General features: G+C 42.0%; 106 protein-coding genes, 5 pseudogenes and 1 other annotated feature (2 of these 112 only partly in view). Of the genes and pseudogenes, 48 read left to right on the forward strand and 63 right to left on the reverse strand.

What is annotated here, in order from left to right:
* Together FIV01_RS08350 and FIV01_RS08355 are read right to left on the reverse strand one after the other, a co-directional pair.
* Nucleotides 1-307: the 5' portion of an aldehyde dehydrogenase family protein gene (locus FIV01_RS08350; RefSeq protein WP_152430593.1), read on the reverse strand. Its footprint begins 1,154 nt before the window's first position; 307 of the gene's 1,461 nt are visible here — the first part of the coding sequence; it begins with the start codon at nucleotides 305-307; the stop codon falls past the left edge of the window.
* Between the two features lie 57 nt (nucleotides 308-364).
* Nucleotides 365-763, reverse strand: a complete 399-nt coding sequence (locus tag FIV01_RS08355) for a RidA family protein (protein ID WP_152430594.1) — start codon at nucleotides 761-763, stop codon at nucleotides 365-367.
* 153 nt (nucleotides 764-916) lie between these two features.
* On the opposite strand from FIV01_RS08355, the gene FIV01_RS08360 reads away from it, so the two are divergent.
* The gene (locus FIV01_RS08360; RefSeq protein WP_152430595.1) at nucleotides 917-1,807 is read left to right on the forward strand and encodes a LysR family transcriptional regulator; all 891 of its coding nucleotides are present in this window, start codon (nucleotides 917-919) and stop codon (nucleotides 1,805-1,807) included.
* A gap of 25 nt (nucleotides 1,808-1,832) precedes the next feature.
* Here FIV01_RS08360 and FIV01_RS08365 read toward each other — a convergent pair whose 3' ends face one another.
* Entirely contained in the window at nucleotides 1,833-2,456 is a 624-nt protein-coding gene (locus FIV01_RS08365; RefSeq protein WP_152430596.1) for a bifunctional 4-hydroxy-2-oxoglutarate aldolase/2-dehydro-3-deoxy-phosphogluconate aldolase, read from the reverse strand.
* 144 nt (nucleotides 2,457-2,600) lie between these two features.
* Nucleotides 2,601-3,143, reverse strand: coding sequence for an outer membrane beta-barrel protein (locus tag FIV01_RS08370; RefSeq protein ID WP_152430597.1), 543 nt, complete (start codon nucleotides 3,141-3,143; stop codon nucleotides 2,601-2,603).
* 428 nt (nucleotides 3,144-3,571) lie between these two features.
* On the opposite strand from FIV01_RS08370, the gene dld reads away from it, so the two are divergent.
* Nucleotides 3,572-5,275 carry a D-lactate dehydrogenase gene (gene dld, locus FIV01_RS08375; RefSeq protein WP_152430598.1) on the forward strand — a complete coding sequence of 568 codons (1,704 nt, stop codon included), beginning with the start codon at nucleotides 3,572-3,574 and terminating at the stop codon, nucleotides 5,273-5,275.
* On the opposite strand, the gene FIV01_RS08380 is transcribed toward dld, so the two are convergent.
* The gene (locus tag FIV01_RS08380) at nucleotides 5,272-6,234 is read right to left on the reverse strand and encodes a LysR family transcriptional regulator (RefSeq protein WP_152430599.1); all 963 of its coding nucleotides are present in this window, start codon (nucleotides 6,232-6,234) and stop codon (nucleotides 5,272-5,274) included. The genes dld and FIV01_RS08380 overlap by 4 nt on opposite strands.
* Before the next feature lie 103 nt (nucleotides 6,235-6,337).
* Here FIV01_RS08380 and FIV01_RS08385 point away from each other — a divergent pair, with 103 nt between their 5' ends.
* A complete protein-coding gene (locus FIV01_RS08385; RefSeq protein ID WP_152430600.1) occupies nucleotides 6,338-7,687 on the forward strand; it encodes an MATE family efflux transporter in 1,350 nt (449 codons plus the stop codon).
* Between the two features lie 21 nt (nucleotides 7,688-7,708).
* A complete protein-coding gene (locus FIV01_RS08390; RefSeq protein WP_152430601.1) occupies nucleotides 7,709-8,158 on the forward strand; it encodes a hypothetical protein in 450 nt (149 codons plus the stop codon).
* 31 nt (nucleotides 8,159-8,189) lie between these two features.
* Here the strand turns inward: FIV01_RS08390 and FIV01_RS08395 are convergent, their stop codons facing one another.
* A complete protein-coding gene (locus FIV01_RS08395) occupies nucleotides 8,190-8,639 on the reverse strand; it encodes a GyrI-like domain-containing protein (protein WP_152430602.1) in 450 nt (149 codons plus the stop codon).
* Nucleotides 8,640-9,007: 368 nt separating this feature from the next.
* Here FIV01_RS08395 and FIV01_RS08400 point away from each other — a divergent pair, with 368 nt between their 5' ends.
* Genes FIV01_RS08400 through FIV01_RS08410 form a run of 3 tightly spaced genes read left to right on the forward strand, consistent with a single transcriptional unit; the run spans nucleotide 9,008 to nucleotide 10,451 of the window.
* Nucleotides 9,008-9,514 carry a helix-turn-helix domain-containing protein gene (locus FIV01_RS08400; RefSeq protein WP_152430603.1) on the forward strand — a complete coding sequence of 169 codons (507 nt, stop codon included), beginning with the start codon at nucleotides 9,008-9,010 and terminating at the stop codon, nucleotides 9,512-9,514.
* Complete coding sequence (locus FIV01_RS08405) at nucleotides 9,501-9,821, forward strand: hypothetical protein (RefSeq protein WP_152430604.1); 321 nt, start codon at nucleotides 9,501-9,503, stop codon at nucleotides 9,819-9,821. The genes FIV01_RS08400 and FIV01_RS08405 overlap by 14 nt, the downstream gene beginning before the upstream one ends.
* Nucleotides 9,822-9,830: 9 nt before the next feature.
* Nucleotides 9,831-10,451 carry a queuosine precursor transporter gene (locus FIV01_RS08410; protein ID WP_246210451.1) on the forward strand — a complete coding sequence of 207 codons (621 nt, stop codon included), beginning with the start codon at nucleotides 9,831-9,833 and terminating at the stop codon, nucleotides 10,449-10,451.
* 79 nt (nucleotides 10,452-10,530) lie between these two features.
* Here FIV01_RS08410 and FIV01_RS08415 read toward each other — a convergent pair whose 3' ends face one another.
* The 5 genes from FIV01_RS08415 to FIV01_RS20935 form a co-directional block, all read right to left on the reverse strand.
* Complete coding sequence (locus tag FIV01_RS08415) at nucleotides 10,531-12,438, reverse strand: alpha-xenorhabdolysin family binary toxin subunit A (protein ID WP_152430606.1); 1,908 nt, start codon at nucleotides 12,436-12,438, stop codon at nucleotides 10,531-10,533.
* A gap of 90 nt (nucleotides 12,439-12,528) precedes the next feature.
* Nucleotides 12,529-14,898: a hypothetical protein gene (locus FIV01_RS08420; RefSeq protein WP_152430607.1), complete on the reverse strand. Its 2,370-nt coding sequence runs from the start codon at nucleotides 14,896-14,898 to the stop codon at nucleotides 12,529-12,531.
* A 67-nt stretch (nucleotides 14,899-14,965) separates the two neighbouring features.
* The gene (locus FIV01_RS08425; protein ID WP_152430608.1) at nucleotides 14,966-16,159 is read right to left on the reverse strand and encodes an alpha-xenorhabdolysin family binary toxin subunit A; all 1,194 of its coding nucleotides are present in this window, start codon (nucleotides 16,157-16,159) and stop codon (nucleotides 14,966-14,968) included.
* A 470-nt stretch (nucleotides 16,160-16,629) separates the two neighbouring features.
* Nucleotides 16,630-16,836 (reverse strand): transposase, encoded by a 207-nt coding sequence (locus tag FIV01_RS20930; protein WP_415846732.1) that lies wholly within the window; start codon nucleotides 16,834-16,836, stop codon nucleotides 16,630-16,632.
* Nucleotides 16,781-17,053 carry a transposase gene (locus FIV01_RS20935; protein WP_415846733.1) on the reverse strand — a complete coding sequence of 91 codons (273 nt, stop codon included), beginning with the start codon at nucleotides 17,051-17,053 and terminating at the stop codon, nucleotides 16,781-16,783. The genes FIV01_RS20930 and FIV01_RS20935 overlap by 56 nt, the downstream gene beginning before the upstream one ends.
* Nucleotides 17,054-17,192: 139 nt before the next feature.
* Between FIV01_RS20935 and FIV01_RS08435 the strand changes: the two genes are divergently transcribed.
* Nucleotides 17,193-17,639, forward strand: coding sequence for a DUF417 family protein (locus FIV01_RS08435; protein WP_152430609.1), 447 nt, complete (start codon nucleotides 17,193-17,195; stop codon nucleotides 17,637-17,639).
* Nucleotides 17,640-17,865: 226 nt separating this feature from the next.
* On the opposite strand, the gene FIV01_RS08440 is transcribed toward FIV01_RS08435, so the two are convergent.
* Nucleotides 17,866-18,045 (reverse strand): hypothetical protein, encoded by a 180-nt coding sequence (locus tag FIV01_RS08440; protein ID WP_152430610.1) that lies wholly within the window; start codon nucleotides 18,043-18,045, stop codon nucleotides 17,866-17,868.
* 71 nt (nucleotides 18,046-18,116) lie between these two features.
* On the opposite strand from FIV01_RS08440, the gene FIV01_RS08445 reads away from it, so the two are divergent.
* Complete coding sequence (locus FIV01_RS08445) at nucleotides 18,117-18,953, forward strand: alpha/beta fold hydrolase (protein ID WP_152430611.1); 837 nt, start codon at nucleotides 18,117-18,119, stop codon at nucleotides 18,951-18,953.
* A gap of 75 nt (nucleotides 18,954-19,028) precedes the next feature.
* Here FIV01_RS08445 and FIV01_RS08450 read toward each other — a convergent pair whose 3' ends face one another.
* Nucleotides 19,029-19,931: a hypothetical protein gene (locus tag FIV01_RS08450; RefSeq protein WP_152430612.1), complete on the reverse strand. Its 903-nt coding sequence runs from the start codon at nucleotides 19,929-19,931 to the stop codon at nucleotides 19,029-19,031.
* Between the two features lie 381 nt (nucleotides 19,932-20,312).
* On the opposite strand from FIV01_RS08450, the gene rplY reads away from it, so the two are divergent.
* Nucleotides 20,313-20,591: a 50S ribosomal protein L25 gene (gene rplY, locus FIV01_RS08455; RefSeq protein WP_114784692.1), complete on the forward strand. Its 279-nt coding sequence runs from the start codon at nucleotides 20,313-20,315 to the stop codon at nucleotides 20,589-20,591.
* Nucleotides 20,592-20,861: 270 nt separating this feature from the next.
* Here rplY and FIV01_RS08460 read toward each other — a convergent pair.
* Nucleotides 20,862-21,248: pseudogene (locus FIV01_RS08460) on the reverse strand (IS5 family transposase); the annotation flags it as partial.
* A 211-nt stretch (nucleotides 21,249-21,459) separates the two neighbouring features.
* Here FIV01_RS08460 and FIV01_RS08465 point away from each other — a divergent pair.
* The 5 genes from FIV01_RS08465 to FIV01_RS08485 all read left to right on the forward strand — a co-directional run bounded on the left by FIV01_RS08465 (nucleotide 21,460) and on the right by FIV01_RS08485 (nucleotide 24,350).
* Nucleotides 21,460-22,134 (forward strand): tail fiber domain-containing protein, encoded by a 675-nt coding sequence (locus tag FIV01_RS08465; protein WP_152430613.1) that lies wholly within the window; start codon nucleotides 21,460-21,462, stop codon nucleotides 22,132-22,134.
* 181 nt (nucleotides 22,135-22,315) lie between these two features.
* Entirely contained in the window at nucleotides 22,316-22,612 is a 297-nt protein-coding gene (locus FIV01_RS08470; RefSeq protein WP_152430614.1) for a Dabb family protein, read from the forward strand.
* Between the two features lie 4 nt (nucleotides 22,613-22,616).
* Nucleotides 22,617-22,931, forward strand: coding sequence for a cupin domain-containing protein (locus FIV01_RS08475; protein ID WP_152430615.1), 315 nt, complete (start codon nucleotides 22,617-22,619; stop codon nucleotides 22,929-22,931).
* Between the two features lie 2 nt (nucleotides 22,932-22,933).
* Nucleotides 22,934-23,188, forward strand: coding sequence for a Rho-binding antiterminator (locus tag FIV01_RS08480; protein ID WP_152430616.1), 255 nt, complete (start codon nucleotides 22,934-22,936; stop codon nucleotides 23,186-23,188).
* Between the two features lie 238 nt (nucleotides 23,189-23,426).
* Nucleotides 23,427-24,350: a DUF7916 family protein gene (locus tag FIV01_RS08485; protein WP_152430617.1), complete on the forward strand. Its 924-nt coding sequence runs from the start codon at nucleotides 23,427-23,429 to the stop codon at nucleotides 24,348-24,350.
* A gap of 99 nt (nucleotides 24,351-24,449) precedes the next feature.
* Here FIV01_RS08485 and FIV01_RS08490 read toward each other — a convergent pair whose 3' ends face one another.
* A complete protein-coding gene (locus FIV01_RS08490) occupies nucleotides 24,450-24,968 on the reverse strand; it encodes a hypothetical protein (protein WP_152430618.1) in 519 nt (172 codons plus the stop codon).
* A 251-nt stretch (nucleotides 24,969-25,219) separates the two neighbouring features.
* Between FIV01_RS08490 and FIV01_RS08495 the strand changes: the two genes are divergently transcribed.
* On the forward strand, nucleotides 25,220-27,385 hold the full coding sequence (locus tag FIV01_RS08495; RefSeq protein WP_152430619.1) for a S9 family peptidase: 2,166 nt from the start codon (nucleotides 25,220-25,222) through the stop codon (nucleotides 27,383-27,385).
* Nucleotides 27,386-27,449: 64 nt separating this feature from the next.
* On the opposite strand, the gene FIV01_RS08500 is transcribed toward FIV01_RS08495, so the two are convergent.
* The 8 genes from FIV01_RS08500 to FIV01_RS08535 form a co-directional block, all read right to left on the reverse strand.
* Entirely contained in the window at nucleotides 27,450-27,923 is a 474-nt protein-coding gene (locus FIV01_RS08500; protein WP_152430620.1) for a DUF2947 domain-containing protein, read from the reverse strand.
* A gap of 12 nt (nucleotides 27,924-27,935) precedes the next feature.
* Nucleotides 27,936-28,523: an HD domain-containing protein gene (locus tag FIV01_RS08505; protein ID WP_152430621.1), complete on the reverse strand. Its 588-nt coding sequence runs from the start codon at nucleotides 28,521-28,523 to the stop codon at nucleotides 27,936-27,938.
* Entirely contained in the window at nucleotides 28,520-29,098 is a 579-nt protein-coding gene (gene rimJ / locus FIV01_RS08510; protein WP_152430622.1) for a ribosomal protein S5-alanine N-acetyltransferase, read from the reverse strand. Before rimJ ends, FIV01_RS08505 begins: the two co-directional genes overlap by 4 nt.
* Nucleotides 29,098-30,642, reverse strand: coding sequence for a transcriptional regulator TyrR (tyrR, locus tag FIV01_RS08515; RefSeq protein WP_152430623.1), 1,545 nt, complete (start codon nucleotides 30,640-30,642; stop codon nucleotides 29,098-29,100). Before tyrR ends, rimJ begins: the two co-directional genes overlap by 1 nt.
* Before the next feature lie 102 nt (nucleotides 30,643-30,744).
* The gene (locus FIV01_RS08520) at nucleotides 30,745-31,791 is read right to left on the reverse strand and encodes a YcjF family protein (RefSeq protein ID WP_152430624.1); all 1,047 of its coding nucleotides are present in this window, start codon (nucleotides 31,789-31,791) and stop codon (nucleotides 30,745-30,747) included.
* Nucleotides 31,788-33,164: a YcjX family GTP-binding protein gene (locus FIV01_RS08525; protein ID WP_152430625.1), complete on the reverse strand. Its 1,377-nt coding sequence runs from the start codon at nucleotides 33,162-33,164 to the stop codon at nucleotides 31,788-31,790. Before FIV01_RS08525 ends, FIV01_RS08520 begins: the two co-directional genes overlap by 4 nt.
* A 119-nt stretch (nucleotides 33,165-33,283) precedes the next feature.
* Entirely contained in the window at nucleotides 33,284-33,469 is a 186-nt protein-coding gene (locus FIV01_RS08530; RefSeq protein WP_152430626.1) for a hypothetical protein, read from the reverse strand.
* Nucleotides 33,470-33,588: 119 nt separating this feature from the next.
* Nucleotides 33,589-35,109: a fumarate hydratase gene (locus FIV01_RS08535; protein WP_152430627.1), complete on the reverse strand. Its 1,521-nt coding sequence runs from the start codon at nucleotides 35,107-35,109 to the stop codon at nucleotides 33,589-33,591.
* Between the two features lie 206 nt (nucleotides 35,110-35,315).
* Here FIV01_RS08535 and pabB point away from each other — a divergent pair, with 206 nt between their 5' ends.
* On the forward strand, nucleotides 35,316-36,701 hold the full coding sequence (gene pabB, locus FIV01_RS08540) for an aminodeoxychorismate synthase component I (protein ID WP_152430628.1): 1,386 nt from the start codon (nucleotides 35,316-35,318) through the stop codon (nucleotides 36,699-36,701).
* On the opposite strand, the pseudogene FIV01_RS08545 reads toward pabB, so the two are convergent.
* Nucleotides 36,692-36,930: pseudogene (locus tag FIV01_RS08545) on the reverse strand (heme NO-binding domain-containing protein); the annotation flags it as partial. The gene pabB and the pseudogene FIV01_RS08545 overlap by 10 nt on opposite strands.
* A gap of 84 nt (nucleotides 36,931-37,014) precedes the next feature.
* Between FIV01_RS08545 and FIV01_RS08550 the strand changes: the two are divergent.
* The 3 genes from FIV01_RS08550 to FIV01_RS08560 all read left to right on the forward strand — a co-directional run bounded on the left by FIV01_RS08550 (nucleotide 37,015) and on the right by FIV01_RS08560 (nucleotide 40,562).
* On the forward strand, nucleotides 37,015-37,620 hold the full coding sequence (locus FIV01_RS08550; RefSeq protein WP_152430629.1) for a CoA pyrophosphatase: 606 nt from the start codon (nucleotides 37,015-37,017) through the stop codon (nucleotides 37,618-37,620).
* A 235-nt stretch (nucleotides 37,621-37,855) separates the two neighbouring features.
* A complete protein-coding gene (locus tag FIV01_RS08555) occupies nucleotides 37,856-39,109 on the forward strand; it encodes an aromatic amino acid transport family protein (RefSeq protein WP_152430630.1) in 1,254 nt (417 codons plus the stop codon).
* A gap of 91 nt (nucleotides 39,110-39,200) precedes the next feature.
* Nucleotides 39,201-40,562, forward strand: a complete 1,362-nt coding sequence (locus FIV01_RS08560; RefSeq protein ID WP_152430631.1) for an L-serine ammonia-lyase — start codon at nucleotides 39,201-39,203, stop codon at nucleotides 40,560-40,562.
* Nucleotides 40,563-40,610: 48 nt separating this feature from the next.
* Here FIV01_RS08560 and FIV01_RS08565 read toward each other — a convergent pair whose 3' ends face one another.
* The 3 genes from FIV01_RS08565 to queD all read right to left on the reverse strand — a co-directional run bounded on the left by FIV01_RS08565 (nucleotide 40,611) and on the right by queD (nucleotide 43,257).
* Entirely contained in the window at nucleotides 40,611-41,765 is a 1,155-nt protein-coding gene (locus FIV01_RS08565) for an amino acid permease (protein ID WP_152430632.1), read from the reverse strand.
* A gap of 386 nt (nucleotides 41,766-42,151) precedes the next feature.
* Nucleotides 42,152-42,790, reverse strand: coding sequence for a hypothetical protein (locus FIV01_RS08570; RefSeq protein ID WP_152430633.1), 639 nt, complete (start codon nucleotides 42,788-42,790; stop codon nucleotides 42,152-42,154).
* 104 nt (nucleotides 42,791-42,894) lie between these two features.
* The gene (gene queD / locus FIV01_RS08575) at nucleotides 42,895-43,257 is read right to left on the reverse strand and encodes a 6-carboxytetrahydropterin synthase QueD (RefSeq protein ID WP_152430634.1); all 363 of its coding nucleotides are present in this window, start codon (nucleotides 43,255-43,257) and stop codon (nucleotides 42,895-42,897) included.
* 303 nt (nucleotides 43,258-43,560) lie between these two features.
* Here queD and asnS point away from each other — a divergent pair, with 303 nt between their 5' ends.
* Nucleotides 43,561-44,961 carry an asparagine--tRNA ligase gene (gene asnS / locus FIV01_RS08580; RefSeq protein ID WP_152430635.1) on the forward strand — a complete coding sequence of 467 codons (1,401 nt, stop codon included), beginning with the start codon at nucleotides 43,561-43,563 and terminating at the stop codon, nucleotides 44,959-44,961.
* A 36-nt stretch (nucleotides 44,962-44,997) separates the two neighbouring features.
* On the opposite strand, the gene FIV01_RS08585 is transcribed toward asnS, so the two are convergent.
* From FIV01_RS08585 to FIV01_RS08595, 3 genes are all read right to left on the reverse strand, one after another.
* The gene (locus FIV01_RS08585; RefSeq protein ID WP_152430636.1) at nucleotides 44,998-45,237 is read right to left on the reverse strand and encodes a hypothetical protein; all 240 of its coding nucleotides are present in this window, start codon (nucleotides 45,235-45,237) and stop codon (nucleotides 44,998-45,000) included.
* A gap of 506 nt (nucleotides 45,238-45,743) precedes the next feature.
* Entirely contained in the window at nucleotides 45,744-45,953 is a 210-nt protein-coding gene (locus FIV01_RS08590; RefSeq protein WP_152430637.1) for a hypothetical protein, read from the reverse strand.
* 95 nt (nucleotides 45,954-46,048) lie between these two features.
* Nucleotides 46,049-47,437 (reverse strand): aminotransferase-like domain-containing protein, encoded by a 1,389-nt coding sequence (locus FIV01_RS08595; protein WP_152431692.1) that lies wholly within the window; start codon nucleotides 47,435-47,437, stop codon nucleotides 46,049-46,051.
* A 347-nt stretch (nucleotides 47,438-47,784) separates the two neighbouring features.
* Between FIV01_RS08595 and FIV01_RS08600 the strand changes: the two genes are divergently transcribed.
* The gene (locus FIV01_RS08600; RefSeq protein ID WP_152430638.1) at nucleotides 47,785-49,281 is read left to right on the forward strand and encodes an HD-GYP domain-containing protein; all 1,497 of its coding nucleotides are present in this window, start codon (nucleotides 47,785-47,787) and stop codon (nucleotides 49,279-49,281) included.
* 202 nt (nucleotides 49,282-49,483) lie between these two features.
* Nucleotides 49,484-50,674, forward strand: coding sequence for an amino acid aminotransferase (locus FIV01_RS08605; protein WP_152430639.1), 1,191 nt, complete (start codon nucleotides 49,484-49,486; stop codon nucleotides 50,672-50,674).
* Nucleotides 50,675-50,736: 62 nt separating this feature from the next.
* Here FIV01_RS08605 and FIV01_RS08610 read toward each other — a convergent pair whose 3' ends face one another.
* The gene (locus FIV01_RS08610) at nucleotides 50,737-51,375 is read right to left on the reverse strand and encodes an outer membrane beta-barrel protein (RefSeq protein WP_152430640.1); all 639 of its coding nucleotides are present in this window, start codon (nucleotides 51,373-51,375) and stop codon (nucleotides 50,737-50,739) included.
* A gap of 183 nt (nucleotides 51,376-51,558) precedes the next feature.
* Entirely contained in the window at nucleotides 51,559-53,904 is a 2,346-nt protein-coding gene (locus FIV01_RS08615; RefSeq protein ID WP_152431693.1) for a DEAD/DEAH box helicase, read from the reverse strand.
* A gap of 145 nt (nucleotides 53,905-54,049) precedes the next feature.
* Between FIV01_RS08615 and FIV01_RS08620 the strand changes: the two genes are divergently transcribed.
* The 4 genes from FIV01_RS08620 (at nucleotide 54,050) to FIV01_RS08635 (ending at nucleotide 57,753) form a co-directional block, all read left to right on the forward strand.
* Complete coding sequence (locus FIV01_RS08620; RefSeq protein WP_152430641.1) at nucleotides 54,050-55,738, forward strand: NAD-dependent malic enzyme; 1,689 nt, start codon at nucleotides 54,050-54,052, stop codon at nucleotides 55,736-55,738.
* A gap of 42 nt (nucleotides 55,739-55,780) precedes the next feature.
* Nucleotides 55,781-56,110, forward strand: coding sequence for a DUF3392 domain-containing protein (locus FIV01_RS08625; RefSeq protein WP_114784624.1), 330 nt, complete (start codon nucleotides 55,781-55,783; stop codon nucleotides 56,108-56,110).
* Entirely contained in the window at nucleotides 56,110-56,823 is a 714-nt protein-coding gene (locus FIV01_RS08630) for a SanA/YdcF family protein (protein WP_246210379.1), read from the forward strand. Before FIV01_RS08625 ends, FIV01_RS08630 begins: the two co-directional genes overlap by 1 nt.
* Nucleotides 56,824-56,928: 105 nt before the next feature.
* Nucleotides 56,929-57,753: a DUF2797 domain-containing protein gene (locus FIV01_RS08635; RefSeq protein ID WP_152430642.1), complete on the forward strand. Its 825-nt coding sequence runs from the start codon at nucleotides 56,929-56,931 to the stop codon at nucleotides 57,751-57,753.
* 73 nt (nucleotides 57,754-57,826) lie between these two features.
* Here FIV01_RS08635 and FIV01_RS08640 read toward each other — a convergent pair whose 3' ends face one another.
* Together FIV01_RS08640 and FIV01_RS20735 are read right to left on the reverse strand one after the other, a co-directional pair.
* A complete protein-coding gene (locus FIV01_RS08640) occupies nucleotides 57,827-59,236 on the reverse strand; it encodes a M16 family metallopeptidase (RefSeq protein ID WP_246210380.1) in 1,410 nt (469 codons plus the stop codon).
* The gene (locus FIV01_RS20735; protein ID WP_246210381.1) at nucleotides 59,220-59,651 is read right to left on the reverse strand and encodes an insulinase family protein; all 432 of its coding nucleotides are present in this window, start codon (nucleotides 59,649-59,651) and stop codon (nucleotides 59,220-59,222) included. The genes FIV01_RS08640 and FIV01_RS20735 overlap by 17 nt, the downstream gene beginning before the upstream one ends.
* Before the next feature lie 218 nt (nucleotides 59,652-59,869).
* Here FIV01_RS20735 and FIV01_RS08645 point away from each other — a divergent pair, with 218 nt between their 5' ends.
* Both FIV01_RS08645 and FIV01_RS08650 read left to right on the forward strand, forming a co-directional pair.
* Nucleotides 59,870-60,610 (forward strand): SGNH/GDSL hydrolase family protein, encoded by a 741-nt coding sequence (locus tag FIV01_RS08645; RefSeq protein ID WP_152430643.1) that lies wholly within the window; start codon nucleotides 59,870-59,872, stop codon nucleotides 60,608-60,610.
* A 65-nt stretch (nucleotides 60,611-60,675) separates the two neighbouring features.
* Nucleotides 60,676-61,698, forward strand: coding sequence for a hypothetical protein (locus tag FIV01_RS08650; protein ID WP_152430644.1), 1,023 nt, complete (start codon nucleotides 60,676-60,678; stop codon nucleotides 61,696-61,698).
* A gap of 28 nt (nucleotides 61,699-61,726) precedes the next feature.
* Here FIV01_RS08650 and FIV01_RS08655 read toward each other — a convergent pair whose 3' ends face one another.
* Nucleotides 61,727-62,560, reverse strand: a complete 834-nt coding sequence (locus FIV01_RS08655) for a TauD/TfdA dioxygenase family protein (RefSeq protein ID WP_152430645.1) — start codon at nucleotides 62,558-62,560, stop codon at nucleotides 61,727-61,729.
* A 286-nt stretch (nucleotides 62,561-62,846) separates the two neighbouring features.
* Between FIV01_RS08655 and trxB the strand changes: the two genes are divergently transcribed.
* The 4 genes from trxB to FIV01_RS08675 all read left to right on the forward strand — a co-directional run bounded on the left by trxB (nucleotide 62,847) and on the right by FIV01_RS08675 (nucleotide 68,249).
* Nucleotides 62,847-63,809: a thioredoxin-disulfide reductase gene (gene trxB / locus FIV01_RS08660; protein ID WP_152430646.1), complete on the forward strand. Its 963-nt coding sequence runs from the start codon at nucleotides 62,847-62,849 to the stop codon at nucleotides 63,807-63,809.
* A 112-nt stretch (nucleotides 63,810-63,921) separates the two neighbouring features.
* Nucleotides 63,922-65,709, forward strand: coding sequence for a heme ABC transporter permease/ATP-binding protein CydD (gene cydD / locus FIV01_RS08665; protein ID WP_152430647.1), 1,788 nt, complete (start codon nucleotides 63,922-63,924; stop codon nucleotides 65,707-65,709).
* Nucleotides 65,702-67,423 (forward strand): heme ABC transporter ATP-binding protein/permease CydC, encoded by a 1,722-nt coding sequence (gene cydC, locus FIV01_RS08670; RefSeq protein WP_152430648.1) that lies wholly within the window; start codon nucleotides 65,702-65,704, stop codon nucleotides 67,421-67,423. Before cydD ends, cydC begins: the two co-directional genes overlap by 8 nt.
* A 25-nt stretch (nucleotides 67,424-67,448) precedes the next feature.
* On the forward strand, nucleotides 67,449-68,249 hold the full coding sequence (locus tag FIV01_RS08675; RefSeq protein WP_152430649.1) for a PhzF family phenazine biosynthesis protein: 801 nt from the start codon (nucleotides 67,449-67,451) through the stop codon (nucleotides 68,247-68,249).
* Between the two features lie 48 nt (nucleotides 68,250-68,297).
* Here the strand turns inward: FIV01_RS08675 and rluB are convergent, their stop codons facing one another.
* From rluB to rnm, 7 genes and pseudogenes are all read right to left on the reverse strand, one after another.
* A complete protein-coding gene (gene rluB / locus FIV01_RS08680) occupies nucleotides 68,298-69,233 on the reverse strand; it encodes a 23S rRNA pseudouridine(2605) synthase RluB (protein ID WP_152430650.1) in 936 nt (311 codons plus the stop codon).
* Nucleotides 69,234-69,412: 179 nt separating this feature from the next.
* Nucleotides 69,413-70,762: a putative bifunctional diguanylate cyclase/phosphodiesterase gene (locus FIV01_RS08685; protein WP_152430651.1), complete on the reverse strand. Its 1,350-nt coding sequence runs from the start codon at nucleotides 70,760-70,762 to the stop codon at nucleotides 69,413-69,415.
* Between the two features lie 9 nt (nucleotides 70,763-70,771).
* Nucleotides 70,772-71,005 (reverse strand): annotated as a pseudogene (locus FIV01_RS20940) (HAMP domain-containing protein); the annotation flags it as partial.
* Entirely contained in the window at nucleotides 70,942-71,769 is an 828-nt protein-coding gene (locus FIV01_RS08690; RefSeq protein ID WP_152430652.1) for a cache domain-containing protein, read from the reverse strand. The gene FIV01_RS08690 and the pseudogene FIV01_RS20940, both read right to left, overlap by 64 nt.
* Nucleotides 71,766-72,407, reverse strand: coding sequence for a cupredoxin domain-containing protein (locus FIV01_RS08695; RefSeq protein WP_152430653.1), 642 nt, complete (start codon nucleotides 72,405-72,407; stop codon nucleotides 71,766-71,768). The genes FIV01_RS08690 and FIV01_RS08695 overlap by 4 nt, the downstream gene beginning before the upstream one ends.
* A gap of 129 nt (nucleotides 72,408-72,536) precedes the next feature.
* Entirely contained in the window at nucleotides 72,537-73,157 is a 621-nt protein-coding gene (locus FIV01_RS08700; RefSeq protein ID WP_152430654.1) for an L-threonylcarbamoyladenylate synthase, read from the reverse strand.
* Nucleotides 73,158-73,289: 132 nt separating this feature from the next.
* On the reverse strand, nucleotides 73,290-74,129 hold the full coding sequence (gene rnm / locus FIV01_RS08705; protein ID WP_152430655.1) for an RNase RNM: 840 nt from the start codon (nucleotides 74,127-74,129) through the stop codon (nucleotides 73,290-73,292).
* 82 nt (nucleotides 74,130-74,211) lie between these two features.
* Between rnm and trpL2 the strand changes: the two genes are divergently transcribed.
* From trpL2 to FIV01_RS08745, 8 genes and pseudogenes are all read left to right on the forward strand, one after another.
* Nucleotides 74,212-74,337, forward strand: a complete 126-nt coding sequence (trpL2, locus tag FIV01_RS08710; protein ID WP_152430656.1) for a tryptophan operon leader peptide — start codon at nucleotides 74,212-74,214, stop codon at nucleotides 74,335-74,337.
* Nucleotides 74,284-74,386: a sequence feature (Trp leader region), on the forward strand. Its footprint overlaps the gene before it by 54 nt.
* Before the next feature lie 129 nt (nucleotides 74,387-74,515).
* Nucleotides 74,516-76,081 (forward strand): anthranilate synthase component 1, encoded by a 1,566-nt coding sequence (locus FIV01_RS08715; RefSeq protein ID WP_152431695.1) that lies wholly within the window; start codon nucleotides 74,516-74,518, stop codon nucleotides 76,079-76,081.
* Between the two features lie 4 nt (nucleotides 76,082-76,085).
* Nucleotides 76,086-76,691, forward strand: a complete 606-nt coding sequence (locus tag FIV01_RS08720) for an aminodeoxychorismate/anthranilate synthase component II (RefSeq protein ID WP_152430657.1) — start codon at nucleotides 76,086-76,088, stop codon at nucleotides 76,689-76,691.
* A gap of 10 nt (nucleotides 76,692-76,701) precedes the next feature.
* Complete coding sequence (gene trpD / locus FIV01_RS08725) at nucleotides 76,702-77,700, forward strand: anthranilate phosphoribosyltransferase (RefSeq protein WP_152430658.1); 999 nt, start codon at nucleotides 76,702-76,704, stop codon at nucleotides 77,698-77,700.
* Between the two features lie 26 nt (nucleotides 77,701-77,726).
* Nucleotides 77,727-79,154: a bifunctional indole-3-glycerol-phosphate synthase TrpC/phosphoribosylanthranilate isomerase TrpF gene (gene trpCF / locus FIV01_RS08730; RefSeq protein WP_152430659.1), complete on the forward strand. Its 1,428-nt coding sequence runs from the start codon at nucleotides 77,727-77,729 to the stop codon at nucleotides 79,152-79,154.
* Nucleotides 79,155-79,239: 85 nt separating this feature from the next.
* Nucleotides 79,240-80,430: a tryptophan synthase subunit beta gene (trpB, locus tag FIV01_RS08735; RefSeq protein ID WP_152430660.1), complete on the forward strand. Its 1,191-nt coding sequence runs from the start codon at nucleotides 79,240-79,242 to the stop codon at nucleotides 80,428-80,430.
* Nucleotides 80,430-81,236, forward strand: a complete 807-nt coding sequence (trpA, locus tag FIV01_RS08740) for a tryptophan synthase subunit alpha (protein WP_152430661.1) — start codon at nucleotides 80,430-80,432, stop codon at nucleotides 81,234-81,236. Before trpB ends, trpA begins: the two co-directional genes overlap by 1 nt.
* A gap of 248 nt (nucleotides 81,237-81,484) precedes the next feature.
* A pseudogene (locus FIV01_RS08745) lies at nucleotides 81,485-82,632 on the forward strand (IS3 family transposase).
* Here the strand turns inward: FIV01_RS08745 and FIV01_RS08750 are convergent.
* The 5 genes from FIV01_RS08750 to FIV01_RS08770 all read right to left on the reverse strand — a co-directional run bounded on the left by FIV01_RS08750 (nucleotide 82,616) and on the right by FIV01_RS08770 (nucleotide 90,504).
* Nucleotides 82,616-82,948 carry a YbaK/EbsC family protein gene (locus FIV01_RS08750; RefSeq protein WP_152430662.1) on the reverse strand — a complete coding sequence of 111 codons (333 nt, stop codon included), beginning with the start codon at nucleotides 82,946-82,948 and terminating at the stop codon, nucleotides 82,616-82,618. The pseudogene FIV01_RS08745 and the gene FIV01_RS08750 overlap by 17 nt on opposite strands.
* Nucleotides 82,949-83,178: 230 nt before the next feature.
* Entirely contained in the window at nucleotides 83,179-84,054 is an 876-nt protein-coding gene (locus FIV01_RS08755; protein ID WP_152430663.1) for an EamA family transporter, read from the reverse strand.
* Between the two features lie 492 nt (nucleotides 84,055-84,546).
* On the reverse strand, nucleotides 84,547-85,047 hold the full coding sequence (locus tag FIV01_RS08760; protein WP_152430664.1) for an outer membrane beta-barrel protein: 501 nt from the start codon (nucleotides 85,045-85,047) through the stop codon (nucleotides 84,547-84,549).
* A 130-nt stretch (nucleotides 85,048-85,177) separates the two neighbouring features.
* On the reverse strand, nucleotides 85,178-89,107 hold the full coding sequence (hrpA, locus tag FIV01_RS08765) for an ATP-dependent RNA helicase HrpA (RefSeq protein WP_152430665.1): 3,930 nt from the start codon (nucleotides 89,105-89,107) through the stop codon (nucleotides 85,178-85,180).
* A gap of 122 nt (nucleotides 89,108-89,229) precedes the next feature.
* A complete protein-coding gene (locus FIV01_RS08770) occupies nucleotides 89,230-90,504 on the reverse strand; it encodes a MipA/OmpV family protein (RefSeq protein ID WP_246210452.1) in 1,275 nt (424 codons plus the stop codon).
* A gap of 160 nt (nucleotides 90,505-90,664) precedes the next feature.
* On the opposite strand from FIV01_RS08770, the gene FIV01_RS08775 reads away from it, so the two are divergent.
* From FIV01_RS08775 to FIV01_RS08785, 3 genes are read left to right on the forward strand one after another with little or no spacing between them, the layout of a single operon-like run.
* Nucleotides 90,665-91,033: a VC1380 family protein gene (locus tag FIV01_RS08775; RefSeq protein ID WP_152430667.1), complete on the forward strand. Its 369-nt coding sequence runs from the start codon at nucleotides 90,665-90,667 to the stop codon at nucleotides 91,031-91,033.
* Complete coding sequence (locus FIV01_RS08780) at nucleotides 91,033-92,976, forward strand: alkaline phosphatase D family protein (RefSeq protein WP_152430668.1); 1,944 nt, start codon at nucleotides 91,033-91,035, stop codon at nucleotides 92,974-92,976. The genes FIV01_RS08775 and FIV01_RS08780 overlap by 1 nt, the downstream gene beginning before the upstream one ends.
* A gap of 42 nt (nucleotides 92,977-93,018) precedes the next feature.
* On the forward strand, nucleotides 93,019-93,486 hold the full coding sequence (locus tag FIV01_RS08785; protein ID WP_152430669.1) for a tellurite resistance TerB family protein: 468 nt from the start codon (nucleotides 93,019-93,021) through the stop codon (nucleotides 93,484-93,486).
* A gap of 54 nt (nucleotides 93,487-93,540) precedes the next feature.
* Here the strand turns inward: FIV01_RS08785 and FIV01_RS08790 are convergent, their stop codons facing one another.
* The gene (locus tag FIV01_RS08790; protein WP_172971827.1) at nucleotides 93,541-94,407 is read right to left on the reverse strand and encodes an N-acetylmuramoyl-L-alanine amidase; all 867 of its coding nucleotides are present in this window, start codon (nucleotides 94,405-94,407) and stop codon (nucleotides 93,541-93,543) included.
* Nucleotides 94,408-94,665: 258 nt separating this feature from the next.
* Between FIV01_RS08790 and FIV01_RS08795 the strand changes: the two genes are divergently transcribed.
* Together FIV01_RS08795 and FIV01_RS08800 are read left to right on the forward strand one after the other, a co-directional pair.
* Nucleotides 94,666-95,775, forward strand: a complete 1,110-nt coding sequence (locus FIV01_RS08795; protein WP_152430671.1) for an FAD-dependent monooxygenase — start codon at nucleotides 94,666-94,668, stop codon at nucleotides 95,773-95,775.
* A gap of 114 nt (nucleotides 95,776-95,889) precedes the next feature.
* Nucleotides 95,890-96,237, forward strand: a complete 348-nt coding sequence (locus FIV01_RS08800; RefSeq protein WP_152430672.1) for a HopJ type III effector protein — start codon at nucleotides 95,890-95,892, stop codon at nucleotides 96,235-96,237.
* Between the two features lie 229 nt (nucleotides 96,238-96,466).
* Here the strand turns inward: FIV01_RS08800 and FIV01_RS08805 are convergent, their stop codons facing one another.
* The 4 genes from FIV01_RS08805 to FIV01_RS08820 all read right to left on the reverse strand — a co-directional run bounded on the left by FIV01_RS08805 (nucleotide 96,467) and on the right by FIV01_RS08820 (nucleotide 99,358).
* The gene (locus FIV01_RS08805; protein ID WP_152430673.1) at nucleotides 96,467-97,768 is read right to left on the reverse strand and encodes a protein kinase family protein; all 1,302 of its coding nucleotides are present in this window, start codon (nucleotides 97,766-97,768) and stop codon (nucleotides 96,467-96,469) included.
* 212 nt (nucleotides 97,769-97,980) lie between these two features.
* Nucleotides 97,981-98,517, reverse strand: coding sequence for a nucleotidyltransferase family protein (locus tag FIV01_RS08810; RefSeq protein WP_152430674.1), 537 nt, complete (start codon nucleotides 98,515-98,517; stop codon nucleotides 97,981-97,983).
* Between the two features lie 82 nt (nucleotides 98,518-98,599).
* Nucleotides 98,600-98,983 (reverse strand): YciI family protein, encoded by a 384-nt coding sequence (locus FIV01_RS08815; RefSeq protein WP_415846742.1) that lies wholly within the window; start codon nucleotides 98,981-98,983, stop codon nucleotides 98,600-98,602.
* A gap of 87 nt (nucleotides 98,984-99,070) precedes the next feature.
* Nucleotides 99,071-99,358 (reverse strand): hypothetical protein, encoded by a 288-nt coding sequence (locus FIV01_RS08820; RefSeq protein ID WP_152431697.1) that lies wholly within the window; start codon nucleotides 99,356-99,358, stop codon nucleotides 99,071-99,073.
* Nucleotides 99,359-100,232: 874 nt separating this feature from the next.
* Between FIV01_RS08820 and FIV01_RS08825 the strand changes: the two genes are divergently transcribed.
* Nucleotides 100,233-100,832: a thiol:disulfide interchange protein DsbA/DsbL gene (locus FIV01_RS08825; protein ID WP_152430675.1), complete on the forward strand. Its 600-nt coding sequence runs from the start codon at nucleotides 100,233-100,235 to the stop codon at nucleotides 100,830-100,832.
* A 55-nt stretch (nucleotides 100,833-100,887) separates the two neighbouring features.
* On the opposite strand, the gene FIV01_RS08830 is transcribed toward FIV01_RS08825, so the two are convergent.
* From FIV01_RS08830 to metE, 7 genes are all read right to left on the reverse strand, one after another.
* On the reverse strand, nucleotides 100,888-101,850 hold the full coding sequence (locus FIV01_RS08830; protein ID WP_152430676.1) for a LysR family transcriptional regulator: 963 nt from the start codon (nucleotides 101,848-101,850) through the stop codon (nucleotides 100,888-100,890).
* Between the two features lie 87 nt (nucleotides 101,851-101,937).
* Nucleotides 101,938-102,993, reverse strand: coding sequence for a lipase family protein (locus tag FIV01_RS08835; RefSeq protein ID WP_152430677.1), 1,056 nt, complete (start codon nucleotides 102,991-102,993; stop codon nucleotides 101,938-101,940).
* Between the two features lie 176 nt (nucleotides 102,994-103,169).
* On the reverse strand, nucleotides 103,170-104,933 hold the full coding sequence (locus FIV01_RS08840; RefSeq protein WP_152430678.1) for a hypothetical protein: 1,764 nt from the start codon (nucleotides 104,931-104,933) through the stop codon (nucleotides 103,170-103,172).
* 157 nt (nucleotides 104,934-105,090) lie between these two features.
* On the reverse strand, nucleotides 105,091-106,554 hold the full coding sequence (locus tag FIV01_RS08845) for a hypothetical protein (protein ID WP_152430679.1): 1,464 nt from the start codon (nucleotides 106,552-106,554) through the stop codon (nucleotides 105,091-105,093).
* A 760-nt stretch (nucleotides 106,555-107,314) separates the two neighbouring features.
* Nucleotides 107,315-108,106, reverse strand: coding sequence for a hypothetical protein (locus FIV01_RS08850; protein ID WP_152430680.1), 792 nt, complete (start codon nucleotides 108,104-108,106; stop codon nucleotides 107,315-107,317).
* A 237-nt stretch (nucleotides 108,107-108,343) separates the two neighbouring features.
* Nucleotides 108,344-108,802, reverse strand: coding sequence for a transcriptional regulator OhrR (gene ohrR, locus FIV01_RS08855; protein WP_114784551.1), 459 nt, complete (start codon nucleotides 108,800-108,802; stop codon nucleotides 108,344-108,346).
* A gap of 126 nt (nucleotides 108,803-108,928) precedes the next feature.
* A complete protein-coding gene (gene metE, locus FIV01_RS08860) occupies nucleotides 108,929-111,211 on the reverse strand; it encodes a 5-methyltetrahydropteroyltriglutamate--homocysteine S-methyltransferase (protein ID WP_152430681.1) in 2,283 nt (760 codons plus the stop codon).
* A gap of 322 nt (nucleotides 111,212-111,533) precedes the next feature.
* Here metE and FIV01_RS08865 point away from each other — a divergent pair, with 322 nt between their 5' ends.
* Nucleotides 111,534-112,445: a LysR substrate-binding domain-containing protein gene (locus tag FIV01_RS08865; protein WP_152430682.1), complete on the forward strand. Its 912-nt coding sequence runs from the start codon at nucleotides 111,534-111,536 to the stop codon at nucleotides 112,443-112,445.
* Between the two features lie 28 nt (nucleotides 112,446-112,473).
* On the opposite strand, the gene FIV01_RS08870 is transcribed toward FIV01_RS08865, so the two are convergent.
* From FIV01_RS08870 to FIV01_RS08885, 4 genes and pseudogenes are all read right to left on the reverse strand, one after another.
* The gene (locus FIV01_RS08870; protein WP_152430683.1) at nucleotides 112,474-112,674 is read right to left on the reverse strand and encodes a DUF4250 domain-containing protein; all 201 of its coding nucleotides are present in this window, start codon (nucleotides 112,672-112,674) and stop codon (nucleotides 112,474-112,476) included.
* A gap of 72 nt (nucleotides 112,675-112,746) precedes the next feature.
* Complete coding sequence (locus FIV01_RS08875; RefSeq protein WP_152431698.1) at nucleotides 112,747-113,427, reverse strand: hypothetical protein; 681 nt, start codon at nucleotides 113,425-113,427, stop codon at nucleotides 112,747-112,749.
* A 133-nt stretch (nucleotides 113,428-113,560) separates the two neighbouring features.
* Nucleotides 113,561-114,004, reverse strand: a pseudogene (locus FIV01_RS08880) (EAL domain-containing protein); the annotation flags it as partial.
* Between the two features lie 106 nt (nucleotides 114,005-114,110).
* Nucleotides 114,111-115,343, reverse strand: partial view of a sensor domain-containing phosphodiesterase gene (locus FIV01_RS08885; protein ID WP_152430684.1) — the 3' end only. 1,236 nt of this gene lie beyond the right edge of the window; the window shows 1,233 of its 2,469 coding nt (coding positions 1,237-2,469); the start codon falls outside the window, past its right edge; the stop codon is at nucleotides 114,111-114,113.

Genomic DNA, 115,343 nt, shown 5'->3' on the forward strand with positions numbered 1-115,343 from the left:
CGGCAAAAGGCTTACCTTCCTCTCTAGAAAGTAACTGACCCAACTCATCACAGCGGGCAATCAACTCATTACCAATAGCTTGTAAAACAGATTGTTTGTGTTCGATCGATGTTCTTTCCCATAAAGGCTGGGCATACTTGGCTGCTTGAATTGCTTGCTCGACTTGATCTTTACTTGCTTGAGCAAAGTCGCCCAAAGTGTCACTGATGTCGGAAGGGTTAATATTAGAAACGGTATCTATACCTGATAGCCACTCTCCTTGGATAAAAAGTGACTGCTCTGGTTTTATCTTTTCAAATAAACACATAGGAACTTCCTTAATTGGCTTGATAACTTCTAGACTGGCTCATTTGCCATTTTGGGATTAATGGTTGTCAGTCGCGGATGCATAGACAACAAACTCAACCAGCATTTCTTCTCGGGCTAGGCCTGCGACGACGACAGCCGCTCGATTTGGATAAGGTGACACAAAGTATTCAGCATAGAGCCGATTGACGGACTCGAGATACTGGCGGTCTGTCACATAGATAATAACTTGGTACACTGAATCCAACGACTCGCCAGCACATTCAAGGGTATGAATAAGATTGCTAAATACTTGGCGAGTTTGCGTCTCTATTCCACCCGTTACCACATCACCATTAGCATCAATCGGAATTTGTGCAGTATATAAAGTGCCATTCCCCACAACAGCCCACTCAAGAGGGGCGTTTGATGCATATAACTCTGTTTTAATGGGATATTTTTTATTTTTTGTATTCACTGGCATTTAACCTTTGTTACATCTTTGTATCTAAAAGTTAAATCCTGCACTTTGACATTCGATAAATCCAACGGTAAATTTTATTCAATTGATAAATAAAATTTATCATTTTGGTGTAAAGCTACTAGCTAGAATGAATTGGGAAGAAAATCATTGAGTATCAAACTGCAACAATTACGACATTTTGTGATGGTCGTCGAGGAAGGTGGCTTTCGCGCCGCATCTCATCGAGCGAATCGCTCTCAAGCAGCACTATCAACATCAGTAAAAGAACTGGAGAAAATCTTGGGGCAATCGCTATTTGAAGCAGGCAACAAATGCGAGTTAACGCCCTTCGGTGAACTATGTCTACCCAAGGTAGCAAGGTTTCTTAATATATATGCTGCGCTCGATAGCGACCTGCGAGCTATCGCAAGTGGCCAGCAAGGAAAAGTACGTATCGCTAGTGTACCTTCTGTTGCCGCAAAACTTATCCCGACTATTTTAGGCGTATTTAATAAAACCTACCCCAATGTCGAAGTGAGTTTAATTGATGATAATGCAGCAGGTGTGGAAGCTAGACTTCTATCTGGAGAGGTTGACTTAGCCTTGGGCAATCCTTCGGCACTTAACCAAGATGCGATCAGCTTGACCCCATTACTGTCTGATCCAATAGGTGTGGTATGTCTAAAAGACAACCCTATTGCCATCCACCGTCAAAAAGTAGATTGGCAATCTATTCAAAGCGAGCCTTTTATACGCAACGGCACTTGCAGCCTACTTGAGTCAACGCCAGCTCGAGTATTAAGTCAAAAAGCATTGTATTCGGTGGAAAATATTACTTCTCTGTATTCGGTTCTAGAACTCGGAATTGGTATTACAACCTTGCCCAAACTTGCCTTCCCACCAAAGACATCATCTCTGACTTGGTTGCCATTATCAGACCCAAAAATAGAGAGGCAAATAGGCCTTTTTACACTTAAAAACCGAACGCTTTCACCTCAGGCTAAGATATTCCATCAGCTCTGTGTCAACCACTTGGCTGAGAAGACTCTGGCTTTATGACAATTTAAGCAAGATTTTGCGTTATTTAGGAAAGTTTTAAGCAAGCTTGCCTTACAAGTTCTCCTATTTCCTGCCAACAGCCTTGATCAATAAGCTTGGATGGAGCCATCCATGTCCCACCGCAGGCCAGCACAGAGTCAAGAGAAAGGTAATCATCGATATTGTCGATAGTTATTCCACCTGTGGGCATAAACTTAACTGGGTAAACCGCTGACAGTGCCTTGAGCATAGCAGTACCACCAGAGGGTTCGGCTGGAAAAAACTTCAAGGTTTTCAAACCAAAATCCATTGCCTGTTCGACTAAGCTAGGGTTATTGATTCCTGGAATAATAGTGACATTGTTATCCAAACAGTACTGCACTGTTTTAGGGTTAAAACCAGGACTGACAATAAAATCAGCGCCCGCCTCTACCGCATCATCCACTTGCTTTATCGTCAATACAGTGCCAGCTCCTATCAAGATGTCCGGATATGTAGTTCGAAGCTTTTGTATCGCTTGTGCGGCAAAATCGGTACGAAACGTGATTTCTGCACATGGTAGACCATTTTGAATAAGTGTCCGCCCCAGAGGAATCACATCGTCTAGGTTGTTGATGGCAATAACAGGAATGATTTTCAGCTTAATAAGTTGCTGCTCTATGGATGTCATAGACGGACTCTCACACTAATAGACAGGGTGTTAACAGTTTAACTCATAGTGTGAGTTGAAGTCTTGAGTGAAAGCAAACTCGATTTCCATTGCTATTAAAATGTGTTAGGTCATATCCAACGACTTTTGATGTAACAGGCTAGGTCAAAACCTAACATTTATCCCTGTAAACACCACATCTGATTCAAAGTCATTAGCCAAAATGAACTTTCGGTATTCCAAGTTTAATCCCACATGGCTGAAAAATATTAAATCCGCACCAACGCCGTAGTAAGGATGAGTACCTGTGTGGGAATCGGTACGTTTTGCTCCACCCGCTGGCGTATACGTTTTTTTGACTTCTGAATAATTCGCTCCACCTACCGCATAAAAATCAAGGAATGACGTGGGAGATATCACCGCTTTCAATCCGGCAAAACCCGTCGAATAGTTAACTTCTTGTTCTGTTGTCCCAAACACGGCAGATACGAAATTACTTGTCATACCTTCAACACCTGCATAGCCAATCTCAGCGGCAAAATTGGGATGAAACTGATAAGCATAATCGATTTTGGCCGCAAAACCTGAATCACTCCAATTATCTGGACCCTCAGTGTCGCCATACCCCATCGCGATACCTATCTGATGGTTAGAAGCGCAGACAGTCGAAGATAACCATAAAGGTAATAGAAACAATGTTTTTCTCATATTATCTCTCTCATGAGTTATTTTATGACTAAATAAACTATGTCATTCCACTCATAATTGGTATGACCTCTTTGTATTAATTTGTCAGCAATATGTATAGAAATACCAGTTCTACTTTGGTTAAAAACATCCATCCCTTTCTAAATAGTCACTTCATTGACACAACAACAAAAGCCCTATGGTTAGGCACAGTTAATTATTTGACCATAGAGATTGCATTCCTTTGGGAAAAACACATTGTTATTAGATTCACTAATCAAATAGCTTAAACATTCTAATAGACTGATATAAAAGAACTTAAAGAAGAATTAAAGAATTAGCAGTAGTCGACCTTAGTCAAGTTCTTGAGTGACACAGTGGTGTTGTTTTCATTTCAACTTTAGACTGTCAAAAACTAAAGCCCTACATGCTGGAAGTTAAGGAAAATTATGGACAAACAAGCAACAATTCAGACATTTATAGATATTGTTGGTGAACAACACGTATTAACAGGTGATAAAAAAACAGAATACTATCGTTGTGGCTTTCGTTCTGGGAAAGGAAAAGCGCTTGCAATACTCTTTCCTGGTTCACTGGTTGAGCAGTGGCGTCTATTACAAGCTGCTGTCAAAGCCAATTGCATCATCATAATGCAAGCGGCAAAAACTGGACTCACAGAAGGATCTACCCCTAGTGGTGAAGATTATGATCGTGAGGTCGCTGTGATCAACATCATGCGCATCAATAACTTGCATGTTATCGATGACGGCAAACAAGTAATTAGCCTACCTGGGGTTAGTCTCCACCAATTAGAAAAAACACTCAAGAAGGTAAATCGTGCACCACACTCCGTTATTGGTTCTTCATCTATTGGCGCGACGGTTGTCGGCGGAATAGCCAACAATTCAGGTGGCGCATTGGTTAAACGCGGTCCAGCCTACACTGAACTCGCGCTATTTGGACAGGTTAATAAAGAAGGCGAATTAGAATTGGTTAACCACCTTGGAATAGAAGGGCTTGGTGAAACACCTGAAGATATTCTTGCCAATATAGAACACGGAAATTTCACACAAGAGAATATCAAACACACAGATGCCATGGCGTCTGATAAGGAATATGAACAGAGAGTACGCGATATAGACTCAGATATTCCTTCTCGATTTAATGCAGATTCGAGGCGACTATTTGAGGCCAGTGGCTGCGCAGGCAAATTAGCTGTATTTGCGGTGAGAGTTGATACCAATCCAATACCAGAGAAAGAACAAGTGTTTTATATTGGCTGTAATGATCCCGCGATGTTAAGTAAACTTAGACGCGATATGTTGAGCAAGTTCAAGCATCTTCCAGAAATGGGCGAGTACATGCACCGAGAGATATTTAACCTTGCTGAACATTATGGTAAGGATGTTTTTCTTTCTATTCATCATTTAGGTACTGAGAGACTGCCCAAATTCTTCGCGCTTAAAGCTCAGGTAGAAACCTTACTAAAGCGAATTCCCTTTGTTTCCGACAATCTACCAGACATGTTTATGTATTGGATGAGTAAGCTGTTCCCACAGCACTTGCCACAACGTATGTTAGAGTTTAGAGACAAATATGAGCACCATTTGATTCTTAAGATGAGTGATGGTGGTATCGAAGAAGCGCGAACCTATCTAGAAGAGGAATGGTCAGAGCAACAAGACTGTGACTTTTTCATCTGCAATCAAGACGAAGGTAATAAAGCCCTACTCCATCGTTTTGCTGCCGCAGGGGCAGCAATGCGGTATGAAACCATACATTCGAATGAAGTAGAAGATATATTGGCACTTGATATTGCTCTACGTCGCAATGATGTTGATTGGGTAGAACAACTGCCAAAAGAGATCACAAAAGACCTAGTTGTTGCTCTCTACTATGGTCACTTTATGTGCCATGTATTTCATCAAGATTATATCTTTAAAAAAGGCGCTGACACGAAAAAGATCAAGCAAAAGATGCTCGAGCTCCTGACTCAGAAAGGAGCCAAATACCCTGCGGAGCATAATGTGGGACATCTTTATGAGGCAGAACAGCAACTACAAGCTTTCTACCATTCGTTAGATCCAACCAATACCTTTAATCCGGGCATTGGGAAAATGAGTAAATACAAGCGCAATTGCAATTGCTGCTAGAGTGAACCCCAGTTTACTTGCCGGCTGTCCCAGCCAAAACTTTCACACATAGCTTGGAGCTGACCCAACTCGTTTTGGGTTTGCTCAACGAGCCAACGGTGTATCTCATCAATAATCGAACTTTGATTAGGTTGATAGCACAAGTATTTCCATTGACTATGCTGCAAAACCATATCGTTCGGACATTTAAGAAACTCACGGTTAAGCTCTGGTAACACCAACAATAAGTCAGTGACCGTTACCCCTTGACCCGCGATACACGCACTGAGTGCTAAATCTAAGCTATAAAAAACCGTATCTCTACCTTCCTTTATTCCTTGAAGGTTGGCCTGAGTTAACCAATGTTTCCAGTCTTGGTGGTCGAGCGTAGCGTGCAAATGTGGCAAGGTGAGTACATCTTGGAGCGGTACATTTTGCTCTGATAGCGATTTGGCGTATACGGGTGCCATGTATTCCTCTCGCAAAAACGTCACGCCTTTCTTACCAATATACTTATCGCTTTTACATGTGTTTACTATCCATAAATCACAATCTCCCGAATCTAAGTCAGGATCTTCTTCAATAGCGGGAATGATAACAATTTCGTGTTCTGGGTACTTTTCATTAAGGCTAACCACTTTAGGCAGCAAAACTCGAGTCGCATAACTTAGCGCACTTTTTATCACAATCCTTTGTTTGTTCGCTTTAGACCACTCTCCAATTAAGGAGTCCAATGCACGATAGTTATTATTGAGCCTTTGATATAACTCATTTCCCCTATCAGTTAGGGCAATCGACCTGTGTTTACGTACAACCAGCAAAACTTTTAACTCATCTTCAAGCTGCTTTATTTGTCGACTAATGGCACTTTGGGTGACATTTAACTCATCAGCAGCTTTGGTAAAGCTCATCAAACGCGCTACGGATTCAAATACTTTCAATCCATTATGTGAATACGGAAGAAATTGATAAGTAGACATAGGCTCTTCACATGATCTCAGCTCATGTAAGCATGACATAAATATCATTTGAACGCTACACAGTAAAAGCATACCTTATGCCCATTCAGACACGAGGCATAAAATGAAAAAAATTCTCTCATTGGCATTCCCGCTCATCATTTCACAACTTATTACCATGGCACTGGTATTAACTGATGTTTGGATGATGTCACAACTAAGCGTTTCGGCTCTAGCAGCTGGAGGGCTTGGTGCCTCTGTCTACAGCTTCATCTTTATTATTGCAAGCAGCTGTGTAGGCTGTGTTGCAAACTTGATTGCCATCGCTTACGGCCAAAGAATCGCGAGACCCGAATTCGGTAATCAGCAAATTCGCTTTGCCGTCAAAGGAGCCGTATTACTATCTATTATTTTGACCCTAGCACTGACGCTAAGCTTCAGATACGTTCCTGGCTTGCTTCTCATCGCTAATCAACCTGAGCAGTTAATTGACCCTGCAATGAGCTACTTGGATACACTCAAATGGGCAATGCTACCTTCACTCATTTTACTTGTACTTCGAGGCTTAACCAGCGCACTCGGTAGTACTCGGTCAATCATGGTGATGTCACTTTTAACCGTTGTGCTGAATGTCCCATTGAGTTACCTACTTGCATTTACCTTGGGATTTGGTTTGGCTGGCTTAGGGGCAGGGACTGCGCTAGCTTCCCTAATGGTAATGCTGGGCTATGGCTATTGGGTTTTCAAACGCGCGGAATATCAAGCATTCTCGCCTTGGAAGAATTTAGACGAATATTCTCTATCTCTGCTCAAGCCGTTATTATCTCTTGGCATACCGATCATGATTGCGGCATTACTTGAGCATGGATTGATTTATGGTGGCACTTTAATGGCGGGAGCGATTAGCGTAGCTGCACTGGCACTGCACCAAATCCTTATTCAATGTCTGAGTTTTACTTGGAATATCAACTTCGGCTTGTCTCAAGCTGCAGCCATCCTTGTTGGGCAAGATTATGGTTCAGACAACTTTGCAGGTATAAAGCGCACGGTAAAACGCAGCTTTATCATCACCACAGGTCTAAGTACGGTACTTGCTGCACTCTTTATCTGCTACCCACAAGCGATCTGCGCAATGTTTAACTTAGATGCTGAACTATCCACCTTATTGATTGGAGTGATCTGGGTTGTCGCTTTGTCCTTTATTGTCGATGCATGGCAGTTGCTGGCTATTAACCTACTTCGGGGGATGAAAATAGTCTTAGCCCCGACTTTCGTCACAGCCATTGGTTATTGGTTATTCGGTCTGCCCTCAGCTTGGCTATTACTCAGAGAGTACGGTTTAGCGGGCGTCTGGGGGGGAATCGGTATTGGTCTCGGAGTTTCTGGTATACTCTTGCTTGCACAACTTGTATCTGTGATACAAAAGCATAGCACTCCAAAAGCAAACACAAATAAACCAAGTTATGCGTCATAAGCGCAGAAGAATAAAGCAGCCATGACTGATCTTGATATCGAATTTGAACATATTTATATAGAAGCGCAAGCTGAGCGCTGGCAATGTATAGAGCGCTTTCTTTTCAGCTACTTTTGCTTTCGAGAAAACTACCTAACTCGTAAAAACAAACCTGATTGGGAAAGTGCACGCTTGATGAGCGCGCGCTCTGCCAAGGTCACTGCTATCGAAAACGCCATATTAGAACCCATGGTGCCTCACCAAACTATCATCGGAGAAATAAAGCGATATTGGCGCGATGGTAAGCTGACAAGGCAATCCCTACAACGAATTCTTAACCAACTATTGGACTACGCTGTCATTACTCATAAGGAAAAAGCCTCGCTTAGCAAAGCGAGGCTTGAAGATTCGATGCCTGCAGATTGGTACAAAAACCCGGAAAAGCCAGTTTATCAAAGGCTTGAGTTAGTAAAAATTAAGCTTATCAACTGATAAAACACAGCAGCCAACCAGAGTATTAGGACTAATCAATCGCAATACAAATTTCAACGGATGAATCATCCAGATATCTTTCATAGTCGTATGAATAAGCCCTCTTGTGCAGGCAATCACTGTCAGCAAAATATGTCCAAATCTCTTGCCACAAATTAATCACCGCAGCAGGCATCTCACCTTTAGCAGAAAATACTAGGTATTTACCCGCAGGTACGGCGAGCTCTACTTGGCCATTTAAACAATCAGGAGACATACTGGTTGCACCAACGGTCAGATCATATTTTCCTGAAACATCCGATTCATAGTTGCTGTATACACCATAGACACTCGACTGTGCTTCTAGGTGTGCTGAAGCCTGCTGGTAAAAATGCTGCCAAAGTGAGGCTATTTTTGCAGTTGATGCTTCTTGCTCTGATAAATTGCAAGTTCGGACAGTAAACCCTGTCACGCTAAAACCTTCATTATGACGAATGTCCATGATTTTACTCTCTTACTCTATGTTCGAACCAACATACAGCACCTCGCTTAGGCACTGTTTTTATTTACAGTACCATATTTAATGAGGTCTACAAAGGCGTTATTCCATAAATATTGTTATGTTTAACATAAGCCTAGTTTTTAACCTGAAACTATATTTAACGTTACTTTATAACATAAACTTATTTTCTGATAGTTAAGTTGTAAATTTATATTTATAATATTTATTTTGGAAGAAATTAATGCTGGATAATTTATAAGAAAACATTAGAATTAATTAAAAATAAAAAGATAGAAGTGTCAAAAATAGATTAATAACTATTAAATCGACAATAAACATGAATGTAATCACAATTTGGCTAGTTTAAAATGATAAATAAAATAATAAGACTTATAACCGACAGTAAACATGATACCGGCGGCGTTAAATTTCTCGCTCAAGAAATGGGCATTAAGTATAGTACTTTGTATAGTTTGTACTCCGGTAAAAATAGTAATCCAACGATAGAAACTGTAGGAAAAATATGTGACTATTATAACATTACTTTCTCCGACTTATCCGATGATGCGGCCCCTCCATACCATTTTGACAGACTTAGTTCTGATATAATTCCACTATCTGAACAAAATAACACAAACATATACATAAAAAACAACACTCTCATCGACACTTTACCTAAAAGTAGTCAACTAATATTCGAAAAGTTCTCGCCTCCTTTGAAAAACAAAAATCACTATATTTGTACCACACTATCAGGGGAAGTTGTTCTTAGGAAAGTCATTGAAGAAGATAGTAAATTCATTTTCATATCTTCCAATAGGATAATTCACGAAGATAACTACCCAATCATGCAACTTAAAAATGTCAAAATTTAACTTATTTAAGATAAGAAAAAAACAATCCAATCTATATTCTATTGATGGGTTAGTAGGTTTTATTGGTAAAGAAATGTTTGAGCATGCCTATATCGATAGGCATGACGTCAAGCTTCATCGCGGACAGTATTGTATTTCTGATGACAGAATTCGTGCTATCAATGTAAAAGATAAAACCGTCGAAATGGAAATATCTGATATTCCAGTCACCATCTCGATGAAAAGCTTACTCGCTCCTTCAGTCAGAAGAAAATTAAAGATAAGCAATGAAAATTTTATCGCCATTTACCACATCATGGAGTATTAGTCTTTGAGGGTGATAGAAACTTCAACTGTAATAGCAACTCTTGGCCTGTTTTGTTTCCTTACAGCATCAAACTTGGCTTCACCCAAAGCAATACAAGCTTTGGGTGTCCACTTAACCGCTGGGTTCTTTACCTATCCCTTTGTTTATTTTTTTTCTTCGATTATTATCGCAACTCGTTCACCCAAGACATATTTTAGATGCATAGCGTTGGCTTACCTTGGGTACCTCGCCTTTATAAGCATGATGTACTTAGCATCAATTACTCCCGAATCAAATCCTGATTCAAACTACAGTCAAAGCTTCAATTTGATCTATAGCTTGAGTAATTATCGGATCTATTTAGCATCTCTTTGTGCCTACTTTGTCTCTACGTTTATGTTTGGCGTGATATTTTCGTCATTAAAGATTAATAGCATCAGTATTAGGATCTCAATATCGACGATTATTGTCTCTTTGGTTGATGTGAAATTGTTTCTTGCATTAGCTTACCTCGGGGTGAAGAACAATGATCTACTGCTCAGTATTATGTTTTGGTCTAGTATAACTAAACTAGTTGCACAATTAGTTTTACTTCCACCAGCAATTTTCATCATCAATACCATTAGAGACAGAGATGAGTGCTGTTTCTGAAATGAGCAGTTAACCTCTTATTTGAAGCTAACTGCTTAACAATTGCTATTTCATAATCCATCGATTAAGACGGGGCTTATTACTTACAGGAAACGTAACCTGTCCAAGACTTCATAGATACAATAGGATTCGCATCACTGATATACATGGTGTAATCCCAGTTATAGTCTACTGGGTTATTCTCAGTCCAATATACTCTGTGAGTTGGCCAGCCCACTGCCCCTTGTTGTGAAAAAACCCTTAACTCGTCAGCATTGGGTAAGCGCATACCTCTGATCTGACACATATTCTTCGCTTGTTCATAAGTAAAGGTTACCCATTTAGGCCCAAAATCTATCTCAGATTTATAGCCAGTATAAGTGTACCCTTCTCTGTCGGCTTCTTCCTTTGTTAAAGGCAACGAAAATTCATTGGATACTTCTGGCGGAGGCGGAACAGGTGCATTTAGCATTTCACCACCAGTACAAGCAACGTATTGATGGCCGTGTGGATAGAGTTTTGATCCTCCACCATCCACGCCAACCGTATAGTAACGTCCTTGAGGGTCAATCGTCGCTGACCAATAATGGCTAGCAACTGGCCATACATTAGGGTCAATATCTTCATATTGCTTAAACCAAGCTTGTAGTTCTTCTAGTTCAAACTTGGTTGGCAGACGCATACCTTGGTTTTGGCATAAGTCAGTCGCTTGTTGAAAATCATAGGTAGGCCAAGATAAACCCGTAGCGTATTCTGTGATTTCAGTTGAGTATGAAATACCCAGTTCATCAGCCAAGTCGCTTCGAATTGGCACACTAAACTGTGTTGAAGATATGCCAGTCACATCAGAATTCGCCAGCCACAGCTCTCCCTCAGTTCCGAGATTTTCCCATCGAGATTGTAGTTTTTCGATCTCCAATTCAGTTAAGTAAGCTGCAATAAAGTTGTCTGGATCATGAAGAACATCATCACTGTTTATGTCATTAATTCCTTTAATAACACTTTCGAGTTGACTGGAAATGAGTGCCCAACCGCCTCTCAATCTTTGCTGCGCCGCCAATGCAGAGCGTGTGCTTTCTAATATATTTTTTATGCTATCTGTGGCAATGTTCCATGATAAGTAAACGGCTTGATCGTGTGCCATCTCCTTTCTCAAAGTAATAACATCTTCACGGATAAACTGAATCTCATTTTTCAAAGCCACTGCTTTCGCAGAGCCCGCACCTGCGGTGCTTATTGCGGCAATCGTTCCAAAAGGAAAAATCCACGCATAAGTAGGCGTTGTTGCGGCTACGGTTACCCACTTACGATATTCACTATTTAGCTCATCGATTCTTTGTTTTAGCGCATCAATTTCTCTACTGGCTTCACTTCCGTCATTCTCAAGAATGTCTTGGTTTGAACTTTGTAATCGATCGAGGTCTTGTAACTGAACATCAAGAGAATTGATAAAATCGGTTAAGCCATGCCCGAGTGAATCTGCATCTTGGTAATACCTAGTCGCATCTTCAAGCATCGCCTCTAATATTGCGAGTAAATCAGCTTTTGCCCGTTCAAACGCTAAATAATCTACATTCTCCGCCGCTTCAACAATAAGCTGTGTTTGCTGTAACATCCCAGTCGAAGAATCATTCACCTCATGAGAGTATTCAATCAGGTTTTCAACCAAAGTAATCATCCTATCGCGATAGCTAGAGTCTCCTAACCAATCGCTCGATATATGATTGATATTTTGATAGTTAGACAGCAAGTCTTGATAGACTCCATCGAAGGCCACGTAATTACTCATATAAAAACGCTTACGCATATTCTCTTGTGTAACAGGTAGTGTACTCGCGCTGCGAGCCAACATATTCAATTTAATCCATTCTTCTTCGCTTAATAGGAAGTCATCGCTTTCAGATGTGAATACATCCAAATTGCCTAACCCATGGTAGTTTTCTGCCAATGATACGTTGTGTACTGCCAACATACATGACGCTGCTAACACTGCTTTACACCAATCCATAGTTGCCTCTTGAGATCTAAGGTTGTAATAATATCGAGGTTTAGATTGCGCTATAACACTTCTATACAGCGCAAGAATAAGAATTGAAATCTAAAATTCGGGCGTTATCCACTCGCCAGAGAAGGAAAGCTTAATATTCTCAACTTTGCTTAAGTCGACTTTTTCGTGCTCGAATAATTTGACCGTCCAAGTAGAAAATGGCGTAGGTTTGAAAATGAACTTACCAAAGTTCTCTGATATGTCACCGGGAGTAATAACGTTATATTCATCTCCCTCTTTGTCATAGGAATATATACGATGAGATTCCTTAGTATTGAATATATATGATTGACCTTTATGAAAATCTCTAAACTCACCGGTATGGGTTAATTGAAACTCATATCTACCATCTGCTAGCTCTGGACCAAAGATCTCAACACCAATACTGTCTAAACGTACCCTTTCTTTATTATTAAAGATACCCTTGCCAAAGGTTTCATGGTTTTGCTCATTAATAATAAAGCTAAATTCCCCAGTCTCTTTTAATTGATCCAGAATGGCTTGATCATTAATGTCTGCATCGATTGAAAAACTCTGAGGAGGATTCTCATAAAAACCCTCGATAGCATGAGTGAGCTGTTCATCCATAGAGACCAAATTTTGGTTGTATTCTAAATAGCTGGCGTTAATACGTGGAGTGACCGTACTATCTTCAAATGTATGATACTTATAAGCTGCGTTATAGTTGAGCATTGCGCCATAAAGAGGACGTTTAAACAAATTGTATGCTCTAAACAGATACTGTTCGACTTCTTGCAGAGCTTGTTCGTCCGTATCCAAGTCGTTTATGTATTGGACAACACTATCATAGTCTTTTTCAATCGCTTCTTTGGCTAACTGAAGCTCGGTTAACCTATAGGTTGCTATGACAGCTTTAACCTGCAAACCTGAAACACTCGAGCCCCAAGTCATAAGTTTATTCAGCTCATTCTTATATTCTCTCGTGCCTAAAACACCCAACTCCTGCGCTGCTCCAAGCGCAGTATCAATATCGATTCTAGCAAGCTCCCAACCAGTACTGGACGAACCGAGATCAGGGATATCGATTTCTGTTTCTCTCATCAGTCCATTAAGCTCTGCGGTCAGCTGATTGCTTTTTATCAGTTTTAATATAGTCTCTAGATTGGCACTGAGATCTTTGATCTTCTTAATATCTTTACTTAGCTGCTCTAAACGTTTTGAGATCGTCACGGCTTGTTGAGCATCTTGAGCTGCATCGCCTATGGCTTGTGCTGCACTTTCTATTCCTGCGGGGCCAATTGTGAAAGCAGAAATTACCGACGAGCCTAAATCAGCCAACGAGCTAAACACTTCAATGGCTATGCCAGCAATAAACTTACGTTGGTAGTCAATAATGCCTTGCCTGAAGTTCTGTTTTGCAACTTCGACGGCACCCTCTTGATCCTTAAACCCTTCAATTTTACTCTCGATACTATTTTGGAAAGAGGCAATCTGCCTTTCTTGGTTTTCAATAATCGCTTGCTGGGCGCTCAATGCATTATCCAACTTATCCAACATCAAACGTGCGCTATCTTTTCTAGCTTGAATATCATTTTGGTGGTTTTCAAACTGATCATATTCGCTCTGAAATGCTTCCATCGCGTCCAAGATTTGACTATAGCTATTGGAATATAAATTTAAATCAAGCACTGGAACAAAATTCTGATCTTTTTGAGAGGAAGAATAAAATAGACTCAAGCTTTTTAGAGCGCGAAAAGTATCGTCAAAATTCCAAGTGTTTTCCTCATTAATCAGTGCATCACTGCTTGCTAATAAATTCGCATACCACTCTAGTATATCAATACTAAGCTGAGGCTTACTGTCATACGCAGACAAACCATAATCATAAGCAAGATTAAAAATATAATCCCTGTCTTCATTTAACTGTACAATAGTACTTTCAATACTTTCGCTATCATAACTAACGGTTTCCCTACCAAGTAAGTTTCTATAGGTAAATTTGAAATTCTCCCCTTGTTCTTCGACTCGTGTAACCGTTCCTGTGTGTGAAGTAATCAGTATTCCGGCCTCAATTTTATCCGCAATAATAGTGACCGATGTATTGGCATCTTCTAATTGACTAAAACCAATCAGACCCTCGCCTTGGATAGAACGAGCCAGTATCACAATATGCTTGCCTTGGATATTTTGTGAAACCACTTCGTCAAGCAATAATGTATCAGCAATAAAAATGTACCGTCCTCTGTCTGGATACTGCTCAAAGGTTCTGTTGAGCTCCGCCGAATCAAGCAACATCGCTTGTCTAACTACTTTTCGGCTACTAACGTCCGTCACTTCTTTTGTTTGACCAGGCATATAACTTGGTATAGAAACATCATAGAAATCAGACCATGGATTCGCTGCTACGCCAAAACTTGCTAGCAGCAACCCAGTAAGTATTTTGCTCTTTTTGAAAAACATAAGCGTTACTCCATCAACGTAGTGGGGAAAATTAATGGCAGCCAAATCTATGGCTGCCTTAGTGCTACTATTCGTTACTTTGAGTCACGTAAGCATTACGTACCCATTCCTCTGTAGACTCTTTAATTTCTCCCCAGCGGGTCTCCAAATCTTCAAGCTCTGAAGCGGTTAGCGCTAGAGCAGTCAATAAATCTGGATTATTGATAACATCTTCACTGTTTGCTTCTTGTATACCTTCAAGTGCTGCTTCTAGTTGAGCAACAACGAGTACCCAAGCACCTTTTAGTTTCTCAAGTGCATTAAGTGCTTCCGATAGTTGGTCTCGCGTGTTAGTAATACTGCTATTTGCAAGCTGCCATGATGCGTAAGTCAGCTCCTCTGTCCTGAGGCGCTTGGACAGGCTTTCAATGTCTTCTTTGATAAATCCGATTTCATTCTTTAACGCAATAGCTTGCGCTGTCCCGCCGGAGGCAGCACCAATCGACGCGATTAAACCAAAAGGAAAAGCAACCGTAGAATAGACAGGAGACGTTGCTGCTACTTTTACCCACTTACTGTATTCCCTATTAACTTCCTCAATTCTATCTTGTAGGGCGTCAATCTCATCTTTTGTCGCTGAGCCGTCATTTTCAAGAATATCTGCGTTTGCCGACTGAACTTCTTGTAGCTCATGATCTTCTGCATCTAACGTATTAACAAACTCTGTAAGTTTTGTACCAAGATCATCAGCCTTATCATAATATTCCTGAGTATCCGTTAGCATTTTCTCCAGCAGTGTTCGAGTAACTATTAAATACCTGTCACCAGCTGCAAGATCATCTTCCAAGATAGCTGACCATATTCTGTCAACAAAAAGTGAAATACGCTCACTCCCAGTTAAAACGTCGTCTGAGTAAATAACAATATCTGTGGCTAAGCCGACCATTTGATCTCTATACCCGCCCGCATTGAGCCACTGCCCAGAAATATCATGCACGCTTTGATAACTTCTCAAAAGTTCTTGATAGTTACTGCCAAAGTCCAGTGAGCCTAATAAAAATTCGTTGCGCATATCATCTTCAGTAATAGGGAGTGCCCTAGCTGTCGCAGCAAAAATTTGAATGGCAGCCCATTCATCTGTACTTAAAACAAACCTTTCTTCATTTGCTTCTTCGCTTATGTAGGTAAAATCTTCTGGAGCATCACCAATTTTTTCTGCCAGAACATTTGCAGCAAAACCACAGGCCAATAATGTAGCGAGAGCAGTTCTTTTGAATTTCATATTTATACCTCATCAGATCGTTTTCTTACTGAATAGATTGGATTATTTAACAAACGATAATGTGTTCAAATATCATTCAAAATACTGCTTCATCGATTTAGCAAAATAAATAACAATAATATCACTATGGGATATTGGTTTAATAAATGTTAATAAAACGTAAGGTTTATGTGTTTTTGATCGTAAATTATTCAGATTTTAGCTTAAATCATATGAGAGGTTATAATATAAATAATAATAATGAATTATGGGATTTACTCTTTATTATTAATAATTTGATGTTAATTAGTTTATTATTATATTTATTTAATGAATCATTTGTCATTTAAAATTAATACATTTAGTTAAATGACCTCCGGCCGAGCCGGAGGCTTATTGGATGACGCCCTCTAAGAGCTTCAGTAAGCGCCCAAGGCGCTAGAGCCCAAACTTCAATTGATCACGGTGCTCATCTTCCTGTTCTTGATTTCTTATATATTCAAGCGCTGTTTCTTCATCCAAACCGACTGTAGATACAAAATACCCCCAGCCCAGAAGTGCTCATCATTAAAGTTTCGCTGCCTACCTCGAAACTTCTTAGCTATCGATATAGCGCTCTTGCCTTTGAGATAACCAAAAACATTAGATACAGAATACTTTAGCTGAACGCTGATACACATATGAACATGATCTTTCATCAAGTGCCCCTCTTCTTATCGTTACGCCTTTACGTTTGGCTAACTCATGAAGTGTTGAACCTAAGTGTTTCCTGATTGCACCGTAAATCATTTTTTGTCTTTTCTTCGGGATAAACACCACGTGGTATTTACAATCCCATCGACTATGAGACAGACTCTTATAGTCTCGCATAGGTTGTTTCCTCTTTACTTTTGGTCGAGCAAAGAAGTTACACATACCGCTGTCACGGTCAAACCTATGCGAGTCACCTCTGCAGAGCTGGGGGTTTATCAATGTTTAATTAGGATTTTTAATGAAAGTTTTTCATCAAGCTTTAGGTCTTTGTTCTCATGCTAATTAAGAGGAAAAAGATTATATGCATGCTGTAGAGAACAATACAAAGACTGACAATATTGGTTACCTTACCGGCGTTTTTGGCGTAGCACTCGTGCTAATTTGGATCGGTGTTTATAAATTTACGCCGACCGAAGCCAAATTGATTCAACCTTTAGTCGAAAATCATTTCGCGATGAATTGGCTTTATGACCTTTTTTCTATTCAAGCGGTGTCTAACCTCATAGGAGCGGCAGAAATCATCGTCGCTCTGGGGCTTATTGTGGGCATTAAAAAGCCGAAGATTGCATTTTACTCTGGTATCGCTGCGGCGGCTATCTTCATCACAACATTAAGCTTTTTGCTCACAACACCTAATACTTGGAAAGTCTCCGATGGTGTACTAGTCACCAACTTTTTCCTAGTAAAAGATATTTTGTTCCTTGCGGTGTCTATAAGCATAATTGAAAGAAATAAGCCAAGCAACTAACCCAAACAAGGAGAGCCACAAAGATAGTATCTTTTTGGCTCCTGAGAAAGGATACCTAAAATAAGTAAACCTTAAGCTGAGTGACGTTCTAATTGCGTTCGATACAAGGTAATATCTTCTACCGTCAAAGCTGGCATATTATGTTTTTTGGCATTACCACACATCATAAATGTCAACTTGATGACCCAGAGTAAATAAATATTTTCATCATACTATTTAAAAATGATTAATCCCCATCAAAAGACACCAATTTGATCTCTAGCTTTATGCCAAAATATCGTAGAGACAATTTAGGGTCTTGTGAAATAGAACCTCTTTTGTTTAGTTCTTCAATCAAGTCTGCCATAAAGTTTTTAACGGGCTGCTCAGCCTCAGCCAAACGATTTTCTAAACGACAATTTTTCATTCTTCTAGCCACAACCTTAATTTTATATCATCAATAGCCTCTTCAATTTGTTCCACGAAGAGAAAAATATAATGGAAATTATTAAAACAGTCTTAGACGGTAATCACTATCGCTACTCTTTTTACCCATGCGTCAGCTCAGAGCAAACTCTCATTTTTTTATTGGGAGCCTTACAAGATATTGAAAGCGTAAACTCATTTTCAAAACACTTCGCGACCAAAATTAATTGTATTACGATTGAAATTCCAGGCACTGGACGCACTCAAAATTTGGCCTCCACCGTCAGTATCCGAGAACAAGCTACAATGCTGCACAACTTGATAAACTATTTGGGCATCAAGACAGCCCACATTGTCGGCTTTTCTTACGCAACAGCTATCGCGGTCGAACTTTGTGATATATGGCCAAATGTACGATCTATGTCAATCTGCGGTGGAGTCCCTGGTATCCCAGAGTCGGGCAGACTAGCAACAAAAAAAATGATCGCTGCAGCCATGGATACATCACAACGCTTTGCGGCCTCATTTACCGAATCCCTCACTGTACGGAATCATGATATCCCCAAAAATGAGGCCATCATACGAGCCACAAAACGTAGCATCTCATCGATGTCTCAAGATCGAATAGACATGTTTTTTGAAAATTCTGTGCGTCTGCTCGTTCACACGCCCGGCAACGTTCAAAACATAATGATACCCTGTACTATCTGTGTTGGTGAATTTGACCCTTACGTCACCTTGCAAACGGCAAAAAATTTTGCAAACCAGCTCAAGCATGGTCATCTAGTCGTCATAAAAAACGCCGACCACTTAGTCCATTTACAGCACCCCAATAAAGTAGCAGCCTTGATGCTAGCTCAAGCAGAAACACAGCAAACATTGCTGAATACACTAGCTTGCGTCAGCTAATCAACCTGACGACATTCTGATTTTTTTAAGACACATAATCAACCTGAGTAAATGCGTATTTCAGGTTGATTATGTTCATTCACCGTCAGATGTCTCACTTTTTGTGTAATAGCTTGATAGTGAGGCCAATAAATCTGAAGCAAGATTCTTTGAGTCTGCGTTTAGTAAGCGAAAAGACTCAACAATGAGCGTGTCGCGAATGTGCTGATGTTGACGCAGTTGATGAAACTGGGGGAATAGTTGCATTTTCGAAGTAAAGTTGACATGGGAATGCAACTCAAAGCCGACTTTTATCCTAAACCCTATAGCTACGGAGAAATCCCTAATTTTATTAACATCTTCAAGTACCCTATATTGGTATCCCGTCAACCCAAGTACACGGGCAATCACATCAATAGGAATATTGTTGTCTTGTCGAAATTGCCGTACAGTAATAGAAATAGAACGGTAGTAATCGATAGCAAATTCGTTAATATCGAGCACCTTGGGGGGCAGTAAGTCATCATAGCAAGATGATGGAACTGTCTCAGTCAACAGCTTAGTTTGAAAAGCTTTGAAATGTGAGCGTGCTTCACTATCCATTAGATTAGCCACCATTTCCAAATAAAGATCAAATTGTTGTGACGGTAAACGCCCAACACAATACAGTGCTTCAATTGCTCTGTCGTCCATCCCTCTATAATGTTCTCTAACTCTTAAGGCGTAGTAAAAGCTCGTCATTGGTACCATCATTATCCAAGACATCGCAGCGACAACGTGAATTGGCCGAACACAAGGATAACTCTGTTGCATATATCGCCGTAAAGTTGAGCAATTTAGACCACTTATCTTCTCACCCAGCTTAGAAAACGACATTTTTTGTGCTCGACGCACGAAGGACATAGATATCGCCATATCGGTATCTATAGTACTGAAATGAGAGTCCAACATTTGAATCCTTTGTTCGGAAACTATCATGGCATTTGGTTTCTTAGTCATGTTTTTTCAAACACTGCATTAGACTCAGTATCCCTCTATGATGAGGGCTTTGGCTGTAAATGACAAAATAATTTATTTATTGACTCAAACTCAACGCGCGATGGGAGAAAATTCATTACACTTGGAGGCAAGGAAATACGGTTAACAAGTAAAAATAATCACAAGATAACAAACACTTTTTGGACCTTTAGCCGCCGTCATCAGCGCAATAATCTCATACATATTGTGTTGCCTTTTTTATTGCTTGAAAGTCAATACAGTGGTAGTATCCGCGCTCGCTTATAGAGTTACTATCCGTTTCTTCTATAGCGATATACCACATCACGGCAAGGTCGCATTGCTGGGTGTGAAGTTCATTTTTTAAATTTGAGAGTAAATACTATGAAATTTGAAGCAGTAGTACGTACTGAACTAGGTAAAGGTGCGAGCCGCCGCCTACGTCACGCTGGTCAATTCCCTGCTATCGTTTACGGTGGTGAAGCTGCGCCAGTATCAATCGTTCTTAACCACGACGACATCGTTAACCAAATGGATAAGCCTGAGTTCTACGAAGGTGTTGTTCTTGTTATCGACGGCGCTGAAGTGAAAGTTAAGCCACAAGACGTTCAACGTCACGCTTTCAAGCCAAAAGTTGAGCACATGGACTTCATCCGTATCTAATTCCCCACCAAGGAATTTGTTGGATTAAATCCAGCCTTTTGCATACAGAATATCGGCCTTACCATCCGAGACTTCTAAAATTCGAGACCCCGATGCTACCAACATCGGGGTTTCACCGTTTTTGAACCCTCAAAAATGCAATTTAACTACAATAATCACACACTTATATTAACCATAAGTTTTATGGGTGTTATTATGGTGTTGTTATACAGTATTTTTCCACTACTAAGGCGTGTTGATCTTTGATGTTCATTTAGTGTTCAACAATACATCGGTAGCCACATTAACATGGGTTGAGTTGCCCCCGCGACTTTTACCTATTTGCTCTGAACTTTCAGTCGCTGCACCTGTACTATGCTGATGCGCTCGAACTATAGAGCCATCAAGAAAGACCCATTCTAAATCAGCCATGCTAGATAAGCTTCTGAAAAGCTTGCTTAAAATACCTTTCTTTGACCAAAGATTAAATCGTCTGTAAACGGTACTCCACTCTCCGAATTCAGAGGGGAGATCTCGCCAAGGAATACCTGTTCTCATTCGATAAAGTATTCCTTCAAATGTCATTCGATGTTCAGTTTTGTCGTAAATACGACCTGTGCTTTTCATAACTTGGAGTAGCAGTTCCCAGCGAACATCAGTTAACATTGTTCTTGGCATAGTATTGGTTATGGTTTTACTTTTGGCGAAGCAAATTATAACTCTTTACTATGCTGTTCAAAAAACACTCATGAAAGATCAATACGCCCTAATAAATAAGCAATGCCATTAGACATGGTCACAAAAAATAGCAAAATCATACCAATCAACTTGCATAATTGATCAATAAAAATACAATAACCACAAGTTATAAACGGTTAATGAGGAAGCGATGAAGTTATTTAATTTGATATTAAGTGTGAGTTTCTGTGTCATATTATCAAGTCATGTGCTCGCCGATGAATCTAATGTGTTCTGTTCCAAACCTGATGGAAGCCATTGGGATTGGCTAGAAGATGATAATGAAGAGCAAGTCGTCATTGATGGTTCATGGGTAGAAAGAGAAGAGTATCGTGGGGACTATTTTTTGGTTCTAAGATCTAGCTATATTGATGTTAATCAACAATGTAAAACCGAATTTGGCAGTCAATATCTGGCTCAACCAGCCAAAAACTCTTTGAGTTCATGGTATAAGTTTATGCTCTTTGACCAAGAAACCAATACTTATTCTATCGCCGATGGATATATACCTCCGACCAATAGTATGCCTAGAATAAGTGACGTTAATTTAAAATATGATATCCAGCCTTTACTAAATAGCCTCGATAAAATCAGCCGCCTTAATGGATACAGCTACTCTTGGCGCCCCGATAGCATTCAAGGCCACTTGGCTGGCCAATATGAGTATGGCGTCATTGCCCAGGAGGTACAATCTGAGTTACCTGAGCTTGCGAAGCGTGATATACAAGGCACTTTACGGGTCGATTATATTGGCCTGATCCCGGTACTTTTAGAATCAATTAAAGAGTTAAAAACAAGAGTAGAAACACTAGAATCAAGTCAGTAGCATTACTAGCCATTCAGAGTAGCACTATTTATCTCCCTTTAAATAGTGTTACTTAGAATAAAAGCGTCGAAACCTCGGTAAGTTAGAGGCAAAGAATACAAAAATCGAAGTTTGCACCATTAAGATAACGCTGTATTATTAACCGATAAAATTATATGAAAGAAATTAGGTAGATTCTAAAATGATAAGACACATTTTGCTTATTCAATTTAAGGCTGACGCCACTCCCCGACAGATTGAAGAACTCAAACAGTCATTCTTATCTATGCCCGATCTTATTGAGGGAGTTGAACATGTAGAATGGGGAATAAACGATAGCCCTGAAGGTAAGAATAAGAACTATACACATTGCGTTATGATGACCTTCACTGATGAGGCGGGTCGTGAGCGCTACCTCCCTCACCCTAACCATGACGGCTTGAAAGACATTTTTAGACCAATCCTTGAAGATATCATCGTCTTTGACTTTACCGTATAACATAATGAATGTTCTTTCATCTCTACCCAACGACTTGACCGATGAGGTCTTTGAAGATCTTGTGACTGGGAGTCAATTTCGCCTTGAGCGTATTGTCTCCAAAGGCCAATGTTCTGAGCCCGATTTTTGGTACGATCAGGACGAGCATGAGTGGGTACTAGTATTGACTGGCCATGCCAAAATCCAATACACCAATGGAGAAGAAATAGAATTAAAAGCGGGTGATAATCTTAACATTCCGGCCCATACTAAACACAGAGTAAGCTATACTGCTCCCGATGAAGAAACTATTTGGCTGGCACTATTTTATAAGGATTAACCATGATTTCCTGTAGCGAATACGATTACATAGAAATAGCCTGTCTCTATCATATTCCTATTCGCTTAGTTACCGAGTCTGCTCAAGTCTTTGAAGGAAAAGCGAAAACAACCAACTATGATCACCAGCGCAGAGAATGTATCGTTATTGATACTCTCTGTGGTGACATACAAATTCCGACCTCAACCTTAGTGTCAATGACAGCACTGACAGATAACCCTCATTTTAGTGAAATTACCTTTCAGCAAATCAGCTAAACATAATCCCTGCTTACATTCTTTTTAATAGGTTATAGTGATTTCATATCCATACTTCTAATGATATTTAGGTCCCAATAGTTTTAAAAAGGGAAATAATATAATTATATGTTTACCCTTTTCTTACTTCGTAATATTTGAAAATATATTCGTCAATCCTTAGATCGGCTGTGTTGGCCTTCTAATATAAAAACGAACGAAGGCAGGCCAACATACCCCCTGATATGAATAAATCATTATGAAAAGATTATTAGATTGCAGTGCCTCTAACTTCAATAATATGACTAAAGAAGATTTACTCTTTGCAATAAAAGCCAGCGAAGGTAGAGTGCTAATGACTGAAACCATTGCTTCAGTACAGCCGCTATTAACAAACATTACCAATGCTGAACTGGCATCCTCACAAGGTGCTGATTTATTGCTCATCAATATGTTTGATGTTAATAGGCCGGAGATTATTGGCCTACCCAAGAGTACACGTCCCCAGAGCGTTATTGCTACATTAAAGCAACTGACTGGCCGCCCTGTTGGCGTCAATCTAGAAGCGGTTGACCCAGAGTTCGCTCAGGAACACAATGAAATTTGGGCAATGTGTGCAGGCAGAGCCGCTACGCCTGAGAATGTGAATGCTTTAATCGATATGAGGTGTGATTTTATTGTACTCACTGGTAACCCAAGTAATGGTGTGTCAAATAAAGCAATTATTGAGTCTCTCCAGCAACTAAAAATGCATCAGAAGAATAAAATCCTAATTATTGCAGGAAAAATGCATGGTGCAGGAGTGAGCTCAGAAAATGGGAAAAAAATCATAACAAAGCAGGATGTGTCTTCATTTGCAAACCATGGCGCCGATGTGATACTGCTACCTGCCCCTGGAACAGTACCCGGTATGTCAGAGTCTTATGTCTCCTCCCTTATTGATGAAGCACATAAGCATAATGTACTCGCCATGACGGCAGTTGGAACTTCTCAAGAGGGCGCCGATATAGACACAATTAAACACATTGCCTTAATGAGCAAAATGGCTGGGGCAGACTTACATCACATCGGTGATACGGGCTATACAGGAATTGCACTACCCGAAAATATTCGCAGCTATAGTATCGCTATTCGAGGTATACGTCATACCTATGCTCGAATGGCTCGTTCTGTCTTAAGGTAGCTCCCAACAATATTGGAATAAACAAGCTAACAAAAAACAGGCCCGTTATGCTTTTAATAACGGGCCGATAAACTAATGTTAGATTACTAACTATTAACCTTACTTCGGGCTGTATGGCAGAGATGAGTGATGCAGATTGATTTTTATATTTCCAGCATCATCTTTGATGTAACCAAAGGTGTATTCTACTTTAACTTCTTGGCCATCGGTTTTGGTGAAAAAGTAATTGCCCATGGCCATTGCCATGTCGGAGTTTTTATCTGTAATGACACCTTCATTTTCCCAACGAACATTAGTATAAGGCGCTAGAGCAAAACCATTATCTTCCTTAATTTCGCCACCAACAAAATAAGAAAGTGCTTCAGATTTTGAATGTCTAAATTGATCTTCAACTGCCAACGTCGGCTTGAAAAGCACAGTACCTAAATCATAGGCATAAAACTTGTCGATATGCTTAATGGCAGCACTACGAGCATCCTTTGCTTTGCCAATTGCGATAATGCCCTCACCCCAACCTTTCTGAGCCGCTTCTACCTCTTCAGGTGTGATCGGAGAGGCGTAAACATTAAGCGTTACAAGTGATGCAATAAGAGATGAAGCAATGTAGGTTTTTCTCATGGGTAAGTTCCTCGTCAGCAAGATAACGTCTACCTTTCTAACTTACTCGAAATGATTTGTCTATCCTTTTTCTAATTTTTATGAATGCCACACGGTAAAAAACATTAACCCTGATAATGTTTGATCCGATGCTTTTTGTTTGCTAGCGTATCAGGCCGCCGAGTAAATATTTATGCCTATCCTTCTGATATAAAAGCGTTATCATCTAGGTTCGCATAATTGTCATTCTGAGCATAATTTAAGGAGCTTTGATGCGTTTCTCCCTCACTGCATTAGCTGTCTCAGCGATACTGATCACTGGCTGCAGCAACCAAGGAATTAACACCATGACTCAACCATCCCAAGTAGAACTGATTGCTCAACAAACCCAAGCACCGATAGCAAAGAAAGTCCCACGTGCCCTAGAGAATCATGGCGATACTCGGATTGATAATTATTACTGGATGAGAGACGACCAACGTAAAGATACTGAAATTTTGCAGCACCTTGAACAGGAAAACCAATACGCAGATACGGTTTTAAGTCATACCGAAGCGCTGCAAAAACAGCTGTTTGAAGAGCTAAAAGGTCGTATCGCAAAAGATGACAGCTCCGTCCCAGTGAAAGAAGGTAACTTCTACTATTCAAACCAGGTATCGGGTGACAATGAATACGCTATATATCGACGTGCCAAAGACTTCGCAGGGACAGACTCGGAAGTTTTACTCGATGCCAACGAATTAGCAAAAGAGCACGAGTTCTTCAATGTCGGCGGATTATATGTAAGCCCAAATGAGTCTCTCATGGCTTATGGTGAAGACACATTAAGCCGACGTGTTTATACAATTCGAATTAAAAATCTCGATACAGGTGAGTATCTAGACGATAAAGTCGAGGGTGCTGAAAGTGATATCGCTTGGCAAAATGATAATAAAGCCTTTTATTACATCAAAAAGGATCCCCAAACCCTATTAGGTTACCAAGTTTACCGTCATGTTCTGGGAACACCACAAAGCAGCGACACATTAATATATGAAGAGAAAGACGATGCTTACTATACCTCGCTCGGAAAAAGTAAAGATGGTGAACAGGTATTCATAACTCACTACAGCACCGAAACCAGCGGTGTCTCCATTATTGATGCAAACGACCCCAAAGCCACAGCTAAAGCATTTTATCCAAGAGAAGAAGGTGTTGAATACAGCATTGCTAAACTAAATGACTGGTATTACATCTTCACTAATTATCAGGCGGTAAACTTCCGCCTAATGAGAGTGGAAAAAGACCATATTCAAGACCGCAGCAAATGGCAAGATGTGATCGCTGCCGACAAAGATACTTTATTGGTGGATTTTACCCTATTTGATGATCACCTCGTCTACGAACAGCGCAAAGATGGCTTATCAACTCTTAAAGTGCGTCAGCTTTCAACAGGCAAAGAGTTCCCGCTAGAGTTTAACGACAGTGCTTTTTCTGCCTACTTTACAGGTAATTATGAACTTGAAAACTCAAAAGTTAGGATTTACTACAGTAGCCTGACCACACCTGGAACCTACTATGATTTTGACCTTAGCACTGGTAAGCCTGAAGTTCTCAAACAGACGCCAGTACTCGGTGACTTTGAGGCGAGTAACTATCAGTCTGAACGAATCATGGTCTCTGCAAGAGATGGTAAACAAATACCTGTATCTCTGGTATACAGAAAGGACAAATTTAAAAAAGATGGCACTAACCCAATATACCAATACGGCTATGGTTCATATGGAACGACCATAAACCCATCATTTCGTTCAGCACGCCTAAGCTTGTTAGACCGTGGGTTTGTGTATGCTATCGCACACATCAGGGGCTCAGAGATGCTTGGTCGACCTTGGTATGAGGATGGTAAAAAGCTTACCAAGCAAAATACCTTTAACGACTTTATTGATGTAACCCGAGAACTAACCAAGGCTGGCTATGGCTCAAAAGATAAAGTCTTTGCGGTTGGAGGCTCAGCAGGCGGGCTATTGATGGGGGCTGTCATTAATCAAGCACCAGAGCTATATCGGGGAGTAGCGGCTCATGTGCCCTTTGTCGACGTGGTAACAACCATGCTTGATGAATCCATTCCGTTAACCACCAACGAATATGATGAGTGGGGTAACCCTGGTGAAAAAGCCTATTATGACTATATGCTTAGCTACTCACCTTATGACAATGTTAGCTCTCAAGATTATCCAAACCTGTTAGTCACCACAGGACTACACGATTCACAAGTGCAATATTTTGAGCCTATGAAATGGGTCGCCAAATTACGCGAAATGAAGACAGATAATCATGCGTTACTCTTTAAGACGGATATGGAAGCAGGCCATGGTGGGGCTTCTGGCCGCTTTAAACGCTTAAAAGAGGATGCTCTCGAGTATGCGTTTTTCCTTGATTTGCTGAATGAAAAATAGCGGTCAAACAAAACAAAGCCCGCTTTGATAGCGGGCTTTGTTGCAAGAGTAATAATTAACGCATTTACTTGCGCCATCCGAGTTTTACATTACCTTTGCTATCAAACCATAGCGCTTCTTTGCGTCGGCGGCCTATCAAAATAGGGCCATCATCGTAAAACAGAAAGTTTTTCCAATACCGTTTGAACACCGACCATTTAGTTTCAATGACGTTGTACTTTTCGTAGCAAAAGTAAATCGTTACGTCATCTTGCCAATCAAGAAATTCCTCGACACCGATAGGTAAAGCATCATGATCTGACTCCCAGGAAACCATCCAATCTAATGTTTCTTTCCAGTTCGTCTCTTTCATCGGCCAATCAGAAGAGCTAAGACGCTCTGCATCAGGGCTATGAGCACTGATATTTTCCTTCCAAAGCTGGGAAGAGCGAGCTTGTGTCATAGGTTTTATGGATTCCAAATCCTGCTCAGAAACAGGCATGGAGTGATGAGTAAAAATCCATTTTCTTTGGTATTCGTCCAAAGGAAGATATGACATTCGTATTCCTTGTTAGGCTTTAAGCCACCCTTTCTCGGTGGCATCATGAATTATTTTTTTTGCTTGCTCCCATAAAGCGTGGGAACCACTTTCAATTTTTCGGTTTACAGTCAATGCTTGGGCACTCGTCACTTGGTGCTCTAACCAGCCTTTTCCGCCATTGTGATAATTCAACAGCATTGGGATCAACCTATCAAGCGCTTTAGCAAACTTAGCATCGGCTGATTGTGCATCTTCAAATTCGCACCAAAGACTAAGCAATTCTTCACTTTGATCTTCAGGTAACATATTAAAAAGTCGCTTAGCTGCTGCCAATTCCTTATCCTTTTGCGACTCAATGGCTTGAGTATCATAGGCAAAAGTGTCACCAGCATCTATCTCGACGATATCGTGGAGCAGTAACATTTTGACGACTCGTGCAATATCCACAGGTTCATTGGCATGTTCTTGCATCAAAATAGCCATGAGAGCGACATGCCAGCTATGTTCTGCGCTATTTTCTAACCGATCATCCGCACTTTTTACCCGTGCTCGCCTTAATACCGATTTCAGTTGATCAAGTTCCATGATCAAAGATAACTGCTTTTCTATACGATTCACGTCGATGTCCAATTGTCATTAACTAATGAACTTAAAATATGGTCTTCCCACACTCCATCTATGAGCAAATAGTCTTTTGCCATGCCTTCTTTTTTAAATCCAAGGCGCATTAACGTTGCTTCACTTTTATGATTTCGAGGAAGGTAAGCCGCCATTATTCTATGAACATTTTGTATAGAAAACATGTACTTTATTGCCAGCCGCATCGCCCTAGTCATGACGCCTTTACCTTGAGCATTCTCGGCTAGGGAGTAACCTAAATTACACGCATGAAATGGAAAGCGGGATACATTACTAAAAGAGACGGTTCCCATCATTTCACCCGATTCACTATCTAAAATGATCAAATAGTAGCCTAGGCCCATCCGATGAAGTTCATGAAGCTTAATAAGTCTTTTCGTCCAGCCCGCTTCAGAATAAAAAGCCTCTTCTCTGCTTGGCTCCCATGGCTTGAGGAAGTCTTTATTTGCAATGAAATAATCCGATATCAGTTTACCGTCGGTCGGCTCCGCCGTGCGCAAGATGATATTCTCATCTTGCTCATAAACATTTCTAGGGGTACTTACTCGTTCCATCAGCTCTTTCTTATCCCGTATTCACGCAATTTGTTAGCCACCGAGGTATGAGAAACATTGAGCCTCTTCGCAAGTTTTCGACTCGAGGGAAAAGACTGGTATAAACGTTCCAATACTTGAGATTCATAATCCTTCATGATTTCATCTAGTGAGCCGTCCAAATTAATCGTCGGGCCTGTCGCAATAGCGTTATCTAGTTGAGGAAGATGAAATAAATCCACGGTCAAAGTTGTTGAATCAAGTTCGGTCAACGCTCGTAGCACCATATTTTCCAATTGACGCATGTTACCTGGCCATTGATAACTCACCAGTTGGTCAACCAAATCCTCACTAAGATCTGGCTTTTTAACGCCCAACTGCTTGACGTATTTTGACACAAATAGGTCAAGTAATGGCGCAATATCATTTGGCCTCTCGCGTAAAGCAGGAATGTTCAAAGTCAACACATTGAGGCGATAGAATAGGTCTTCACGAAATGATTTAGACTCAGCCAGCTCCCCTAGGTTGTGCCGAGTTGATGCAATCACACGAACATCAACATGGATCTCTTGCTCAGCGCCAACTCTTCTGAACGTGCCATCTTGAAGTAATCTGAGAAGCTTGATTTGTAGATGAGGACTCATCTCACCAATTTCATCAAGAAATACCGTACCGCCATCTGCTTGCTCAAAAATACCTTTATGTCCCTGTTCATGGTTGAATGAACCAGGCGCGTGACCAAACAGTTCCGTCTCCGCGACATCATCCGGCATAGACGCGCAGCTCAATACCAAAAATGGCGCTGCAGCTCGGTGTGAACGATTGTGGCATGCTCTAGCGAGCATTTCTTTGCCGGTTCCCGTTTCCCCTTGGATAAGTAACGGCTGATCCAATACACAAAGCTTCTTAGCTTGCCCCATGAGGGCTTTATGTCGGTTAGAAACCCCAACAAAATGTTCAAAGCCTAGGTTATTGTGAACGGGTAGAGAATCCACCAGCATAGGTTTTTCTTGATTTGATCGAATGATCATCACTGTACTTGCTAAGACAGACTCATTGGATTCAGCAGTGATGTATACAGGCATGACTTCCATGGAATAATCTAGACCACCAATCACAACATCTTCTCGATGACGAGTTATTTTGCCTTCGGTCCAATTTGAAAAGTTGAAGTTGGGCAATAAGCTCACGATTGGGTGACCAATCATTTCTTCCTGCTCGCAATTGAACAAACTCAAGGCTGCGTGGTTTGCCATATCAACATGGCCTTTCATATCAATGGCAAGTACTGGCTCTGGTAAGCTATTGAGAAGAGATATCAGCTCGGTATTATGTCTCTCCATGGGCATAAACTGAATTTTTCGCACATCTTTTACACCTGTGATCCGGCGAATTTCTGCCATCAATTCACTAAAGGTATCAAAATCAATATCTGGGCAATTCAGATAAATAATACCTGTGGTATCGATTTCAATGCCTCGTAAATCAATATTTCTGGAAGCCAGAATATCTAATAGCTCACGGGTAAGGCCGAGTCTGTCTTCACATATTACTTCTAAACGCACTGAGAAAGTCCCTAGTCTAAGGTGTCAGGAAAAGTTGACAGTAGTTTCCCCCAAGCAAAATTTCTCGTCAAGTAAAGCAGCATAACCAGCGTCACAATCACGCTATTTGATTGTTAGAGCGGCGATTTTTTCCACAACATGTTTACGAATAGCACCAAGCTTTACTTGTCTTCCTGAATACCAAGGTGTTGGCCGAAGCAAGGACATCGCTTTTAGTCCCACCCTCGCTGTCAAAATACCAACGCCAAGCCCTTGTCCTGCTCTCGCCGATACTTTTGCTGCAAGATCCATAGAAAGCAAATCCATACTGGCATCGATTGCAAGTTCACTCACACCGACGAAAGCCATATTGATGAGGATTGATTTAAACAGCTTGAGCCGAGACAAATAGCCAAGTTGGACACCATAAACCTGAGCTAGACTCTCAACCATCTTAAAACTACGCCATGCAACGAGTAACATGTCCGCTATCGCTAAAGGGCTTATCGCGACAAGAGCTGCAGATTCAGTTGAATATTTAGTCACTATTTTGGTGGCTTTTGTATCAAGCTCTGATACGACAATGGCGTCGTACATTTCTATAATTTCTGAGTCACTGTGTGAAGCATTGACACTTTTTTGCCACCTCTGATAACTTTGACTGGTCAATCTAATACCCGCCTCTGTGGCAAGAGACTCACAGAATGCTTTTCCTTGCCCCACACTGTCGTGAGTAATTAGTGTCTCTATTTTATCTTGTACGCTAAATTGATGACGAAGCTTTTTCAGAGCCCACAACTCTTTGCACAAGGCTACCAAGCTTATACTGGCAAGGGTTGCAATAAATCCAATCCATGCAACCGACAACCAATCGCCTGTTTGAATCGCATTACGCAAGGTATCAACCGATTGCCAAGCGAGTAACGCAATAAAAGCCCCAAGCAGTCCTCTCAACAAGAAGCGTCTTTTCCTTGGCGGACGAATCACCTGTTCAATAGTCTTTTCAATATGATCACCAACATCTTCTGATGTCGCTTTTGCCACAACAAACGTGTCTTTGTCATCAAATTGGCGTTGCGAGGTGAGTTCATCCTCGTCAATCTCTGGTTTTTCTTCTAAGACTTGGGTATAGATGCGCTGTGTTTTCAACTTGTTATGAGAATCTTTCATTTAAGCTTATCTCCAATCAAATACTCTAGCGCTTTGTCCATACGTATATGCGGCAAGGGTTCATCCTCAGATTTAGGCATAGGCCGAAAAGAAAAAAAATTGAACTCGTTGCCCTGCCAAAAATCGGAGCTGGGTAACTTTTGGGGAACCTCTCCTGGAAATACGGTTAATGTCTCTCCATCGTTGGTCACGCCTTGAATTGCAGGCATTGACTCGCCACTCTGGCTAATAAAGCCGCTCTGTGTAGCTTGTATTGATGCCATGGCGATACAACTCATCTCAATATTGTCGTATGCCGCGGTTTGCCAAGCTGGATACACTATCTGCTGCAGTAATGAAACTAAATTAGGGTGTTGCTCTGGAGTGACATGATCGGCTTTAGTCGCGGCAAACAGTATTTTATCGATTTTGGGCGCAAAAAGACGTTTAAGTATATTGCTCCGACCATACTTAAAGCTGTGCATTATTTGCTCTATCGCTTGACGCATATCAAGAAATGATTCGTTACCAGCATTGAGAGGCTGTAAGCAATCCACTAATACAATTTGGCGGTCAAAGGTAGAAAAGTGGTGTTTATAAAAAGCTTTTACTACCTTCTGTTGATATTCTTGATAACGCGTGATCAGCATTGCCAAGTTTGAGTCCTTAGGGATCTTATCCTCCTCATCATATTGACAAGGGAAAAATTGTAGTACTGGTGCACCATCCAGTTCCCCCGGCAGAACAAAGCGACCAGGCTGTACCCAATGCAAACCAGACTCTTTGCATTGATGCAGATATTGAGTATAGGTTTTTGAGATTTCCTCAAGTGACTTTTCATTCGCTTGGGAGGACAAGGATAATGACTCAAGCATCGCAAGCCAATCTTTGGCTAATTCGCTTCGTTGACCTTTAAGTGCAGCAAATTGAGTTTGCGACCACTGATGAAAATTCATATTCAACAAAGGTAAATCCAACAACCACTCACCAGGATAATCCACAATATCAAGATGGAGTATCGAAGTACTACCAAGCAAGTTTTTGGTTCTTTTTGTCGATTTGAACTTTAGTGCCAGACGAATTTCACTGACATCACGAGTTGGCTCTGGCCAAGAAGGAGGCTGTGCAAAAACCTGTTCCATCGCTTCATCATAGCCAAACCTTGGTACCATCATATTTATTTGGGGCTCTCGTTTTGAGCCAATTAAGCGTTGGTCTCTAGCCGAAGTGAGTAGTGGAAGATTCTCATGGGTGGAAACATGCTGTAACTGATTGACTAAAGAGCTGATAAAAGCCGTTTTACCAGCTCGGGATAAACCCGTCACAGCAATACGAACATGGGAATCGATACTGCGACTAATGAACTTATTCAATTCTCGGGGCAATTGCTTCATTCAGGGCCTCTTCATTTAAACTCTTCACTATCATACGTCTATTTATCTTAACCAGAAATGAACCAAGGTAGTAAAAGCCTAAATCATTGAAGTTATGTATAAATGGTAGGAGATGATATTTAATCGTCTTCTGTAAGCTTATAGATAACAAACAAAGCTAATTCTAATAGAACAAATAACACCAGAGTTAAACGTACATATTTTTGGTCAAAGACGCTCACCCCATAAAAAATCATGTCATAGCCGACAAAACAGCCAATAAGTACAGCAATAATGGTTTGCAAAATTCGGATAAATCGAGGCATTGATATTCCTTAAGTCGTGTCGAGTTATCAAAGATACCAAATAAAAAAGGTGCAGCTAAGCTACACCCTATAACTCGTTCTAGACCTAATATGATTAAAATCAGAGTCGATAGCAACCCTTACTGAGATTCCATTTCTTGAATCTTAACTTTCCAGGTATCTGGTCCGATTTGATGAGCATTGGCACCATTAGAATCAACAGCAACCGTTACTGGCATATCCTCGACTTCAAATTCATAAATCGCTTCCATACCGAGATCTTCAAATGCGACAACTTTGGCTTTTTTCACCGCTTTCGCGACGAGATAAGCAGCGCCACCGACGGCCATTAAATAAACAGCCTTGTGCTTTTTGATCGATTCGACCGTTGCTGGGCCGCGTTCGGCTTTACCTATCATGCCCATAATACCCGTTTCTTCCAACATCATGTCAGTAAACTTATCCATGCGGGTAGAGGTCGTGGGCCCTGCAGGCCCCACCACTTCATCACCCACTGCATCTACAGGGCCAACGTAATAGATAAACTTGCCTTTTAGATCCACACCTTTGGGTAGCCCTTCACCGCTTTCAAGCATACCTTGAATACGCTTATGCGCTGCGTCTCGACCCGTTAGGATCTTACCGGAAAGCAGGACGGTTTCACCTGTTTTCCATTGTTCAACGTCCGCTTTGGTCACTGTGTCTAGATTAACTCGACGCGTGTTTTCTCCCGCTTCCCAAGTGATTTTTGGCCAATCTTCCAACTTAGGAGGTGTTAGCTCCGCTGGGCCTGAGCCATCAAGCGTGAAGTGCACATGACGAGTCGCCGCACAATTTGGAATAAGACAAACAGGCTTTGACGCAGCATGAGTAGGCGCTGTTTTGATTTTGACGTCAACCACAGTCGTTAAACCACCTAGACCCTGTGCACCTATACCTAACTTGTTGACACGATTAAAGATATCCAGACGAAGTTCTTCTTCGGTATTTTGAGGACCGCGGTCAATAAGTTCCTGAATATCAATATGTTCCATCAAAGATTCTTTAGCCAATACTGCCGCTTTTTCAGCAGTGCCGCCAATACCTATACCCAACATTCCAGGTGGACACCAACCCGCTCCCATCGTTGGCAAGGTTTTTTCGACCCATTCTGCAATATCATCGGATGGGTTAAGCATGACCATCTTGGTTTTATTTTCAGAACCGCCACCTTTCGCTGCAATCTGTATCTCGACTGTATTGCCAGGCACCATTGAAATATGAACAACAGCTGGCGTGTTATCTTTAGTATTAATTCGTTTTCCAGCTGGGTCTAATAGAATTGACGCTCTCAGAGGGTTGTCAGGATTGTTATAGGCTTGTCGAACACCTTCATCCACCATCTGCTGGACTGTCATGTCTGTGCTGTCCCATTGGACGCCCATACCAATATTGACAAAGCAGGTAACAATACCTGTGTCTTGGCAAATTGGTCGATGGCCTTCAGCAGACATGCGAGAATTGATTAGAATCTGAGCAATAGCGTCTTTGGCCGCTTGGCTCTCCTCTTTGTTGTAGGCTTCTTCAAGGGCTTGAACAAAGTCTAGAGGGTGATAGTAAGAAATATATTGAAGTGCATCAGCGACACTGCTGATCACATCCTGCTTGCGAATTACCGTCATTGCATGCCTCGTTATAGTTATGCTTCCTTTTGATGCCGCTGTGTATAGTTCAGCTTACATTCTTGCTTCTGACCACAAGTTTAGTTGAGCTGAGACCATCTTGTTATAATAAACATCATTGTAGCGGCGATAGGTCGCAGTATGATACTCTTGCTTTACTTCTCTTGCTATGCAGTGAACCATCTCTTTGTCACAAAAAAAAACAAATGAATCAAAAGACGTCAAATTGCCTACAAATCAAGCCTATTAACTATCACTCAGATTTATCACTAGAGCTTTTCAATAAGGTAGCCTCCCTGCCATGGGCAATGTTACTTCGCTCAGCTTCTCGTGAACATGTGGATAGCCGATTTGATATTTTAGTCGCCGCACCTTTAGTCAAAATCATTACCTCAGGACAAACCACTCTGGTAGTTCACCCCGAGGGTCAATTCGAATCCGATCAAGACCCATTTCAACTGCTCGAACAACAGCAAGACCAATGGTTACCAAAGCTTGACTATCAAGGAAAGCTGCCTTTTATTGGAGGTGCGTTAGGATATTTCTCTTACGATCTTGGACGCAGAGTCGAGCAGCTACCACAAATCGCCCAGCAAGATTTGGCAACACCAGATATGGCCGTAGGGATTTACAGCTGGGCTGTCGTCTTGGATCATCAAAACAAGACAGCTTTTGTTGTGGGCGAAAATGTCGATGAACATTATGGATGGCTCATCAGCCAAGCTCCAAGGCTAGATCAAGACTTTGTGCTAACGTCTGAATGGCAGTCAAATATGACAAAGCAAGAGTATGTGAAGCGTTTTTCAAGAGTCAAAGACTACCTGCACTCGGGAGATTGCTATCAAATTAACCTAGCACAACGCTTCAATGCAGAATATACCGGCTGCGAATGGCAAGCTTATCAAACGCTAGAACGATTTAATCAAGGTCCCTTCTCTGCTTTTATTCGCATAGACAAAAGTGCCATTTTAAGTGTATCTCCAGAGCGCTTCATCCAACTTAGTGATCGCAAAATAGAGACTAAGCCAATTAAAGGCACGCGTCCGCGTTATGCATGTATTCAAGCAGATTCAGCTCAAGCCAATGAGCTTGCCATTGCAGAAAAGGATCAAGCTGAAAATCTTATGATTGTAGATTTGCTGAGAAATGACATCGGAAAAGTGGCCAAACCCGGTACTGTCCATGTCCCCAAATTGTTCGATATTGAAAGCTTTCCTGCCGTACATCACCTAGTCAGTACGATTCGAGCTGAGCTGCGCGATGACTATTCAACAGCAGATTTATTGCGCGCCTGCTTTCCGGGCGGATCTATCACAGGCGCGCCCAAAATTAGGGCAATGGAAATCATAGAAGAGCTCGAGCCACATCGTCGAAATGCTTATTGCGGCAGCATAGGCTACATCAGCCGTCATGGTAGAATGGATACTAGTATCACCATACGCACGCTTGTTGCAGAAAGTAATAAAATCTATGTTTGGGCTGGAGGCGGGCTGGTAGCAGACAGCAAAAGCTGCTCTGAATATCAGGAAACGCTGGACAAACTTTGTAGAATTTTACCTATATTAAACACTGTTCTTTCCAGTAAGGATTGATACAGATTATCAAATACTGACTGGCCAAATACCCTCTGTAATTCTTCAGCAGAGGTATCTGTTTGCTTACTGAGTTGCACGATTAAACGTACCAAGTCTTTGTGGTCATAATTGCCTACAACAGTATAAACGCCCTGATCACAAGCGTTAGCCAACAGCTGACCAAGTGCGTCTAAGCCAAATTTTTCTTCGGCCAAATCATAAACTCTGTGAAGATGATTCCTTTCATAGAATGAGCTATCCTTAGAAGTGAGAGTGTTAATCAAGCATGAGTCATAAGGTGCCGTTTTTCAACTAAGGAGGTAGAGCTAACGTGTTGTCAGAGCTCAATAAAAATCAAATCATTCAAAACTTCCAATTGCAGCAAACTGTCGATTATCACCAAGAGACAATAAGAAGAGTTGCTCATATACCACGCAAGTCATTACGCAAGGCCTCGGTTTTGATAGGGTTTGTCGAGCGAAGAACAGGTCTCAACATTATATTCACTAGAAGAGCGCAACATCTTAAACATCACCCGGGACAGATCAGCTTTCCGGGAGGAAAATATGAAAACAGTGATCGCTCCCTACTACAGACTGCACTGCGAGAGACCTACGAAGAGGTAGGAATACAGGAGCGAGAAATTACTGTTTTCGGCCAGATGCCAGAACTTATCACCATCAGTCACTTCAAAGTCACACCGTTTCTGGCGTTTGTGGCACCAGACTACAATACCAATATTGACCTCAATGAAGTTGACGAAGTATTTGAAGTCCCAGCATCGGTCGTTTTGGATAGACACAAACTTCATAGCGAACGTTTTCGTGTTCGAAACGACTCACACCGCGTATTTGGCCTTTCTTACGAACACTATTTTATTTGGGGTATGACCGCTCAGATCATCCATGCATTGCAAAATCATATAATACACAGTTAGCGGCAGAAGGTTGATGACCAAAATCCAGAAGCAACCCAACAGCCCAGATTAGTTTTTATTATTAAATTGATTAATAAAAATCATGCAAAAACCATAGATTTCGTGAACAAATCCTTGTTTTTAACATATGTAGTTATTAGTCGAGTCAATTCATGATTTAGATCTATTTTTTGTGCAATATTTCATGCAAAATTGCCCCCAACTTATTTCCTGTTCCCAAAATGAGTATTATAAAATGAATCCTACAAGTTCTGCGGATTATTCCGCACAATCGTCTAGTACGTTTACTTACAAAGACTTCACTTGGTGTTTGTCACTTTTTGGCACTGCGGTGGGTGCTGGCGTGTTATTTTTACCAATAAAGGCAGGGGCTGGAGGCTTTTGGCCATTGGTTATCCTCGCGCTCATTGCTGCACCAATGACTTGGTTTGCCCACAAATCCCTTGCTCGCTTTGTACTTTCTGCAAAAAACCCAAACGCGGATATTACTGACACTGTCGAAGAGCACTTTGGTAAAGCGGGTGCCAACCTTATTACTTTCGCTTATTTTTTTGCTATTTACCCTATCGTTCTCATTTACGGTGTCGGAATTACCAACACCGTAGACTCGTTCCTAGTCAATCAAATCGGGATGGAATCGATTCCTAGATGGTTGCTCTCTGGAGGCCTGATTACAGCGATGACGGCAGGAGTTGTATTCGGTAAAGAATTAATGCTTCGAGCAACTTCCGCAATGGTTTATCCCCTTGTATTTATTCTGCTTGCTCTATCTGTCTACCTAATTCCAGAGTGGAATAGGTCTATGATCGAGGTTACCCCGGATTGGTCTGCTATGCCCGCTGTTGTATGGCTTGCGATCCCAATCATTGTATTCTCATTCAATCATAGCCCTATCATTTCACAATTTGCTAAAGAACAAAGGCGTCAACACGGCGATGATGCGGTAAGAAAAACTGACGCGATTACTGGTGGCGCAGCGATAATGCTTATGGGCTTTGTCATGTTCTTCGTTTTCTCTGTCGTTCTATCACTTTCACCAGAACAATTAGCGATGGCAAAAGAACAAAACATCTCGGTATTGTCATACCTTGCTAACGCTCATGAATCGCCTCTTATCTCCTATTTGGGTCCTCTGGTGGCATTTGCTGCCATCACATCAAGCTATTTCGGCCATTTCCTTGGCGCTCATGAAGGCCTTGTGGGTTTAATCAAGTCACGTTCCAAAGCACCTGTAACCGTTGTTGAAAAGGGCTCTTTGGTCTTTATTGTCATTACCACTTGGATAGTCGCAATTATTAACCCAAGCATCCTAGATATGATAGAAACTATGGGTGCTCCTATGATTGCGGCAATTTTGTTTTTGATGCCTGTTATTGCCATGCGAAAAGTACCAGCCATGGCAAAATACAAAACTTCTGCGCCAGTGCAGATTTTCACAACAATCTGTGGCCTTGCCGCTATTACTTCTGTAATCTACGGCGCGTTTTAACCACATTTCTTAGATATGTGGTTTTGTAAAAATATAATGATAATAAAAAACCTCCCGCTGCATAGGGAGGTTTTGTTTTGAGGAAATCGATATGATTAGTGTTTTCGACATCTATAAAATCGGTGTTGGTCCTTCAAGTTCACACACTGTAGGCCCAATGAAAGCGGGTAAAGAATTTATTGATGATTTACGTTCAATGGGAAAATTGCGCGATATCACCAAAATTACCGTCGACGTTTATGGTTCGCTATCACTGACAGGGAAAGGTCACCACACTGATATTGCAATTATCATGGGTCTTGCTGGTAATACTCCCGAAAAAGTCGATATTGACTCTATCCCTGATTTTATTTCAAGAGTTGAGGAGACAGAGCGTCTTCCTGTGGGCATGCATTGTCATACTGTTTCGTTCCCAAAAGAAGGTGGGATGACCTTCCATAAAACCAATCTTGAATTGCATGAAAATGGCATGCAGATCCATGCTTGGGTAGAGAATGAAAAAGTATACTCGAAAACCTATTATTCAATCGGGGGCGGCTTCATTGTCGACGAAGAAAACTTCGGCAAAGAACAGCAAAGCGCAGTCAAAGCACCTTATGAATTTACCACCGCTGAAGAGTTGGTAAATCAATGTAAAGAAAGCGGATTATCAATCAGCACTTTAGTAATGAAGAACCAAGCAGCGTTGCATTCAGAAGAAGAAACACGCACATACTTTGCTAACATCTGGAAAACGATGCGTGAGTGTATGGATCGCGGCATGAACACGGAAGGAATTCTTCCAGGCCCCTTGCGTGTGCCTCGCCGTGCTGCGGCTTTGCGCCAGCAGCTACTAACTTCAGAAAAAACGACCAATGACCCAATGTCAGTGGTTGACTGGGTGAATATGTTTGCTTTCGCTGTCAACGAAGAGAATGCAGCAGGCGGTCGCGTTGTGACTGCTCCCACCAATGGTGCTTGCGGCATAATTCCATCCGTTCTCGCCTATTATGATAAGTTTATCCAGACGGTAACTGAGAAAGATTACCTTCGCTACTTTGCGGCATCAGGTGCTATTGGCGGCTTGTATAAGCGAAACGCTTCGATATCGGGTGCTGAAGTAGGATGTCAAGGAGAAGTGGGGGTAGCCTGCTCGATGGCAGCAGCTGGTTTAGCTGAGCTGATGGGAGGAAGTCCTGAGCAGGTATGTATGGCTGCAGAAATTGCAATGGAACATAACTTAGGGTTAACGTGCGATCCCGTAGCGGGGCAAGTTCAAGTTCCTTGCATCGAGCGTAATGGCATTGCAGCAGTCAAAGCAATAAACTCTTCGCGAATGGCACTACGCCGTTCATCCGCACCGACTGTTTCACTCGATAAAGTTATAGAAACCATGCTTGAAACAGGCAAAGATATGAATGCCAAATACCGCGAAACATCTCAAGGTGGCCTAGCTGTGAAAGTAATTTGTTAAAAAATTAGGCTAATGAAAAGGCCTCTGCAGCGAGAGGCCTTCAATTTTTTAAATTAACTGAGAAGCAATCAAAAATGCACCAAAGCCTAGGGAGAACAATAACATAATATTACCACCTTCCGCCTTGTATCGTTTGGATTCCATATTTTGACTACGAACAACGTAGACCATTGCTAGTGGAACAAAAACAGCTAAAAAGACTAATATGATTCCAGCATAGCTAAGTACTGCGAGAAATTTATCGGCTGCTAAAAGCGCACCAGTTAACGGAAGAATAAACGTAAGTACATAGGTTACCACTCTATTTTGGCCAAATGTGTCTCGGTTTTGGTTATATAAAGACATAGCGACACCGAAAAATGAGGTAAGCAGTGCTAAACCCGTAAAAACTGAAAGAATTGTCCCAATCCACGGTGAACTGTCTCCAAAGGCAAGGATAAGCTCTGATACATTTGAGAACTCACCTAGTTGATCTGGCCTCAAATTACCTACAACAGCAAACAGCCAACATAAATAGCATATCAGGGGTATCATTGAGCCAATAATAATCATATTTCTTAATTGTTTATCATCGGCCTCATGGTTATATGCAACCAGTGAAGGAATCACGACCATAAAACCAAAACTCGTGAAAAGTACCGCACTTGTTTTAATTAGGTCCACTTTATCACTATTTACGATATGAGCTATGTTAACGACTTTAAAATCAGGGAGTAATATTAGTAGACTTAGCCCCAAACTGATTATCATAACGAAAAACAACAAACGATTGAGCTTATCAACCGCTCCTGTACCGCAAGCAATAATGATCCCCGATACAAGTGTGAATGCAATTTGACTGTGCTTGAGAGACACATCGAGCCCGATAAAGGATGTAAACTGACCAAGTAAGTCTGCCGCCCCAAGAATGTACGCCATCAACAGGCAGATAAGTAGCGCATAAAGAAGAAGATTGGTAACAAACTGACCAGGCTTACCTAATGTCTGCCTAGCGATAGAATTAAGCCCTAACCCGCTTCCTGTTTTCAGTGTCGCCTCGAGTAGCAGCAAAGCTGCATAAGTTGTCCCAAAGCAAATAAAAATCATTAGTAATGTGCCGTACCACAGGCCAAACTGAGCTAAAACCATTGGTATTGCAAGCATGCCCGCACCCAATGCGGTACCAGAAATTATAAGGGAGCTACCCAGAAGTTTAGTATTCATAAAACTCGTATCTAAATTTGATTGTAAGAAAGTGAAAAATACGCTTGTCTAGCACTACGGCTATCATTCAGAAGCGAAGAGAATAACGAGCTTTAAAAAAGAAAGGGTGTGATGAATATTGACGAGAAAAGAATAATTTTAGCCAAACAGCAATAGTTGCAAGACTATGTGGTGAACCTTCAGTGGGTTCAATAATTGGAGTAGTAATTTTTAAGATCATGTAAAATCCGACTTGTATCGAAAATCCTTTAGGTAATACCGCATTCCTTATACGGTTTTCCTATCAATATGAAGGAAGTGACCATCTTAATCATTAGCGATCAGATTGCAACGATAACAATTAAGAAATTGCACTTATTGATTGAAGGCAACAAGATTAGTGGTAATTATTCTGGTGCTGGCGGCTCTTCCGATCTGATTTTTCCTTTAATTTGTGATCCTGCATCTTTAATAAGATTAATCGGAGACATAATGACTCCTTTTACCGCCCCTGACGTTACTTGTTCAGCAAGTTCTTGGCTTTGATCAACAATTTCATCGGCTTTCGCAAGCATTGGGGGAATATCACTACGCAAATTCGTACTTTCCCTTACCAACATCGGTATTGTGGTATGCCTATAACCTTGACTTTCCTCTAATACAGGAGGAATCACATCCTTACGATAGCTAGAGACCTCAGTCACAATCGCAGGAAATACCTCAACACGATAACGCGTTAATTCATTGAGAACACTAGGCACTTTTTCGTCAATAGAGGCTGCCGTTTGATTTATCGCAGTTATACTTTTCGACACTTGATCCACGCTTTTCATAACGTCTGGTATCATTTGTTCAGCGACTTCAGCAACTTTAAGCCAATCTTCTACCTGAAGCGTGTTTGCCAACGAATCAATATCTTTAAGTACTTCGGGGTAGACTTCAATAATATGACTCACTTTGTTCGATGTAGAATGGATGGTATAGCCGAGGTAAAATATCGACAAAGCCAAAGCAAATTGAACAACTATTGCGATTCGTGTAACCATGCCTTCCCCTATATTCATTGTGCATCATTAAAAGCAAAGTTTAGATATAAGATTGAAAAAGAGAGACAAAAGCCGCCTCTTCTTAACTTCATATATATTGGTGTCTAATCACCTTTATAAATGCAACCTGCCGTGCACGTTTCCTTGATTTCTACTTTACTTAATATTGGTAGTAACGGCTTCACTTTATCCCAAATCCACTTTGCTAGTACTTCACTAGTTGGGTTCTCTAATCCTTGGATTTCATTGAGATAGTGATGGTCGAGTTGTTCATATATAGGATTAAAGATTCTTTTAACTTCGGAAAAATCGATCAACCATCCAGTATGCGGATCAACCTCACCGGCAAGGTAAAGGCGAACTAAAAAAGAGTGGCCATGTAAACGTCCACACTTATGCCCTTCTGGGACATTGGGCAGGTGGTGCGCTGCTTCAAACATAAACTCTTTATACAACTCAGTTTTCATTTTGGTTCTCGGGCAATACAAAAGACATGCAATACTAAGGAAATAGTATAGTAGTGACAAGTTTTGCCAGCCGATTTGCAGGATTATTTCTTCAATGCCATTTGAGTAATGGGTGTACTGGCTGGTGAGTTACTATATTTATGCGCTTTTTACTTCACTTGCGGCGAATAAAGGTTGAAGCCTTAAATTTGAAAGGTAATATGTGGTACTTAACATATACAGTTCTGTGTTACCTGCTTTTCATTCATGTTTGGCGTCTAAAACACCGGATTGACTTTTTACTTACTGGAGAATATTTACAACATGACTTACGCGCCTGTATCCGACGTATTACGCGGAAAGCTACCAGTGGACAGTGAAGTAACTGTCCGTGGCTGGATCCGTTCACGTCGCGATTCCAAAGCTGGAATCTCTTTTCTTGCCATCTACGACGGCTCTTGTTTCGACCCGATTCAGGCCGTGGTCCCAAATAATCTCGATAATTACTCTGAAGAAGTCCTCAAACTTACTACAGGCTGTTCTGTCGAAGTCACTGGAAAAATCGTCGAGTCTCCCGCAAAAGGACAAGACTTTGAGCTTGCAGCAACCTCGGTAAAAGTGGTTGGGTGGGTGGAAGATGCTGACACTTATCCAATGGCAAAAACTCGTCACTCAATCGAGTATTTGCGTGAAGTCGCCCATTTGCGTCCAAGAACGAACGTTATAGGTGCTGTGGCAAGAGTACGTAACTGCTTATCTCAAGCCATTCACCGCTTCTACCATGAACAAGGTTACTATTGGGTTTCAGCTCCGCTTATTACTGCCTCAGATGCTGAGGGCGCTGGTGAAATGTTCCGCGTTTCAACTTTAGATATGGAAAATCTTCCTCGTAATGATGAAGGTCAAGTCGATTACAATGAAGACTTCTTCGGTAAAGAGACATTTTTAACCGTATCAGGTCAGCTAAATGCCGAGGCCTATGCGTGTGCCTTGAGCAAAGTATATACGTTTGGTCCTACATTTAGAGCAGAGAACTCGAATACGAGTCGCCATCTAGCGGAGTTTTGGATGGTAGAACCTGAAGTCGCATTTGCAGACCTTGAGGATATCGCCAAGCTTTCCGAAGATATGCTGAAATATGTCTTCAAAGCAGTTTTAGAGGAGCGTCGTGACGACCTTGAGTTTTTTGCACAGCGTATTGATAAGCAAGCCATTTCTCGTTTAGAGGCGTTCGTTGATTCTGACTTTGCTCAAGTGGACTATACTGATGCCATTCAAATCCTCCTAGATTCTGATCGCGAATTTGAATTTCCCGTTGAGTGGGGTATCGATATGTCCTCAGAACATGAGCGCTATTTAGCTGAAGAGCACTTTAAAGCGCCTGTTATTGTGAAAAACTATCCGAAAGACATTAAAGCTTTCTACATGCGTTTGAACGATGACGGTAGAACTGTCGCAGCAATGGATGTGCTAGCACCGGGTATCGGAGAGATTATTGGTGGCTCTCAACGTGAAGAACGTCTAGAGGTGCTAGATTCACGTATGCGTGATATGGGAATCGACCCAGAGCATATGGCTTGGTATCGTGACTTGCGTCGCTACGGTACAGTCCCTCATGCTGGTTTTGGCTTAGGGTTTGAGCGATTGGTTTCATACGTAACAGGTATGGGCAATGTGAGAGATGTTATTCCATTCCCACGGACACCGCGCTCAGCAAGCTTTTAAAGGCGTATACAAAAAAACCTCCCGTGGGAGGTTTTTTTATTTCATTGGACGAATAACATCAGCATTATGTGAAATTCTTTCGGTCCAAAGCTGTAAACGATGGTCAAATTTGGCTTCAGCATGGTCATGGTCTAGTGCACCAACTTGTTTTCGAGCAAAACCACCCAGATACCATTCAAGTACGTAATTTTCTTTCGCACCCTTTGCAAAGAAAGGGTTGTAAGAGGATTTCGCGGCTAATATCTCCCCTGCGTAGTAATAAATTTCCTTATCCATGAGCCGACCAGTCCTGCTTTTTTTTGTAATTTTCAGCATGGCGTTTCTTACATGACTATCACAAGCTTCGTATGACTTAAGCTTGTGTTGATTAGATAAATCATAGGGTACACGTTAAACGAGATCCGCATTAGCGAAGTTCTATCTTTGAAAGAAACCGTTAGCTAGTGAAGCGCTATGGATGCTATATGCGATACTATGTTTAACTTTAGTGGGCGCAAAGTTAACACCATTGATATGAAGTTACAATTGGTATGATAAAAGAAGAGAAATAGTCACAAAAGATCATTTTTATGACTCAGTGATATTTTTAAGTTTACCTGCAAAAAAGTTAAGTTATTACCCTATAAAATCAAGATGACATATTTTTAGAAAAACTTTAAGCTTATGAGCTTTAAAGCATAATACACAAGACAATGCGAATAGGACTGATAGAATGAGAATATCAGCCCCTTAGGGTAAATAACTAAGCATAACCAATAGATCACTGCTTACTCTTCGTATAATTACGAGCTTTTTTCCTCTTTTATTGTATACCTAAAACCAAAAATACAAAGAATGAGTAATACAAAGGGAATGGCAGCTGCCGTGTACTCAACCCATGCTAGGCCAGCAAAAGACTTAGCCAAAATCAAGTGACCGAAGATGAGCAAAAAAGCGCTTATCATAGCAACAGCAAATAAATAGAACTGAAGGGTGTAATTGGGTGCGATCATACATACCTCTCTACGCTGAATAACTGCGACCATTGCAACACAGGTTCGGCACATTCAATCAGTACAGTTACCCCAATAAATACACAAACAGTTGCCTAGCCATTGACCTCCATCGCAATATGTTTAATCGCTTTAGCTAGCTCTGGCGTCATCTCATAAGAAGTATTTAAGCGCATACAATCTTGGAACTTCTCTCTGGCACTGAAAAGGCAACCATAGGCGATACTGATCCCCTTCATTTTTAGGTTTCGATACATTCGATAAGTATCAATTTTTTCCCCTAGCTTAAGCCATATAAAATAACCTCCTCTGGGAAGAGTCATTTTAACATTAGCTGGAATGTGACGTTGCAGCACTTCAATAAAAGACTGTTGACGATAACTTAACTCTTTGCGAAGTTTTCGATAATGACTGTCTAAGCTTTCATACTGCAAGAAATGAGCAACTCCCTCCTGCACCGGCACGCTTCCTGAGAGCGTTGATACCAATTGGGCTTTTTCCAACCGCTGATGAAGCTTTCTATTTACTACCCAACCAATTCGATAACCTGGACACAATGATTTAGAAAAAGAACCGCACAGGAGTACCCTATCTTCTTCGTCCCAATACTTGAGAGGAATTGGGCGTAGTTCACCAAAATAGAGTTCTGAATAAACATCATCTTCCACCACAGCTAGATGATATTGCTTCGCTAACTCAATAATTTTTCGTCGTTTTTCAGTCGATAAACAAGTACCTGTTGGGTTATGAAAACTTGGCATAAGCCAGCACGCTCTTATGTTGTTCTGGCTGATTAGTTTTTCAAATTGGTCAACAAGTAATCCTTCTTCCAAGTCGACAGGTACTTCAATAGCCTTAAGCCCCAACCTCTCGATAGCTTGTATTGCACCATAAAACGCAGGAGCTTCAATCACTACCGAATCACCCGGATTAGTAACAACTTGCAAGCTTAGATTTAGGGCTTCCATCGCTCCAGATGTGATGACAATGTCATCATGAGAAACCGTTAGTCCATGATTAATATATCTCTGCGCAATCTGGCGCCTCAATGATTCATTACCTGGAGGCATGTTATTGAACACGCTTTGAGTTGGCATTTTACGCCCTGCACTTGCCAAATGGCGATTAAGTGACTGCAGTGGAAAAAGATCGGGATCCGGGAAAGCGCAGCCCAAGGCTATGCCGACATTAGTATTACTTTGCAAAAACTCATAGAGTTTGTCGTTATATTTAGGCCTAATGAATTTCTCACAACTTTCTAACAACACTCTATCCATGATTGGAGTGACAAAAAAGCCAGATTGTGGTTTTGCGACCAGCCACCCCTTGGATTCAAGCAGTTGGTATGCTTGCAAAACAGTTGATGCACTAACCGAGCAGTTACGACTGGTCACTCTGACAGAAGGGACTTTCTCCCCTGAACGCCAAATTCCACTTTTAATTTGTAATTTGAGTTGTTCCGCAAGCTGCTGGTAGCGAGTCATATGCCCTTCACCTTCAATAAAAAGCATAATTTAATTATGCACTTAGGAAATCACACTAAGGCTTTAGCCTAATAGATCAACATTTACATGCCCCTCACTATATAAAGTGTGAGGCCATCGACACTGATAGTCAGTATTAGCGACGTAGAAAGGATACATTCGCGCTTATGTCAGTTATATCTGCTAGATTTGATTAATATTGCATATCATATATCTAACGCTAAACCAGTGGCTTATATATTGAACAACCTCTTAATGAAAGAAGTCATCAGTACATCAGGTCATATAAATGGTGGTGTTTCATTTGACCCATATTTGGGCAAACGGCGGCTAGGGAAGGGCTAAGTATGGTAAATCCAAGTTATGACAGACGTCTCACATTTAAGCTGTATGTGATCGCAGGTGTGGTCTTTGCGTTGTACGGTGGAAGGGTATGTCCATTTTTGGAAAGCCTCACCGCAAAAGAGATTTTTTTCCATGTTGGGCTTACTTTTTTATTGCTGTTTCTTGCTCGGCATTTCTTACTCAGCCGTCACCCTCTCATCGAGGAACAGAATCACGCAAAGCTCGATTCCACTCTATTTTTTATGGCGTCTATTCCACTCGCACTATTTTATAACGTCTATTATAGCTTTGGGCTAGAGAGTAACTTTAAAGTGATCTTGGGGATGACTTTGTTTGGCTTTTTATCCGGTTTAATACTACAACTGTCGAGCAAAATCGAACACTTTTCCGAGATGAAAGACAATGCTGAAATATTCAAACTCAGTGGAGAGCGCCAATCTATCGTTAAGCAAATGGGTATCATGATTACAGCATTAATCATTACTTTAACAACTTTGCTCAGTATGGTGGCGGTAAAAGATATTTTTTGGCTAGAGCATAATCCCGAACGTTTGATCGATGGTAGCGGCACCATCAGCGTTCTCAAAGAGTTTTTATATATTTCGGTAGTAATGTTATGTTACGTTGTAACTATACTTATGCTTTGGGCAAAACTAACTCGTCAGATTCTACTCTCTCAAGAATCTTCATTACTTGAAGTGACCAAAGGCAACATTGAAAAACGTTTGCCTGTTTTTGAGCATAACGAGCTTGGATCCATGGCCTCACTGACTAATCATATGCTTGACAGCTTACAATCGAGCCAAGACGAGGTAAAAACAACGAGAGACGTGGCGATTGTTTCTTTATCGGCATTAGCTGAATCTCGAGACAACGAGACCGGGGCACATATTCTACGGACTCAAGAATATGTGAGAGCTCTTGCCACCTATCTCAGTCAGTTTGATAAACATAAACAACTGCTAACACCCGATTATATAGAACTGCTTTATAAATCCGCGCCCTTACATGATGTGGGAAAAGTCGGTATACCTGACAATATCTTACTTAAGCCGGGTAAATTAACCGAAGAAGAATTCGAAATCATGAAAGCGCACCCAGAAATAGGTTCAAATGCTCTTTCTATTGCAGAAAAACACCTTGGAAGCAATTCATTCCTGCGTCTTGCGAAAGAAATCTCCCTCACACACCATGAAAAGTGGGATGGTAGTGGATACCCAAAATCGCTTGCTGGAGAAGAAATACCTATTTCAGGGAGACTTATGGCAATAGCAGATGTTTATGATGCTCTCATTTGCGAGCGCATATACAAAAAAGCTTTTCCTCACGAACAAGCCAAAGCGATTATCATAGAGGGGCGAGGATCTCACTTTGACCCCGAAATTGTTGATGCATTCTTAGCCATCGAGCAAGAGTTTATCGACATTGCTGATAAATACAGACGTATTGAGAGGGAAGAAAATGCTCAAGCCGAGGAAGAAATACGTGCTCAGGCATAGAAAAGCTTTCATGTCTATCCCCGTGACGCAGGCTTGAACGTCTCGGTATTTTTGCGATTTTAGCCCTACTCCAACGGTAACCAGACAAAGTTAGTTGAATTATGCATTTTATTGCTCGCCAATCTTGTTTCCACAAGCCTACATAAGGTATAAATAAGTACACTATTACTATCCCTTCCTTTGATTAACACGGATGACCATTATGTTTGAAAAAGTCGCTGCTGCACCTGCTGATCCAATTCTCGGACTAACAGAAGAGTTCAAAAATGACGCTCGTGCAGACAAAATTAACCTCGGTGTCGGTATCTACAAAAATGAGCAAGGTGAAACTCCTGTACTAACAACAGTCAAAAAAGCAGAAGCCGCTTTGCTAGAAAACGAAAAGACTAAGTCTTATCTGACTATTGAGGGGACTGCTGAGTACGGTCTGGCAGTACAAAAACTCTTATTCGGTAGTGACGCTGATATCGTAACGAATAAGCTTGCCAAAACAGCTCAAGCTCCCGGTGGTACTGGCGCATTGCGCGTCGCGGCTGAGTTCATCAAACGCCAGCTAGGTGACGTGAAAATTTGGATCAGTAATCCTACTTGGGCCAATCATAACGCCGTATTTACCGCAGCTGGATTAGAGACTGCCCAATATAGCTATTACAATGCGCAAACAAAAGACAAAGACTTCTCTGCCATGCTAGCGGATTTGGAACGCGCAGAAAAAGGTGATGTTGTTCTTTTACATGGTTGTTGCCACAACCCGACGGGTATTGATCCTACAAGAGAAGAGTGGGAAACCCTAGCTAAACTCATTTCCTCCAAACAGCTACTACCACTCTTTGACTTCGCCTATCAAGGTTTTGCTAAAGGCGTGGAAGAAGATGCCGAAGGGCTGCGTATTTTCTCTGTACATAACAGAGAAATTTTAGTCGCAAGTTCATTCTCTAAGAACTTTGGACTTTATAACGAACGTGTTGGTGCCTTCACTCTCGTCGCTGAATCAGAGAGCGTTGCAACAACAGCATTCTCTCAAGTGAAAGCAATCATACGTTCAATCTATTCAAATCCTCCAGCTCACGGCAGTGCAGTCGTTACCCACATTCTCAACAACGAACAACTACGTACTGAGTGGGAAGCTGAAGTGAAAGAAATGCGCGACCGTATTCAGGACATGCGAGAGCTTTTCGTAACAACGCTCAAAGAACAAGGAGTGAGTGCAGACTTTAGTTTCATCGAGCGTCAAAATGGTATGTTCTCATTCTCTGGTCTTACAAAAGAGCAAGTTACTCGACTCAAAGACGAGTTTGGCATTTATATCGTTGGCTCTGGGCGTATCAGCGTTGCAGGCATGACTCGTTCAAATATGCTGCCACTTTGTAAAGCAATAGCGGCTGTTCTGTAGAAAAACATAATGGTAAGAGCCAGCTTAAACTGACTCTTACCATTACTCGTGAAAGTGGCAAATCAATACATGTATTTCAGACTAATACCCGCTTCGTTCGTTGTCGTCTTACCATAGTTCTTATGGGTGTAAAATCCTGCAATAACAAACATTTTATTTATGTTGTAGCCAGCACGCATATTAAAAATATCCTCATCCAAAATATCACTACGTCTTAACTCCCCTGTTAATGAAATTTGCCAATCTTGGTTTACTTCGTACTGCAGACTTATATCGCCGCCCCACATAAAATCATTATCGCTAAAGAGCTTTTCATCGGTCGTATCATTGGTCTTAGATGACCAAACATAGCCTATTTTAACACCAGCAATGATGTCCCACTTGTCTTCTAGCGAATAGCTCAATGCCATACCAGGAAGCAACATATAATTTTCAGTTGTTGTGTTGTCATTGGGATGAATAAACCTTGCCTCATAATCAATGGTGGCAAGGATTTGATCTTCAACAATTCTTTTACCTCCAACGGCCAAGGACGTCACGCTGCTGTTCGTACCAAGATCATCGTTAAAAGAGCCCGCCGCCAAATCCGCATAGAGATAATTGTAATTGAAGTTGTTACTGGCGTTGGCATGGGTAGGAAGGAAAAATAGAGCCCACCACAATGTCACAGAAGGTCTGGTAAAAGAAAGTTTGTCATCCATGGGCACCTCTACAACACAAGTTAACCACGCCATGTATTTGATAGAAGACATTGCCAAAACATGTCAGCTTTATCTGTGTTGATAGTATAGCCCACTGACTGAAGCTGATAGTCTGTTTACACAATCACAAATATTGAAAAACCCGTTTTTCTTCTCTTATAACAACTTAGAACTGAGCCACCACTAGCGAATATCAACAACTCTACTTGCCTTCTTGTATTGTATCCGCCAGCCAGACCACCTCGGCAGCTCCCACCTTTTGGGATCACTTTTGCGAAGTCCAGATTGGTATTTAACATGAACCAGTTTCTTGTTTGGAAAATATTCAACGGTTAAGTTTAAATCACCAATAAAGAGCTCAAATGGGAATTTAGATGCGAAATCTTCATATTCCCACGCAGGAACACCCTCAAATGGGAAGTCATCATCATTGAACAGTTTTAAATCCGATAGGTCAGTCAGCTCAAGTTCCTCTAACTGACCTAAAAACCAGGACTCAAAACTAAGATCTTCCACTTCTTTCGATAACGATTTATTTTCTAGAGCTTGATACAATTTCCAGTGCTTAATCTCTTCATTTCGTCGTTTAGCAAAGCCCAGTAGTACTTGTTCCTGCTTAACCGCTTCTAGTAGTATTTTGCTCGCAGCCTCTCCTTGCGCTAATTGGATTTTTGTGGCAACGCTACGTCCGGCATACATCAACTGCATTTCAACATGTGGTACGTCATCATGTGACACAATATTGCCTTCTGCCCATTCGCCAATATTGAGCTTTTCAAATATGGCCAACCTCACCGGTAGAGTGTGAGTTGCAATATTAAGTGTCTGCTTTACTCCTCGCCCCGGTAAGCTATGAGTATCCATAACCAAAGTAGCCTCTACTCTGTCTTGTAGACGACTATTGCGACCCAGTGTAATCTCCATTTGGCCGTTAGAAAATGTATCTCGACGCTTTTCACGACGCACAAATAGAAGCTCTGGGTGTAGCTTTGCAATAGCTTCAACGAATTCTTCATGGTCAAAACGAGAAGCAACCTCAAGTTTGGGTAACTCAAACACTACTCTCATTTGTTCAGCGAGCTTTTGAGCTTCCTTTAACACTTCGTGGTCAATAGTCACACCCGTAAAGGTCCCCCCTCTTAACACTCGGATCATCAACTGGCCATCACTACCCAAAGGCTCTTCGTTAACAAGCTGCTGCTGCAATTCTTCAGCAGGAGAAATTCGACATAGAGTTCCAGGTGTTGCTAATACAGAAGTTAGATCCACCATTGCTTCCTGAAGGTTACGTTTTGGCATACGAGTAGCAAGATCGGCATACAATGCATCAATCGGAAGTGGATACAAACGCTGCCCATGCTGTGTTGCGTGCCCCTGCGAATCTATTGCGTTCATCTTTTCAAGCATAGTATGTGCTTGATGGAGCGATTTCTCTGGTAACGAGTCTAAGAAGCTCAAATCGGATAATCGGTATCCACAGCATGCGGCTGCAAGCATTGGCTCACTGAGCGCTTCGCGATGAAGCTCTGGTGGCGTTACCTCAACTAGTGCTGCATGTTCGCCATATAGTCTTATACATAATCCATCCATGACCCTTCCTGCACGACCACTGCGTTGCCGTGCACTTGCTTTAGAAATATGCTTCAAACACAAGGTGGTCTTGCCATTTCTCTGTTCCGTTCGGCGCTCCAAGCCCGAGTCTATTACCGCGATAATGTTAGGTATCGTTAGTGACGTTTCGGCAACATTGGTCGCTAAGACCACTTTTTTTCGACTCTGAGGTGTTAGAGCAAGATCTCTTTGTTGATCGGTTACTGACGCATGAAGCGGAGCGACTATCACATCCGACATATTTGATAGCACACTTTGACATTGAGCAATCTCCTTACGACCGGGTAAAAAAACCAGAATATCACCATCTAGATCCATTAAATGTTCGACTTCTTTTTTTACTCTCAACTCTAGGTTTCTGCCGTCTGGAAGCTGGCGAGAATCTCCACTTCGGTATTCGATTGACACATGGTAACTTCTTCTCGTCGACTGCAATCGCTCGGCATTCAGATAATTTGCCAGCTTCTGTCCTTCAATTGTTGCCGAGGTAATAACTAGCCGGTGGCTATTGTATCGTTTCAATAGTGCAACAAGTAAATCTGTATCCCAACGACGTTCATGAAATTCATCCACAATAACGATATCAAAATCAGAGAGCTTATTTTCAGCGAGCCAACGTAGTGCAACCCCCGGAGTGACAAAGATAATCTGACTATCATCAGTAGAGCAATTTTCGAGCTTAATGGAGTAACCCACTGATTGTCCAACAGACTCGTTTTTCTGATCTGCAACATACTGCGCAAGAGACGTACAAGCTATGCGTCGTGGCTCTACCACTAGTACTTTTCCCCTCGTTTGAGCCCAAACGGGTAACCTCGTTGATTTGCCGGAGCCTGTTTCGGCTTCTACTATCATATTGTGAGTAGATAAATGGTTGAGAAAGTCAGATTTGAGGGTATCTATGGGTAAGCTGAGCATAGTGCGCATCGAGATCTCGGAAAAGGTGGAAAGTATATACTTATTCTGGTCCATAATGCAGGAATATTCGGTTTACAATAAGGTTAGTAATCCCTATCATTTTCTGGTTCCCGTTCCTTAAGACCCTACATTTTATAGGCAAGTGATGAATAACGATAAACGCCCCTTATACATTCCGTACGCTGGTCCAGCCCTTCTCAGTACGCCGCTTCTCAACAAAGGCAGTGCTTTTACCGCCGAAGAACGTGCGTCTTTCAACCTAGAAGGCCTATTACCGGAAAAGACTGAAACTATTCAGGAGCAGGTGGAGCGCGCGTACCAACAGTACCAAAATTTTGAAAGCGATATGGCCAAGCATATTTATCTGCGCAATATCCAAGATACAAACGAGACTGTATTCTATCGGCTACTACAAAATCATGTGTCTGAAATGATGCCGATTATATACACACCTACTGTTGGTGCGGCATGTGAGAACTTTTCGAATATCTATCGTAGAGGTCGAGGCCTCTTTATCTCCTACGCTAATCGTGACAGAATCGATGATCTGCTAAACAATGCCTCAAACCATAATGTAAAAGTCATCGTGGTGACTGACGGCGAACGTATCTTAGGTCTAGGTGACCAGGGTATAGGCGGCATGGGAATTCCAATAGGTAAATTGGCACTTTACACTGCTTGTGGTGGTATCAGTCCCGCCTACACACTGCCTATCGTGTTGGATGTAGGTACAAACAATCCACAACGTCTTGCAGACCCAATGTATATGGGCTGGCGCCACCCTCGCATAACAGGTGAAGAATATGATGGCTTTGTTGAAGATTTTATCCAAGCCGTTCATCATCGTTGGCCTGAAGCTCTAATCCAGTTTGAAGATTTCGCTCAAAAGAATGCGATGCCTTTACTGGAGCGCTACAAAGACCGTATTTGCTGTTTTAACGATGATATTCAAGGCACGGCAGCAGTCACTGTGGGTTCACTCTTAGCGGCTTGCCAGGCGGCGGGAACTAAGCTTTCAGAGCAACGCATCACTTTTCTCGGCGCGGGTTCTGCTGGTTGTGGAATAGCAGAAGCCATCATAGCTCAAATGATTTCCGAAGGCATTTCAGATCAGCAGGCTCGGTCTCAGGTATTTATGGTTGATCGCTGGGGTCTGTTGCAAGAAGGCATGCCCAATCTGCTCGACTTCCAACAAAGATTGGTTCAAAAGCACAGCGTAACCGACAAATGGGAAGCTGAAGGAACTGGGTTCTCATTGCTAGATGTTATTCGAAATGGACAACCAACCGTGTTAATTGGTGTATCTGGTGCGCCCGGTTTGTTTAGTGAAGATGTTATCAAGGAAATGCATAAGCACTGTCCTCGCCCAATTGTTTTCCCGCTCTCAAATCCAACCAGTCGAGTTGAAGCAACTCCTCACGATATTATTGAATGGACGAATGGTGAAGCACTTGTCGCAACAGGAAGTCCGTTTGATCCCGTAGTCCACGCAGGCAAAACTTACCCTATTGCCCAATGTAACAACAGCTATATATTCCCCGGCATTGGCTTGGGAGTCCTGTCTGTGCAAGCAAAACGGGTTACAGACGAAATGCTGATGGAGTCAAGTCGTGCACTAGCAAAATGTTCTCCAATGGCAGTCAACGGCCAAGGCGCTCTACTACCACCGTTAGAAGCCATTCATTCAGTATCGAAGAAGATCGCCTTTGCGGTGGCCAAAAAAGCCATAGAAGAAGGTGTCGCATTAGAGATCCCAGACGATGCATTGGAAGAATCCATTGAACATCACTTCTGGCAACCTGTATACCGCAAGTACAAACGCACTTCATTCTAAATTCTTAACGGTACGAGCCCCTGGCAACAGGGGCCTTTATATATGATGTTTTTTGACTTTTTTGCCCCTGCGGGTCAATACCTTCTGCCCTACTTAAATGAAATATCCATTGCGCTGATAGCTTGCCTATTGGTTGTGTTCGGCGGTGAAATCAATACCTTACTCAGAAGAGTGCTTCGTAACCAACACTTCTTAATGCGAACGGCAGCTTTTATTTTAATCAATGCATTTGGATACGGTTTAATTATTGTAAAAGCAACACCTTACCTAACTCGGACATTGCATAGCTTAGATACAGGCATCATGTTCTCTATTGTTGTTGTATGCTTTATATTTATCGGCTCATGGGCGCAACGGAATCGACAAATTTAGTGAGAAGGCTTTTTCACCAACCTAAACCCTCGGACCATTATTTGGCATACTTGCTAAAGGGGTTCAAGTGTTTGCCAATTATTTTGGTTTTAGGCTCCGCAGTACTTTTTGCTATCGATCGCTGGGTCTCCTATCAAACCAGAGATCAGCTTTACAGCGTTTCAGAGGAAATTGGTAAGTTTGACGTAGCTGTTGTACTCGGTACCAGTAAATATCTTGGCAAGGTTTTAAACGATTATTACAGTAATCGAATCGATGCAGCCATAGACTTATACAAAAGAGAGAAGGTTGATAGCTTTCTTCTTAGTGGTGATAATGCCCATCGTTCCTACAATGAACCTTGGACCATGAAGAGAGATTTGCTCAAAGCTGACATTCCCGAATCGAGCATTTTTCTTGATTACGCAGGTTTTAGGACTCTTGACTCCATTGTCCGAGCTAAAGAAATCTTCGAAACTGATAACTTCTTAATCATCACTCAAAAATTTCACTGCGAGCGCGCACTGTTCATCGCTAATTTTCATCATATCAAGGCTAAGTGTTTTGCCGTTCCTGGACCCAGCACGCACTCGGGATACCAAATCAGGCTACGTGAGGTGTTTGCCAGAGCAAAAGCCGTTCTTGATCTTTATATCATGCGTGAACGACCCAAATTTCTTGGTCCCAAAGAACCCATACACGGGGATGACGCGGATCAAAACTTTAATAACTGAACGAGCAGCAGCATACTTACCCCTGAGTTCTTTGGCTGACTGAAATTATTTTCAATACTCCAATCAAATAAACTGAAATTACACTTAAAATAAAGAGCAATGTCTATGTCTTCCATCGCGAAAGGTACATTAAAAAAAATGCATGCCTCACTAGATGAACAGGTTCACTATCAACTGCCTGTGGGTGAGCAAGTTATTAATCTTAAGCCATTTATCGGCAAAACTCTTACTCTAACCCATACTGGCAATATTTTTTGTTGTTCATGTGGTAAGAAAACGAAGAAAAGCTATTCACAGGGCCATTGTTTCGTATGCATGAAAAAGCTTGCTAGCTGCGATATGTGCATAATGAAACCAGAAACATGTCACTATGACCAAGGTACTTGCCGAGAACCCTCTTGGGGTGAGGAAAACTGTATGGTCGACCACTACGTCTATCTATCTAATACTTCAGGTGTCAAAGTCGGTATTACCAGACATACACAAATTCCTACTCGATGGATAGATCAGGGGGCTACTCAAGGGTTGCCAATATTTAAAGTCCAAACCCGTCATATATCCGGACTCATTGAAGTTGAAATCGCCAAACATATCGCCGATAAAACAAATTGGAGAACATTACTCAAACAAGATGGGGAACCTCTAGCCCTAGAGCAAAAGTTTTCTGAGCTGCTACCTCTTATTGAACCCAAAATCGAAGAAATCAGACAAAAGTTTGGGGAAAGTTCAATAGAAATACTTGATGACCCAATCACCTCAATCGATTATCCAGTGCTTAAACATCCTAGTAAAATCACATCGCACAACTTCGATAAAGATCCCCAAGTCACAGGTACGCTTGAGGGTATCAAAGGGCAATATATGATTTTTGACACCGGCGTCATCAATATTCGTAAATTTACTTCCTATGAAGTAGAAGTCTCTGACTAACAGTCACAAAAAAGCCCTTATATTCACAATAAGGGCTTTTTTTGCATTGAGTTAATGTTGATCCCGTTCCTGTTTAGTCTAAAGGGCTCAGGATATATACGTAAGAATCTGAACTTTCGCCAAAAGACTCATTTATGCGTTCTCTAACCTCACTCATCGAAATATCGGCAATAATTCCCTTTGCATCAGCTAATACACTTTTTCCAAAATCATTTAACATATACAAAGCACGCAACCAAGCGGTGCTATCTGCATTGTCTGTAATATCTTCCAATTTAGTAGAAAGTTGCTTCTTAGCCGACTGTAACTCTGATTCTGTAATTGATGCCCGTAAGTCATTTATCACGTGGGACACAGCCTTTTCTACCTGTGGTAAATCCTGCACCGCTACCTGAGATTCAATTACCCAGTCAGTCACAGTTTGGTTAAAGCCCATATTCGGGTAGCTGACCGGAGAATAATCTAGGCTCATCTCCTCTCTGACATAACTGTGCAAACGATTTTCCAATATGTGCTCTATCATCTGGTCGACGATATCAAGCCTCGGATTTTGCGCTCTTGCCTGTTTATTGAGTGTCCTTAGTACAAACCCGCCCTTTTGTTCATTGTTGATAGCGAGGTTAATTCTTGCATCAGGTCGAGGATTGAAGTCGATCTGGTGTGAAGCTAGGTTTGCTTCTTGTAAGGGCAGTGTTGCTACGTAGTTATTTATTGAATCTACAATATCAGCAGATTTTATATCGGCAATAACCACCAATTTATTATTGCGTGACTGCCTGAACAAATGTTCAAATGCTTGCTGAACTTTATCCATCGTTACCTTATTAAAATCTTGCGCATAAATTGGGAAGTATGTACTACTCGAAGCGTAAGTGTTGGTTGCCATGGCATCATACCACTGCCCAAGAGGAGATTTAAGATGGGTGAGCGCTTGATCCGAAAACTCTCGTTTAATCACTTCAACTTGCTTAAGATCAAACTTGGGATATGCAATGAATGTATGTAAATACTGAAGTGCTTGGTCAAGGTTTTCTCGAGGCACAGTTATTGAAAACCCATGCTCCGTACTGTTAATAAAGCCTTGCGTATCAATCGCGTTTTTACGCGTAAAAGCTTTCATTTGTGAACCGTCAAAGTTACCGACGCCACTTCGAGCAATGACAGGCAACAATATAGCAGCCGCCGGCAATAACTCTCTGTCTAATGAGGTTAAACCTCCCTGAGACATATAAACAAGATCAACAAGGTCGCTTTTCACATCTTGGTCTAGCAGGACTTCTATGCCATTATCTAATGTCCAAAGCTCTTCACCATTGACAAATACGGTCGAACTAGGCAGTGATTTAGAAGACTTCACCTCAGCTAATCCATTAACATCAAAACTAATCTGGTTATTTACAACTCCTGTCATTCGATACATGCTTTTCCACTCTGGCAGCGCTTGCTCAATATGCTCGATGGACTCACTAGCTCCGATGCCCAACGAACATTCCATAAGAAGAAGATAGCATATTGTTTAAGTGCTGATTGACGGTATTGATATCTGCACTTTGAATCACATTATCAAGATTGAGCTTGTAGTCTTCGCATAATTGAGTGTGCTCACTAGTCATTCGCTCAATTTCTTTTGCGGGAAAGTTCTCACTCCCCTCAAACGCAAGGTGTTCAGCATAATGAGCGTATCCCAGCTGATCAGGTTCTTCTGCGCCTGAGCCAACTCTGACCAACAGTTGCATGGATACTTTTTTGGAATTCATAGGATAAAGGTGATACTTCATGCCATTATCCAGCGTGCCTGATGACCAGTTAGTATTCGGTTGAATCGGAGGAGACTGAGACGGAGTATTCTGGGCACACCCAACAAGTAGTAGCCAACATAGGGCAAAAGTTTTTTTCATTATGGTACTTCTTTGCTGTTATTCGCATGAAATATACCTTCAGTAATATCAATGACCATAGTAAATAATTGGAATATATGTAACAAAAATAACTTTCACCTAAAAACCAACAAATAATTAATTAATTAATTCAATACTTTGAATTTATTGTCAGTGGCAGCTAAATTGAGTAGTGCACCTTAGATGCGCTTCAATATAACTAATAAGTGAGTAGAAACATGACGTCTATTAATAACGACAAAGTTGGCTTGACCTCTTTACTGAAAAAAAGTGCTGCTATCACAATTTGTAGTACTCTTGTTGCCTGTGCTGGCAACCCTTACGTCCGAAATGCAGAGCGAAATGATGTAATTACACTTGGAGATTCAATCTTCGACCTTTCTGGTGAACTTCAGCAGTTTCTTGAAGGGCCTGATATGGCCAATACTACATTTCGTGATTACACATTAAGTGGCGCCAAACTTACCGGGGGTATTGTCTCAAAACCAGTAGTAGAGCAGTATCAAGACGCGCAAAACGACGATTCTAATATCAACATCATCGTGATGGATGGCGGCGGTAATGACATCTTGTTACCAGCGATGATCTTTGACCCCTATGAGTGTAAAACCACTTGGTATCGCCCTGAGCTTAGTGAGAAGTGCACAAGTTTGGTCGATGACGTCTATGTCGATACTGTTAGCCTACTCAATCAAATGAAACAGAATGAGGTTCAACAAGTCATTTATTTAGGCTACTACTATACCACTGGAGAAAAAACAAACCTCCATCAAGCCATCGATTATGGCGACGAGCGACTTGCCGATGCATGCAACAACACAACGGTATCGTGTCAATTTATCGACCCCAGATCTGCCATCAACTCTAATGATGTACTATCTGACAATATCCATCCAAATACGTCTGGCTCTCAAAAGCTAGCTCAGCTTATCTGGCCATATCTAGAAACGGTACTTTAAGCCAAATCCTGCATCTAACTCATGGCTATCATGGGTTGGATGCATGCAACGACAAGGATACGTTAATGAGTAAATGGGTATGGGTCTACACTATTTGTGCCTTCACTGGTTTGGGCGTTTGGTTTCTTCCCCTATTGATGCCAAGCTCTACGGATACTACGGCCGAAGAAGTCATTATTCCATCTATCGACTTTCAGCAAAAAAATGGCCCTCTCAATCTCCATGTTGATAACACTCAACTGGTAAAAGAGTTAGCTCAAAAGTTGCGCCTAGAATTAGGCGAAAGCATCCAACATGTAGAAATACAAATAGGGCTTGAGGATTTTCGCCAATATCTGCGCCAACAATACCAGGATAATACCGATAGCCTATTCCGCTCAGTCATAAGACAAGCCTTCCCAACCTACGCTGAGTCTATTTTTGCCAACCTTTCACTGATGGAAGAATACGAAAGCTGGCTCCTAGCAGAAATGAAGACACTTTTAGGCATGACTTTCGAGCAAAAGCAGGTGGCTATTTGGGCAAAGCGCCGTGAGCTTTTTGCTTCGGATGCCGAGATTATTTGGTCGGCAGAGCTCGCCGAACGTGAACAGAGAATGGCAGATACACAAAAGTCCATCGAACTCTTAAATCATGCCTATGACATGGAGATAAATCAGCGCTTATACGCACTCAAAGCAACGATTGAAACCAATTTCTCTGAGCAAGTAGGAGGAAACATTTTAAGCCCAGCTATGTTAGCCAGTACATTTTTCAGTCTTGATTCTGTTCAACAGGACCTAGAAAAAATGTCACCTTATGAACGCTCACAGCAACTTGCGAGCATACGCAGAGATCTCGGGTTTAGCGAACGGCAAATAGAAAAAGCGGCGCTAAAAGATGAAAAAAATGAGCTTAGATGGCAAGTGGGTTACCAGTATATGGGCGAAAGGCAAGTACTGTTAGATAGCCTTACTGGGGAGGAGCTTGACACTGAACTCAATCGATTAAGAATTAGCTATTTTGGTGACGAAGCGTCAACACTTGAAAAAGAAGAGCAGCAAGGTTTTTACCGATTCAAGCGCCCAAGGGTTTACGGTAGAAACTAGACCTTTTCTACCGCTAGCAGCTTATCGTTTAATAGGACTTTAACTCTTCTCCTCTCACGGTAACACGATGCAGTCGACGTGGCTTATCGCCATAATCAGTCACTGCAAAATGCTGGGTGGATAGGTTATCCCATATTGCTACAGCGCCAGGCTGCCAAGAAAATCGAATCTGAAATTCTGGCAGTCTTGCACGCTGATAAAGCTTATTTAGTAAAACTTCACTTTCCTCATTCGAGAGGCCATCAACCTCACGGGTGAACTGTTCGTTAACATACACCGTTGGGTTTCCCGTTTCAGGGTGGCGAACAATAAGAGGATGTGTGACAGGTGGATACTGGGTAGATATTTTCGCGACCCGACTCTGACCATCTTCGGTTACTGAGTCATAACGACTTCCTTCAAACGCATGTAAAGCATGAGTCGCCGTTAAACGTCTAAGTGCATTTTGCTCATTCGGCGTTAAACTTAGCCATACCGCCTCCATTGATGTCCAAATGGTGTCACCGCCTGCTTCTGGACATAACTGGGCATGCAAGATAGAACAGCGACAAGGGATTGATTGCCAGGTCAGATCTGTATGCCAATAACTTTTGCTTGGAGGACTACCTGGTGAAGTTTCGATCACCACAACTTGTTCTTGCTCTTCCAAGTGAGGAAAAAACGGATGGACAGGTTCCAGTTGACCAAATCGCTTAGCAAAGGACATATGCTGCTCTGGCGTCATGCTTTGGTTATGGAAAAATAGTACCTTGTGATCAAGATAAGCTCGATAAAGCACATCAAACTCACCATCATTGAGGTCAGCAAGTTCAACACCTTCCACCAAAGCGCCGATATGGGGTGATAAAGGGGTTATATTCACATTACATCCTTATTTTCTATGGTTCTAAACTAGACCCTGCCAACGCGATATTTATTACAATACATCTATCCATTATTGGCTAGTAATGAAATGGCTGAAGACTCCAACAGACTACCGAAATACTTGTTCAAGTAAAACTTGTCACTTGTATTAGCAAAGCGACATCGTTTGCGTTCTAAGCTATAACCATTACTTACACTTAGGAGACTTGATGGCTCTTTCATTGTAAGCCCATATTCCATACAATCGAAGAGTATTGTTTAGTCTAATGATCAGCGGAGCACTAATGAGCGACATCAAACACAGCAAGCTTCTTATTCTTGGTTCAGGCCCTGCGGGTTACACAGCAGCTGTATACGCTGCAAGAGCAAATCTAAACCCTGTACTTGTGACCGGTATGCAACAAGGCGGTCAGCTTACAACGACAACAGAAGTCGAAAACTGGCCAGGCGATCCTGAAGGGCTAACAGGACCAGCACTGATGGAACGAATGAAAGAACACGCTGAGCGCTTCGAAACAGAGATTATTTTTGACCACATTAATCAAGTAGACTTCAGCCAACGTCCTTTTAGATTGAAAGGAGACAATGGTGAATACAGCTGCGATGCGCTTATTATCTCCACTGGAGCTTCAGCAAAATATCTCGGCCTAGAATCTGAAGAAGCATTCAAAGGGCGAGGCGTATCTGCCTGTGCAACTTGTGATGGTTTTTTCTATCGAAACCAGAAAGTGGCCGTTGTTGGTGGCGGTAATACCGCAGTGGAAGAAGCTCTCTATCTTTCAAACATTGCTTCTGAGGTGCACCTAATCCACAGACGAGACAGCTTTAGAGCTGAAAAAATTCTTATACGTCGATTAATGGACAAGGTAGAGAATGGCAATATTGTTCTTCATACCGACAGAGTGCTAGAAGAAGTGGTCGGTGATGATATGGGCGTCACAGGGGTTCGAATCAAAGATACCAAGACTAGTCAGGTTGAAGAGCTTGACGTAATGGGAGCCTTTATCGCTATCGGACATCAGCCAAACACAAGTATTTTCCAAGGCCAGCTTGAAATGAAAGATGGTTACATCATTGTTCAATCTGGACTCAATGGTAACGCCACTCAAACCAGTATTCCGGGTGTGTTCGCCGCTGGGGACGTAATGGATCACACCTATCGTCAAGCCATAACGTCGGCCGGAACAGGATGCATGGCAGCACTCGATGCTGAGCGATATTTAGATGCACTTGCAGAAGGTAAATAATATTTTTCACTTTTGAGTCAAAACCTCAAAGCCTTATGGTATGACCATGAGGCTTTCTTTTGTATAATCCCCCACTTAGAGTCATCAAAAATAATTATCATTAAGCCTCATAATGGACAAAAATAAACAGCGCAGCTTGAACAAATGGCTCAAACAGCAGAGTAAGCTAGCAAAACGCTGGCTCATGGCTGCTATTGGTCTGGGTATTCTTTCAAGCCTATTTTTACTGGCTCAAGCAGCTTTATTGGCGACTATCCTACAGCAATTAATCATTGATCAGGTTCCAAAGCAGCAACTCATCCCCTTCTTTTTCGCGCTTTGTGGTGTCATCGGTATTCGAGCTTTATGCTCTTGGGGCCGAGAGCTTGCTGGCTACCGATGCGGTGAGCAAGTTCGTCTCTATATTAGACAGTTGATCCTCGATAAACTGCGAGAGCTAGGTCCAGCCTATATCAAAGGTAAGCCTGCCGGAGCATGGGCAACGCTATTACTGGAACAAGTAGAAGATATGCATGACTTCTTCGCTCGTTACCTACCCCAAATGTCGCTCGCTGTTATCGTTCCGATAGTGATTCTAATCGTGGTTTTCCCAGTTAATTGGGTCGCAGGTTTAATCTTTTTGATCACAGCGCCACTGGTGCCATTATTCATGGCTCTAGTCGGTATGAAAGCCGCCGATGCTAACCGCAAAAACTTTAAAGCGCTGCAGCGTTTATCAGGTCATTTTTATGACCGATTGCAATCAATGACTACCATCCGGTTGTTTGATCGGACTCAAGCCGAGACAGAAGTAATGCGAGGCGCCTCCGAAGTATTTCGCTCTCGTACCATGGATGTTTTGAAAATCGCATTTCTGTCTTCTGCCATACTCGAGTTTTTCACATCAATTTCTATCGCCCTCACCGCTGTCTACTTTGGCTTTGCCTTTATTGGAGAAATCAATATTGGAGACTATGGGTTAGGCGTCACTCTCATGGCAGGATTATTCATATTGATCCTAGCGCCTGAGTTTTATCAACCACTGCGTGATTTGGGCACTTTCTATCACGCAAAACAACAAGCGGTTGGGGCTGCAGACAGCATAGTCGAGTTTTTAGAGACGGAAGCAACCAGCGTACGTTCAGGTGATAGTAAGTTAAGTGTCACGGATGGCGTAACCATTTGTGCTAACAACTTAGAAGTGTTTTCACCACAAGGGCAAAAGCTACTTGGCCCGATAAACTTTGAGATCCAATCAAACCAGCATACCGCTTTAGTTGGCCCGAGCGGTGCGGGAAAGACAAGTTTGATCAATGCCATATTAGGGTTTCTACCCTACGAGGGATCGTTGACGATTAACGGGGTGGAAAGAACACAACTGGATCTCGCTGATTGGCGGGAGAAGATCAGCTGGGTGGGTCAAAACCCTCTACTCGTCCATGGCACTATTCGCGAAAATATTACATTAGGCAAAAATGATGTCAGCGAAGACGAGATTCAGAATGCATTAAGAGAATCTTACGCATCAGAATTTGTTGAACAACATGGCCTCGACTACCCAATTTCAGACCGTTCAGGCGGCCTATCCGTAGGACAAGCACAACGTATTGCTCTGGCGAGAGCCATGATGCAAAACGGTGGGTTTTGGCTGCTTGATGAACCAACTGCAAGCTTAGACGCTCGCAGTGAAAGATTAGTGATGAAAGGCTTATCTAATCAAATTCAAGGCAAAACCTCATTAATGGTAACTCATCAGCTTCAACCACTAAAAAACGTCTCTCAAATCTTAGTTATGGAAAATGGTTTAATCGTCCAACAAGATAGTTTCAGCGTACTGAGTAATCAAGAAGGCCTATTCAAGCAGATGCTTCTGGCTAATCAAGCGCTTTGTGACACCAGTAAGGGGAATCTAGATGCGTGATTTAGTGCCCTACCTAAAGCTTTATAAGAAACATTGGTTCGGTTTGTCGCTCGGTATGCTACTGGCATTGCTGACACTACTTGCCTCGATTGGTTTGCTGACTCTCTCTGGGTGGTTTTTGTCTGCAGCTGCCGTTGCAGGGTTAACCATAGCGCGCGAAACTTTCAATTATATGTTACCCGGTGCTTTTGTTCGTGGCTTCGCTATGGGCCGTACAGCAGGACGCTGGGGAGAGCGAGTCGTCAGTCACAACGCTACCTTTAAGCTGCTAACTGACTTACGTATCTTTTTCTTCTCTAAGCTAGCTCCTTTGATCCCAGGGAAAGTTTCTAACCTAAGAGATGCCGATATACTCAATCGCCTCGTTGCCGATATCAATGCAATGGATCATGTTTATCTCAGGCTGATAAGCCCTATGATCGTAGGCTCGCTGGGCATATTTGGGCTTACTGCTCTTATCAGCTGGTTTGATGCCAAACTCGGTCTGATACTTGGCGCCATTTTGATTAGCCTACTTTTGATTTGGCCTATTTTGTTTTACAAACTCGGCAAACGAAATGGACATGAGCTTACCAACAATAAAGCAGCTTTACGTATAGCTACCTTGGATTGGTTGCAAGGTTACAGTGAGCTTACTCTTTTTGGTGCAGAGGAAGGTTACCGAAATGCTATCTATACCATTCAAGAGCGCTTGCTAAGTAATCAGCGTTTCAACGCCCATTTCACTGGCATTGCTCAAGCATTACTTATTCTCGCCAATGGTTGGACGATTGCCCTTATGCTGTGGCTTGCCGCTGATGGTGTCGGCGGTCAATTGCCTAACCCAATGATTGCACTCGTTGTCTTTGCTACTATGGCGAGTGTCGAAATTCTCATGCCCATTGCAGGCGCATTCCAACACCTTGGACAAACCATCACTTCAGCTCGTCGGCTCAACGAGATTGTCCTGTCGACTCCTGAGGTAGAGTTCCCATGTGAGCCGACACAAAACGCACCATCATATTCTATAGAGTACAAAAATGTTTGTTTCCAATACCCAGACAGCGGAGTCAATGTCCTCGATGATGTAAACCTTGCTATACCGGCAGGACAGAAAGTCGCCATCGTAGGTCAAACAGGTTCAGGTAAGTCAACACTATTACAGTTACTCAATCGATTCTGGGATGTCCAAACAGGAAATATACAAATCGCGGGACAACCTATTACTGACTGGAGTGAAAGCCAGCTTCGTAAAGCAATTTCAGTGGTCAGTCAAAGAGTGGACATACTCAATGGCACCCTGCGTGATAACCTACTTATGGCCTCACCTGATGCGACCGACGAGCAATTGCAGGAGACCTTATCAAAGGTTGGCCTATCCAAGCTTATCAATGAACAAGGATTAGATTGTTGGCTTGGAGATGGTGGAAGACAGCTATCTGGCGGAGAAAAGCGCAGAATTGGCATTGCTCGTGCGCTATTGCATGATGGCCCTATTTTGCTTCTTGACGAACCGACAGAAGGTCTGGATAAGCAAACCGAACAGCAAATTATGCAGTTGTTCAATCAACACTTTGAAAATAAAACGGTCGTGTTTATTACTCACAGACTGGTTGACCTCGACAAGATGGATGCAATTTGCCTTATTGAGCAAGGCAGAATCGTTGAATACGGACCCCATACAAAACTAATGTCAGATAAAGGCCGCTATTTTGAGCTAAACCAAACGCTTTAAAGGCAATGATTGGGAATTTCATAAAATGGAACTAGACATTTATCAGGTTGACTCATTTACAAGCGTAACTTTTAAAGGAAACCCGGCTGGTGTGTGTATAACGCAAAAACCACTAAGCGAGGGCCTTATGCTTTCTATTGCTAAAGAAATGGCACTCTCAGAAACTGCTTTTCTTTCATTGGAAGAGATGAATCTAAGGTGGTTCACACCAGAAGTAGAAGTAAAGCTATGTGGACACGGCACACTAGCGGTTGCCCATATATTGAAAGAGCAAGGCAAACTCACTGTCGGACATAAGACTAGCTTTCATACGTTATCTGGTGAGCTAACAGTTAATGCTTTGCACCATGGCTACGAACTCGACTTTCCTTCTCCGACACTAGCATACAACGCAAAGTTATCCGGCCAAAAAAGAGTGGCCCTTGGGCTATCAGAACAGCAGATCATTTCAGTATGCGACTTCGAAAATAAACAACTAATCGAAGTCATTGATGAAACTACGATTGTTAACCTCAATCCTGACTTTTCATCCCTTGTAGCTGAGGCTGGGCGCGGAATCATAGTGACCTCACATGCGAGCAACCAAAACTACGACATTGTTTCCAGGTATTTCGCTCCTTGGGTCGGTGTCAATGAAGACCCGGTTACAGGCTCAGCCCATTGTGCTTTGTCAGCGTATTGGTCAGAAAAACTCCATAAAGACAAACTTACCGCTTATCAAGCTTCAGCAAGAGGTGGTTACGTCCATATGGAACAATTAGAAAATGACCGAGTAAAGCTTACAGGACAAGCTGTTACTTCACTTAAAGGTACTTTATTTGTCTAAATAGAATATTAAAAAAAGCAACCTACGCTGCTTTTTTATGTTTCCGATTTAGCGCTGTTTATTACGAGCTCCCTGCTCACCTGCGCTTCTTCGAGTCTTTCTTCGAGCGGGGTTATTACTGCGACCACCACTGTTTACTCTCTCTTCATGGCGTTTTACCGCACGGCGGATCTTCTGGCTACGAGAGCGCTCACGTTTACGTGACGTATTGGCTTTGTTTTCGTCCAATAGCGTCTCTTTCTCTGGACGTAGTTCTACAAGCTCACGCAAGTAGTTTACCTCTTTAAGATCAAGCTCCATCCATCCACCACGAGGCAGTTTCTTATCAAGGAAAATATCCCCGTAGCGAACACGCTTTAAGCGGCTAACTGTACAGTCCTGAGATTCCCACAAACGACGTACTTCTCGATTACGCCCTTCATTAATGACAACATAAAAGGTGTGATTCATTCCATCACCACCTGCATACACCACATCTTCAAAACGTGCAGTGCCATCATCCAGTTCCACGCCACTTACAAGGTTACGGACTTTCTTCTCATCAACGTCACCAAATACGCGAACCAAATATTCACGTTCGACTTGTCGACTAGGATGCATCAATCGGTTTGCCAATTCACCATCAGTAGTAAACAGAAGTAGCCCAGATGTATTCGCATCTAAACGACCCACAGAAATCCAACGAGAACCACGAATCTTCGGCAGACGGTCAAAAACAGTGCGACGGCCTTCTGGATCATGACGAGTACAAAGCTCTCCCTCAGGCTTATAATAAGCGAGTACGCGACAAACCACTTCTTCCTGTGCTTTGGCAGAAACAATATGTCCATCGATACGAACAACAGCATTTTCATCTTCTAGTCGCTCACCAAGCTTAGCAACGACTCCATTCACACTCACGCGACCTGCTTTAATTAAAGTTTCGAGTTCGCGTCGTGAACCATGACCTGCTCTCGCGAGTATTTTCTGTAATTTCTCGTTCATTCATCTACCTATGTGTCGTCTTCTCAGACGTCGATTCTACATTGCGACCTAAAATCGCGGCCGCATATTATCGCAAAATCTCACTGAAAACGCATGTTTTATTTTCATCGTCAAAAGAGGTTGAGATCCTAGGTAGCGCCACTTCTGAGATTCTTATTCGCCGTTTACTATCTTAAGAATTAAGAAAGGTAATTAACGGGCTCTTCAATTGGCCATGATTGCTCATTCAGTGTATTCAACCACAGGGTAAGTTGTTCTGCAGGCTGCGGGCGACTGATAAAATAGCCTTGCGCATAATCACAACCATTTTCAGTTAACCATTTAAGAGATGCCTTGTCTTCAATACCTTCAGCAACGGTTCTCAAACCAAACTGTTGCGCCAATCTTAACGTTGATCTAGCAATGGTCTTATCATGCTCATCTGTGGCTACATTGAGAATAAACGCCTTATCAATTTTAAGCTCTGAGGCAGGAAGTTGCTTAAGTTGTGACAAAGATGAATACCCAGTACCGTAATCGTCGATTGAAATAGACAAACCGCAGTCAGATAGGCGGTCTAATATTAATAAGGCTTGTTCTGGATCTTCCGCTAGGGCACTTTCTGTTACTTCAATGGTAATCATACTTGCGTCACAACCACACTGAGCAATTAAATTGAGTACCTGACTATCAAAACATTTTTGCTTGAGATTAACGGCTGAAACATTAATCGCCACACCAAGACTAAAGCCAAGTTCTTTCCAAATACCCAGTTGATTAAGCGCATTTTTTATCACCCAGTCAGTAAGGGCATCAATTTGTCCTGTTGTCTCAGCAATTTCGATAAATTCATCAGGTGGAATCATACCAAGTTCAGGGTGTATCCAACGGACTAACGCTTCGACTTTATCAATTCTAGATGTTTTTAAATTCAACTTAGGCTGAAAATGTAAGGTCAATTGATCCCCTTCAATAGCCTCCGTCAGTTCATGAGTAAGGCGGACTCTCATCAGCGCACTTTCCGCCATACTCGACGCAAACTCTAGGCTTGGGACTTTCAATTTCATTGCCTGCTGCAACGCAATACCTGCATTGTGTAACAACTCTCGCGCATTTTCACCGTGCTTCGGATAATAACAATATCCAGACGCGGTATGCAGTGTGACTGATATTCTTTGTAAGTTTACTAGGCCCGACAAACATTGCAGGATCACATTAATACTTTGTTCATCCGCTTGGACCGTATTGCAAGCAGTCAAAAGAGCGAACTCAGAGGGATAAAGTTGATAAAATTGCGCTTCGTCCTCCAAAGCCATCAACCGATTTGCAGCAGCGAGCTGTAGCTCCTCTCCAATATCCAAACCCAGACTGAAATTAAGTTCTTCAAATTCTAAAACCCGGAATCGAATCAGTAAAAACCCATCGCATTCTTTACGAATCAGATAATCGATATCATCAAACAACTTGCGTTTATTTGGCATTTTAGTGAGGTCGGTATGATAAGCTCGAAAATTGAGTTCCGCTTCACGTTCATTAACCGCTTTGTTCATTATGTTGAACTCCTGAGCTAATACTCCCAATTCATCTCTGCGCTGAATATTGAGTTCGATACCAGTCTCACCCCGAGCAATTTGTTGGGCCTTTTTGACGAGCTCTTGGAGCGGTTTCGCGAGATTTTTTGATAAAAAATACGCCGCAATAAGAGAACACCCAAAGGTTGCCAATACAATTAAAACAACTTGTAACCAACGATTCTGCAGCCTAATGAACAGATCTTCTCTGGAAAGATACAAAGATACAAAGATACTACCAGTTCTTTGCCATCATTAAAGCCCACGGTTACTGACGTTGCAATAAAATGGCTATCACTCGATCGTGGTTTGATTTCTAATTCTTGTCCATTGGTTCTGTCTTCCACACTACTGGCCAACAATAACCATTGCCCCCCCTTTTGATAGCCAATATCAACGCTCATACCCGCTAATATCGAAAGTCGTTCGGCTAAGTCGGTATCGACTGCAAAGCCAAAGCCAATCCAAGCAACCGTTTGAGCGCCACTTTGAACTGGCACCAATGCTAACTGGTAAACAACGCCTTTGTATTCATAGAGGATCGGACGATTTTCGTCAGGCAGAACATCGGTCTTTAAGCTGAGTGAACTGGGATCAGTATCCGCACTTGTCTGATTGCTTCGCTTGTCGTAGATAAGCTTTCCGATAAACTCACCATTAGAATCAATCGCAATCGCCAAATCCGCGGTCAACCGCTGCCTATGATTATTTAAAGCAATCAAAAAGCTGCGAGTATCCTCCTTCAACGCCTGCTTTAAACCAAAATCCTTAGCCACCGTTTGAGCAAATGCGGTTAAGTTTTGCGTTCGCTGCGAAAACTGATTCTCAAATACAGCCCGAGCTGTCGTAAGGTGTATCTGCGCCCGCTCGTCCTTTTCTTTCGTATTGGACTGAAGCAGTGAGTAAAAAAGAACACATTGAACAGCGACCAAAACCGTCAAAAAAGACAAAAGGATTTGCGTTTGTATGCTCTTAAACTGATTCATTTAGATAACCCGTAAAAACTGATTGCCTGAGTGCTTTTTTGCTTAGGTATTGGTGACATGTCGTTTTGTAGCTCAAACGTAACTGTTGTTTGTTGGTCTAACTTTTGTTCTAAACTTTCATTCATCTGCGGATGCCAAACAATAATGTCAGCATTCTCTAGTCCGTCAGGCACATGAATCTGACCCATACCAGACGAATCTGTAATGACATAATAAGGCGTATCAATCACTTTGATATAACCGCTCATCCAATCATGGATGTTGCATCCCATCGCAACCACACCCTCAGTTGGAAAGCTCTTCTTTACTTCATGATCTTGTGCCCGAATGATGAAAGACAGTTCAACAGGGCCCGTAATAGAATATATGTGGTGCGAGAAGTCATCTTTATTGGTGAACAGTACCGTCTGATTAACTCTTGCTACCGACACATAAGGCTTAAACGCTCGGCCATCCTGAGCGACCTCTGTGACGAGTGTTTTACTTCCCAAGGGCTCATTAAGGGGTAGGTTTGTCGCTGTTATATAGACAACGGTATCTTTGACTGGATCACCTTTGTTGTCCAACACACGTACGTCTATTGGCGTTGCAAAACTAGCGGCACAAATAAAATAGAAAGTGAAAATGATATAACGCATATTTGATATGTGATTGGTTTAACCTAACAATCAGCATAGCAGTCAGTTGGCAAATTTGCGGTTCGACAGAGCATAAACATCAATGTCTTATGCTCTGTCTAGTCATAATTGGCAGGATTAAAAATCAAATTACTCAAAAGGAGCTGGATCACCAGAGCCCAAACGAGCGATAACGGGCTCATCTTCACTAAAATCAACAACCGTCGTCGGCTGCTCACCTAAGTAACCACCGTTCAGGATACAGTCAACAGCATGTTCAAGCTTGTCTCTAATTTCTTCTGGGTCAGATTCGGTAATGTCATTGCCAGGTAATATCAGTGATGTGGACATTAATGGCTCACCTAAGGCATCAAGTAAATCGAGTGCGATTCGATTATCTGGCACACGAATGCCTATGGTTTTACGTTTACTGTTCATCAAACGTCTAGGCACTTCCTTGGTCCCCTTGAAAATAAACGTATAAGGACCAGGAGTATTATTTTTTAACAGACGAAAAGCACCATTATCTACACGCGCATAGATAGAGAGCTCAGATAAATCACGGCATAACAAAGTGAAGTTATGCTTTTCATCCAATTTACGGATCTTACAGATCCTTTCCAACGCTTGTTTGTTCTCTAATTGACAGCCAAGCGCATATCCCGAGTCAGTGGGATAGATAACAACACCACCATTACGAATGATGGCCACAGCCTGATTAATCAAGCGAGCCTGAGGGTTTTCTGGATGCACATAAAAAAACTGGCTCATTATAATTCCTCATCACTGAGTCTCTCGACTCTATAATTTTTATTAATGCTATGGTCATACGACCGCGTAAATTTACAGTCGGACATGAAGTTAATCTGTGACTTCATACTTTGGCTTGGAAAGTCTAGCTACTTATTGGCCGATTGGCATGTCTTTCCATACTGGTTCGACACCCGATGGTAGCCACAGGTTTCTGCCCAGTTCTGTCCAAGGAGAAGGATAATGAAAGTCGCTCCCCTGAGAAGCCAATAAATTGTATTGTATCGCATAATCTGCCAGATTACGCCTTTCTTGTTGCCCTTGCTGCGGCAGAGCAACTTCCATGGCATCTCCTCCAGCATCAACAAAAGCGCCAATTAATCTTTTGAGCCACTTAGCAGTCAAGTTGTAACGCCCCGGATGGGCAAGCACTGCTAGTCCCCCAGCTTGATGTATCGCATCGACAGCCTCGTTGATAGAGCACCAGTTCGGCGGCACATAACCTGGGTTATTGCGGGTTAGGTATTTTTTAAATACTTGTTGCATCGTCTTAGCATAGCCGTTGTCAACTAGCCATTTCGCAAAATGAGCACGGGTAATCGACGCCTCTCCGGCAATAGCCTTAACCTCTTCATACACCTTATCGTTTGTTGCCTTAGCCAAACGCTCGGCGATTAACTCTGCGCGAACTTGACGATGTTGCTTCTGTTTATCGATCAATTCGCTCAGTTGCTTAGACTCAGGATCAATATCAAGGCCAACAATATGAATATCTTTATTTTGCCATACCGTCGATATTTCTATCCCATTGATAATGGTGATGGGTAACTGATTTGTGTCAACATAGTGATGCGCATGTTTCAGGCCATCCACTGTGTCATGGTCCGTTATGGCCAATACATTAATATCGAAGTCGATTGCTCTGTCTATTAGTTCGCTTACTGATAGCCGTCCATCTGAGGCAGTCGTATGGCTATGTAAATCAATTTTCATAAACTTACTTTTTTAGTTGACTTTTTACGCATGAACTAGTTTACTAGTACACAAATACAAAGTGTGTCATTTAAGGCTTACCATGTTACAAGAGTTTAACCCAAACCAAAAAGTGAATCTTGCAAAGAAAGGGCAATTAGATCTTTCTGCAAACCTTTCTTGGTGGCGTACTTGGGTTCGTGCTAGGTGGGCTGATACGTACTTGTGATTTACTAAATAAATAGTATCAAGCCCGCTTTTAAAGCGGGCTTTTTGTTTTATCGAATATACTGCAGTTAACTGGTTAAACAACAACCAATTCGGTCAAATTCAACATTGGGTGAACCTTTTGTTTGTGCGACTATGTGAAGTGGGAAGAAGAAATGAACAATATGAAAGGAGGTCTTGTGAATAAGGCCATTGAGATTAAAAAGCTGGGTGACTTAGAGGTTATTCATGCAAACGCACCCTACACACTAGACCCAACTCGTCTGTTTCACACTCTGTGCGAAAACAAAACCGATAGCTTACTACTTGAATCTGCAGAGATTGACTCTAAGCAGAACTTAAAAAGCTTATTAATTGTCGATTCAGCAGTCCGTATTGTTTGTTTTGGCCATACTGTCACCATGCAGGCGCTGACCAATAACGGTCGATCATTACTGGCGCATTTAACCCAGAATATCCACACTAATATCACTCATGTCTTTGATGGTGAGAAACTCACCATAGAATTTGAAGAGCCATGCAACACGCTCGATGAAGACTCTCGACTACGTGAAGCTTCTTCCTTCGATGCGCTTCGTCTGATACAGCATAGTTTCAACATCAGCGAACAGGATAAAAATGCGCTCTTTCTTGGTGGCTTGTTTGCCTATGATTTGGTCGCAAACTTCGAACCTCTTGGTGAAGCATCAAGCGAAAATCGATGCCCAGACTACGTATTCTACGTGGCAGAAACGCTTATTGTGGTCGATCATCAGCGTCAATCGTGTGATATACAGGCAAGCTTATTTGCAGAATGTACAGAAAAAGACAAGCTAGAAGCACGTATACAAGATATCCAACAGCAGTGTGCGGACCTAAAACCATTACCCATCGCCAATAAACACAGTAATATTTCACCTCAACCCAGTGTTAGTGACCAAGATTTTTGCCAAATTGTTCGTGATCTCAAGCAATATGTGGTTAAAGGTGACATTTTTCAGGTTGTCCCGTCTCGCCGTTTTACTTTGCCTTGTCCATCCCCTCTTATTGCCTATAAAGAGTTAAAACAAAGCAACCCCAGCCCATATATGTTCTACATGCAAGATGAGCTGTTCACTTTGTTTGGTGCATCGCCTGAAAGCGCCCTTAAATACGAAACTGATACTAATCAAGTTGAAATTTACCCAATTGCAGGCACACGAAAAAGAGGCAAAAAACCTGACGGCCAAATTGATTTGGACCTAGATAGCCGCATCGAACTCGAACTGCGCAGCGACAAAAAAGAAAATGCAGAACACATGATGTTGGTTGATTTGGCGCGAAACGACGTTGCCCGTATCTCGAAAGCGGGTTCACGCCATGTGGCAGACTTATTGAAGGTGGATAGATATAGCCACGTCATGCATTTAGTCTCTCGCGTCGTTGGCCAACTACGCGATGACTTAGATGCTCTGCATGCTTATCAAGCTTGTATGAACATGGGTACTCTAACTGGCGCGCCGAAAATCCGTGCCATGCAACTGATTCGCGACGTAGAACAATGTCGCCGTGGTAGTTATGGTGGCGCGGTAGGTTATCTGACAGGTGAAGGCACATTAGACACTTGCATCGTTATCCGTTCTGCTTATGTTGAAGATGGGGTCGCACACGTTCAAGCAGGTGGGGGAGTCGTATTTGATTCTGACCCTCAAGCAGAAGCCGACGAAACTCGCAGTAAGGCACAAGCCGTGATTTCTGCTATTCAAGCAGCACATATGGAGCACTAAGCAGATGGCTAATATAGTATTTATTGATAACTTTGATTCATTCACCTACAACCTAGTTGATCAGTTTCGTTCTCTAGGCCACGACGTCACCATTTACCGCAATAGCTTATCTGCTTCAACCATCGAGACTGCGGTAGAAAAACTTGATAACCCTGTTCTGCTTCTCTCTCCTGGACCCGGAGCGCCATCAGAAGCAGGCTCAATGCCAGAAGTGATCAACAACCTCAAAGGTAAAGTGCCTATGATAGGGATTTGCCTCGGCCATCAAGCAATTGTTGAGGCCTATGGCGGTCAGGTCGATGGGGCTGGTGATATTGTCCATGGTAAAGTGTCTATGATGGAACACCAGACTCATGCCATCTATAAGGATTTACCTTCTCCCATTGCAATCGCGCGTTATCACTCCCTTGTCGCAACCGATGTACCAGAATCATTAACGGTTACCGCAGAAGTTGATGGCCTCGTCATGTCTGTGGTGCAAGAACAAGATAAAGTCTGTGGATTTCAATTTCATCCCGAATCAATAATGACCACACAAGGCGCCACCTTGTTGGCTAATGCCATTGAATGGGCATTAGAAAATTCAGAAACTCACACAATGCAGCAATAAGGAAAGAGACATGGACAATATAATTAATAAACTCTACCAACAGAACTCTCTGACCCAAGAAGAAAGCAAGCAGCTGTTTGATGTGATTATTCGCGGCGAAATGGACCCGATTTTGATGGCTTCGGCACTCACCGCACTAAAAATCAAAGGCGAGACACCCGATGAAATTGCTGGCGCAGCAACGGCATTGCTTGATAATGCAAACCCATTTCCTCGCCCCGACTATGATTTTGCAGATATTGTCGGCACTGGGGGCGATGGCCATAATACCATCAACATCTCAACCACAGCAGCCTTTGTTGCAGCAGCTTGCGGCTTAAAAGTTGCCAAACACGGCAACCGCAGCGTTTCAAGCAAATCAGGGTCTTCAGATTTATTGGATGCGTTCGGTATCGATCTCGCCATGAGTGCAGAAACGACACGTTCTGCGATAGACAAGTTGGGCGTCGCTTTTCTCTTTGCCCCTCAATATCACAGTGGGGTTCGTCATGCGATGCCCGTTCGCCAAACAATGAAAACGCGAACTATATTCAATATTCTTGGTCCACTTATTAACCCCGCTAGGCCAAACATTGAACTTATGGGCGTATACAGTGAAGATTTAGTTAGACCAATTGCTGAAACCATGCTCAAGATGGGCATGAAACGAGCGGCTGTTGTACATGGTAGTGGCCTTGATGAAGTTGCGATTCATGGTCAAACCACTGTGGCAGAAATCAAAAATGGGCAAATTATCGAGTACACTCTACTCCCAGAAGATTTTGGTCTCGCCACGCACTCGTTAGAAGCAATAAAAGGCGGGGCGCCCGAGGAAAACAAAGCCATCATTACTAATATTCTTACGGGTAAAGGGACTGATGCTCAAATCGGTGCGGTCGCAGTCAATGTCGCTCTACTAATGCGTCTTTTTGGTCGTGACAACCTCAAACAAAATACCCAGCAAGCCATTGATGCAATGAATTCAGGCAAAGCGTTTGAACTCGTGAAACAATTAGCAGCCCATAATTAATTATTCTAGGATAAGGTAAGAAATCCATGACTCAGACAAAAGATAAACTTTCTGAACATATCTCCGTTAAAGAAGCTCAGATGGCGGAAGTATTGGCAAAAATTGTCCGTGACAAATACCTGTGGCTAGAAGAACACAAATCGTCTTTACCTTTGTCTGAGTTCAAGGAAGCACTAACGCCATCTGATCGCAGCTTTTATCAAGCGGTGAGCGGTGAGAAAACCGCATTCATTACTGAATGTAAAAAGGCATCACCGTCGAAAGGGCTGATTAGAGAAGACTTCGACCTTGATTACATCGCCTCTGTTTACAATAAGCACGCGGACGCGATTTCAGTCCTCACCGACGAAAAATACTTCCAAGGCAGCTTTGAGTTTCTACCACAGGTAAGACGCCAAGTGTCACAACCTGTGTTATGTAAAGATTTTATCATCGATGATTATCAGATCTACCTTGCGCGTCATTACTCAGCCGATGCTATTCTGCTTATGTTGTCGGTACTGAGCGATGAGGAATATAAAGCACTCGCCGCCATCGCCCACTCTCTCAATATGGGTATTCTAACTGAAGTCAGTAATGAAGAAGAACTTCAGCGAGCTGTCGAACTTAATGCAAAAGTGATTGGCATTAATAATCGTAACTTACGCGATCTGACAACCGATCTTAACCGCACCAAAGAGTTGGCACCCAAAATACGAGAGCTAGCACCACAAGCAACCGTTATTTCGGAATCTGGCATCTACACACACCAGCAAGTACGTGACTTGGCCAAGTTTGCCGATGGTTTTCTTATCGGTAGTTCACTAATGGCTGAAGATAATCTTGAGCTAGCAGTGCGCAAAGTAACACTCGGCGAAAATAAGGTCTGTGGTTTAACCAATCCAGATGATGCAGCCAAAGCGTACCAAGCCGGCGCCGTCTTTGGCGGGTTAATTTTTGTTGCTAAATCTAAGCGCTGTGTTGAGCTTGAAACTGCGCGCCAGACAATGTCTGGAGCCCCTTTGCAGTATGTGGGTGTATTCCAAAACCACACAGTTGAAACAGTAGCAGACATCGCCAATCAACTGGGGTTAAGTGCGGTTCAATTGCATGGCGATGAAGACCAAGACTATGTTGAAGCCCTGAGCAGTCAATTGAGCGAAGGTATTGAGGTTTGGAAAGCATACGGCGTTACTGATGCCTTACCTAATATGCTTAAAGCACCTGTCAATCGTCACTTGCTTGATACTAAAGTAGGAGCGCAAACTGGGGGCACTGGCCTTGTCTTTGACTGGTCTCTGATTGAAAACACCCAACAAGTTATGCTGGCAGGTGGTATTTCGCCTTTTAACGCTCAAAAAGCCGCTGAACAAGGCTGCTTAGGTTTAGATCTAAACTCAGGCGTTGAAGTCTCTCCCGGAAAAAAAGATGGCGAGAAATTGCAGCAAGCATTCCAAGCTATTCGTAACTACTGAGTCAGTAATAAGCATTGAACCTATAACAAATAACGATTGTGCTGGGGTTTAAAACAACGCCAGCCGAGATTAAAGGAATAGAACCATGGCAAAACTTGATGCCTATTTTGGCGAATATGGTGGTCAATATGTCCCCCAGATCCTTGTCCCTGCATTAGAGCAGCTTGAACAAGCCTTCATCGATGCCCAAGACGATCCCAACTTTCGTTGTGAGTTTATGGGCTTACTACAAGAATATGCAGGTCGCCCTACCGCTTTGACCCTAACACGCAATTTAACAAAAGGGACAAACACCAAACTTTACTTAAAGCGTGAAGATCTTCTCCATGGCGGCGCACACAAAACTAACCAAGTACTTGGTCAAGCCTTACTTGCCAAGCGTATGGGCAAGAACGAGATCATAGCTGAAACCGGAGCGGGCCAACATGGCGTAGCCACTGCCCTAGCCTGCGCTTTATTGGGCCTGAAATGTCGAGTGTACATGGGCGCTAAAGACGTGGAACGTCAAAGCCCTAATGTGTTTAGAATGAAATTGATGGGAGCAGAAGTGATCCCCGTTCACTCAGGTTCTGCTACGCTAAAAGATGCGTGTAACGAGGCCCTTCGCGATTGGTCAGCAACCTATGAGCAAGCGCATTACCTACTGGGCACAGCAGCGGGCCCGCACCCATTCCCAACCATAGTACGCGATTTTCAGCGCATGATTGGTGAAGAGACCAAAAACCAAATTTTAGCTCGTGAAGGTCGCCTGCCAGATGCGGTAATTGCCTGTGTGGGCGGAGGCTCGAATGCCATTGGTATGTTTGCAGACTTTATCGAGGAAGAAGATGTTCGTCTGATTGGGGTTGAGCCTGCTGGTAAAGGCATTGATACCGACCAACATGGCGCGCCACTAAAGCATGGCAAAACAGGCATCTTCTTTGGTATGAAAGCACCACTGATGCAAGACAGTAATGGCCAAGTCGAAGAGTCTTATTCTGTTTCTGCTGGCTTAGATTTCCCATCTGTCGGGCCGCAGCACGCGCATTTAAATGCAATTGGTCGTGCTGAGTATGACAATGTGACCGATGATGAAGCCTTAGACGCTTTTCAGGAGTTGGCTCGCAGTGAAGGTATCATCCCTGCCCTTGAGTCTTCACATGCTCTTGCTCACGCCCTTCGTATGGCTCGTGAGAATCCAGAGAAAGAACAGTTATTGGTTGTTAACCTATCAGGGCGCGGCGATAAAGATATCTTCACCGTACATGCCATCTTAGAAGAAAAAGGAGTGATCTAATGAGCCGTTACCAATCAATGTTTGCACGCTTAAACGAGCAAAACCAAGGCGCATTTGTTCCTTTTGTTACGGTTTGCGACCCTAATCCAGCTCAGTCGTTAAAAATAATGGAAACGCTGGTCGAAGCGGGAGCCGATGCACTCGAACTCGGTATTCCTTTTTCCGATCCTTTGGCTGATGGCCCTACCATTCAAGGAGCCAACATTCGTGCGCTTGAATCTGGCGCGACTCCAGAGATCTGCTTTGACCTGATCGGAGAAATTCGTGCAAAGTACCCAGATTTACCAATTGGCCTGCTCATGTACGCAAACCTAGTGTTTGCACGCGGCATTGATAACTTTTATCAGCGCTGCGCAAATGCAGGCATCGATTCTGTGTTAATCGCCGATGTACCCACAAACGAAAGCGCCGAATTTGTAGAAGCTGCAACCAAACATGGCATTGAGCCTATTTTCATTGCGCCGCCTACCGCCTCTGACGACACATTAAAATCAGTAGCAGAATTAGGCAGTGGATACACCTATTTGCTCTCTCGCGCTGGGGTGACAGGGGCTGAAACCAAAGCTAATATGCCAGTCAGTGATTTACTCGATAGACTCAATAAATACGATGCGCCACCCGCCCTACTCGGCTTTGGTATCTCAACACCAGAGCAAGTAAAACAGGCCATTGATGCGGGTGCAGCAGGTGCGATTTCAGGATCAGCAGTGGTTAAAATCATAGAAACACACACAGAAGCACCAGAAGAAATGCTGGTGCAGCTCTCTAAGTTTGTTTCACCGATGAAAGCAGCGACTCATAAATAATACTCCTGCAAGAATCGGAAAACTTCCCCTAATAAAATGGCAGTGCCGATATAGCAGCACTGCCATTTTTAAATTAAAGATGCCCCTTTTCGAGCTAGAGCATTTTTCTAGAACGTTTTAAGGTTGGATATTTTACATACTTTTTCTAATCAGATTAGTGTCCAATGAAGTTGGCTCTTGCAAAGTGATCTGCTTTAATCCAACAGGACACTTTAATAAAGGAATATAATCCTACTATTGAGGTGACTATGACAAAACGAAAAAACATAAGTTATACCAATGAATTTCGGCGAGAAGCGGTGGCGTTGATCACTGAACAAGGCTACAGCGTTTCAAAGGCAGCAGCCTCTTTGGGTGTAACAGACAAGCTTCTTTACAACTGGAAAGCAAAATTTGAAGCTGAAAAATCCGGTTCAGTGCTCTCTCCTGACGAACGAGCAGAGTTAATACGACTACGCAAGGAAAACAAAGAGTTAAGGATGGAAAAGGACATCCTAAAAAAGGCCAGCGCCCTGTTGCTAAAGGAAACCAAGAAGCCTTTGAGACGATTAAGCAACTGACTTCTGATTATCCTGTTACTCGTTTATGTAACAGCTTGAATGTGAGTCGCTCAGCCTATTATGCGTGGTTGAAAAGGCCACCTAAGCGAATAACACAAGAGCAGTTACATCTGTATCGTAGAGCAAAGGTGATATTCAAAGAAAGTCGACATAGTTTAGGTTATCGAGAGCTGCAAAAACGGTTGTGCAATGAGGGCTTTAAAGTCAGTGACTATGGCACACAAAAGCTGATGAACCAACTGGGCCTTGTCGTCACACAACGTATGGCGTACAAAGTGACCACAAAACGCAAGCATAGTGATACAGTCGCCGATAATTTGCTTAACCAAAACTTTAATCCAGTAGCTCCAAACCAAGTTTGGGCTGGCGATGTGACGTATTTAAAGACGGGCGAAGGTTGAATGTATCTAGCCATCGTTATGGATTTATATTCACGGCGCATTGTGGGATGGCATCTTGATAAACGTATGACCACGGATTTGGTTAGCAAAGCGATGATGAAAGCCTATAACCTACGCTAACCACATAAAGGCTTGGTGTTTCATTCAGACAGAGGGTCACAATATACCAGTAAACGATATCGCAGTTTACTGGCTAACTATGGAATAAGAGCCAGCATGGGTGATGTTGGAGCGTGTTGGGACAATGCGGTAGTTGAACGGTTCTTTGGTAGTCTGAAGCATGACTGGTTATTAAAAGTACCACAATCAACGCGAGAGAACATGAAAAATGATGTGTCAACTTATATGCGATATTACAATTTAGATAGGTTACATACGACTAACGGCGATATGTCACCGATCGACTATGAAAAGTCCTTTAGAAAAGTGTCCTGAAAAAGTTGCGCAGAACACAACCCGTTTTATCTTTGACTTGTTCAATCGAGGACATCTTTACTTTTTTCCCCACCAGTTTAGCCACTTTTTTTACATCCAGCTTTTTATCTCCGGGCACAACACATAAGCAAAATAAATAATCACCTTCAACTTTATATGACATTAGAAGAGCTTTAGCCGCTTGTGAAGGGATATTACCTCTTATTTTGCTTATTGCTTCACAGCTTCCTTCTGGTTTATGACTGACTTCTCTATATTGAAGTGATTTTTTATTAAACTTATTAACTATATATTCATATATTACTGTACTTTCCATTCTTCATCCTTACAATGTACATTTAAGATATATCTGCTGATTTTTAACTCAAGGCACCCTACAAAACTTATTACTATAAACATCGAGAATGCAGGGCTTTAATCTCATCCTACTACAACTCCAATGCACTATCATTCCTTTATTTATTTTCCATATATAAAATATTACATTAACAATGCTATTAAAAATTAATGAGCACTTTTTAACATGCTTTATATATTAAAAATCAATTATTTTCTCTTTATCCAATTAAAAATTTTGTTATATAGAACACAAATAACTAAGCCAGACATAATAAGCAAAGTTCCTATTAATTCCATATTAGTTAATCTTTCTTGCAATACAAAACTTGAAGTGATGATACCAACGACAGGGATCAACAAAGCAAAAGGAGTAACGGATACTGCTGTATAATTTCTTAATAGCCATCCCCAAATAGCAAAAGCAACTAATGTAGAGGCATAGCTAACATATATTAATGCGCTCCATGCTTTAGCGCTAGCAGACAAAACCAATTCAATAGGTGTGCTTGTTTCTGTATAGTATGAAAGAACCAATAAGGGTAAAGGTGGTATTAAGCATACCCATACCATAAAATTCAATAAATTAATGTCTTTTGTTTTTTTCATAATAACATTCGATATAGCCCAAAAAAATGCGGCCATCAGAATTAAAACTAATCCAAGCATTGTAATATTCGTACCAGCTTCAATAAAAAACAAGCTAAAACCTAAGCTTGATAGTACAATCCCTATAATTTGACCTTGATTTATTTTTTCTTTAAATATGAAAATACTTAAACCTATAGTAAAAAACACTTGAGCTTGTAAGATTAATGAAGATAGACCAGCTGACGCATCAGATTTCATAGCAAAAAATAAAAAACCAAACTTTAAAACTCCAAGAAATAAACCTACACCAAGTACATTCCATATTGATGTCTTAGGAAATGGGATAAAAAATACTGCTGGAATTGCTACAACAGTAAAACGCAATGCAGAGAATAGCAAAGGTGGTAGCTCTTCCAATCCAATTTTTATAATAGAAAAATTAACACCCCATATAATAACGACTAATAAAGAAAGACAAATACCATTTAACTTCATAATTAATTTCCTTTTTGAAATTAATTATACTATTACAGATAAAGTAAAATATCAAATTGTAAAAATTCATTACATGTTTTTATAGACACTTGTTCCTTAGGAAGGAATATATAAGTTTCTCAGAGCATAGCCAGTAATAATCTCGTAGTCTGTAGACTACCGAGCCTAATCAAATGGTAGGCAAGAAATTTCGATTTTGGGCTGCTTTCGCTTGAATTTTTCTAGTCTAACTCTAATTCCATACCATAACCAATGACAATAACTTAACGGTCTCGCATAAGTAATTTAGATCAGTCCCACTAGATTGCTTCTGTCAAAAGCTTATTAGATGATGTGAATTATTGTGTAATCACAAAGCGATTTAGACTTGATAGTAACAACAAGTATGTATCCTTAATGTTAGTTGTCATTCATTGGAATCACTCTATCAATTATCATTAATAATAAAAAAGCTTGGCCAGAAACTGCCAAGCTTTTATCTATGCGTCGATATTACAAAAAGTGGATAGTCGCATTCAAAGAGAAATTAGTAATATCGTCTTCTTTCATGCCAAATACATTGTAACTGGCACCAAAAGAAATCGGTACAGGTCCGGGGGCAAAGTATTCGGCACCGACACCATAGGTCACATCGACCTCATCTTCATCAAAGCCACCATCGGCTTTCAGGTTGTAGGAATGCACACCCGCCTTTCCATACACATGGAGAGGACCGAAATCAATGCTTGGCTTTACAGCAAAATAAATGGCGCTACCTGTTAGGTTAGTTTTAATGCCATTGTAGTCAACACGATCGAACTTACCGAGATCTTGATAACCCGCTTCAAGGCCGATAAAAGGCAAAAGGCCCGTCCCGACATGAACGTTATAAGAAGTCGTCGACTCTCCGTTTAAGTCTGTTTGTCCAACGCTAGCCCCGCCGTAAATCAACGAGTCTGCCGATACCGCTGCTGAAGCACTTAGCAATGCCAGCGCTAATAGTGATTTTTTCATAGTTAGCCTTCTCTATTATCCTTGACAGAAACTGCTGCGGCAATCCTCTGCCTTCCCAGTCAAAAACTTTACTCTGTATTACAACTAAGCAATTTACATACCTAAAATAGCTAGTGAGCACTTATTCTCGCTAGCACTCACTGATCGCATTCTTGACTCTTTTATCCGATACCGGATATGGCGTCCCTAACTGCTGAGCAAAATAGCTCACGCGAAGCTCTTCAATCATCCAGCGAATTTGCTTCACCTTGTCAGGCACCATTACCCCTTTGGGAACCTTATTTAATAGTTCCTTGTATTCATCTGCAACAGACTCAATCTTAAGCATATGTAAGCGATCTTTGTTTGGATCGATTGGCAATTTCTCCATACGCTTCTCGATCGCCTGCATGTAGCGAAGAATATCGGGTAACCGCTTCCAGCCGCATTCTGTCGCAAAGCCTTTGAATATAAGCCCTTCTATTTGCGCTTTTATATCAGATAAGGCGAATGCCATGGAGAAATCAATTTTCCCTTTCAACTTTTTGTTAATATTGAAGGCAGTCGTCAAAATTACTTCCACTTGTTTAGCAATCTCAACAACGGTATCGCCAAGTTCAGCTCGTACATGCTCTTTGAGTTTTTCAAACTCCTCAGACTGCCAAACCAGGCCACCTTGCTCTTCAATTAACTTATCAACACCACAAGCGATACAATCATCAATCAAATCCAAAACTTTTCCATAAGGATTGAAATAAAGCCCCAACTTGGATTTGTTTGGCAAGTTGCTGTGCAGATATTTAATCGGTGACGGTACGTTGAGTAAAATAAGTTTGCGCTGCCCAGCTTGCATCGCTAAATGTTGCTCATCAGCGGTTTCAAACAACTTAATTTCAACGCTGTCTTTTGCATCAACAATCGCAGGATAGGCTTTAACGTCATAGCCACCGCGCTTTTGTTGATAGACTTTAGGCAGTTCTCCAAAGCTCCAAGTCTTTAGATCTCTCTGCTCAATATCATCATCAGCCACTTTTGACAGTGTTTCCTGCACCTTGTCTTTCAGGCTCTCCTTCAGAAGGTAAAGATCGCGATTTTCCTTGAGCTTACGATTTCTATGATCAACGGCTCGAAATGTCACTTTAAGATGATCGGGAACCTGTTCAAGGTTCCAGTCTTCTCGCAACACTTCAACACCTGTCATGCGGCGTAACTCTTTTTCTAGCGAGTCCAAAAGCGGGCTTTCCATCGCAGTGGCTCGTGCGAGAAACGCATCGGCATAGTTTGGCGCTGGAACAAAGTTCTTACGTAAGGTTTTGGGTAACGCCTTAATAAGGCTTACCACCAATTCATGTCTTAAGCTCGGAATTTGCCAATCAAAACCAGCAGGTTCAACTTGGTTAAGAACAGGCAGAGGTAGATGAACAGTGACACCATCATTATCCTCGCCCGGTTCAAATTGATAGCTGAGCTTAAGTTTTAACCCATTCTGATACCAAAAATTAGGGTAATCCAATTCCGTTACATGGCTGGCATCTCCCTTGAGCAACATTTCTTTTTCAAAATTCAGCAGCTCACTGTTGGTCTGCGACGCCTTCTTCCACCAAGAATCAAAGTGCTTTCCAGAAACGACCTCTGTCCCGATACGCTGATCATAAAAATCAAACAACTCATCATCATCAACCAATATATCGCGCCGACGAGATTTATGCTCCAGCTGCTCCACTTCCTGCAATAATTTGCGATTAGTCTTAAAGAAAGCGTGTTTGGTTTCCCATTCACCCTCAACCAAGGCACTTCGAATAAACAGCTCTCGGCTAACGCTTGGGTCAATGCTGCCGTAATTGACTAACCGCTTGGGCACAATTGGCACACCGTAAAGCATGACTTTTTCATGTGCCATGACCGCAGCTCGTTTCTTCGACCAATGAGGCTCGCTGTAACTTCTTTTAATTAAGTGTTTAGCCAGCGGCTCAATCCATTCTGGTTGCACTTTAGCAATGATACGGCCCCATAATTTAGAGGTTTCGACCAATTCCGCCGACACTATCCATTTAGGCTGTTTTTTAAATAAACCCGAAGCAGGAAAGATATGAAAACGCGCATTACGTGCACCTTGATATTCGTTCTTCTCCTGATCTTTGACACCAATATGGGATAAAAGCCCGACAAGAATCGCACTGTGAACACTTTGATAACTGCTCGGCTCTTCATTGAGCTTGTATTCCATCTCTCGCATTGACTGATGGATTTGAAAGTAAACGTCCTGCCATTCTCTAACTCTGAGGTAGTTCAGGAAATCTTGCTTACACTGCTTGCGAAACTGATTTCCCGACAGCGATTTTTGCTGCTTTTGTACGTAATCCCAAAGATTGACAAAGGTTAGAAAGTCAGACTCTTCGTGGAAGAAGCGTTTGTGTTTATCATCCGACGATTGCTGTTTATCGCTTGGCCTTTCTCTTGGATCCTGAATGGATAGCGCCGCCGCAATAATCATCACTTCTTTCAGGGCGCCATATTTTGGTGCTTCAAGTACCATCCGAGCCAAACGAGGATCAATGGGTATCCGCGCAAGTTGCTTACCGATTGGGGTAAGGCGTTTTTTGCTGTCCTTGGCACTTTCATTAATAGCGCCAAGCTCTTCCAGCAATCGCACACCGTCTTGGATATTGCGTTTATCTGGAGCCTCAACAAACGGAAAGGCTTGAATATCGCCAAGGCCCAGTGCTGTCATCTGCAAAATAACCGACGCTAGGTTGGTTCGCAGTATTTCAGGATCAGTAAACTCAGGACGAGATTCAAAGTCTTGTTCAGAGTAGAGGCGGATGCATATCCCCTCTTCAACACGACCACACCGACCTTTACGCTGATTGGCGCTCGCCTGAGAGATAGGCTCGATGGGAAGTCTTTGCACCTTGGTTCGATAGCTATAACGACTGATTCGAGCCGTTCCGGGATCAATAACATATTTGATACCCGGAACCGTTAAAGAGGTTTCGGCCACGTTGGTGGCTAATACAATTCGGCGCCCTGCATGAGGCTGAAAAATCTTATTCTGTTCACCTGCTGAAAGGCGAGCATAGAGGGGAACAATTTCCGTACTCTTTAAATTACGTTTACTCAGAGCATCAGCAGTATCACGGATCTCACGTTCCCCATTCATGAAGATGAGAATATCGCCAAGCCCTTCATCGCATAATTCATCTACCGCCTCGAAGATGCCTTCTAGCTGGTCACGATCAACATCATCGTCTCCACTAAGGGGACGGTATCGAGTTTCGACAGGATAAGTTCGGCCCGACACTTCAATAATCGGTGCATCATCGAAGTGTTTTGAAAAACGCTGCGGATCAATCGTTGCCGATGTGATGATGACTTTTAAGTCAGGGCGACGAGGCAACAACTCTTTGAGATAACCAAGAATAAAGTCGATATTGAGGCTTCGTTCGTGCGCTTCGTCAATAATGATAGTGTCATACTGATTTAAAAAACGGTCATGCTGAATTTCGGCAAGCAAAATACCGTCTGTCATCAGTTTGATTTGAGTTTGGTCAGAGATTTGATCGTTAAATCGAACTTTATAGCCGACAAAATCCCCCAACTTAGTGCCCATTTCCTCAGCAATTCTGCTTGCCACAGACCTTGCTGCCAGACGTCTAGGTTGGGTGTGACCAATCAAGCCATATTGACCTCGCCCAAGTTCAGCGCAAATTTTAGGCAACTGAGTGGTTTTACCTGAGCCGGTTTCCCCAGCAACAATCACCACTTGATTGTCTTGTATTGCCTGAGCAATGTCGTCCCGTTTCTGGCTAACCGGTAATATCTCTGGATAGTCGATGTTAGGTTGGAAGCTCGCTCTTTGCTCTGCTTCCATTATTGACTTGGCAATATCCAATGCAATTTCATCAAACACAGCATGACGTGACTGCTCTTTTTTTATTTTACTCGCACCAGAGATACGCTTACTAAGGCGAAACCTATCTCTTAGCATGCATTGATTCAAAGCGCTGCGCAAAGAAGATGGTGTATTGGCTTGTACTGTGTGCTCTTCGGTAGGGCGTGTTTTGGGCTGTGACGATGTCAAAGCGTTACCTATTCTTTTTACTCCATAAAACTGCGCACATTGTATCACAACAGACAATAAAAATACCCCAAACCAATGGGATTAACGAGACAATAAGAGTGGCTTACCTATGACGTTCGGGATCAGAACTCAAATTGAAAATAAATTGTGTTGTAGTTACTGCCACCCTTGATTCGGCCATACTGGGACGCTTGCTCAAATATTGCGCTTCTGTGATGAAGTGAATACCCAAACCACACTTTGTTGAGCTCAGAATAACCAAATAGGTCTCCTAGATTCACATCAAGTGATAAATCCAAGTAATTGAGTAGATTACTGGCGTTGTAGCCTTTTTCATCCATTTCAGCCTGTTCTATGTAAGTGATGCTATCAATAAAAGACATACCTTCAGCAAAACCCAGCCGCCATTTAAAAGGCCATTCAATCGTGTAATAAAATTTAATCGCCGCGATATATTCTGTACTGGCAGATTGCACTTCGGAAGACCAATGATGAGCAATACCCGGAGTGAAATACACATCGATCGGCACGCCAAACAATTGGTCTGTCAGCGGGTGGCCATAAAACAAAGAACTCATTTGGTTGTCATATTGATCAGATTGAGTGTCTAGTGTGAGTATTTCACCTATGTTAGACGGCGTAGCCCAGCCATGAGCAAGGCGTATGTACTTAGAGTTGTTATGTGGTGCTGTCGAGTCATGAGACTGATTATTAAATATACCAAAGCCAACAAACACCTCACCCTGATATCTGTCATCAACCGTTGAAGAGTCGTAAGCGTTGCTATCAAGACGACGAACACTAGTTGAGCCCAATAAATAGAGGTTTGAGTACAAGTGATAACGGGCATCAACCCCTATTCTAAAATCGACACCTGCGCCAAGTTTTTCGTCCTCTGAGGCCGAAAACGTATAATACTGAGTATTAAAGTCAGCATCTTTATACCTGATCTCGGCAAAGGGATTCACCTGCCAATCTTGGTACTCATACTCGCCTTTAAGGGCAAAATTGGCGTGAAACCGAAACTCATCGTCTGTCATTAACTCGGTGTTGACTCGCCACGTATCGTTAAAGGCATACCCCAACTGGGCGCCAAAATCGACCGCATCTCCACCGTTGGCATTTTGGGCAGAAGCAGGAATATCAACAAACCTTAGACGCATCAGCGCGTTAAACTCTAGAGCCTCATCTTCTGATTGCCACAGGTAAACACCACCTTGTAATCCATCAATAAATACCTGCTGATTATCAAAGTACATCATTGGAACAAAGGAGCCGACAGCTTGATCATTATCAGGCGTCACAAAAGGAATCGATGCTGAGCGATAAACCGCAGCAATGCCCCAAGTTTGATCTTGTGCAAAAGAAAAGCTGGTAGGAGTTGTTATTAAAATCATCAGCGCTGAATATGTCTGTATGCTGTTCATTTTTATGCCTTAAAATTACAGAGCAGACGAAATTGTACAAAGCTGATAAAACTAAATACGTTTTTACTTATCGCTTAATGCAATTCACCATTACTATAAGAGTATACCTTTACCGAAAATTGAAAAAATCGTGAAAGCTTCAGACTTAAAGAAAATTATCGACTCACTCGATGAGACTCAAGACCCAGAGCTGGTAACTGGCGATATATGGCTGCCAGAACGTTTGGTTAGCACTCAGCTTGACCAAGAAATGTTATTCCTTGAATTCGACAATGCGCCAGAAGAAATGCAAGGCGATGAGGAAGGACGCGGCTTTGTTGAGCATGAGATTGATATGATTCGTAAAAGATTTGAGCGCATTATCGATGAAAGTTCCGATACAAAAACTAAAGCAGATGCTATGCTGGCCCTATTTCTCATGGGCCATGAAATGTCGAGCTCTGAAATCATAGAGATCTTAGAAGACCCAGAAGTACCCAAGGACCCAACAGATATTTAATGAAGACAGAACATCAACTCCCTTTTCTATTGGCTGGCCCAATCTTAAGAAAGTCCTCCGCCAAGGATTTGGTTTTTTGGCTGGTGACTAGCCAACCTCTACAAGGACAGTTTTCTCTCAATCATGAACCCGATCGTGGTGTTATTTTTGAACAGTCGCTTGAACAATGTCATCAAGTTAAGGTTGGAGAGCATTGCTATGTCACTCTGGCTCACTTCGAGCACCACTTTCCAACCAATGTAGCGCTAAGTTACGAATTTCATACTCAAAATGGCCCGCTCAGTCAGTTATACCCGCATTTATTGCATGATAATGAGCAGGCACTGACTTTTAAGATTTCCACTAAAGCGGATTACGTTTTACACGGCTCATGTCGTAACCCGGATCATCCTAGTAAAGATGCTCTAGTCGCTATGGATACTAAGCTCGCATCGCAACCTTTGGGCGAGAGAGCCGATATGCTGATGATGAGTGGCGATCAAATATATGCAGACCACGTATCAGGCCCTTTACTTGACGCCATACTTCAGACTATCGAGTTATTAGGATTACCCGACGAAACCTTCCCTGACGGACCACTTAGCTCCGCCAAAGACTTATATTTGCACCCAGATAGCTTTTATGGGCGAGATAGCATACTTCCTCATCACTTTGGCGAAGAGACTTGGATCCGTAAATTCTTACCTAAACGGCATATCCCCATATTCAGTGCGCGTGAAAGTGAAAACCACCTCATCACTTTTGCTGAATACTTTGCCATGTATTTGCTAGTCTGGTCCCCTACTCTGTGGCCATGCATCAATCGAGATCGCCTAAGCGACCAAGCGTTTACCCCCAATGGCAAAACGATTTCTGAACATTATCAGCAGAAATGGCAAGGCGAATACGAGAGACTGGGGAGTTTTATTGAAGCGCTGGCTAAAGTCCAACGGCTTTTTGCTCATATTCCCACCTATATGATTTTCGATGATCATGATGTAACCGATGACTGGAATCTCACCATAGGATGGGAGCAAGCGGCCTACACTAACCCGTTTTCGCATCAGATCATTGGTAATGCCCTGATTGCTTATTGGTTATGTCAAGGTTGGGGGAACGAGCCTGATAACTTCAATCAGGAGTTTTTATCTCTTGCTCTCGGCTATTTCAAGCAGCCGACTGAGCAACACCATAGAGATCTTATCCGCTACTTATACAGTTTTGAGCGCTGGCACTACACAATTGATACCTCACCCAAAGTGGTAGTACTTGATACTCGTACTCGTCGCTGGCGTTCAGAGTCTAAGATGAACAAGCCCTCTGGCTTAATGGACTGGGAGGCCCTTATCGAGTTTCAACAAGAGTTGATGTACCAAGATAAAGTCATTGTGGTCTCTGCCGCCCCTATTTTTGGCGTTAAATTCATAGAAGCTTTACAAAAAAGCATGACCATGATGGGCCAGCCGTTGGTGATTGATGCAGAAAACTGGATGGCGCACAGAGGCAGTGCCAATACCCTGCTGAGTATTTTTACTCACACCAAAACACCGAGCAATTTCGTTATCCTCTCCGGTGATGTGCATTACTCTTTCGCTTATGATGTTAAGCTTCGTTTTCGTCGCTCTAGCCCCAACATTTATCAAATTACTTCGAGTGGTTTCAAGAACCAGTTTCCAGAGCCCTTACTCGGATGTTGTGATCATATAGATAGAGTACTCTACTCACCTAGCTCACCGCTGAACTTCTTTACCAAGCGCAAGCGGCTCAAAGTTAAAAAACGCCAACCAAATATTGGTGGGTCTCGATATCTAGTCAATGCCAGTGCGGTTGGGGAGTTAAAGCTTGATGAACATGGTAAGCCTAAACGCATCTCAATACTGACTGGAGAAGGCAATGAAATCGACTTTCCACCGCTTGATGAAAAGTCATCTTTTTGTCAAAGCACTTGTGCTCGTCGAGAATAATCACTATCTATAGAAATAACACAGAATTTCGAGGCAGATAACATGTTGAATTCCATATCGGCGCTTTTTAAGCAGTTAGTCGAGGGAAATGACCTCAGCAAACATGACAGCGCGGACCCAAATCTAGCCATGGCATGCTTGCTGTGTGAAGTTGCCAATGCTGACCATAAAACGGATGAGGCGGAAACTCAGGCTAAAAATACCTTACTTGCTCGTTTGCTAGATACAAGTAGCGAAGAAGCCTCAGAGCTTATCGCGCGTGCGCAAGCTAAAAGCCGTCAATCCGCATCGCTCTACGAATTTACCTCTCAGCTGAGGGAATTAAGCCAAGCAGCACGTTTTGATCTGATTCAATCAATGTGGGAAGTCGCCAATGCCGATGGTGAAATAGACCCGCTAGAAGACGCCGTCATTCGCAAAACCGCGGAGCTTATTTATGTCGACCACAGCGAATTTATTCGTGCAAAACTGCAAGTCGTAGACAACCAAAAACCCTCACCCAAAACCTAACAAAACTCAGTGAGCCCCAAATGCTGGCTTTGGGGTTCAGTAGACATGTCAAAATCAGTAAGCACTTTCTGGCTCAAGCAACATAAAACCATCCATTTCTGAGCTGATTTCAAGGTAGTGCTCCTGCTCATATTTATTGAGTAGCGCAAGAATCGCCGCCATGCTTTCGGGAGTCACTTCGCCACTGATTAACCAAGGTGTAAAGTGCGTTTGAAATGCTTTAATCACATCGGTTTTGTTCGAATCCGTTACTTGGGGATATCCGTAATACTCGATAGCTCTAAAGAAAATATCAGGATTGAGAGGTTGGGATAAAAGCTTGCTGTATTCTCTCAAGTAATCATCACTGTCATACCATGCCCCATAACCTTTGCTGTACACATACTGCCAAGGAAACTTAGGTCCAGGATCGCTTTTTCTCGTTGGTGCAATGTCCTGATGAGCGACAAGGTTGACAGGCTGAATATCAGGATAAGTCTGATAAATCTTATCCAGCACCTTAATCAGATTTTCTATTAGTTTTGGTGGGTAATCAGGATACAAACACGTCATTGTCTGAGTCGGGGTTCCTGTATTTTCCAAACGATAACAATCCACCTCATAGACTAATTCAATGCCGACTGACGTGTCATTAAGGCCACTTTTTCCGCGCCAAAAACTTTTCCCTGCGTGCCATGCGCGCTGGTTAAGATCCGCAAGCTGATAGATGCTTTCTTCCGTGACCACAAAGTGAGCACTGACATTAGCTTCAGGGCTACTAAAAAGCTTGAGCGTTTTTTCTTCTGTCTCCTGAGTGTAATGAATAACAATCGACTGAACCCTATCATTTTTATTCGGTGTCTCCAAACTAACAAATGATGAGCAAGCAGACACACTCATCAGTCCCGTTAGGCAAGCCGTTCTCATTATTAGTTTACGCATTGATTTTTTTGCCATCATTTCTTTTCGCTCATCGGGGCCAGATTCATTCACCCGCTTATGAATGAATTACAGCCTTTACTTATAGTCGATTCGCCTATCAAACTCTCTAAAAAGTATAAATATCATTAAACAAATCCACACACATTCTCTTAAAGATTAACTTTGCATCAAATAACAGCAAAATACGACTTTTCACTACCCGTCGATAACCCTTCCTGTTACCGTAAAGCTGATATAAGTCACTTTTGGTAATATGAAATGGATAAAAAGTCTCTGAATGTAGCCATCGTGGGTGCGGGCCTTAACGGGCTTGCTTTAGCCCTGTCTCTGCGTATGTTTGGTATTGAGGCAAGCGTTTATGAAAAGTCTGATAAACCGCGCATTGATGGGACTGGTATCATCATGTGGCCGGAAGGTATGCAAGTGCTAGCTGCACTAACCGACGCCGCCAAAGTAAAGCGCATTGGTAATACGGTCGATCTTCTCACTACCGCGACGTTTAATGCTAAAGTACTAAACCAGCTTTCAATGCAACAAGTCAACGGCAAAGTAAATGCAGATGTTGGTCTATTCCACCGCCGCGACCTTTATCAGCTTTTACTCGACACCTATGGCGAAGAGAACATAATCACAGGGCAACATTGTACCGTTGAAGATGACACCATACTTATTAACGGTGAACCATTGGTGGCGGACGTTATTGTCGGTGTTGATGGGGTATTTTCTCAGGTAAGAAAATTTGTTGCTCCTAATGTCACTCTTCGTCAACCCGGCGTGTATTGTTGCCGAGGCATGGTTGATTATCACAGCCCTTCGCTAAGCGATGAGGAATGTTATGTATTTGCTGGAATGCAATCACGCATTGTGACCTACACCTATAATCGTGAAACACAAGGCAAGTACTGGTTTGCAGCCTGCAAAATGGAATCTGGTGAAGCATTAGACAAGCAAAAAATACTCGAACACTTTGCTCACTACTCGCCTTATCTTCTAGACATGATTGCCCAAACACCTGACGAGCAAATTATCCCCTCACCTCTGGTTGATATTGCCCCATTTGAACAATGGTCACGCGAGAATGCCGTACTGCTTGGTGATGCGTGCTGCGCCGTTTTACCCACCATGGGCATCGGCTTTAGTCTTGGTATCGAGAACACCTTTATTCTCGCCCAAAGCTTGGCATCAAACTTTTTTGATATTCCGAGAGCATTCGAACGTTACCAGCATAGAGCTCAGCAACGCTCCCATGATTTGCAAAACATTACTCACCGCCTCAGTGAGTTAACCTACACAGAGGCATTTGATCCAGAAGAAGTTGCAAAGCTTTACAGCCGCTTTACCCAAGTCAACAGTCAGTCACCGTTTTAAATAACTAAAGCGCACTCATACGTCCCCAAACGGTTCTTTCACCGTTTGAGGGCTAACTTTCTTTCTTCCTAGTGATATAGTAGTTAGTCTATTCAACTGTAAGGAAAGAGATCAATGGACAAGTTTCTAAAACGACTGACTAGCACACCCAATGAGGTTATGTTTGAACAGTCAATACAGGTGATCGACGAACACTTTGACTTTCATCCAGTCAGCTTTGTAAACGGAGAAACTCAAAATCAAGCGGGACAAAACAATGGCTCTTGTAAGATCTTTGCCTTCGCACAACTGCAAGGCTTAGATGAATCATCAACCTTGGCTTGTTTCGGCGAGTTCTATCGTGACGATGTGTTAAATAATCCAAATGGCACCGATCACGCTAACATCCGCAATTTTATCCAACACGGCTGGTCTGGCATTCACTTTGATGGTGTTGCATTGATTGCAAAGGAATCCATTTAAGCAAACTCAGTTAAGCCTATGCATTATAACAAAAATCACCAGACGCTTAATTAAAAGCAAGTCTGGTGATTAGTGAATGCTTCGAAGATATATAATGAGCTTCAAGTCTCTATGCCTAACTCGGGCACAGGTTCTTTATCGTTTCTCAATCAGAATGAGTCGCTAACCATTGAAGTCATCTTTGGTTAGCTCGAGCATATCTGGTCATCTTTCGACAACCTTGAAATAATCAGGCCAAATCACTTTTTTCTACTGAAGCCCAATCAATCATGTCAAAAACCGCGACTGGTTTAGTTTGAGTCCCCGGACACTTAAGCAACTGTTCAGCATTATTTTGCCATTTAGGCAAAACATTCTCTTGAATCCATACTCTTGCGCGACCCAAAGATTTCTCCCCCATTCCGAATACTGGCATTGAAGCGTCTTCGTCAGCTCTATTATTCTCATCAAAAAAAGACCCTGTCGTAGCCTCAATTATCGACTTAAGCACCGCATAATTATCATGATTTCGACTCGCATGGTCCTTGTTATCACCAAACTCAATATCGTTCAGCAGATGTTGAGTAATATAGTATGGTGAACATACTATACCTTCATCCCTTGTGTTGTAACCTGGTGCAATAAGGTTCTCAACATCAATATGCCTGACTATTTTATCGTCGAATGTTAGATTCTCAGGTTTAATATCGTGGAAATAAATAGATTTTTCGTGCAAGTTTTTTAGATCACTTAGTAACGTTTTAAATGCAAGAAGCTTTACAGATTTACCTTCATCGATGAGAGAGGCAACTTCCTTTCCCCCATTATGTGCAATCATGGTCGTAGGATTGACGAACTGAGCCTTACATATGGATTCGTAACCTTGCAAAGTACTATTGGCTAACTGGTTGTAACTTCGCTGGTTAAGATTTTCATCTAATCTGTGAATATGAAGTTGAACAAATTGGTCATCTCTTCGTACAAGCTGCTTAAAGCCACCCTTTCCTCCTTTCTGGAAGTTATCTGGTGTTCGACTAAGAAACTGACCTTTCTGATCATAAAAATAGCTTCTGCTTGCTTTTGAATTAGTTAATGTCTTAACACCAAGCTCATTCACCGCCTTGGCTTCTTTTCTTTGCTTATATGCTTTGAATGTCTCTCCAATTAAGTTAGCGGCATGTTTTTCTTGATTGATTCTGTTGGGTGAGCTAGATGCAGTGGCCTCTAATTTAATATTTTTTATCGGCTTTTCTGGCTGACTACTGAATTTACGAATAAGATCTCGAACGCTAGGGGTATCCCTCTGGTTAATAAAAACGTTAGAGCATTTTTTGATAGGTATACTTCTCGTTAGGTCTTCAAATTGAGCCACTCTAGCTGCCACAGATGTCGATGTTATTTTCATACTGAGATCTTGATTAAGTTTTTTGATGACAGCCATTATTCCTATAAAACTATCAATATCACGCGATTTTTCATGAGTTTTACTGCCAATCTCTACCACATAAATAAACGCAAATTGGAATATTTTGTCACTTTTAGAAAAAATCACATTTCGAACCAAGATCTTTCATCCTGTTTAAAACTCCGCCCTGCCGCCCATAATACACACCACATAATCTTTATTTGGATAAATTCTGCTAGCCCAAAAATGACCAGTCTTTGACGAAGGAGAAGAGAACGGTTTAGGGCATATAATTAAGAGCTCAAACAATTAGCGACAAAGATGGGTTATATAAAGTGCTTTGGATACTCAGATAGTTGCTATGAGACAACTCTCAATGATGGCCATCTAGCTAACCAGCCTTTTGAGTTTACTCGACTTTCAAAGGTTTCTCGCGACCTCTTGGGGTTATATGTAATGTAGTAATCAAATAGTGACTCAAAACCAAAAGAGGAAATACATTCGTAACGATCAACCCCCACTTTCCTTACAGCCACAGCGGTTTCTTTTTCAACCCAAAAACTCATAGCATCTAAAGTACTTAAATAGGGCCGATCGCCATTACGTTTATGCATATAGGCTTGATTACGAACCTGCCAATTTACTTCAGGCTGCCACTTTTTCAATTTGGCTTCGTAAGCCAAATAAGCATTTGGATCGGCTTCGTGTTGATCGTAGTAAATGACATCTACATCATTTAAAGGTGTTGGCGACTCAAAACTATGTAACCAATCCCAAACTAAGTTACGTACAAAACCTGCAGCTATATAGCACTGAGGCAAATTCAGTTGAGATACGCTATCTAGCGCGGATACTCTGACTTGGTCTTGCTTAATCAGTTCGATTATTTTGTCCATGTTTACCATATAACGCTTAATTGATATTCGTAACCACGCTTAACTCAAGCACAGAGTGAGCGACCTGCTCTTTTTAGGATAGTTAGCCATATGACTGAACTAAAGACGCAAACTCAGGAGCAAATTTGGTAGGAATAAACTCGATTATTTCATAATCGGCCAGATGATGAACCTTGAACGGATCCTCATCTAAAATTTGCTCTAAATCGCCTCGATTACCTGCTGTGGCAAGGATGACTCCACCAGTGCGGGGCACTTTTCTACCCGAAGCAATAAAGCTACCTTTTTCATAGTGCTTATCTAGGTAGCTAATGTGCTCCTCTAGATATTTATCAATTTGAGACATATCACTGGTGTAGGTTATCGACACAATAAACATCATTGTTCCTTTTTTTGTATTTTCTGGTGACTGAGCTAGCAACAACTCAATGACGGATTTTGCATCGTTTATTGCCGGAGCACGCAATCTGAATCGCTTTAATGAGAGGTTATGCGTGAAATTTTCTTAGATTGTTTGTGGCGTGATATATAATCTTCGCAAAGCTCAGTTCTTTTATTTTAAAAGCGCTGAGCATTCTTCGTAAGAAGGGCTATCTCCTCTTTGAATGCCCCATAACTGCTTTGCAGCATAATAAGAAAAGCTGGTATCTGCAGAAGCTCTCTTCTGTCTCTCACGTTTCTTTTCCACATGAATGGCTTTCATTTCTTGAGCTTGGGCACCAGATATCTTTCTTGAAGTCGCACAGATGCTGGCAAGTCCTTCATAAGCATAGGCATTAACTTCTGACATATTAATGCCTGCTAGCCCATTAGAGGTGTACAACACACTGCAAGTTACCATCAGCACCTTCAGACGCATAAACACCATTTCCACCTCGTAAGCATAATAGTCACAAAGAGCCATTAACTTGACGTTGTTAATGGCTATCAGCGATACGTTATTAGTGCTCAATACACTGCAAACACGCCCATAGTGACCAAAAGATTAATAGATATAAATATAAGTGTAGTTGCTATCTGAAAGAGCGATTAATATTTGGAAGAACAAATCGACTTAGGCGTTGGCAGGATTGAGAAACAGCGTAACAAACAGCGCTGAGAGCTCACCCTGCTTCACCCATCAATCAATAGTGTGTATTAATTTTTGTAAGGTAGTTTAAATCAAACATTAGAAGTATGTTTTATGTTATTGATTAATATAAAAAGATCAATCAGCGATTACAATGGACTCAACTTTATTTTCACCATTTATCATTGAGGCCAAATGCGGTAAGCTAGTTTTTCTGCCATTGGGGATAATTGACTTTGCTGACTCGGTTTTCATCATACATTGTTGCGCTTTTTTGTTTCGCATTTATCAGTATCAGCGTCGCTTTTGCTTCTCAGCCCACTCAAGAAGCTTTGGTCATAGCGCCAGATAGTTCACTAACTCATAAAATAAAATGCTCCGCCAAAAATCAAAACCACAGTAAAGCCAGTACAGCACACCACGGCTGCGCTTCCTTTTGCGCCCTAAAAGCCCCCTATCTCGCTGAGCTCAAATTAACAGATACTCGTCAAAGTTCTCTCGCGTTAATCAGACCAGACAAATCAGAAAAATCGGTGGCCCGTATACAAACCTTGTTTCGACCTCCTATTGCTTAGTTCTTAATCATTTACTCATTTATTACCGACTACAATAGTCGGAGTCATTTGTATTTATTAGGAATTATTTGATGAAAAAGTTATTTGCTTTACTGACAACTGCTCTCATTACGCTTAATGCTCATGCAGCAAAATTTGATGAAGGCACATATTATGAAGTGCTAAAGACAGAAAAATCAGCCACACCAAAAGTGACCGAATTTTTCTCTTTCTACTGCCCACATTGTTACAACTTCGAACCAGTTATCAATCAGGTGAAAACTTCACTTCCCAAAGATGCGCAGTTTGAAAAGGTTCATGTTGCGTTTATGGGTAAAGACATGGCTATTCCTATGGCTAAGTCCTATGCCACTATGGTAACTCTTGGTGTTGAAGACAGTATGGTTCCTGCGATGTTTAAGCAAATTCATCAGCTGCGCAGCGCACCACAAGATGAAAAAGCCCTACGACAAATCTTTATCGACAATGGGGTAGATGCGAAAAAGTTTGATGCCACTTATAACAGCTTTGTAGTCAACTCTATGCAGAAAGGTTTCGATAAACAGTTCGAGAAAAGCACTTTAACTGGTGTGCCAGGTGTTCTGGTCAATGACAAATACATAGTCAAATCAGAAAAAATAAAATCGATGGAAGAATACAGCCAGTTGATTAACTACTTGCTGACTTTATAAGTTGACCTAAAGATAGCCAAGGCTAGTCAACACTCGACTAGCCTTGTTCTTAACCTCATTCTAACAGCAATGATTTGCTGGGCTGCGCACTAAAAAAGTGCCTAAAGCATGATTTAATGACTTCAATTAACGCCAATTTCACTGGCCCCATATGAAATGTTGAATATCCCATGCCAATCGATGCACTATGACTCGTAGCCGTGAAGTCGGTATTAAGCTCCTTTATTTTATTCGGGTATAAGTTATGTGAGAGACAATATTCTGGTAGTATCGTCCACCCCTCATTATCTAGCATATTAACGACAAGATCCATGCGCGCTAATGTATGCATAATAGTTGATGATCTACTATCCTTGTACCCCATATCACCTAAACACTTCAGCAAATAGCATGGTTCCATGATCAAATCAGTGTGAGAAATGCTTGATTTGAGTTGTAGGGCAGAGTTTGGACTGGTATAAAACTTCAACGGTAAATCGCATAAAAACACTCCCCTAAGATTTTTGGGCGGTATGATTTTTTGATTTCTCTTTGTTAGAGCAAGAGCTATATCTGTAGTTTTATTTAAAAGGCTATCGAGTACAATCTCATTATCTTGATTTGTAATACATAACGATGTATTGGGAAATTGTTTGCGAATGCTTTTCATAATTTCTAACACTAAACAATTCGGAACCACGCTGGCTACAGAGAGGGTCAGTTCTGCCTCTTCTTCATTTGATATTGATTGACTGACCACGTTTAACTGTTCTGCCATCCTTAACATCAAGCTTGCTTGGTGCAACAGCCTTTTCCCTCCATCGGTTAGCAATAAAGGGTTACGCGTATTGCGATCGAACAGTTCAATATTGAGTTCTATCTCTAAGTTATTGACATGCTCACTTAAAGTCGTTCTGCCTTTGTTAAGAACCTTTGCCGCTTTAGAAAATGAACCGTGTTGGGCCGTAAAAACAAATGCTTCTAACTGATTGATATTTAGTGGTAGGTCCATAATTATTCGCCCAATGACATATTTCAATTATTATGTCCGTATAATACTAGCACTAGATATCATTACTACATAATGCATATTAAGGTATATGACTATGAGGGGGTAGTATAGGTTTCAATCACCAAGCCAACTTTTTTCTGCGATACACTTGAGCTTTTTACGATATACATTGACTGAATGGTCTTTTATTAATCGATTTGGCGCGATAGTTTTAACCCAAAGCGCCTTAAGGCGGTAGGGAAGCGAAACATGATAAAGCCTTTGAACGCTATCATATTTCTCTGGCTCGCAATGAGACAAATAGCGCATATCACCGACGTGTGTATAACCTACAAGATTAGCCGAGAGCCAATCCTTTAGTTTGGGGCCGATACTTGGTATCCAAGAAAGCAGTGTAGAAACCAAACTCAATACACCACTATTGGGCGGGAACATGGGAACACTATCTGCTGCATTGACAATTCGATAAATTGGAGTCTTCATATGCGAAGCCCACTCATGATCGCCGACTCGAGGAGCGCCAAATGTATAACACGCCGCAATACCATTTTTGAACATCAACCTTTTGGCTGCAATCGTTGCAATAGCGCCACCCAAACTGTGGCCGGTTACTAGCAAAGGTTTATTTTCGTCTTTAAGACTAGACAGTGCTAAAGTAATATCGCTCGCCACTTGTTCATAAGCATGCTTAAACCCGGAATGTACTAGGCCTTGTGTCTCACAGCTTGTCAACTTAGCATTCACATCTGACTTTATATCTCGAACACTCGTGGCTTCCGTTCCTCGAAATGCTAGAGCATAGTATTGCTCAGTTTCGACCAAAATGGCTTGTGTACCTTGCTTATCAAATGTGTCGATTAGCTCTGCATTAAGATAGGCTAAGCTTTGATTGAGTTCCTTAAGCTCTTGTTCATGATCATACGCGAGCCCTTCCACCATAGAAACAAAGGTCTCTAATTGCCCCATTGAGTTATCAACAACGAGTTTCGACAGCTTATTGTCAACGAATTGTTGCACACGATTACCCAATATAAATTCATTAAAACGTTTATAAGCCAGCTCAGATAGACACGACATTAGCCAAGCGGTGCTGTCATTATACGCTTGGTGATAAGTGGGTACTGGTTTCTCAAGGAGTTTTTTTGTTCCTTGCTGATAAAGATCCTTCATTACGCTTTACCTATAAGGGAAATATTGGGTTTGATTTGAATTTTTTGCCATCTAGAAAAGAGGGGAAAGAATATTTGTGCCCGAATTTAGATATGACACTGCCAAATTGGTTACATCAAAGAAAAGGCCAACTACGAAAGCTGGCCTAAGATTTAGTATTTTATAAGCGCCATGTGTTACTGGGGTTCTTGTATTGACATTATCGCCACATTCTCTTGTTCATAATATGTCCACAGGCAACTGCTAAAATAATCTACATGGTCTCCATAATTCACACCGTATTCAAAACTTACAACTCCGCCGCTAATCCCAGTGTTTAAGTCTAACATCGGCTTATAGCCTACTTCATCAGATCCAAACTCGATTACTCCTGACTCCCCTGTCCACGGATAGAAGTTAATTTTTTCAATCTCCGCACATCTTATAGTCTTCACCTGCATACTGTCTCTCCATATCTTATCACTTTCGTCAATACTTAAGCTCAATGTTTCACCCGGAATTAATATGTCATTAGCGAAACCATTCGTACCTACATAAGTAGAGGAAAGAGGAACGCTATTTGGAGTGTCGTTACGTATTACTATAACAGACGTCTTACTTGGATCTGCGGCGGGATTAACCCATGTAGCACCAGCTGGTAGCTCGGGTAGCTCGTTCGGCTCCTCCGTCGGAGGGGTTTTGTCACTTACTACTATCGTCGCCACATTATCTTCCAGATACCCTACCCACAGGGTATTGTTAAGCATATTGCCATCGATTCCGTTCGTATCAATTATGGGGCCGTAGCTCAATCCAAGGGTTAAGTCTAGCACCGGTAAAGTTACATTTTCTTCTCCCTTATATTCGATCAGTCCCTGTGTACCATTGACTTCAGGGAAATAAATTATATCGGGAGACTCTTGATTACCATTATCGAAGTCTAAAGCTCTTATTACATCTCCCTCATGCATTACGTCATATTTGTCAGCTGATTTTATCACGTCTAATATCAGTGATTCCGTCGGTTGTAATACGTACGGTTTGTATAGACTTCCTGTGTACGATATGCTGTATGATAGATCGTCAGTGGTGTCATTTTTTAACACTAGTGTATGTGTACCACTTGGGTCAATGGCGGGATTGTTCACACTCGGTAGCTTGGGCGGCTGTTCACTCGTACTCAGAGGGATACTGTGTTCAAGCAATGTGATAACAAACTCGCCTCGATTATGCTCTGACATGTACTCTGGACAGGAAAATGCAACCAAAGGTAAGCCGCTTTCTTCAGGCTCATCTGCACCATAAATATTAAACTGTCCCGTCGTCGATTCATCATAAACGTACCTTCCCTGGTTAGCTCCATTCCCTACTCCGCCTCCGTTGCCCAATCTCACTATATCAACAACTCTCAGGGTAGATCGTGCATGTTTAGCTGAATATGCGCTTCGCTCAACCTTTATCCGCCACCCCCAATCAACGTCACCACTTGTGGTTAGGCTAGTGTCAGTTTTTACACCCCAAACATCGAACCATATTGACGTACTGTTTGTCGATTCACCGTCGTCGTCCGTATCAAGAGCGCTCTCTATTACTACATCTGCTTGTGCTTTTGGTAGAATAACTCCAGGCCGATCTGATATTACTGTGTTATCTGTATCACCTGTCGCTGCTATCGAAGTCATTATGACGCTCTTGGTGTTATTGACAAACGTTATAGGAAATGCATGGAATGTACTTTGTGTCGTCGTCTCCTTGCGTGTAAAACCCATACTGTTCGCAATAAGACTTATGGTGGACGCTAGAGTATCAACATAGCCAGTGCCATCTTTTATAGTATCATCATCTCTGTTTTCTGGGTTTTCTGTATCGGCGTCGGTTCGGGTTTCCCAATTATAAATGTTGGTGTTTGAGAGCAATGCTTTTGAGGCACTATCATCTGTAAGAAGTTTGTAAGTTGTCATTTTTTGTCCTTGTTAATTCGTTTTTGAAGCTCGGTCTGAGCCTTTTTCTGGTTAGGTCAATGAGATGGCTTTCCCATACAATGGACAAGCCTCTCCAAAGGAGTGGCTGCTCGCCTAGGCTAAAGTCTTACGCCAGTCCCTCCCTGTATCACTGTTTTTATTTAGATGTTTGTTCAAGTTTGAACTTGCTGAGGCCTTTTAATTTAGCTTCTTCATACGACTTAAGGATAGCTTCAGACAGTTCAGCACTAGATTTACTCTTTGCGTCCGGGCCAATATTTGGGATATGGTCATCAACTGTAATCAAGGCTATATCATCGCCAATATACCAGGCCCACAGAGTATCATTACTGTGGTCTCCATTTATCCCATCGTCATCCCTGACCTCTTGGTAGCTTTGCCCTGTACTTAAGTCCATAAGCCGCTTATCGAGATCTGAGTCCGAGGCGACTCCCGTATCATATTCTATGTAACGATCATTATTGGGGAAAAACAAATCATCGCTATTACTACCATCGTTCAGATCCAAATAGTTCAATTTCTTGCCCTCAAAGTACACGTTGTAATCACTTCCGCTCCTTTTCACGTTTAGTATCAGACCTTCACCGTGGTTTAGATATGAAGTATCTTCATCATCGGGGTCGTCTTCATAATCTATGCGATAATCCAATGTACGATCACCACTATTTAAGAAGACAATGGTACGTGTTTCCTCAGGTCGTTCACTTAAGTTCGTCCAGGATGGGTATGGCCTCGGAGTAACTTCTGGGTCATCCATATCCACGATTGTACTGCCATCCGCGTTATATGTATGAATATCTGTTGGGACAAGGCAATAGTCCAATGTCATGCACTGCGGAGCATTAGCCCATACTGCCCCTTCTGCCTCGTTATTTTTAGATGCTGCAATTGAATTCGGACTATGGAATCCCACCAGTTGGCATTCCCCACCAGGCTCTGTTGTCTTGGCACTGATCGCAATTGAACCACAGTTTTCAATATCGTCGTAATCTTCTTGAAGTAGTAATTCACTCGCGCCAGCTTCGACATCATTAAAATTCTTGGCTTTGACGCTAATTGGCTTGAAAATACTATTCCCCATTTGGTATCCACCGTCATGCAATTGGAGAAACTTTATATCTACCCATCGCGTGTCGGTGCCCAACATTTCTAGCCCATATGGTTCTGCCTCCAACCGGATACGGTGAGCTTTGCCAGTTGGCAGTTCTAAACTTTCCGCGTCTGAATAAAGGCTAAGCGTGCATGATTCAAATGGCGCTAATACTTTATGCATTGTATTCACTGGGCCGCTGGATAATTCGTGCGGTTGAGAATAAAGCGTCGCAAGTAGTGAGCAGTTACTGTAGTTATTTACCCGAATAGACATTTCCTGAGGTGTGTCTTCATCCACTTCTTGGGGTTTGCCCACAATTTTTCCCGCTAAAGCTACCGCAGCCGATGTCAGGCCGATACCTGCTTTCACCACTCCAGTCATTACCCCTTGTGTAGCCTCCCCAGTGTCTTCTTGTGGTGGGTTCATTGCGTAAACGATTGGGTAAAGAAGAGATCGGGTCGCTTCCAATCCTTTATTTCCTCGGTATAAATCGATTTTAGTCGTCATGTATTTTTCCTCTTATGTTTTCTCTGGGTACGTTAATTATTTAAGGTTTCATTGTATAAGCCTTTGTCAGGTCAATATTTCTTCCTGAAAAAGATTATTTCAGTTACTATAAACAAACTCTATTCACCCAACCATTCGGCATATTTCTATGGTGGTATCTTCACCAATCAATCTAAATAACTTCTCTCTATCGACATCACATAGAACTGATATCGATGATATTTTCGATTGATCGTTTTCATTAATAATATTTCTTATTTCCGAAATTAAATTTTCATCTTCAATATTAGATAAAAAATCACTTACCATATAATACGCATATAGTTCAGAGGCATTAGAGGCTAAGTAATATGAATTTAATTCCGTTATAAAAAATAAAATTATCTGGAGTGAAATACAGAGTATTAGTGATTTTCTCTCCAAATTCGGAAATAGATCGTTTAGCATAAAATATTTCCTATTTTTTCATTTTTAATCATCTCATTTTGGCTTTAAAGCCATCGATGAGAATTTTAATCCAATGATGAATTCATTGTCACGGCAGTTATGGTCGGACTAACCGACGTTAGATATACCGTCGCTCTAGGCTTAGTGTGCTTGGGTCATCATATGAATATTTTAACTTTACGAAATTATTTTTATGAAATACGAAGATAAGAGTTGATATATAGTGATTTCATTATGATTGTGAAGCTAGTCATCTGGTAAAAAACCAGATAGCGTCTAATTAAATATTACTCCCAAGCACTAAGGTTTATACTCACCAAACTCTCCAGTCTTCAATACTCATATAATTAGAATCAAACCCTTTTGTCATCGAGCTAAGCTGATCCATTGCAATACCTGTCAACCTGAAACCGAATGAAAATCTGTGAGTGTTAGACAGAACACAATGCCAAAGGCGAAACCCATCGACCTGCACATTTCCGCAATAAAATGCTCGAATATTCCAACCTTTTCTATCCCATGAGGTATATATTCGCCCTTCCGCATCTACATAACGAAAGAAAGATTTTCGGTCTTCCGGCGTATAAACAAAATAAATTCTGACGGGTGCGGACGATGCGGTTTCATTTGTATGCCATGACATCATTCCATCGTCTGGAGGATAAATAAACGAGCCTGAATTTTCGATTAACTTTATATCTGGAAACATCTTGGATAGAGTAGATTCTATCAAAGACACTGCTGGATGATTCACTAAGTGGTAGAGATGGTTATGGTTGCTCAATACAACGTCTTTACTCTTCATAGCCAAGGAAGACTTCAAGCAATCTTCTTGTGTGTACCAAGAGTAAGGACGCAGCTTAGGCTGTTTATTATCCACGGCATTTTTTATGATATATGGTGTATCGCCTAAGTTTTTCGTAATACTTCTATTGAACTGCTTTAGTTTATCACGGCTCCAACCTTGCATGTCCACGACCTGCACTGAGCCACGACCTCGCAGCAAATCGACATGGATTGAATCAAATGCCACCGCCAACTCATTCATAATGTTCGAGTCGAAATAACACTCGTCTAAATGTAAATAATAAGGTTCCTTTTGCATCAAATCTCCCTTAGTATCAATGAGATTGTAGTAAAGAAACCCTTAAGCTAGTTGGGTTAACTGGGTCAATCTTCAGTACTAGAATCAAAGCTTCTATCAGTAATCTTAGCAGCGGCTAGCAAAGAAGATCGCACCTTTGCATACATAGAAAACTCGTATTTCCTAATTGGAGAAAGTAGCATTGTCACTAGAAAAATTTGCAGATATTTGTCATGGGGATAACCAGGTTTAACCGTATTAGGTGAGGTTAGAAAGGACTTTATCGCACAAGCGTCTGAGAGAAATTAATTCATCGGCATCGAGATTGATTTTGCACAACATATTGCTCGGGACAGATTTGGCTTGTTCTTTAAGTGCTCGACCTTGGTCAGTGAGGTTGAGTACTCGTACTCTCTCGTCTTCTTCACTTCTTCCTCTTGCGACAAAACCCTTAGCTTCTAGGCGTTTGAGTAATGGCGTTAAAGTTCCAGAATCAAGATGTAATCGACTGCCTAAATCTTTAACACTGGCCCCATCTTTCTCCCACAACAACATCATGACCAGATATTGCGAATAGGTAAGATCTAAGCTCTCTAATAAAGGTCGATAAGCTCTGGTCACTGAGTTAGCTGCACTATAGAGAGGAAAGCAAATCTGCTCACTTAAAAGAAGCATGGATTTGTCTGAGGTCGGTTTAGGTTTGTTGGGTGTGTTCATCGTCTATTTTCATTGCGCACAACATGGTTGCATTATAACTAATTTTTGACAGCTGGTGGCAAACTTATGTGAGTTATAGTCAATAATGCCGACCAAAGTAGTCGGCATTTTTATCTTCACCCAATTCTATGAATATTCAGCACGCAGCTTTTTAGCCGCAGACACCATGTTATTCAGTGAAGCTTCCGTTTCAGCCCAGTTTCTAGTTTTTAAACCACAATCAGGGTTTACCCATAACCGTTTCGCTGGGATTTTCTCCGCTGCTTTGTTGATCAAGCCTTCAATCCATTCTTTACTGGGGATATTTGGAGAGTGGATATCATAAACGCCTGGGCCAATCTCATTGGGATACTTAAACTCCTCAAACGCTTTAAGTAGTTCCATATTCGACCTCGACGTTTCTATGGTTATCACATCAGCGTCCAAAGCTGCCACAGAATCAATAATTTCGTTAAATTCGGAGTAACACATATGAGTATGGATTTGGGTTTCTGAACTTGCTCCTGCCGCAGAAATTTTAAAGGCGTCAACTGCCCAATCAAGGTATTCAGGATGGTCACGTTTTTTCAGTGGCAGACCTTCGCGAAATGCGGGTTCATCGATTTGAATAATATTGATCCCCGCCGCTTGTAAGTCTGATACTTCATCTCGAAGCGCCAGCGCTAACTGATTAGCGATCTCTTTACGGCTGATATCTTCCCTAGGAAATGTCCAACATAGAATGGTCACTGGGCCCGTAAGCATGCCCTTCATTTTCTTGGACGTTAGTGACTGAGCATACTTTGACCATTCAACGGTAATTGGTTTTTCTCTTTCGATATCTGCAACCACAATCGCAGGCTTGACACATCGAGAGCCATAACTTTGCACCCAGCCAAATTGCGTAGTCTGGAAACCGGCCAAGTTTTCTGCAAAGTACTCCACCATATCATTTCGCTCAGCTTCACCATGAACCAAGACATCGAGATCCAAGGCTTCTTGACGCAGTACCGCTTCTTTTATGTGACCTTGTAACGCGACATTATAGTCCGATTCGGACAATTTGCCGGTACGATAAGCACTGCGTTGTATCCGGATCTCACTCGTTTGTGGAAACGATCCTATTGTTGTCGTCGGAAACAAGGGTAAATCCAGCGCTTTACTTTGAGCAAGCGCACGCTCCTCATAAGGAGCACTTCGCCGAGCAAAAGCTTTGGTTATATGATTAAGACGCTCTTGAACTTCTGGTTTATTAACATACGTTGCGTCTTTGCGAGACTTTACAGGCACACTGTAGCTGTGACAAGCTTCAATCGCTTGTTGGTCGCCATCAAGCGCTCTAGCTAATAGAGCCACCTCAGAGACCTTTTGTTTTGCAAACGCAAACCAACTACGCACCTCTTCAGAAAGTTCGGATTCCAAGTCAAGATCGACAGGGGAGTGAAGTAATGAGCATGAACTTGCAACCCATAGGCGATCGCCTAATTTGTTTTTGATAGGCTTTAACCGCTCTAGCTGAGCGGCAAGATCTGCGCGCCATACATTTCGACCATTCACCACTCCAGCAGAAAGCACCCAGTGCTGAGGAAGTTTAGATATAAGTTGATCGAGCTGCTTAGGAGCCGCAGAGAGATCCACGTGCAAGCCATCAACATCGAGTTCAACAACCTTATCGAGTGAATCTTCTAATGAATCAAAATAAGTGGTTAAAAGTACTTTCACATCACAACGGAGGACCTGGTAAGCAAGCTTAAATGAGTTCAACCATGGCGTTTCGAGCTCTAAAGATAAAATCGGTTCGTCTATTTGAACCCACTCAACGCCTTGCGCAGCAAGTTTAGACAATATGGTTTGATAAGCAGTAAGAATACGCGGTAGCAGACTCAAACGATCGAATCCGTCCTCAATTTCCTTCCCTAAGTAGAGGTAACTTATAGGGCCAAGCAAAACAGGTTTAACCTTATGACCCGCTTTCGTTGCTTCACTCACTTCTTCAAATAGCTGAGGCCAACTGACTTCAAACGTATCTTCTTGACGAAATTCAGGAACAATATAGTGGTAATTAGTGTTAAACCATTTGGTCATATCCGAGGCTGCTGCTCCTTTCTCACCCTCTTTTTGTTGAGAGCGTCCTCGCCCAACTCGAAACAAAGTATCCAAGTCAGGAAACCCAGATTGGTGCCGCTTTGGAACATGACCAAGCAACAAGGTGGTGGTTAATACATGGTCATACCAAGCAAAATCCCCAGCAGTAACATAACTGAGTTCAGCATCAGACTGTGTTTGCCAATTCTTATGCCTCAGCTCAGAACCTACCGCTTTTAAAGCAGCTTGATCAATGTCGCCACGCCAATACTTTTCAAGCGCAAATTTAAGTTCACGTTGCTCACCTATTCTTGGATAACCCAATATATGCGTTGTTGTCACCATCTTACTCGTCCTTTTATATTTGAAGTTTTTTAAACGGGTGAGATTGTTTACAAAGCTCAAGCTCATTCATCATCACCCTCTGGGTTTTGTATAGAACACCTAAAGGCGTCTAGATGGCTAAACTATCTCGTCAAAGCAGCAAAGTGACAATCTCCAATTATTCAACTTGTTTATGAAAAAAATTCATGTGTAACCCAGCCTATTCAATTCAGGGATAAACAGCGCAAATGTCAAATAAATAGACGTCTAGATGTTTACACATCTTTTTTAAAAGCGTAGATTAGTTATATTCAAACAGAACTCGCGTAACTGAAGAAAGCTAATGATAGAGTTTAAGCATCTGAAAACAATTGTAACTTTGAGAGATACAGGCTCACTCACTGCCACAGCGACAGCGTTGCACCTGACACAGTCAGCACTCTCTCATCAGATAAAAGATCTTGAGGCAAGACTCGGAGGACAGCTCTTTTTACGCAAAACTCGCCCAGTTAAATTTACTTCTGAAGGCAAGATTCTACTCGACTTAGCTGACCAAATTCTGCCTAGGTTAGCCAAAGCAGAAAATGATTTAGCCGGTTTGAAAGAAGACGTCAATGGACGATTACATATGGCCATTGAATGTCATTCTTGTTTTCAGTGGCTAATGCCAGCTCTGAGGGATTACCAGCAAACTTGGCCAAGCGTGACGCTAGACTTTTCATCAGGCTTTGGTTTTGAACCCCTTCCAGCATTACTCGGTGGAGAATTGGATTTAGTCATAACCTCAGACATCCAACCCCGCTCGGAAGTCCACTACGAGCCTTTGTTCGATTTTGAAATGCGCCTTATCACCGCAGTCAATCACCCAATAGCAAATAAAAACTGTGTTCAAGCTGACGATCTAAAACAAGAAACTATGCTCTCTTATCCTGTGCAAAAGAATCGCCTTGATGTGGTCAAACACTTTCTCCAACCTTCAGGAGTAGAACCGGCTAAATGGAAACAAGCCGATAACACGTTAATGCTGGTGCAAATGGTATCCGCAGGACTTGGTGTTGCAGCCCTGCCTAACTGGGCGATTCACGAGTTTTCTCGTCAAGGGTTGATCAGCAGCTTACCGCTTGGCAAAGGGCTATGGCGCCGTTTATTCGCTGCCACTCGTCAATGTGAAAAAGATAAACGTTATTTACAGGCGTTTTACAGCACCGCAAAACAGCAATCTAAGAACCACCTGGAAGGGATCAAACCTGTTTAGCCATAATGTATAGCGGTCTTTGGTTGGTCTATCTGTCGAACGACTTAAATTGATTAGTCAAAGGGTCATAGTGATAGCCTAAACTGTCCAACTTGTGAGTCACAGTATCGGTATCCATCTCATACATGACTATCAACTCTTCAAAGCTATTGCATTCAAGCCTTAGCTTTTCGTTAACAATACCAAGCAAGATATTGCTATCCAATCTAGCGACATTACTTAGGTCCATAACAGCGCCCCAACACTACTCCTAATCTTTTAAGCTTAGCGTTAAATGGGCAAAATAAGAAATAGGCATAAGCTACAAGACAATAAAATTCTCAATGAAACTCATAGACACCAGCATAGTAGTAAACGCCACCCAAAGCTGAATTTTATGCACTGTTTTCGAGAGCAAAATATGCCAACACCAGATCAAAACCGCGGTAATCATTAATGCGAAGCCACTTAGCAACATATTGGTATGTTCAGCCAATAGATTTGGTTCTATCTGAGCACTTTTGACCAGTACAACAATGCTCAATAGCATAGCTGAAACTATACCTGTAACTGGCAAGATACGGTGAAAGGCCTGTAAGCGTGTTTTAGCAATGGTGAGTAGGAGATGGGAAAATAAAGCGCCAAGCAAAAATATCTCTATGACCTTTAAAGCGGAGCCAACAATACTGGGCTGCTCGCTAATCACTATTCCTACATAGGCAAAAGCGAGACCATTGGCGAGGTAGATCACCCAAAGAGGTCCTTGCACACGCGTTTTTTTGGTTTGAACTTGCGAGTAAAAGTACAGGATGGCGAATACCAGCATTATCGCTTCAATTTTTAGCGATGCTACTGCAAGCCATAGAAGCGCAACAACTGGTAAAACTTTATGAATTCGCCCTCTTTGCCCAGGACAAATATCCCCTTTCACCAAAATAAGAGTTAATACTAATTGGGCACCTAAAAGCATAGGAGCAAGAAGGGATAAAAGTTGCTGAATCATCACTGCAAGAATCGTCGTTATCATGTGTGGGCGAGCATAATAGCAAAACAATAGCGCTGTCGGCTACTAGCAACACCTTTAAGCAGAAGCAAAATAAGACAGTAAATCCTGTCCTGTCACTACCCTTAGATACTAACGTATGAGCCAATTTCGTGAGCATTTTGACGATATAGTATCTGTGCGTTCCAATACTCAGACCAGTAACGAACTCTTTGTCTACTTTTAAAATATCGAAGTTACAATCACTTAGGTAACTAAACGAATTATAATCTGTGCCAAAATCATCAATGACAACACTCACTCCCCTACGCCGAATGTTTCGGATTAAAGCAGACTGTTGGGATTCACTATCAAAATAAGCGCTCTCAGTTAACTCAATCGTTACCAGCTCAGGTGTTTTGGCATATTGATGAACCAGTGCATCGTAGCTTTGCAGAACTTCATCGCTATCTTGCTTTGTATTAAGCGAACGGTTGATGGTCATACCTAATTGCGAGCCAAAATGGTCTTGAATCTTGGTTAAATCCTCTAACGCTTTGCGCCCAACACACCAATCTAGATCAGAGACCAAATCTAGTATGAGAACGGAGATCTCCTAGCATACAAACGACACGCAAAAGCTACTAACATTCGACATCGCTTATAAGCTTAGGAGAATTTGAGGTTGTTGATAGTATTATTTTTTAAATTTCATTGCCGACTAGATACTGAATCAAACGCTCTTGCTCAACCAACCCCTTAAACCTTGAATCACTATCAACAAGCACCCAAGGCAGGGCGTGCGTCTTCAATAAGCTTTTCACTTCACCCAAAGGCAAACGCCAATCTAAAACAGCATGGGGTGGTGACATCATACGGTGGACGGCTTTCTGCCAAATAGAATTTTCTTTATTTGTCTCATGGTCAGTGCCCATACTCGGCGTCATATGTAAGTTCATCGCCACCCTGTCGACTAGACCAACGCACTGATTGGTCTCTACCACAGGTAATACATTAAGTTCATCAGCGCTAAAATAGGTATATATCAGTGATAATGATTCTCCCGGATCAACCCGCGGCAAATTTGGTGTCACAAGCTCTGAAATTGTGCCAACACTACTTTCTGAACTTCCATCAATGACAGGCAAAGTGCAATAATCTTCAACGTTACGAAGTTCATCAATAGAAAGTGGCTTTGAGAAAAAATACCCTTGAATGCAATCGACACCTAGGTCACGCAAAGCAATATATTCATCCAAGGTCTCAACGCCTTCCACAACCACTTTGAGCTTGAGTTTTTGAGCTAGCTGAACAATTGCATTGACCACGTGATACTGTCTGGTTTTCGCACCTATACCTTGAATAAGACTTTGATCTATTTTCAACACATCGAAATAGCTCTTATTAAGGTAATCAAATGACGTAAAACCGGTGCCAAAATCGTCCACCGCAATTAGAACCCCAGCTTTTCGCATAGACGCTAATAGCTCTTCTTGATATCTATCACCAGCAAAGTACGCACTTTCCGTAAACTCGATAGTCACCTTATTGGCAGGTATACCACTGTCATCAATCGACTGTGTAGTGTGTCGCAATATTGCCATAATATCTTGCTTGGCATTAAACGAACGATTGATGGATATACCCACATGCTGCCCAAACAAGCTCTGTAACTCTGGTAAACAAGACAACGCTTTTTTGTTGAGCGCATCATCTAGCTCAACAATTTTATCTATATCTTCTACCGTATTGATGAGCTCTTGAGTTGAAGTTTGAATCTGCGGATGTTTGGGGAATCGACACAAGGCTTCAAACTTATCAATTCGCCCTTGTTTGATATCGACTATCGGCTGGAAAAAAACTTGTAAGGAGTCATTTTCAATTGACTCTTCAACCCAGATTTCCAAACATTTTTTGCGCTCAACTTGCTCATGGAT

Origin of the sequence: Vibrio aquimaris (assembly GCF_009363415.1) — a bacterium.
Taxonomy (GTDB): domain Bacteria; phylum Pseudomonadota; class Gammaproteobacteria; order Enterobacterales; family Vibrionaceae; genus Vibrio; species Vibrio aquimaris.

Excerpts from the sequence above, each read along its gene's own strand:
- FIV01_RS08365 (WP_152430596.1), bottom strand. The coding sequence starts at position 2,456 with ATGACATCCATAGAGCAGCAACTTATTAAGCTGAAAATCATTCCTGTT.
- FIV01_RS08370 (WP_152430597.1), bottom strand. The coding sequence starts at position 3,143 with ATGAGAAAAACATTGTTTCTATTACCTTTATGGTTATCTTCGACTGTC.
- dld (WP_152430598.1), top strand. The coding sequence starts at position 3,572 with ATGGACAAACAAGCAACAATTCAGACATTTATAGATATTGTTGGTGAA.
- FIV01_RS08380 (WP_152430599.1), bottom strand. The coding sequence starts at position 6,234 with ATGTCTACTTATCAATTTCTTCCGTATTCACATAATGGATTGAAAGTA.
- FIV01_RS08385 (WP_152430600.1), top strand. The coding sequence starts at position 6,338 with ATGAAAAAAATTCTCTCATTGGCATTCCCGCTCATCATTTCACAACTT.
- FIV01_RS08390 (WP_152430601.1), top strand. The coding sequence starts at position 7,709 with ATGACTGATCTTGATATCGAATTTGAACATATTTATATAGAAGCGCAA.
- FIV01_RS08395 (WP_152430602.1), bottom strand. The coding sequence starts at position 8,639 with ATGGACATTCGTCATAATGAAGGTTTTAGCGTGACAGGGTTTACTGTC.
- FIV01_RS08400 (WP_152430603.1), top strand. The coding sequence starts at position 9,008 with ATGATAAATAAAATAATAAGACTTATAACCGACAGTAAACATGATACC.
- FIV01_RS08405 (WP_152430604.1), top strand. The coding sequence starts at position 9,501 with ATGTCAAAATTTAACTTATTTAAGATAAGAAAAAAACAATCCAATCTA.
- FIV01_RS08415 (WP_152430606.1), bottom strand. The coding sequence starts at position 12,438 with ATGGATTGGTGTAAAGCAGTGTTAGCAGCGTCATGTATGTTGGCAGTA.
- FIV01_RS08420 (WP_152430607.1), bottom strand. The coding sequence starts at position 14,898 with ATGTTTTTCAAAAAGAGCAAAATACTTACTGGGTTGCTGCTAGCAAGT.
- FIV01_RS08425 (WP_152430608.1), bottom strand. The coding sequence starts at position 16,159 with ATGAAATTCAAAAGAACTGCTCTCGCTACATTATTGGCCTGTGGTTTT.
- FIV01_RS20930 (WP_415846732.1), bottom strand. The coding sequence starts at position 16,836 with ATGAAAGATCATGTTCATATGTGTATCAGCGTTCAGCTAAAGTATTCT.
- FIV01_RS20935 (WP_415846733.1), bottom strand. The coding sequence starts at position 17,053 with ATGTGTAACTTCTTTGCTCGACCAAAAGTAAAGAGGAAACAACCTATG.
- FIV01_RS08435 (WP_152430609.1), top strand. The coding sequence starts at position 17,193 with ATGCATGCTGTAGAGAACAATACAAAGACTGACAATATTGGTTACCTT.
- FIV01_RS08440 (WP_152430610.1), bottom strand. The coding sequence starts at position 18,045 with ATGAAAAATTGTCGTTTAGAAAATCGTTTGGCTGAGGCTGAGCAGCCC.
- FIV01_RS08445 (WP_152430611.1), top strand. The coding sequence starts at position 18,117 with ATGGAAATTATTAAAACAGTCTTAGACGGTAATCACTATCGCTACTCT.
- FIV01_RS08450 (WP_152430612.1), bottom strand. The coding sequence starts at position 19,931 with ATGACTAAGAAACCAAATGCCATGATAGTTTCCGAACAAAGGATTCAA.
- rplY (WP_114784692.1), top strand. The coding sequence starts at position 20,313 with ATGAAATTTGAAGCAGTAGTACGTACTGAACTAGGTAAAGGTGCGAGC.
- FIV01_RS08465 (WP_152430613.1), top strand. The coding sequence starts at position 21,460 with ATGAAGTTATTTAATTTGATATTAAGTGTGAGTTTCTGTGTCATATTA.
- FIV01_RS08470 (WP_152430614.1), top strand. The coding sequence starts at position 22,316 with ATGATAAGACACATTTTGCTTATTCAATTTAAGGCTGACGCCACTCCC.
- FIV01_RS08475 (WP_152430615.1), top strand. The coding sequence starts at position 22,617 with ATGAATGTTCTTTCATCTCTACCCAACGACTTGACCGATGAGGTCTTT.
- FIV01_RS08480 (WP_152430616.1), top strand. The coding sequence starts at position 22,934 with ATGATTTCCTGTAGCGAATACGATTACATAGAAATAGCCTGTCTCTAT.
- FIV01_RS08485 (WP_152430617.1), top strand. The coding sequence starts at position 23,427 with ATGAAAAGATTATTAGATTGCAGTGCCTCTAACTTCAATAATATGACT.
- FIV01_RS08490 (WP_152430618.1), bottom strand. The coding sequence starts at position 24,968 with ATGAGAAAAACCTACATTGCTTCATCTCTTATTGCATCACTTGTAACG.
- FIV01_RS08495 (WP_152430619.1), top strand. The coding sequence starts at position 25,220 with ATGCGTTTCTCCCTCACTGCATTAGCTGTCTCAGCGATACTGATCACT.
- FIV01_RS08500 (WP_152430620.1), bottom strand. The coding sequence starts at position 27,923 with ATGTCATATCTTCCTTTGGACGAATACCAAAGAAAATGGATTTTTACT.
- rimJ (WP_152430622.1), bottom strand. The coding sequence starts at position 29,098 with ATGGAACGAGTAAGTACCCCTAGAAATGTTTATGAGCAAGATGAGAAT.
- FIV01_RS08520 (WP_152430624.1), bottom strand. The coding sequence starts at position 31,791 with ATGAAAGATTCTCATAACAAGTTGAAAACACAGCGCATCTATACCCAA.
- FIV01_RS08525 (WP_152430625.1), bottom strand. The coding sequence starts at position 33,164 with ATGAAGCAATTGCCCCGAGAATTGAATAAGTTCATTAGTCGCAGTATC.
- FIV01_RS08530 (WP_152430626.1), bottom strand. The coding sequence starts at position 33,469 with ATGCCTCGATTTATCCGAATTTTGCAAACCATTATTGCTGTACTTATT.
- FIV01_RS08535 (WP_152430627.1), bottom strand. The coding sequence starts at position 35,109 with ATGACGGTAATTCGCAAGCAGGATGTGATCAGCAGTGTCGCTGATGCA.
- pabB (WP_152430628.1), top strand. The coding sequence starts at position 35,316 with ATGAATCAAAAGACGTCAAATTGCCTACAAATCAAGCCTATTAACTAT.
- FIV01_RS08555 (WP_152430630.1), top strand. The coding sequence starts at position 37,856 with ATGAATCCTACAAGTTCTGCGGATTATTCCGCACAATCGTCTAGTACG.
- FIV01_RS08560 (WP_152430631.1), top strand. The coding sequence starts at position 39,201 with ATGATTAGTGTTTTCGACATCTATAAAATCGGTGTTGGTCCTTCAAGT.
- FIV01_RS08565 (WP_152430632.1), bottom strand. The coding sequence starts at position 41,765 with ATGAATACTAAACTTCTGGGTAGCTCCCTTATAATTTCTGGTACCGCA.
- FIV01_RS08570 (WP_152430633.1), bottom strand. The coding sequence starts at position 42,790 with ATGGTTACACGAATCGCAATAGTTGTTCAATTTGCTTTGGCTTTGTCG.
- queD (WP_152430634.1), bottom strand. The coding sequence starts at position 43,257 with ATGAAAACTGAGTTGTATAAAGAGTTTATGTTTGAAGCAGCGCACCAC.
- asnS (WP_152430635.1), top strand. The coding sequence starts at position 43,561 with ATGACTTACGCGCCTGTATCCGACGTATTACGCGGAAAGCTACCAGTG.
- FIV01_RS08585 (WP_152430636.1), bottom strand. The coding sequence starts at position 45,237 with ATGGATAAGGAAATTTATTACTACGCAGGGGAGATATTAGCCGCGAAA.
- FIV01_RS08590 (WP_152430637.1), bottom strand. The coding sequence starts at position 45,953 with ATGATCGCACCCAATTACACCCTTCAGTTCTATTTATTTGCTGTTGCT.
- FIV01_RS08595 (WP_152431692.1), bottom strand. The coding sequence starts at position 47,437 with ATGACTCGCTACCAGCAGCTTGCGGAACAACTCAAATTACAAATTAAA.
- FIV01_RS08600 (WP_152430638.1), top strand. The coding sequence starts at position 47,785 with ATGGTAAATCCAAGTTATGACAGACGTCTCACATTTAAGCTGTATGTG.
- FIV01_RS08605 (WP_152430639.1), top strand. The coding sequence starts at position 49,484 with ATGTTTGAAAAAGTCGCTGCTGCACCTGCTGATCCAATTCTCGGACTA.
- FIV01_RS08610 (WP_152430640.1), bottom strand. The coding sequence starts at position 51,375 with ATGGATGACAAACTTTCTTTTACCAGACCTTCTGTGACATTGTGGTGG.
- FIV01_RS08615 (WP_152431693.1), bottom strand. The coding sequence starts at position 53,904 with ATGCTCAGCTTACCCATAGATACCCTCAAATCTGACTTTCTCAACCAT.
- FIV01_RS08620 (WP_152430641.1), top strand. The coding sequence starts at position 54,050 with ATGAATAACGATAAACGCCCCTTATACATTCCGTACGCTGGTCCAGCC.
- FIV01_RS08625 (WP_114784624.1), top strand. The coding sequence starts at position 55,781 with ATGATGTTTTTTGACTTTTTTGCCCCTGCGGGTCAATACCTTCTGCCC.
- FIV01_RS08635 (WP_152430642.1), top strand. The coding sequence starts at position 56,929 with ATGTCTTCCATCGCGAAAGGTACATTAAAAAAAATGCATGCCTCACTA.
- FIV01_RS20735 (WP_246210381.1), bottom strand. The coding sequence starts at position 59,651 with ATGAAAAAAACTTTTGCCCTATGTTGGCTACTACTTGTTGGGTGTGCC.
- FIV01_RS08645 (WP_152430643.1), top strand. The coding sequence starts at position 59,870 with ATGACGTCTATTAATAACGACAAAGTTGGCTTGACCTCTTTACTGAAA.
- FIV01_RS08650 (WP_152430644.1), top strand. The coding sequence starts at position 60,676 with ATGAGTAAATGGGTATGGGTCTACACTATTTGTGCCTTCACTGGTTTG.
- trxB (WP_152430646.1), top strand. The coding sequence starts at position 62,847 with ATGAGCGACATCAAACACAGCAAGCTTCTTATTCTTGGTTCAGGCCCT.
- cydD (WP_152430647.1), top strand. The coding sequence starts at position 63,922 with ATGGACAAAAATAAACAGCGCAGCTTGAACAAATGGCTCAAACAGCAG.
- cydC (WP_152430648.1), top strand. The coding sequence starts at position 65,702 with ATGCGTGATTTAGTGCCCTACCTAAAGCTTTATAAGAAACATTGGTTC.
- FIV01_RS08675 (WP_152430649.1), top strand. The coding sequence starts at position 67,449 with ATGGAACTAGACATTTATCAGGTTGACTCATTTACAAGCGTAACTTTT.
- rluB (WP_152430650.1), bottom strand. The coding sequence starts at position 69,233 with ATGAACGAGAAATTACAGAAAATACTCGCGAGAGCAGGTCATGGTTCA.
- FIV01_RS08685 (WP_152430651.1), bottom strand. The coding sequence starts at position 70,762 with ATGAACAAAGCGGTTAATGAACGTGAAGCGGAACTCAATTTTCGAGCT.
- FIV01_RS08690 (WP_152430652.1), bottom strand. The coding sequence starts at position 71,769 with ATGAATCAGTTTAAGAGCATACAAACGCAAATCCTTTTGTCTTTTTTG.
- FIV01_RS08695 (WP_152430653.1), bottom strand. The coding sequence starts at position 72,407 with ATGCGTTATATCATTTTCACTTTCTATTTTATTTGTGCCGCTAGTTTT.
- FIV01_RS08700 (WP_152430654.1), bottom strand. The coding sequence starts at position 73,157 with ATGAGCCAGTTTTTTTATGTGCATCCAGAAAACCCTCAGGCTCGCTTG.
- rnm (WP_152430655.1), bottom strand. The coding sequence starts at position 74,129 with ATGAAAATTGATTTACATAGCCATACGACTGCCTCAGATGGACGGCTA.
- trpL2 (WP_152430656.1), top strand. The coding sequence starts at position 74,212 with ATGTTACAAGAGTTTAACCCAAACCAAAAAGTGAATCTTGCAAAGAAA.
- FIV01_RS08720 (WP_152430657.1), top strand. The coding sequence starts at position 76,086 with ATGGCTAATATAGTATTTATTGATAACTTTGATTCATTCACCTACAAC.
- trpD (WP_152430658.1), top strand. The coding sequence starts at position 76,702 with ATGGACAATATAATTAATAAACTCTACCAACAGAACTCTCTGACCCAA.
- trpCF (WP_152430659.1), top strand. The coding sequence starts at position 77,727 with ATGACTCAGACAAAAGATAAACTTTCTGAACATATCTCCGTTAAAGAA.
- trpB (WP_152430660.1), top strand. The coding sequence starts at position 79,240 with ATGGCAAAACTTGATGCCTATTTTGGCGAATATGGTGGTCAATATGTC.
- trpA (WP_152430661.1), top strand. The coding sequence starts at position 80,430 with ATGAGCCGTTACCAATCAATGTTTGCACGCTTAAACGAGCAAAACCAA.
- FIV01_RS08750 (WP_152430662.1), bottom strand. The coding sequence starts at position 82,948 with ATGGAAAGTACAGTAATATATGAATATATAGTTAATAAGTTTAATAAA.
- FIV01_RS08755 (WP_152430663.1), bottom strand. The coding sequence starts at position 84,054 with ATGAAGTTAAATGGTATTTGTCTTTCTTTATTAGTCGTTATTATATGG.
- FIV01_RS08760 (WP_152430664.1), bottom strand. The coding sequence starts at position 85,047 with ATGAAAAAATCACTATTAGCGCTGGCATTGCTAAGTGCTTCAGCAGCG.
- FIV01_RS08770 (WP_246210452.1), bottom strand. The coding sequence starts at position 90,504 with ATGATTTTAATAACAACTCCTACCAGCTTTTCTTTTGCACAAGATCAA.
- FIV01_RS08780 (WP_152430668.1), top strand. The coding sequence starts at position 91,033 with ATGAAGACAGAACATCAACTCCCTTTTCTATTGGCTGGCCCAATCTTA.
- FIV01_RS08785 (WP_152430669.1), top strand. The coding sequence starts at position 93,019 with ATGTTGAATTCCATATCGGCGCTTTTTAAGCAGTTAGTCGAGGGAAAT.
- FIV01_RS08790 (WP_172971827.1), bottom strand. The coding sequence starts at position 94,407 with ATGCGTAAACTAATAATGAGAACGGCTTGCCTAACGGGACTGATGAGT.
- FIV01_RS08795 (WP_152430671.1), top strand. The coding sequence starts at position 94,666 with ATGGATAAAAAGTCTCTGAATGTAGCCATCGTGGGTGCGGGCCTTAAC.
- FIV01_RS08800 (WP_152430672.1), top strand. The coding sequence starts at position 95,890 with ATGGACAAGTTTCTAAAACGACTGACTAGCACACCCAATGAGGTTATG.
- FIV01_RS08810 (WP_152430674.1), bottom strand. The coding sequence starts at position 98,517 with ATGGACAAAATAATCGAACTGATTAAGCAAGACCAAGTCAGAGTATCC.
- FIV01_RS08820 (WP_152431697.1), bottom strand. The coding sequence starts at position 99,358 with ATGGTAACTTGCAGTGTGTTGTACACCTCTAATGGGCTAGCAGGCATT.
- FIV01_RS08825 (WP_152430675.1), top strand. The coding sequence starts at position 100,233 with ATGAAAAAGTTATTTGCTTTACTGACAACTGCTCTCATTACGCTTAAT.
- FIV01_RS08835 (WP_152430677.1), bottom strand. The coding sequence starts at position 102,993 with ATGAAGGATCTTTATCAGCAAGGAACAAAAAAACTCCTTGAGAAACCA.
- FIV01_RS08840 (WP_152430678.1), bottom strand. The coding sequence starts at position 104,933 with ATGACAACTTACAAACTTCTTACAGATGATAGTGCCTCAAAAGCATTG.
- FIV01_RS08845 (WP_152430679.1), bottom strand. The coding sequence starts at position 106,554 with ATGACGACTAAAATCGATTTATACCGAGGAAATAAAGGATTGGAAGCG.
- FIV01_RS08850 (WP_152430680.1), bottom strand. The coding sequence starts at position 108,106 with ATGCAAAAGGAACCTTATTATTTACATTTAGACGAGTGTTATTTCGAC.
- ohrR (WP_114784551.1), bottom strand. The coding sequence starts at position 108,802 with ATGAACACACCCAACAAACCTAAACCGACCTCAGACAAATCCATGCTT.
- metE (WP_152430681.1), bottom strand. The coding sequence starts at position 111,211 with ATGGTGACAACAACGCATATATTGGGTTATCCAAGAATAGGTGAGCAA.
- FIV01_RS08865 (WP_152430682.1), top strand. The coding sequence starts at position 111,534 with ATGATAGAGTTTAAGCATCTGAAAACAATTGTAACTTTGAGAGATACA.
- FIV01_RS08870 (WP_152430683.1), bottom strand. The coding sequence starts at position 112,674 with ATGGACCTAAGTAATGTCGCTAGATTGGATAGCAATATCTTGCTTGGT.
- FIV01_RS08875 (WP_152431698.1), bottom strand. The coding sequence starts at position 113,427 with ATGATTCAGCAACTTTTATCCCTTCTTGCTCCTATGCTTTTAGGTGCC.